Origin of the sequence: Aquimarina sp. AU58 (assembly GCF_900312745.1) — a bacterium.
Classification (GTDB): Bacteria; Bacteroidota; Bacteroidia; order Flavobacteriales; family Flavobacteriaceae; genus Aquimarina; species Aquimarina spinulae.
In genome coordinates this window covers 6,523-121,865 of the sequence record NZ_OMPD01000007.1, presented here as the reverse complement: position 1 = coordinate 121,865, position 115,343 = coordinate 6,523, and the positions used below count along the sequence as shown (strand labels likewise).

General features: G+C 33.5%; 93 protein-coding genes and 1 riboswitch (1 of these 94 running past the window's edge). Of the genes, 51 read left to right on the top strand and 42 right to left on the bottom strand.

Annotated elements, in window-relative coordinates:
• The 3 genes from DK441_RS03105 to DK441_RS03095 all read right to left on the bottom strand — a co-directional run.
• Positions 1-258: the 5' portion of a serine hydrolase gene (locus tag DK441_RS03105; protein WP_109097649.1), read on the bottom strand. It extends 1,011 nt beyond the left edge of the window; the window shows 258 of its 1,269 coding nt (coding positions 1-258); the start codon lies at positions 256-258; its stop codon lies beyond the left edge, outside the window.
• A gap of 322 nt (positions 259-580) precedes the next feature.
• Positions 581-1,591 (bottom strand): S1C family serine protease, encoded by a 1,011-nt coding sequence (locus DK441_RS03100; RefSeq protein WP_109097434.1) that lies wholly within the window; start codon positions 1,589-1,591, stop codon positions 581-583.
• A 167-nt stretch (positions 1,592-1,758) separates the two neighbouring features.
• Positions 1,759-2,811, bottom strand: coding sequence for an adenylate/guanylate cyclase domain-containing protein (locus DK441_RS03095; protein WP_109097433.1), 1,053 nt, complete (start codon positions 2,809-2,811; stop codon positions 1,759-1,761).
• Between the two features lie 206 nt (positions 2,812-3,017).
• Here DK441_RS03095 and DK441_RS03090 point away from each other — a divergent pair, with 206 nt between their 5' ends.
• From DK441_RS03090 to DK441_RS03030, 14 genes are all read left to right on the top strand, one after another.
• Positions 3,018-3,671, top strand: coding sequence for a DUF6515 family protein (locus DK441_RS03090; RefSeq protein WP_109097432.1), 654 nt, complete (start codon positions 3,018-3,020; stop codon positions 3,669-3,671).
• A 27-nt stretch (positions 3,672-3,698) separates the two neighbouring features.
• Positions 3,699-4,433 carry a hypothetical protein gene (locus DK441_RS03085; protein ID WP_109097431.1) on the top strand — a complete coding sequence of 245 codons (735 nt, stop codon included), beginning with the start codon at positions 3,699-3,701 and terminating at the stop codon, positions 4,431-4,433.
• Positions 4,434-4,773: 340 nt separating this feature from the next.
• Entirely contained in the window at positions 4,774-4,998 is a 225-nt protein-coding gene (locus tag DK441_RS03080) for a hypothetical protein (RefSeq protein WP_109097430.1), read from the top strand.
• A gap of 263 nt (positions 4,999-5,261) precedes the next feature.
• The gene (locus DK441_RS03075; protein WP_109097429.1) at positions 5,262-5,450 is read left to right on the top strand and encodes a hypothetical protein; all 189 of its coding nucleotides are present in this window, start codon (positions 5,262-5,264) and stop codon (positions 5,448-5,450) included.
• Between the two features lie 44 nt (positions 5,451-5,494).
• Positions 5,495-5,632 carry a hypothetical protein gene (locus tag DK441_RS26425; protein ID WP_160111936.1) on the top strand — a complete coding sequence of 46 codons (138 nt, stop codon included), beginning with the start codon at positions 5,495-5,497 and terminating at the stop codon, positions 5,630-5,632.
• Between the two features lie 28 nt (positions 5,633-5,660).
• Positions 5,661-6,317, top strand: coding sequence for a hypothetical protein (locus DK441_RS03070; RefSeq protein WP_109097428.1), 657 nt, complete (start codon positions 5,661-5,663; stop codon positions 6,315-6,317).
• Positions 6,318-6,339: 22 nt separating this feature from the next.
• Positions 6,340-6,651 (top strand): hypothetical protein, encoded by a 312-nt coding sequence (locus DK441_RS03065; protein ID WP_109097427.1) that lies wholly within the window; start codon positions 6,340-6,342, stop codon positions 6,649-6,651.
• Positions 6,652-6,750: 99 nt separating this feature from the next.
• Entirely contained in the window at positions 6,751-7,857 is a 1,107-nt protein-coding gene (locus DK441_RS03060; protein ID WP_109097426.1) for a sensor histidine kinase, read from the top strand.
• Between the two features lie 5 nt (positions 7,858-7,862).
• The gene (locus DK441_RS03055; protein ID WP_109097425.1) at positions 7,863-8,624 is read left to right on the top strand and encodes a LytTR family DNA-binding domain-containing protein; all 762 of its coding nucleotides are present in this window, start codon (positions 7,863-7,865) and stop codon (positions 8,622-8,624) included.
• A gap of 155 nt (positions 8,625-8,779) precedes the next feature.
• A complete protein-coding gene (locus DK441_RS03050; protein ID WP_160111935.1) occupies positions 8,780-9,184 on the top strand; it encodes a hypothetical protein in 405 nt (134 codons plus the stop codon).
• A gap of 62 nt (positions 9,185-9,246) precedes the next feature.
• Entirely contained in the window at positions 9,247-11,589 is a 2,343-nt protein-coding gene (locus tag DK441_RS03045) for a TolC family protein (protein WP_109097423.1), read from the top strand.
• Between the two features lie 35 nt (positions 11,590-11,624).
• The gene (locus tag DK441_RS03040; protein ID WP_109097422.1) at positions 11,625-12,716 is read left to right on the top strand and encodes an efflux RND transporter periplasmic adaptor subunit; all 1,092 of its coding nucleotides are present in this window, start codon (positions 11,625-11,627) and stop codon (positions 12,714-12,716) included.
• 21 nt (positions 12,717-12,737) lie between these two features.
• Complete coding sequence (locus DK441_RS03035; RefSeq protein ID WP_109097421.1) at positions 12,738-15,848, top strand: efflux RND transporter permease subunit; 3,111 nt, start codon at positions 12,738-12,740, stop codon at positions 15,846-15,848.
• A gap of 3 nt (positions 15,849-15,851) precedes the next feature.
• Positions 15,852-16,529 (top strand): potassium channel family protein, encoded by a 678-nt coding sequence (locus DK441_RS03030; RefSeq protein ID WP_109097420.1) that lies wholly within the window; start codon positions 15,852-15,854, stop codon positions 16,527-16,529.
• A 13-nt stretch (positions 16,530-16,542) separates the two neighbouring features.
• Here DK441_RS03030 and DK441_RS03025 read toward each other — a convergent pair whose 3' ends face one another.
• The 6 genes from DK441_RS03025 to DK441_RS03000 form a co-directional block, all read right to left on the bottom strand.
• A complete protein-coding gene (locus DK441_RS03025) occupies positions 16,543-17,805 on the bottom strand; it encodes an FAD/NAD(P)-binding oxidoreductase (protein WP_109097419.1) in 1,263 nt (420 codons plus the stop codon).
• Positions 17,806-17,903: 98 nt separating this feature from the next.
• Complete coding sequence (locus DK441_RS03020) at positions 17,904-18,266, bottom strand: rhodanese-like domain-containing protein (RefSeq protein ID WP_109097418.1); 363 nt, start codon at positions 18,264-18,266, stop codon at positions 17,904-17,906.
• Positions 18,267-18,409: 143 nt separating this feature from the next.
• Positions 18,410-19,825: a rhodanese-like domain-containing protein gene (locus tag DK441_RS03015; RefSeq protein WP_109097417.1), complete on the bottom strand. Its 1,416-nt coding sequence runs from the start codon at positions 19,823-19,825 to the stop codon at positions 18,410-18,412.
• Between the two features lie 65 nt (positions 19,826-19,890).
• Entirely contained in the window at positions 19,891-21,630 is a 1,740-nt protein-coding gene (locus DK441_RS03010; RefSeq protein WP_109097416.1) for a SulP family inorganic anion transporter, read from the bottom strand.
• A 70-nt stretch (positions 21,631-21,700) separates the two neighbouring features.
• Positions 21,701-22,333, bottom strand: coding sequence for a Crp/Fnr family transcriptional regulator (locus DK441_RS03005; protein ID WP_109097415.1), 633 nt, complete (start codon positions 22,331-22,333; stop codon positions 21,701-21,703).
• Entirely contained in the window at positions 22,330-22,728 is a 399-nt protein-coding gene (locus DK441_RS03000; protein ID WP_109097414.1) for a DUF983 domain-containing protein, read from the bottom strand. Before DK441_RS03000 ends, DK441_RS03005 begins: the two co-directional genes overlap by 4 nt.
• A gap of 673 nt (positions 22,729-23,401) precedes the next feature.
• Here DK441_RS03000 and DK441_RS02995 point away from each other — a divergent pair.
• From DK441_RS02995 to DK441_RS02940, 12 genes are all read left to right on the top strand, one after another.
• A complete protein-coding gene (locus DK441_RS02995; RefSeq protein WP_109097413.1) occupies positions 23,402-25,042 on the top strand; it encodes a TldD/PmbA family protein in 1,641 nt (546 codons plus the stop codon).
• Positions 25,043-25,074: 32 nt separating this feature from the next.
• Positions 25,075-26,391 (top strand): TldD/PmbA family protein, encoded by a 1,317-nt coding sequence (locus DK441_RS02990; protein WP_109097412.1) that lies wholly within the window; start codon positions 25,075-25,077, stop codon positions 26,389-26,391.
• A 135-nt stretch (positions 26,392-26,526) separates the two neighbouring features.
• The gene (locus tag DK441_RS02985; RefSeq protein ID WP_025664229.1) at positions 26,527-27,147 is read left to right on the top strand and encodes a DUF4159 domain-containing protein; all 621 of its coding nucleotides are present in this window, start codon (positions 26,527-26,529) and stop codon (positions 27,145-27,147) included.
• A 10-nt stretch (positions 27,148-27,157) separates the two neighbouring features.
• A complete protein-coding gene (locus tag DK441_RS02980; protein WP_109097411.1) occupies positions 27,158-28,159 on the top strand; it encodes a MoxR family ATPase in 1,002 nt (333 codons plus the stop codon).
• 27 nt (positions 28,160-28,186) lie between these two features.
• Positions 28,187-29,083 (top strand): DUF58 domain-containing protein, encoded by an 897-nt coding sequence (locus tag DK441_RS02975; RefSeq protein ID WP_109097410.1) that lies wholly within the window; start codon positions 28,187-28,189, stop codon positions 29,081-29,083.
• 1 nt (position 29,084) lies between these two features.
• Complete coding sequence (locus tag DK441_RS02970; protein WP_109097409.1) at positions 29,085-30,386, top strand: BatA domain-containing protein; 1,302 nt, start codon at positions 29,085-29,087, stop codon at positions 30,384-30,386.
• Positions 30,383-32,623, top strand: a complete 2,241-nt coding sequence (locus DK441_RS02965; RefSeq protein WP_109097408.1) for a tryptophan-rich sensory protein — start codon at positions 30,383-30,385, stop codon at positions 32,621-32,623. Before DK441_RS02970 ends, DK441_RS02965 begins: the two co-directional genes overlap by 4 nt.
• A complete protein-coding gene (locus DK441_RS02960) occupies positions 32,616-34,379 on the top strand; it encodes a hypothetical protein (protein WP_109097407.1) in 1,764 nt (587 codons plus the stop codon). Before DK441_RS02965 ends, DK441_RS02960 begins: the two co-directional genes overlap by 8 nt.
• A 118-nt stretch (positions 34,380-34,497) precedes the next feature.
• Positions 34,498-34,956 carry a small multi-drug export protein gene (locus DK441_RS02955; RefSeq protein WP_074409183.1) on the top strand — a complete coding sequence of 153 codons (459 nt, stop codon included), beginning with the start codon at positions 34,498-34,500 and terminating at the stop codon, positions 34,954-34,956.
• Positions 34,957-35,089: 133 nt separating this feature from the next.
• Positions 35,090-35,590 (top strand): GTP-binding protein, encoded by a 501-nt coding sequence (locus tag DK441_RS02950; RefSeq protein WP_109097406.1) that lies wholly within the window; start codon positions 35,090-35,092, stop codon positions 35,588-35,590.
• Between the two features lie 124 nt (positions 35,591-35,714).
• The gene (locus tag DK441_RS02945) at positions 35,715-36,341 is read left to right on the top strand and encodes a hypothetical protein (protein ID WP_160111934.1); all 627 of its coding nucleotides are present in this window, start codon (positions 35,715-35,717) and stop codon (positions 36,339-36,341) included.
• Positions 36,342-36,711: 370 nt separating this feature from the next.
• The gene (locus DK441_RS02940) at positions 36,712-38,019 is read left to right on the top strand and encodes an ATP-binding protein (protein ID WP_109097404.1); all 1,308 of its coding nucleotides are present in this window, start codon (positions 36,712-36,714) and stop codon (positions 38,017-38,019) included.
• Between the two features lie 461 nt (positions 38,020-38,480).
• Here DK441_RS02940 and DK441_RS02935 read toward each other — a convergent pair whose 3' ends face one another.
• From DK441_RS02935 to mnmE, 3 genes are all read right to left on the bottom strand, one after another.
• On the bottom strand, positions 38,481-39,632 hold the full coding sequence (locus DK441_RS02935) for a histidinol-phosphate transaminase (protein ID WP_109097403.1): 1,152 nt from the start codon (positions 39,630-39,632) through the stop codon (positions 38,481-38,483).
• An 86-nt stretch (positions 39,633-39,718) separates the two neighbouring features.
• Entirely contained in the window at positions 39,719-40,744 is a 1,026-nt protein-coding gene (locus tag DK441_RS02930) for an AraC family transcriptional regulator (RefSeq protein WP_109097402.1), read from the bottom strand.
• Positions 40,745-40,935: 191 nt separating this feature from the next.
• Entirely contained in the window at positions 40,936-42,327 is a 1,392-nt protein-coding gene (gene mnmE / locus DK441_RS02925; protein ID WP_109097401.1) for a tRNA uridine-5-carboxymethylaminomethyl(34) synthesis GTPase MnmE, read from the bottom strand.
• 451 nt (positions 42,328-42,778) lie between these two features.
• On the opposite strand from mnmE, the gene DK441_RS02920 reads away from it, so the two are divergent.
• Complete coding sequence (locus tag DK441_RS02920) at positions 42,779-45,049, top strand: trypsin-like peptidase domain-containing protein (protein ID WP_160111933.1); 2,271 nt, start codon at positions 42,779-42,781, stop codon at positions 45,047-45,049.
• A gap of 225 nt (positions 45,050-45,274) precedes the next feature.
• On the opposite strand, the gene DK441_RS02915 is transcribed toward DK441_RS02920, so the two are convergent.
• A complete protein-coding gene (locus DK441_RS02915) occupies positions 45,275-46,582 on the bottom strand; it encodes a leucine-rich repeat domain-containing protein (protein ID WP_109097399.1) in 1,308 nt (435 codons plus the stop codon).
• A 261-nt stretch (positions 46,583-46,843) separates the two neighbouring features.
• Between DK441_RS02915 and DK441_RS02905 the strand changes: the two genes are divergently transcribed.
• Both DK441_RS02905 and DK441_RS02900 read left to right on the top strand, forming a co-directional pair.
• Entirely contained in the window at positions 46,844-47,182 is a 339-nt protein-coding gene (locus DK441_RS02905; RefSeq protein ID WP_025664244.1) for a DUF4870 domain-containing protein, read from the top strand.
• A gap of 264 nt (positions 47,183-47,446) precedes the next feature.
• Positions 47,447-49,666, top strand: coding sequence for an ATP-binding protein (locus tag DK441_RS02900; RefSeq protein ID WP_160111932.1), 2,220 nt, complete (start codon positions 47,447-47,449; stop codon positions 49,664-49,666).
• A 69-nt stretch (positions 49,667-49,735) separates the two neighbouring features.
• On the opposite strand, the gene DK441_RS02895 is transcribed toward DK441_RS02900, so the two are convergent.
• Positions 49,736-50,986, bottom strand: coding sequence for an ammonium transporter (locus DK441_RS02895; protein WP_109097396.1), 1,251 nt, complete (start codon positions 50,984-50,986; stop codon positions 49,736-49,738).
• 66 nt (positions 50,987-51,052) lie between these two features.
• Positions 51,053-51,391 (bottom strand): P-II family nitrogen regulator, encoded by a 339-nt coding sequence (locus DK441_RS02890; RefSeq protein WP_025664247.1) that lies wholly within the window; start codon positions 51,389-51,391, stop codon positions 51,053-51,055.
• Positions 51,392-51,837: 446 nt separating this feature from the next.
• Between DK441_RS02890 and gltB the strand changes: the two genes are divergently transcribed.
• The 3 genes from gltB to DK441_RS02875 all read left to right on the top strand — a co-directional run bounded on the left by gltB (position 51,838) and on the right by DK441_RS02875 (position 58,826).
• On the top strand, positions 51,838-56,340 hold the full coding sequence (gltB, locus tag DK441_RS02885) for a glutamate synthase large subunit (protein WP_235015696.1): 4,503 nt from the start codon (positions 51,838-51,840) through the stop codon (positions 56,338-56,340).
• A gap of 13 nt (positions 56,341-56,353) precedes the next feature.
• Entirely contained in the window at positions 56,354-57,817 is a 1,464-nt protein-coding gene (locus tag DK441_RS02880) for a glutamate synthase subunit beta (RefSeq protein WP_109097394.1), read from the top strand.
• Between the two features lie 187 nt (positions 57,818-58,004).
• The gene (locus tag DK441_RS02875; RefSeq protein WP_025664250.1) at positions 58,005-58,826 is read left to right on the top strand and encodes a hypothetical protein; all 822 of its coding nucleotides are present in this window, start codon (positions 58,005-58,007) and stop codon (positions 58,824-58,826) included.
• Between the two features lie 185 nt (positions 58,827-59,011).
• On the opposite strand, the gene DK441_RS02870 is transcribed toward DK441_RS02875, so the two are convergent.
• From DK441_RS02870 to DK441_RS02845, 6 genes are all read right to left on the bottom strand, one after another.
• Positions 59,012-60,475, bottom strand: a complete 1,464-nt coding sequence (locus DK441_RS02870) for a S41 family peptidase (RefSeq protein WP_109097393.1) — start codon at positions 60,473-60,475, stop codon at positions 59,012-59,014.
• Between the two features lie 144 nt (positions 60,476-60,619).
• Positions 60,620-63,292 (bottom strand): M56 family metallopeptidase, encoded by a 2,673-nt coding sequence (locus DK441_RS02865; RefSeq protein ID WP_109097392.1) that lies wholly within the window; start codon positions 63,290-63,292, stop codon positions 60,620-60,622.
• Positions 63,292-63,651: a BlaI/MecI/CopY family transcriptional regulator gene (locus DK441_RS02860; RefSeq protein WP_025664254.1), complete on the bottom strand. Its 360-nt coding sequence runs from the start codon at positions 63,649-63,651 to the stop codon at positions 63,292-63,294. The genes DK441_RS02865 and DK441_RS02860 overlap by 1 nt, the downstream gene beginning before the upstream one ends.
• 166 nt (positions 63,652-63,817) lie before the next feature.
• Positions 63,818-64,360, bottom strand: a complete 543-nt coding sequence (locus DK441_RS02855; RefSeq protein WP_109097391.1) for a hypothetical protein — start codon at positions 64,358-64,360, stop codon at positions 63,818-63,820.
• Positions 64,361-64,639: 279 nt separating this feature from the next.
• Positions 64,640-65,296: a fused MFS/spermidine synthase gene (locus DK441_RS02850; protein ID WP_109097390.1), complete on the bottom strand. Its 657-nt coding sequence runs from the start codon at positions 65,294-65,296 to the stop codon at positions 64,640-64,642.
• Between the two features lie 57 nt (positions 65,297-65,353).
• Positions 65,354-65,764: a heme-binding protein gene (locus DK441_RS02845; protein WP_109097389.1), complete on the bottom strand. Its 411-nt coding sequence runs from the start codon at positions 65,762-65,764 to the stop codon at positions 65,354-65,356.
• 297 nt (positions 65,765-66,061) lie between these two features.
• Between DK441_RS02845 and DK441_RS02840 the strand changes: the two genes are divergently transcribed.
• The gene (locus DK441_RS02840; protein ID WP_109097388.1) at positions 66,062-66,247 is read left to right on the top strand and encodes a hypothetical protein; all 186 of its coding nucleotides are present in this window, start codon (positions 66,062-66,064) and stop codon (positions 66,245-66,247) included.
• Positions 66,248-66,356: 109 nt separating this feature from the next.
• On the opposite strand, the gene DK441_RS02835 is transcribed toward DK441_RS02840, so the two are convergent.
• The 4 genes from DK441_RS02835 to DK441_RS02820 all read right to left on the bottom strand — a co-directional run bounded on the left by DK441_RS02835 (position 66,357) and on the right by DK441_RS02820 (position 72,150).
• The gene (locus DK441_RS02835; protein WP_109097387.1) at positions 66,357-67,595 is read right to left on the bottom strand and encodes a succinylglutamate desuccinylase/aspartoacylase family protein; all 1,239 of its coding nucleotides are present in this window, start codon (positions 67,593-67,595) and stop codon (positions 66,357-66,359) included.
• Positions 67,579-69,456 carry a CBS domain-containing protein gene (locus DK441_RS02830; protein WP_109097386.1) on the bottom strand — a complete coding sequence of 626 codons (1,878 nt, stop codon included), beginning with the start codon at positions 69,454-69,456 and terminating at the stop codon, positions 67,579-67,581. Before DK441_RS02830 ends, DK441_RS02835 begins: the two co-directional genes overlap by 17 nt.
• A 233-nt stretch (positions 69,457-69,689) precedes the next feature.
• Positions 69,690-70,538 carry an alpha/beta fold hydrolase gene (locus tag DK441_RS02825; RefSeq protein WP_109097385.1) on the bottom strand — a complete coding sequence of 283 codons (849 nt, stop codon included), beginning with the start codon at positions 70,536-70,538 and terminating at the stop codon, positions 69,690-69,692.
• 25 nt (positions 70,539-70,563) lie between these two features.
• Complete coding sequence (locus tag DK441_RS02820) at positions 70,564-72,150, bottom strand: M20/M25/M40 family metallo-hydrolase (RefSeq protein WP_235015695.1); 1,587 nt, start codon at positions 72,148-72,150, stop codon at positions 70,564-70,566.
• A 62-nt stretch (positions 72,151-72,212) separates the two neighbouring features.
• Here DK441_RS02820 and DK441_RS02815 point away from each other — a divergent pair, with 62 nt between their 5' ends.
• Positions 72,213-73,148 carry a hypothetical protein gene (locus DK441_RS02815; RefSeq protein ID WP_109097384.1) on the top strand — a complete coding sequence of 312 codons (936 nt, stop codon included), beginning with the start codon at positions 72,213-72,215 and terminating at the stop codon, positions 73,146-73,148.
• Between the two features lie 493 nt (positions 73,149-73,641).
• Here DK441_RS02815 and DK441_RS02810 read toward each other — a convergent pair whose 3' ends face one another.
• The 5 genes from DK441_RS02810 to DK441_RS02790 all read right to left on the bottom strand — a co-directional run bounded on the left by DK441_RS02810 (position 73,642) and on the right by DK441_RS02790 (position 77,925).
• Positions 73,642-74,139, bottom strand: coding sequence for a DinB family protein (locus tag DK441_RS02810; RefSeq protein ID WP_109097383.1), 498 nt, complete (start codon positions 74,137-74,139; stop codon positions 73,642-73,644).
• A gap of 86 nt (positions 74,140-74,225) precedes the next feature.
• Entirely contained in the window at positions 74,226-74,855 is a 630-nt protein-coding gene (locus tag DK441_RS02805) for a Crp/Fnr family transcriptional regulator (protein ID WP_109097382.1), read from the bottom strand.
• 94 nt (positions 74,856-74,949) lie between these two features.
• Complete coding sequence (locus tag DK441_RS02800; RefSeq protein WP_160111931.1) at positions 74,950-75,855, bottom strand: PD40 domain-containing protein; 906 nt, start codon at positions 75,853-75,855, stop codon at positions 74,950-74,952.
• A 109-nt stretch (positions 75,856-75,964) separates the two neighbouring features.
• Entirely contained in the window at positions 75,965-77,083 is a 1,119-nt protein-coding gene (gene dnaN, locus DK441_RS02795; RefSeq protein ID WP_025664268.1) for a DNA polymerase III subunit beta, read from the bottom strand.
• Between the two features lie 266 nt (positions 77,084-77,349).
• The gene (locus tag DK441_RS02790; RefSeq protein ID WP_109097380.1) at positions 77,350-77,925 is read right to left on the bottom strand and encodes a DUF1572 family protein; all 576 of its coding nucleotides are present in this window, start codon (positions 77,923-77,925) and stop codon (positions 77,350-77,352) included.
• A gap of 307 nt (positions 77,926-78,232) precedes the next feature.
• Here DK441_RS02790 and DK441_RS02785 point away from each other — a divergent pair, with 307 nt between their 5' ends.
• Entirely contained in the window at positions 78,233-80,173 is a 1,941-nt protein-coding gene (locus DK441_RS02785; protein WP_109097379.1) for a tetratricopeptide repeat protein, read from the top strand.
• 53 nt (positions 80,174-80,226) lie between these two features.
• Here the strand turns inward: DK441_RS02785 and DK441_RS02780 are convergent, their stop codons facing one another.
• The 7 genes from DK441_RS02780 to DK441_RS02750 form a co-directional block, all read right to left on the bottom strand.
• Entirely contained in the window at positions 80,227-81,258 is a 1,032-nt protein-coding gene (locus DK441_RS02780; RefSeq protein WP_109097378.1) for an iron ABC transporter permease, read from the bottom strand.
• Positions 81,259-82,398, bottom strand: a complete 1,140-nt coding sequence (locus DK441_RS02775) for an ABC transporter substrate-binding protein (RefSeq protein ID WP_235015694.1) — start codon at positions 82,396-82,398, stop codon at positions 81,259-81,261.
• Positions 82,399-82,539: 141 nt separating this feature from the next.
• Positions 82,540-83,058 (bottom strand): alpha-ribazole phosphatase, encoded by a 519-nt coding sequence (gene cobC, locus DK441_RS02770; RefSeq protein ID WP_109097376.1) that lies wholly within the window; start codon positions 83,056-83,058, stop codon positions 82,540-82,542.
• Complete coding sequence (locus tag DK441_RS02765) at positions 83,040-83,804, bottom strand: adenosylcobinamide-GDP ribazoletransferase (protein ID WP_109097375.1); 765 nt, start codon at positions 83,802-83,804, stop codon at positions 83,040-83,042. The genes cobC and DK441_RS02765 overlap by 19 nt, the downstream gene beginning before the upstream one ends.
• Positions 83,801-84,178 (bottom strand): hypothetical protein, encoded by a 378-nt coding sequence (locus DK441_RS02760; protein WP_160111930.1) that lies wholly within the window; start codon positions 84,176-84,178, stop codon positions 83,801-83,803. Before DK441_RS02760 ends, DK441_RS02765 begins: the two co-directional genes overlap by 4 nt.
• A gap of 37 nt (positions 84,179-84,215) precedes the next feature.
• Positions 84,216-85,253 carry a nicotinate-nucleotide--dimethylbenzimidazole phosphoribosyltransferase gene (cobT, locus tag DK441_RS02755; RefSeq protein WP_109097373.1) on the bottom strand — a complete coding sequence of 346 codons (1,038 nt, stop codon included), beginning with the start codon at positions 85,251-85,253 and terminating at the stop codon, positions 84,216-84,218.
• A 12-nt stretch (positions 85,254-85,265) separates the two neighbouring features.
• A complete protein-coding gene (locus DK441_RS02750; RefSeq protein WP_109097647.1) occupies positions 85,266-85,778 on the bottom strand; it encodes a bifunctional adenosylcobinamide kinase/adenosylcobinamide-phosphate guanylyltransferase in 513 nt (170 codons plus the stop codon).
• 81 nt (positions 85,779-85,859) lie between these two features.
• A riboswitch (cobalamin riboswitch) is annotated at positions 85,860-86,163 on the top strand.
• Between the two features lie 77 nt (positions 86,164-86,240).
• Between DK441_RS02750 and DK441_RS02745 the strand changes: the two genes are divergently transcribed.
• The gene (locus tag DK441_RS02745) at positions 86,241-88,184 is read left to right on the top strand and encodes a TonB-dependent siderophore receptor (protein WP_109097372.1); all 1,944 of its coding nucleotides are present in this window, start codon (positions 86,241-86,243) and stop codon (positions 88,182-88,184) included.
• Positions 88,185-88,289: 105 nt separating this feature from the next.
• On the opposite strand, the gene DK441_RS02740 is transcribed toward DK441_RS02745, so the two are convergent.
• Together DK441_RS02740 and DK441_RS02735 are read right to left on the bottom strand one after the other, a co-directional pair.
• Positions 88,290-89,771 (bottom strand): S41 family peptidase, encoded by a 1,482-nt coding sequence (locus tag DK441_RS02740; RefSeq protein WP_109097371.1) that lies wholly within the window; start codon positions 89,769-89,771, stop codon positions 88,290-88,292.
• A gap of 30 nt (positions 89,772-89,801) precedes the next feature.
• Positions 89,802-91,223, bottom strand: coding sequence for a S41 family peptidase (locus tag DK441_RS02735; RefSeq protein WP_109097370.1), 1,422 nt, complete (start codon positions 91,221-91,223; stop codon positions 89,802-89,804).
• Positions 91,224-91,451: 228 nt separating this feature from the next.
• On the opposite strand from DK441_RS02735, the gene DK441_RS02730 reads away from it, so the two are divergent.
• From DK441_RS02730 to DK441_RS02715, 4 genes are all read left to right on the top strand, one after another.
• A complete protein-coding gene (locus tag DK441_RS02730) occupies positions 91,452-91,961 on the top strand; it encodes an RNA polymerase sigma factor (RefSeq protein WP_025664279.1) in 510 nt (169 codons plus the stop codon).
• Positions 91,948-92,388: a hypothetical protein gene (locus DK441_RS02725; protein WP_074409141.1), complete on the top strand. Its 441-nt coding sequence runs from the start codon at positions 91,948-91,950 to the stop codon at positions 92,386-92,388. Before DK441_RS02730 ends, DK441_RS02725 begins: the two co-directional genes overlap by 14 nt.
• A gap of 70 nt (positions 92,389-92,458) precedes the next feature.
• Positions 92,459-92,998, top strand: coding sequence for a DUF4252 domain-containing protein (locus tag DK441_RS02720; RefSeq protein WP_074409140.1), 540 nt, complete (start codon positions 92,459-92,461; stop codon positions 92,996-92,998).
• Between the two features lie 132 nt (positions 92,999-93,130).
• Complete coding sequence (locus DK441_RS02715; RefSeq protein ID WP_074409139.1) at positions 93,131-93,676, top strand: DUF4252 domain-containing protein; 546 nt, start codon at positions 93,131-93,133, stop codon at positions 93,674-93,676.
• 72 nt (positions 93,677-93,748) lie between these two features.
• Here the strand turns inward: DK441_RS02715 and purB are convergent, their stop codons facing one another.
• Together purB and DK441_RS02705 are read right to left on the bottom strand one after the other, a co-directional pair.
• Positions 93,749-95,092, bottom strand: coding sequence for an adenylosuccinate lyase (gene purB / locus DK441_RS02710; RefSeq protein WP_109097369.1), 1,344 nt, complete (start codon positions 95,090-95,092; stop codon positions 93,749-93,751).
• 315 nt (positions 95,093-95,407) lie between these two features.
• Positions 95,408-95,962: an adenylosuccinate lyase gene (locus tag DK441_RS02705; protein ID WP_109097368.1), complete on the bottom strand. Its 555-nt coding sequence runs from the start codon at positions 95,960-95,962 to the stop codon at positions 95,408-95,410.
• 299 nt (positions 95,963-96,261) lie between these two features.
• On the opposite strand from DK441_RS02705, the gene DK441_RS02700 reads away from it, so the two are divergent.
• Together DK441_RS02700 and DK441_RS26420 are read left to right on the top strand one after the other, a co-directional pair.
• Complete coding sequence (locus tag DK441_RS02700; RefSeq protein WP_109097367.1) at positions 96,262-96,786, top strand: heme-binding domain-containing protein; 525 nt, start codon at positions 96,262-96,264, stop codon at positions 96,784-96,786.
• A gap of 79 nt (positions 96,787-96,865) precedes the next feature.
• Positions 96,866-97,063 carry a hypothetical protein gene (locus DK441_RS26420; protein WP_160111929.1) on the top strand — a complete coding sequence of 66 codons (198 nt, stop codon included), beginning with the start codon at positions 96,866-96,868 and terminating at the stop codon, positions 97,061-97,063.
• A gap of 211 nt (positions 97,064-97,274) precedes the next feature.
• Here the strand turns inward: DK441_RS26420 and DK441_RS02695 are convergent, their stop codons facing one another.
• Positions 97,275-97,952 (bottom strand): NAD-dependent deacylase, encoded by a 678-nt coding sequence (locus DK441_RS02695; protein ID WP_109097366.1) that lies wholly within the window; start codon positions 97,950-97,952, stop codon positions 97,275-97,277.
• Between the two features lie 636 nt (positions 97,953-98,588).
• Here DK441_RS02695 and DK441_RS02690 point away from each other — a divergent pair.
• The 9 genes from DK441_RS02690 to DK441_RS02665 form a co-directional block, all read left to right on the top strand.
• Positions 98,589-99,326 (top strand): LytTR family DNA-binding domain-containing protein, encoded by a 738-nt coding sequence (locus DK441_RS02690; RefSeq protein ID WP_109097365.1) that lies wholly within the window; start codon positions 98,589-98,591, stop codon positions 99,324-99,326.
• A gap of 368 nt (positions 99,327-99,694) precedes the next feature.
• Positions 99,695-99,886, top strand: coding sequence for a hypothetical protein (locus tag DK441_RS26415; RefSeq protein WP_160111928.1), 192 nt, complete (start codon positions 99,695-99,697; stop codon positions 99,884-99,886).
• A gap of 52 nt (positions 99,887-99,938) precedes the next feature.
• Positions 99,939-100,103, top strand: coding sequence for a hypothetical protein (locus DK441_RS26410; protein WP_160111927.1), 165 nt, complete (start codon positions 99,939-99,941; stop codon positions 100,101-100,103).
• A gap of 115 nt (positions 100,104-100,218) precedes the next feature.
• Positions 100,219-102,267 carry a sensor histidine kinase gene (locus DK441_RS02685; protein ID WP_109097364.1) on the top strand — a complete coding sequence of 683 codons (2,049 nt, stop codon included), beginning with the start codon at positions 100,219-100,221 and terminating at the stop codon, positions 102,265-102,267.
• Positions 102,268-102,355: 88 nt separating this feature from the next.
• Positions 102,356-103,027: a response regulator gene (locus DK441_RS02680; protein ID WP_025664289.1), complete on the top strand. Its 672-nt coding sequence runs from the start codon at positions 102,356-102,358 to the stop codon at positions 103,025-103,027.
• Positions 103,028-103,677: 650 nt separating this feature from the next.
• Positions 103,678-103,830: a hypothetical protein gene (locus DK441_RS26405; protein ID WP_160111926.1), complete on the top strand. Its 153-nt coding sequence runs from the start codon at positions 103,678-103,680 to the stop codon at positions 103,828-103,830.
• Between the two features lie 405 nt (positions 103,831-104,235).
• Positions 104,236-107,340 carry a sulfatase-like hydrolase/transferase gene (locus DK441_RS02675; protein WP_109097363.1) on the top strand — a complete coding sequence of 1,035 codons (3,105 nt, stop codon included), beginning with the start codon at positions 104,236-104,238 and terminating at the stop codon, positions 107,338-107,340.
• Positions 107,341-108,254: 914 nt separating this feature from the next.
• Positions 108,255-108,755, top strand: a complete 501-nt coding sequence (locus DK441_RS02670) for a hypothetical protein (protein WP_109097362.1) — start codon at positions 108,255-108,257, stop codon at positions 108,753-108,755.
• Positions 108,756-108,762: 7 nt separating this feature from the next.
• A partial coding sequence (locus DK441_RS02665; RefSeq protein WP_160111925.1) for an HYR domain-containing protein occupies positions 108,763-115,343 on the top strand: 6,581 nt, incomplete at its 3' end.

The window sequence follows — 115,343 nt, the reverse complement described above, 5'->3', positions numbered from 1 at the left end:
AATTGTACGCTTATTTACAGGTTGATCAATAGCATAAAAGAAGTTTTCTGATACTTTTCCATCTTCGATTAATGTCATTGCAAAATTTCCCACAAACTCATTATCTATTTTATTTTTGGTAGCCTTAATAAAGGCTTCCGAAGTATTTTTGGAAGTAATAGGTCTTAATAAAAAACCATCGATAAATCCATAGCCGATAAAAGCTGTCCAAATTATAATAGCTAAAATTATAAGAGAGATCTGTTTTACTTTTTTCATTTTGTTTTTCATTTCAGATAACATCCTTTTGTGAGTAATCCAAAAGTAGTTTTGTTTGATATTTAAAAAATGATAAAGTGTTGGATGACAATATTTTTTAGCGAATTAACTAAATAAGGAGGCTTTATAACATCTTAAACGACTGAAGAGTTGTTTAATGTTTCGAAGACTCCCAGTGCCTTATTGAACTAAGTATATGGAGCTTCGAGCTATGACTATAATAAGAGAACTTACTTAGTTGATCAGAGTAATGTAGTTAAAATATTTTGTATCAAAAAGATCTTTCTATTTCTCCAATAAACTATTTTTGATAGATGGATAGTTACCTTTTTAATTCCATAATCTTTCCGTTTCGTAATATTTTTAGTGTAAAAGAACTATCGGGCTTTAGATTTTTGGCAAACTCTCCAAGCTTAACCAAGGCTTCATCGGTAAGGTCAAATTCAATAGTATTGAATGCCAAAATAATATCTCCACCAATAATTAATTTTTGACCGTCTATACTAACTTCAGTGTCACCACCTTGCAATCCCATTTTGTATAAGATAGATCCATACACAACCCGTTGTACCAGTAATCCACTATTTTGAGGAACATTTAGTAATCGTTTTGTTTTTCCTGTCAAAGGTTGTGCATCTAAACCTAACCAGGGAGCTCTGTTATTCATCATCAGGTTTTTGGTAATGTTGGCGGTGGATGCAAATCCAATACCTTCGAAACCTCCAGATTTGGTTAGTATCTGACTTACAACACCAATAACTTCTCCTTTCATATTAAACATAGGACCGCCAGAATTACCTGTGTTAATAGCAGCATCAGTTTGAATAAATTCTGTATTTGTAAAAGGATTGGTTCCTAATTTATTTTTAATAATCCCGCTAATATACCCCGAAGAAAGAGAATGACTGTATCCGAAAGGGGCTCCTACGATAAATACCTGTTCTCCTACTTTTATTTGATCAGAATCTCCAAAACCAACCGTAATGGCGTTTTGTTTAGGTATATCTAATCTAATTAATGCCACATCTGCAGATTTGAATGTAGAGATCACCTTTGCAGATCTAATTTCGCCATCCAAAAATCGAACTCGTAATTGTTCTGCAGCATCAACCACATGTGCCGCAGTGATGATATCAGTTTCAGAAATCATAAAGCCAGAACCTAATCCCTCAGAAGTAACAGTTTTGGTGATACTACCGATTGATTCTAATTTTGCTTCTTGAGTAAAAATGACAACTACGGCGGGGTTTACTTTTTCATATAGTTTAGATAAATCTTGTGCAGTACTTATGATTGTAAAGAAAAATAGAATGGTGGTTATAAGAGGTTTCATAATATTGTTTTATAAGTAAATATAATAAAAATGAAGGGGCAAAGATAGCAACCAAAACTATAAATCTTCCATAAAAATATTTGTAAAAGAACTAGTGATACTAATGATCAATGATAGGATTATAAGATCTAAATGATAATACCAATTATACTTTGAAATTACTTGTTTTACTTTTTTGATACACTAAAAATAGAAGTCGAATTCTCTTTACCTCTTAATGTCGTTTCTCTTACTTTTTCATATTTGTAATTCGGTGCTTGATGTAGATGTTCATAAATAGCACCAGAGACTAAGATTGCTTTATCAAAAACTTTGCATTGCTCCTGGATTCTGGCAGCAATATTTAGCGTATCCCCATGATATGCTATTTCCCTTTTTAATGAACCAACTTCGACTACGGTTACCATACCAAGATCCATTCCTGCTTTAAAAAAAGGAATGCAGCCATAAGTAGAATGATAGTAATCAGATCTTATTTTTAATTGATTAGTAAATGCAAAGAAAGCATCCAGGCAGTAATTAATAGAATGATTCTTTTTTACTTTCCAAGTTAAGACAACCTCATCACCTACATATTGATACACTTCGGCTTCATACTTTTCGATAACTGATAAATCAAAAAAACAATCTTGTATAAATCTACTGTATTTTATGTGCCCTAATTTTTCGGCAATAGATGTAGATGATTTTAGATCCAGAAACATAAAAACCCTAAACTCTTCTCGTGGTTTATGGAATTTACCAGTAACTAATTTTAGTAGATTTCCATTTCCTAATATTGTATTGATCTGTATAGTAATTACAATAATACTATTGGTTAATATTGAGTAAAATAAATTAATAATGATAAGAGGGTTTTTTAAAAAATCAATGAATAATAGATTAGGATCCAACCCAGTTATTCTTAAAGATATATATACCAATAAATAGATAACCAACATTATTAGAATATGAATAATCAAAGTTCTAAAAAGTATCCCGCGAAAAGATATCTTTTTTCTAAAAGAACGCTCATTAATATATTGTACACTACCAAAAGTGACTCCTGCAAATAATGAAATAAATAATAGTACAGGAAGTATTGTTAATATAGGAAACTCAATATCTAATAATCTAAGATGGGACTTAATACTAAATCCTCTTATGATTTCCCAAATAAGTGAAGAAATAATCCATCCTAATGTAAATGTAGAAACTGTGCTTAGCCATTTAGGATTCATTCATATACTATTTTGATAATACCACGAAAATACAAAAACATAAAGTATAATTTCTAGAGCTCTAAAAGTTCACTTCTAGATTAGTTCGCTTCACCTTCAAATTTATCTGTTTCAATATATAATCGGTATAAAACCGTATGGATTGCAAATACATTTGTACAAAGAAATCCAAGAGATTTAGATTATTAACTATAAAAACAAACCATATGAAAACTATATACCGAATTACAGGAATTATTTTGATCCTTGTTTCATTTCTCGGTACAGATACGATTCAGGCACAAAGAAATGAAGGTAAAAGAAGTAGAGGAACTAATACACATCGTAATTATGAAACCAAGGGGTCTGTAGGAACTAATCATTACAGAGGGGGTCGATACAGAACACAACCTATTCACAGGAATCCACATTACAGATATCCAAGACACCATAGAGTTATCAGAACATTACCAAGACATCATGTACGTGTTGTATATCGTGGTTTACCATATTTCTATTATGCAGGAATCTATTATACAATCTATAATGATGCATATACAACAGTATTACCTCCGGTTGGATTTAGAATCACCGTTTTGCCAGTGGGATATACACAAGTAATCGTGGGTCCATCGATATATTACTACCATTCTGGAGTATACTATGTAAATACTAACGAATCTTCTTCTGATGAACAAAAATACGAAGTTACACAACCTCCTGTAGGAACAGTTTTGATAACTATTCATGAAGATGCAGAAGAAGTAGTAATCGATGGTAAAATATTCTATGACTACAATAATATATTATATAAAAGAGTATCCACTTTTGATGGTAATACTGCCTATGAAGTAGTTCATGTACATAAAGAAAATAAATAAACACAACTTTTAAATCTTATAAAACCGATGAAAACAATTAACAACCTGATAATAGTTCTATTACTAGTAAGTGGTAGTGTCAATGCACAAAATGTAAAAGAAGCTATCCAAAACACGAAGCAAATTGCTGAAGGGAAAAGGAACCTGGAAAGAGATATTAAAGAATTGGGAGCTTTACAACTAAAAATAATAGCATTTAAAAAAGCTTTTGATACCCATGATCCTTCAAAAACTAATATGCTGAAACAGGATATTATTACCGATATGATAAGAGAAGTAAAACAGAGTGAGGCCAAAGCAAAACAAGCTAGAATAGAGATTGCTCAAAGCTCGGCAGAAATTAGATCAGACAGAAGAGAGATTAGAAAAGATAGGGATGACAGCAATAGAGGTAGATATGATCGACGTGATGATCAAAGAGATATGGCACGAGATCAAGCTAATAAACGAGACGATAAAAGAGATAGGAGAGATGATATTCGAGATTTTAAAGCGCAAATTGCGCGAGCAGAACACCAAGCATTAATACTTAAAAAGCTGAAAATATTTAATTTTTCATTTGATCCCGAAATGATAGAGAAATCAATTGCAAATAAAAAACTAATTCAAGAATTTGTACAATCTCTTAATGAAGATATTATAGCCACAAAAAGAGAACTGGCAGAAGATAATCGTGAAAGACACGAAGATAGAAGAGAACGACATGATGATAGAAACGAGCGTAATGAATATGATTTTAGTAAGAAAAGACGATTGAGGTAAGGTGTTTATATATAGTTTTTTTATTAAAAAAACCCTTTGTTGATTTAGACAAGGGGCTTTTTGTATGGCATGTATTATATACTGATATAATATCTATATTTTTTAATTCTATTATCATTCGATGATCTCTTAACCATATTTAGGTTAAAAAAGTAGTTTTTGATCACAAATAGAAACCATAGGTTTTAAATAGTTCTCTTTTTCATAAATACTTCAAGTTGAGATATAGATGTTTCATTCTTAATTTTGGTTACTTCATTCATAAACAGTGAGTAAAGACTTGAAATAGATACTAGTTTTGATCCTATAATCAGAAATGATAATCTAAAACTTAGAAAATATGAGAACAATAAGCGCATACATTATAACCGGTATTTTGATAAGCTTTTTTTTAAGAACAAGTATAAAAGATGATTTAGAAATGTATACTCATTTTGAAGTAACAACTGATGCATATGAAGAGATAGTAAATGATACGAATAATGAAATTTATGCAGAACCAAATATAGATATCCAAATATCATTAATTGCTAATGAAAGTGATTTTAAAACCGATGAGTTGTAGAAAGAATATTACTTATAAAAAAGATCCTTAACTGCCAGTTAAGGATCTTTTTTATTGGGTTGACATGATGAAATCATATGGTAAAAAGAAACGCAATAACCTTGTCTTCAATTTAAAAACACCTCACTGTACTATTGGGTTATTTCACTTTCGATTTTGGATGCTTCACCTAAAAAGTCAATAATTCTGCTCTGATCCCGAGGTACATTTGTATAAGAAAATAAAGAAAAACTCTAATTATAAACAAAATAAAAAAGATAATCATGGAGACAACAAATTTAAGAGTAGTATACAATCATAGAAGTGGATATACAGCAAACACAATAACAAATAAGAATAGAACCATTCATTTTTTGATTGTACTTGCCAAGAGATATAAAGTATGGGTAAAGAGTATGTATGATACACTAGAAGAATATGGTACTGCTGCAGGTATGGCAATTAGAAATTAAACAAACCAGAGAAAGATTAATAATAGAATAATAAAATATAAAAGATGAAAACAATACAATCAATTTTAGGAAGCATTTCAAAAAAGATTTGGAATAGCATTTTACAAAATGAAGGGTATAAAAATCATAAAGATTTTATCTCCAGCTATGAGAATGATGAAAGCACCTTTTTATTCATTTAATAAAATAGAAACATAAAATTTAGAAATCATGAAAACAATTAATAAAATATTAGGCATCACCATGGGAATGACACTCTTATTTAGTTGTTCTGCTGTAAAAGTTACAGATTCTTGGAAAGATGTAAAAACACCAAGTATCAAGGAAAAAAATATCATGGTAGTTAGTAAAACAGATAATGAGGTAGCAAGAACAAGATTTGAAAAAGACATGGTATTAACTCTTAATCATAAAGGGTATCAATCTGTAGAAAGCTTTGTAGTTTTTCCTGGATCAATATCTACAAATGAGATGAGCGAGGATGAGATAAAAGAAATAAAAGAAAAACTAAAGAAAAGTGGAATAGATGTGGTAATAATGACCGTATTAAAGGATTGCCAGGAATATACAGAAACCATCACAACAGGCACTACATATCAGCTAAATACTTACCCCACATTTTATAGACGAGGATATTACGGAGGGTTCTATAGATACTATGGTACTGTATATATACAATCAGATCCAATTACAACAGTGACCTCATTAGGGAAAAAGTATATACTAGAAACAGTGGTATACGACCTTTCTCTGCCCGAAGAAAAACAATTGCTTTCTGTGATTACCACAGTCTTGGATAACCCAGAAACCTTGAGTACCACATCCAAAGATTTTTCTAAAAAAATAGTAAAAGAACTTATTCAATAGGTAATAATTAAAAATAATAGATATGAAAGTATCCAATATAATAATAGCAACCATGCTTATAGGAGGGTTAATTGTATTAACCTCTGGAAAAGAAAAAGTAGAAAACGATACATCTTTTAGCAAAGAGATTGAAACAGAAACTATTCTTGAAGAGGAATTAAACAAGGAAATCGACGAATTGGTAAAAAAAGAGCTAGAACCTGTGATGAGTTTTGAAGATGTATTTGAAACAACCAAAGAAAAGCTAATAGAACCCATTGATATACACGATGTAAAGGAGGAAGAAGTGATTGTGTATGATGTAAGTGAAGGCATATATACCTCAGGATCTTGATCCGTATAGTAGTTAATCACCCCAGACCTTCACTTCGTTTGAAGAAGTCTCTAACCCCCATACAGAGGCTTCTTCTTTAATTATTGAGAACTAAATATTATGTTTCAGAAATTAGAATATTCTTTCAGCTTAATTTTCCGTAAATTTAAGAATCAAAAATTAGGAACTTTACTATTTATCTTGGGCTTAAAAAAGGTTAAATACACTGTAATTTTAAAGATAGCACTGCTTGTCTCTGTACTTGTTAACCTACCAAGGACGTTGTCATTATTTGAGTTGACAGATAAATTAATAGAATCGTTTACCGAGGTATCTATAAAAGACATTATCATACGTGTACTTTTTATTTTTATACTTTCGTTTTTAATACTTCAATTAAATGCCAATTGGAAAAATAAGTATGCAGCGTATTCTATTATATTAAGAAGTAGTATATCTATAGTTCTTAATGCGGTCGTTTTTTTAGGGGTTGTTCAATTGTTTATTACTGTATATCCTTTATTTGTAAGAGAATCACTGTCTGAACCCGAGAAAGGATTGATCTATTTTATTTATTTTGTTGTTTTATTAATAACTCTTTTTATAGCCAGAATTCTTAGATATCAGATTCTTCATCAAGAAGATCTTTTAGAAAATGAAAGACTAAAACAACAAAACCTTCAAAAGGAATTAACAGCATTAAAAAATCAAATCAACCCTCATTTTCTTTTTAACTCTTTAAATTCTTTAAACTCAATTATTCGTGATAATAAAGAGGCTACTACTTTTGTAAACAAGTTATCTTTTATGTACCGATATATTTTGCAAAGTGGGGACAAAGATTTGGTTTCCTTAAAAGAAGAACTTAAATTTTTAAAGAGCTATGTTCATTTGATAAAGACTAGATATAGAGATCGATTTATGATTGATATAGCTATAGATGATAGGTGTTTGCAACAAGAAGTACCTCCATTAGCGCTACAGTTATTGGTAGAAAATGCAGTAAAACATAATGAAATTTCAGAAGATAATCCTTTGCAAGTCAAAGTTTTTTCTGAAGGAGAAGTAATTTGTGTCGAAAATATAATAAGGCCAAGAACCTCTTTTGTAGATAGTACTGGTAATGGGCTAATGAATTTGGATAAACGATATTTTTTGCTAAAAAAACAACACATTAGTATTAGTAATGCTAATAATACATTTAGAGTAACACTACCTTTAAGTTAAACCATATGAAAGTAGTACTAGTAGAAGACGAAATAGCAGCAAGTGATAACCTTACATTTTTACTAAACTCTATCAATCCTGATATTGAGATATTGAAAGTTTTAGATTCTGTAAAATCTGCAATCGAGTATTTTTCTGATCCTAACCAGGCAGAACTAGTTTTTATGGATATTCACTTGGCAGACGGAATTTCTTTTGAAATTTTTGATGAAGTAGATATAAAAACACCAATCATTTTTACAACAGCTTATGATCAATATGCTATCAAAGCATTTAAAGTAAATAGCATAGATTACTTGCTTAAGCCTATAGATGAGGATGAATTGGCAGAAGCTTTGAAAAAATTTAAAAGTAAATCCAGAGAAGATGGTTCTATGAATGCCCAAATGAGCGGAATGTTACAACTGCTTCAAGCAAAAACAAAATCGTATAAAACTACATATTTGGTACATCAAAGAGATGAATTAATACCTGTTAATACCGAAGGGATAGCCTATTTTTATATCGATACAGGAGTAGTTAAAGCAGTCACTACCGAAAATAAAATGTATAGTATAGACAAGAAACTTGAGGATATAGAAGAGGAATTAAACCCTGAAAATTTTAATAGAGTTAATCGTCAATTTATAATTCAAAAAAATGCAATCTCTAATATTAAACATTATTTCAACGGTAAGTTGATTGTAAATATAAACCCGGTATCAAAAGAACGCATAGTAGTAAGTAAAGCAAAAGCAACAGAGTTTAAGAAATGGGTAAACTCATAAGTTTTATCTTAACTACTTTACAAAGGATAAAATCAGGGAATCTTTTAAAACTAAAACATTGTTTTATTCACTAGAATAACCCTTAAAAAAACCTAAATTTATAAATCTGAAATCTTTTCTCAGAGAATATAACACTAACCAATAAAACACAAATCATGAGAATTACCATCACAGCAATACTTTTATTAATGTTTATATCTGTATCTGCGCAGGTACAAGAAGAAGAAAAAAAAGCAAAAGAAAAGGTAGAAATATTTACCTCGGGTGAAAAAGATAACTTACAATTTTTCTTTAAAGAACAAGTAGATAAAATGAAGCTTTCTGAAGATTTAAGAGATGATTATTATGGTATTATCTTGTATTACTCTAATAAAATGGGGCGCATAGGAAATAAAGATAAAGGATATACTGAAGCAGAGAAAAAAACAAAACTTGATGCTATGGTAATCCAGCTAAATGATGAGGCTAAAGAAATCCTAACCAAAGAGCAATACCAAATACATAAAGAAAGCTTCGGTAAAATCGTAACTAGTGTATATAACAGAAAAGGTTGGAAATAAGAATAAACTGAGCTTGTGAATATGAGCTCACATCAATTATAATTACACATCATCTTATTTATATGAAAAAACTAAAGTTAGTATTTCTACTTGTTTTCATAAACATATTGGGGTATTCACAAACTTCGAAAACAGTATCTATAGGTATTCTTGCCGATAAATCGTCAGAAGAGACCCAACCTTTATTAGCAAAATTACAGAATGAAATTAAATCAGTAGTGGGGCGTGATGCAACTGTTGTTTTCAAAGAGGTGTTAGAAAATGGATTTAATGTTGCTACAGCAAAAACAAACTATCAAACACTCCTGAATACTGATACCGATATTATTCTGGCTTTTGGAGTTGTTAATACTATTGTGCTGTATCAGGAAAAAAACTATCCAAAACCTACCATTGTTTTTGGATCTGTAAATGGTGATTTTTATGACTTACCCGAAGGGCAGCAAACTTCTGAAATCGATAATATTACCTATCTCATTACTCCTTTTTCGTATACTAAAGATCTGGATGTCTTTAAATCACTATATGACTATAAAAAAGTAGGTATTGTAATCGATGAGGTGATTACAGATGTATTACCTGTTAAAACATTGTTTGATGATTATTTTTCTAAAAAGGAATCTTCTTACACATTAATTCCGCTTAAAGATAAGGGAAATATTGAAGCAGATTTAGATGGTGTAGATGCTGTATATATAGCAGCTGGGTTTTATTTAAGTGATAGTGAGTTTTCTAAGCTGGTTACTACTATTAATTCAAAAAAAATACCATCATTTTCTGCTTATAGCAAAGAAGATGTAGAGAAAGGAGTTCTAGCCTCTAACCAACCAGAAACAAATATAGATCAGTTTTTTAGACGTATTGCTCTTAATGTAGAAGCAATAGTTAATGGTACAAACCCATCTAAACTACCGATGTATGTAGAGTACAAAAATAAACTTTCGATAAATACCAATACAGCAAAACAGATTGGATTTCCATTGCGTTATAGCCTTATAGCAAAAGCAGATTTTATTGGAGAAGAGAACGGAACAACATCAGATATTTCCTATTCTATTCTTGATATCATGAATGGGGTGGTAGAGAAAAACCTTTCACTTGATGCAGAACGAAAAAATATAGAGTTGAGTTCGCAAGATGTGAAAACGGCAAAAAGCAGCTATTTACCAAATGTAACAGCCAATGCTACTGGTGTATATCTCGATCCTAAAGTAGCAGAGATTTCTAATGGTTCGAACCCAGAGTTTTCGACTTCAGGAAATATAGCTCTAGAGCAAGTGATTTATTCTGAAAGTGCAGGAGCCAATATTACGATTCAGGAAAATTTGCAAAAAGCACAACAAGAAACCTATAATGCAGCCGAATTAGACGCCATCCTTAATGCTGCTGTAGCATATTTTAATGCCTTAATCCTGAAAACTAATTTACAGATTCAGAATCAAAACCTGCAAGTAACCAAAAAGAATCTGGAGCTTGCAGATCAAAACTTTACGGCAGGTGAGTCAGGAAAATCAGATGTGTTACGTTTTAGAAGTCAGTTAGCACAAAATACTCAGAGTTTGATTGATGCAGGTAATCAAATGCAACAGGCATTTAATGCCATAAACCAATTAATGAATAATTCTATTTCAACAGAAATTGACATTGATGATGCAGAAATTTCAGAAGGGTTATTTAAGAATTATAAGTATGAAGACTTTTTAGAGATTCTTGATGATCCAAAACTAAGGCCTGCATTGATCGACTTTTTGGTTGAAGAAGCTAAGAGAAATGCTCCCGAATTAAAAAATATCAATTATAATGTTGAAGCTACCCAAAGAAACTATAGGTTAAATAATACAGGACGATTTATTCCTACGGTAGCATTGCAAGGTAAATATAGCCTTGCTATTTCAGAATCAGGGAAGGGTTCTACAGTACCTGTAGGAATCCCTACTGTACCAGACGGTACATACAATGTAGGGGTAAATGTATCACTACCTATTTTTAAGCAAAACCAACGAAATATCAATAGGCAAACTGCAAGAATTCAGGAAGATCAGTTACTGATACAAAAAGGGAATGTGGAGTTGACTATTGAAAAAAACGTAAATGATATTTTATTAGATATGATCAATCAAATTGCCAATATCGAAATATCCAAGGTTTCAGAAGAAGCTGCAAGAGAGAGCCTGGATCTCACGCAAAATGCATATGCAGAAGGAGCTGTACCACTTATTCAGTTGATTGACGCACAAACCAATTACTTACAAACACAATTAGCTAGTGCAACAGCTAATTACAATTATTTATTAACTTCTATGCAGTTAGAAAGAGCTATTGGTTATTTTTTTCTAATGAATACAGAGGCGAGTAATCAGGATTTTATTCGAAGAATTAATGAATTTATATTAAGTAGGGAATAACTATAAAACGATAACTGACTAATACACCATCAAGTATGAAACTCACTAAATACATAATACTAGCAGTACTTACATCTCTGATGTTAAATGCCTGCAAAGATAAAGAAGTCGTAAAAGAAGAAATACTGCGCCCTGTACAATTTCAAGTTGTAGGTAGTTCTGATGCCCAGAAAATCAGAACTTTTAGTGGTATTGCCAAAGCAGGTGATGAGATCGAATTAAGTTTTAGGAGTAATGGGATAATTACAGCACTAAATATCAAAGTTGGGCAGAAGGTAAATAAAGGAGATCTTATTGCGAAACTAGACAATGTACAGGCTAACCTGGCATATGAACAATCGGTTTCTGCACTAAACAGTGCGAAGTCTGCAATGAATACCGCAAAATCTAGTTTAGACCGTATCAAGTCTTTGTATGAAAAAGGAAGTAATTCTTTGAGTGATTATGAAGCAGCAAAAAATTCATATCAAAACGCATTGGATCAATACGAGTCTGCAAAACGTAATAAAAGCATACAGCAATCACAGATTAGTTACGGATATATCAAAGCCCCGAAAGCAGGTATTATTGCAGCAAAGAATAGTCAACTTAATGAAAATGTAAGTGCTGGACAGGTAATCGCAATACTAAATGCGGGGGATCAAACTAATATTGAGGTTGGATTACCCGAAAATGTGATTAATAAAGTGCAATTAGGAATGAACCCGGAGATTTCTTTCTCTGCTCTAACAGGGAAAATTTTTAGAGGCACTATTATCGAAATTTCACCTATTGTAAATGAGGACTCTGCAACATATCCTGTAAAAATAGATATTGCCGATGCAACAGAAGATATTAAACCTGGGATGACAGCAAATGTGACTTTTAATTTTGTAGATCCTCAAAGCAAAAATGATGCGGCGCTGGTTATTCCTGTAAAATCTGTTGGTGAAGATGGCGACGGTAATTTTGTATTTCTTATTGAATCTGAAGACGGAACCACAGGAATAGCAAAGAAACATCGTATAGAAATAGGAGAACTTACAACAAGTGGTTTTAAAATCAAAAGCGGACTTACTGAAGGGCAAAAAATTGCTACAGCAGGACTACAAACCTTGTTGGATGGTCAAAAAGTAAAATTACAATAATCGATATCAAAAGAATCAACTATGAATTTTGCTAAATTTTCTATAGAGAAAAACCGGGTTGCGTTAAGTATTCTTGCGGTAGTAATGATTATGGGGATGGTATTTTATGCCTCTCTTTCTCGGGATAGTATGCCTCCTTATACCATACGTATTGCTTCTATTGTTTCTTCATTTCCCGGGGCAAGCCCAGAGCGGGTAGAAGAATTGGTAACCGATAAAATTGAAAAAATAGCACAAGAACTTCCAGAACTAAAAAAGGTGACAAGTACTTCTCGTACTGGATTGTCGGTAGTGAATGTAGAATTAAAAATGGAAGTTACTCCAGAAGAGCTACAACCTGTTTGGGATAGACTGCGTCGAAAATTAAATGCTATTCAGGGGTTACCCAATAATGTAATTCCACAACTTAATGATGATGGAATAGGAGAGGTATTTGGAATTGCGGTTGGGATTACCAGTGATGGATATTCGTATGCAGCAATGAAAGAAAAAGCAGACGATCTTCGTGATGATTTGATTAAACTCGAAGATGCTGCAAAAGTAGAAATTAATGGAGCCCAGGAAGAACGCGTTTTTGTGAAATTTGACAATGCAAAACTTAAAGCATATGGGCTAACCTCAAACAGTTTGCAAGGAATTATAAGTAGCACTAATATTTTAAATTCTGGAGGAGAAGTTAATATCGAAGAAGAGCGTATCATATTAGAACCCACGGGTAATTTTAATGCTATTGCAGATATTAGAAATATGTTGATTCCTATTGGTCAAAATGGCCAGGTAGTTACTTTAGGAGATATTACGACTATAGAAAAAGGATATATCAATCCTCCAAAACAAAAAGTAAGAATTAATGGTAAAGATGCCATTTCTCTTCATATATCTTTAAAAGAAGGAAGAAATATTATCAAACTAGGAGAAGAAATAGATGTACTGTTGGCCAAATGGCAAGAAAAACTTCCTGTAGGATTAGAAGTAGCCAGATTGGCATCAATTGATGAGTATATTGATCTTAAAATCAATGATTTTCTTGGGAACTTGTTACAATCTATTGCAATAGTACTTGCAGTGATGTTAATCTTTTTAGGGTTTCGTACCGGGATGGTGATTGCCAGTTTGATTCCTATTGTAACCATTACGACTTTAATGGTTATGGGGCTTATCGATGTAGGACTTAATCAAATTACCCTGGCGGCCTTAATTATGGCATTAGGGATGATGGTCGATAATGCTATTGTGGTTGCAGAATCCATTATGGTAAAAATGGAAGACGGTATCGATGTAAAAAAAGCTGCCATTGATTCCTGTGCAGAATTATTTATGCCATTATTAATTTCTACATTAACAACATCGGCGGCATTCCTTGCTTTCTTTATGGCAGAATCTGTAATGGGAGATATTATGGGGCCTATTTTTGTAGTCATTACCATCGCACTATTGTCCTCGTGGATAATTTCCTTAAGCATCATTACTTTATTTTGTGTGTTCTTTCTTAAAATCAAAAAGAGAGAAGATGGAAAAGTTGGGTTTTTGGATAGAATGATCAATAGTTTGAAATCTAAATATAAAGATCTTATTTTATTAGCATTATCCTGGAAAAGATCTGTTTTAATAGGTATAGTAGCCTTATTCTTTTTATCGATCTATGGGTTTACAAAACTAGCATTTGTGTTTTTTCCTGATAGTGATCGTAATATGATTACTATTGATATCAATTTACCTCAAGGAACTAAAATCGAAAGCACAACAGCAACAGTATTGGCAATCGAGAATTATATAACCAAAGAATTAAAAGTAACTTCAGAAAGGCCAAACGGAATCGTTGATTGGTCATCCTATATTGGCGAAGGGCCATCATCCTATGATCTTGGATATAATGCAGATGAACCTAACTCGAATTATGCTCATATTCTGGTAAACACCTCATCTTTTTTAGTGAATTCTGATATGGTAAAACAAATTGACGCATTTTGTTTCGATACCTTTCCTAATGCCGATATTAAAGTAGGGTTTTTAGGATCAGGAGGAGGAGGTACTCCAATTGAAATAAAAGTATCTGGTGATGATCCGGATAAACTCGCTAGTATATCAGAAGAAATAAAAGCCAAACTGTTTAGCATTACAGGAACCAAAAATATCAAGGACGATTGGGGCCCAAAGGGCAAGAAGTTTGTAATTGATATCGATCAAAACAAGGCACAAGCAGCAGGAATTACAAATCAAGATGTGGCTGTATCATTACAAACCGTTTTAGATGGTTTTAGGGCAGGAGAGTTTAGAGAAAAAGATAAATCGATTCCTATAATAATGACCAGTAATCAAGGAAAACAGCAATCACTGGCTTCTTTAGAAACATTAAATATATACGGGCAAAATTCGGGAAAAAGTGTTCCTTTATTACAGGTAGCTAATATTATTCCGCAATGGCAATATTCTAAAATCAAAAGATTAGATCTCACCCGTACTATTAACGTATCTAGTGAATTAACAGAAGATGGAAATGCTTCTGAGATTACTAAAATTATAAAACCCTGGCTTGCTGAGAAACAATCAAAGTGGGGAGAGGAATATACCTATAAACTAGGTGGTGATGCCGAGAATAGTGCCGAGAATATGGGAGCTGTTGCTAATTATTTACCACTATCTGCATTCATTATTGTAATGCTGTTAATTATACAGTTCAATTCTTTTAGAAAAATGACAATGATTGTTACAACAATCCCTTTAGGAGTGATCGGTATGGTGATAGGGTTATTGATATTTGGTGTTCCTTTTGGGTTTATGGCATTCCTGGGTGTAATATCATTGGCTGGGATTGTAATTAATAACGCAATTGTATTGATTGATAGAATAGAGATTGAGGAAAGTGAACTTCATCGAAAACCACAAGATGCTATCATAGCAGCATGTTTACAACGTTTTAGACCAATTTTGCTAGCAACATTTACAACAGTATTAGGGTTGATACCACTATACCTGGGAGGAGGAGAGATGTGGGAACCTATGGCGGTTACCATTATGATAGGATTGCTATTTGGTACAATAATCACATTGTTATTTATTCCTGCGTTTTATAGTGTTTTGTACAAAATAGAGTATAAAGAGTATACTTTTAACGAAGAACTCCTTAAATAAAGTATGATAGAAAAACTATATCCATATCGTTTTGAGATTTTCTTTTTTAGTCAGGTTACAATTCTTTTTGGATCATTAATAGTTCCATCTGCTATATTCGAAAATGTTGTATCTCCCATTTTGTTTTTGATTAACCTTTTAGCTGGTGTTTTACTACTGTCGACAAAGAAAAACCTGATGTGGTTTTTTGTAGTATTACTACTTGTTTCTGGTGTTGTTTTTGGTTCGAGCCTATTCGAAAACAGGAATGAGAAGTTTTTTAATTTTATAAGAATGATCACCTATTTTTTGTTTTATGTGGTAGTTACTTTCGAAATTATAATGCAAGTTTGGAAAGCTGAATTTGTCAATAAAAATGTGATCTTAGGCCTGATAAGTGGTTATGTCTCATTAGGACTTATTGGTTTTTTTATTTGCATAAGTATAGAAATGGCAGATCATGGTTCGTTTAAAGGATTGATGCTTGACAGTTCTAACCGTGGTGAGATGATTACAGAAGAACTAATGTATTACAGTTATATCACGATGTTAACTATTGGTTATGGGGATATAGTTCCGGTAACGAGTTTATCTAAAAAAGCAGCCATACTTATTGGATTAATTGGACAGTTTTATTTAGTGATTGTTACTGCCATTGTTGTAGGGAAATATATCAACCAGTTACACCGTAAAAAGGACTAGTTTATACAGATTGTTATACATCTTTTCCTTTTAACATCTTATTCCAATATAAATACGGTAACATGATTTTTTTGAATATGTATAACCTCCAGTGTTCTTTAGCACTATTAAAGACCAACATTCGTTTTAATTTTGGATCAGGAGTAAAATTACCATCATAATCAAATTCTGCTAATGTCATTTTTCCATACCCTGTAACCAAAGGACAAGAAGAGTACCCGTTATATGCTTTATTATTGGCTTCTTGATGTTTAATTAGTTTAAAAATATTATCAGCTACAACTGGTGCTTGTTTTCGTATGGCAGCACCAGTTTTTGCTGTAGGAAGTGCAGCCACATCTCCTAATCCAAATATGTTGGGATATGTGTTATGCTGTAGTGAATGATGATCTACATCAAGCCAACCAGAATCATTAACCAAAGAAGAAGTTCTTATAAATTTAGGCGCAGCTTGTGGTGGAGCAATGTGTAACATATCAAACGGAAGTTTAATAATATTATCTTCTGTAGAAACCTCACCGATTTTAGCATCTTCATTAATAACACATTTGTTTTCTTCGGGAGCTACATGTCTGAAATAGATAAACTTATTTGCTGCATCTATTTTATGAGGAGCATAGAAAGGTTTGAAATGAATACCATATCTGCCTATAACCTTCATTAAAGTTTCTCGAATAGGCTTTACTCCAAAAATAACAGAACCAGGAGTTGCAAAAACTACGTTTGATGTATGTGCAAGCCTCTTTTTTCTTAAATAATCTGCTGCCAGGTAAGCAATTTTTTGAGGAGCACCTCCACACTTAATAGGAGTTGTTGGTTGTGTAAAAATAGCATTTCCTCCTTTAAAATTTTTAAGAACTTCCCAGGTGTGTTTAGGGTTCGTATAATTACTACAAACAACACCTTTGTCTAATGCTTCCTGAAGACCTTCTATCATCGATGGTTCCATAACTAGCCCAGTTGCAACGACCAGATATTCATATGTTATATTTCCACTTGATTTTGTAGATACAGTATTATTTTCAGGATCAAAAGCAATAGCAAAATCCTTAATCCAATTTACTTTTTTAGGCATTATAGATGCCATGGACTTCGCAGTTTTTTTATAGGAATACGCTCCTGCACCTACCAAAGTCCAGGCGGGTTGATAGTAATGTGTATCAGCGGGTTCTATAATTGCAATATCTAATCGACTATCTTTTTTAAGTAAACGAGCAGCTGTCATAATTCCTGCAGTACCGCCTCCTATAATGAGAATTTGATAATGTGATTTCATTTATGCCTTCTTTGTGTTAGGGTATTAAAAGTACTTTCAATAATTTATTATTATGGTAACTTTGGTTACACAAAATAAAAAATCAATGTTCTGGCGTGTTAGTCTTTATACTTTTCCCAAGCAATATATCCTCCTTTTAGATCTATAATATTTTTAAATCCTATTTCTGCTATTACTACTGCTGCTTTCTTACTTCGATTTCCACTTCTACAGTATACATACAAAGGCTCATTTTTATCAAATTCATTGAACGAAGATTTAAATGCTGTTTGTTTAAAAAAATCAATATTTAAAGCATTATCAATATGACCGGTATTATATTCATATGGTGTTCTTACATCTACTAATTGTAGATCTTTTTTCCCTGAAATGGCTTCTTTGAAAGCAAGAGCATCAATTTTGGTAATAGCATCGGTTTGTTGGTTTTGTATTTTAAAAAGAGTCTTAAAAATTGAGATCATGACTGGATTGTATTATAGTGGTTATTTTGCAATACCTTTTGTTTTATACGAATAGTAACTTAAATGCAAACAATACATTTAAAAATAAACACCCAAATCTGTTCATTTTTAAATTCAGGTGTTTTACTTCTAACTTCTATACATTAAAGCATTGTAGTCGGGCAGATATATTCTGATTTTGGAACATCAGTTTTTGCAATTTCTGCAAATCCACCGATTACATCAACGAATTGATTCCAACCTCTTTGTTTTAAAATAGAAGAAGCTATCATGCTTCTGTATCCCCCTGCACAGTATAATACAAAGGGTTTGTCTTTAGGAAACTTTGCTAAATGTCTATTAATCTCATTTAATGGAGTATTTATCGCATCAATAATGTGTTCTGAGTCGTACTCACTTTTTTTACGAATATCAAAAACCAAAGGCTTTTCTTTAGTATAGGATTTTTCAAATTCATTGGCGGTAATTCTTTTTGAGGTTTCGAACTCTTTTTTAGCATTTTTCCATGAATCAAACCCGGCATCAAGATATCCTATGGTATTATCATATCCTACTCTTGATAATCTGGTGATTGCTTCTTTTTCCTTTCCTGGATAGGTGATTAGTAATATTTTTTGTTTCACATCGGGAATCATTTCTCCCACCCATTGAGCAAAACTTCCTTCCAGACCGATATTAATACTATTAGGAATGAACCCTTTAGTAAAATCTTCTGCATTTCTGGTATCAAGCATTAATGCATCTGTTTCGGTGGCCACTACTTCGAAAGCATCAGGAAGCAAAGGTCGTATTGCTCGATCCATTACTTCATCAAGGCTATCATATCCTTTGATATTCATTAAAACATTTTGAGGAAAATATCCGGGAGGAGCGGTTAACCCAGTAAGTAAAGCATCAATAAACTCTTCTTTTGTCATGTCTTTGCGTAAAGCATAATTCACTTTTTTCTGATGTCCAAGAGTATCAGTAGTTTCTGTGCTCATCATTTTACCACAAGCAGAACCAGCCCCATGATTAGGATACACTATCAAGTCATCACTTAGAGGCATAATTTTATTGCGAAGAGAGTCATACAAATGACCAGCCAATTTTTCTTCGGTTAACTCAGATACAACATGCTGAGCTAGGTCAGGTCGTCCTACATCACCAATAAATAAAGTATCACCGGTAATAATCCCATGTTCTTTTCCCTGATCATCGATAAGCAAGTATGTGGTACTCTCCATAGTATGACCCGGAGTATGAATTACTTTTATTTTATACTCTCCGATTTCAAAAATCTGCCCATCTTCTGCAATGGTAGCATGATATCCAGGTTTTGCACTGGGGCCAAAAACAATTTCTGCTCCTGCTTTTTTTCTTAAGTCAAGATGCCCACTCACAAAATCTGCATGAAAATGAGTTTCGAATACATATTTTATTGTTGCGTTATCCTCTTTTGCACGATCGATATAGGGATGTACTTCTCTAAGGGGATCAAAAACTGCAGCTTCTCCATTATTCTCTATATAGTAAGCAGCGTGGGCCAAACAGCCCGTATAAATCTGTTCTATTTTCATGAGTATTTACTTTTAAAAGGTTTAATAGTATAAAGATAGTATGGATGTTATTCTTCTACAGTTACTTATGTTACAGAAGGTGTTTTTTTAGTTTGAAGAGAAATCTTTTCTTGTATGGCTGTTTTTTTACTTGCATTATTACAGTGATCATATGCTTCATAAACTTTTACAAAAAGATTTTCTGTACCTATAGTATCGATAAGACCACTGCTAAATATAATATCTCTCGTTGGTCCTATGGCTCCGGCAATAATAAACTGAATACCTTTACTTTTGAAATCTTCGACAAGTTGTTTGAGTACATGTGCAGCACTGCTGTCGATATAATTTATGGCTTCTGCATTAAGGATAATGGTATTAAGCTCTTTTCCTTTTAAATCAACCTGTTTATAGAGTTCTTTTTTGAAATAATCTTTATTTCCGAAGTATAGTTGAGCATCAAAACGAATAATCAAAATATATGGTTGTATTTCAATATCATTACTAAAACGAGTAATGTTTTTGAAGTAATTGGTTCCTTTTATTTTCCCCAAAACTGCAATGTGAGGTTTTGAAGTTCTATACACTAATATCAATAAAGAAAACAGTACTCCTGATAATATTCCTTCTTTAATACCAATAATAAGAGTAATCAAAAAGGTGAGAAGGAGAAGACCAAATTCATCTTTTCTGTTTTTAAAAAGTACAACAGGATATTTTATATCGATCAATCCAAATACCGCTACCATAATTATAGCTGCCAGAATCGTGTTGGGCAAAAAATAAAAAAGAGGAGTAAGGAATAATAAAGTTAATCCAACTACGACTGCGCTTATGATTGGGGCTATGCCTGTTTTTGCACCGGCCTGATCATTAACTGCTGTTCTGGAAAAGCCACCTGTTGTTGGATAAGATTGAAATAAGGAACCGACAATATTAGACGTTCCCAAAGCAATTAATTCCTGATTAGGATCAACCTCATACTCTGTATGTTTTTCTTCTACTGCTTTGGCTACAGAAATAGCTTCCATAAAGGCAATAAGAGCCAAAGTAAGAGCAATGGGCACAAGCTCCGAAATTCTGGAATACTCAACAATGGGTATCTCAAATTCGGGTAACCCCTTTGGTATTACACCTACAATTTTCACCCCCAGATCATCTATACCAGAGGTATAAACCCCAACGATCCCAAGAATAACTACAATTAACGCTGCAGGAATTTTTGGATTTATTTTTTTTATGATTTTGATAACTACAATGGCAAGAATACCAATACCCAGAGTTAAAAAATTAGTTTGATCTATGGTTTTGAATGCATTGTGTAACAAGATATGGACTTGATTACTACGCTCGATTTCTATTCCTAATACATGTTTTAATTGGCTAAGTCCAATGATAATTGCAGCAGCAGAGGTAAAACCACTAATGACGGGTTTGGATAAGAAGTTTACCAAAAACCCCATCTTTAATATTCCCAAAATAAACTGAATACTTCCCATGAAAAGAGAGAGAAAGATTGCCATCGTTATATATTCTTCAATACCCGAAAGTGATAGTGCTCCCAATCCCGATGCAACAAGAAGAGAATCCATTGCTACGGGGCCTACTGCCAATTGTCGCGAGGTACCCATAATAGCATACACCACTTGTGGAATCAATGCGGCATATAGCCCAAATACAGGAGGAAGACCTGCAATCATGGCGTATGCCATTCCTTGCGGAATTAACATTATCCCTACAGTTAAGCCTGCTGCAATGTCTCCCGATAAAAACTTTTTTTTATAATCAGGAAGCCATTGAAAAACAGGAAAATATCGCTTTAGCATGTATGCGTGAATTTATAACCAAAAGTAGTAGAACATAAATCTATAATCAGTAACATTGGTTACATAGCTTTTATAAATCAAGAATTTTGATATAATTCCTATGTAATTCTATTTTATCTATTTGTTCGAGTTTTTTTAATAAGCGGGATATCACTACTCTAGAACTATGTAACTCTTGTGCAATTTCCTGATGTGTATTACGAATAATATATTCGTTATTAACTCGAGCTTTTTCCTTCAGGTAATTCACCAGGCGTTCATCCATTCTATCAAAAGCTATACTATCTAAAGTAATAAGAAGTTCATTTAATCGGTTATGATAGCTTTCAAACACAAAATTCCTCCAGGATTTGTACTTGGCCGTCCATTCTTCCATTTTTCGAATAGGAATCATGATAAGTTTCGTATCTACTTCTGCGATTGCTCTAATTTCACTTCGAGTTTGGCCAATACAACAAGTCATTGTCATCGAACAGGTGTCTCCTTGTTCTAAATAATATAATAACAATTCGTCTCCTTCTTTATCTTCTCTAAATATTTTTATTGCTCCCGATACTAGTAATGGCATTCCTTTGATATAATCTCCAATTTCAATCAGTTTATATCCAGCAGGAACTTCTCTAAAAGTTCCTACTTGTAGTATGTCGTTTATCAATGCATTTTCAAACTGGCGCCCGTAACTGTTTTTTAGTTCCTGAATCATTTAAAATCTTGTTTAGCTTTGGCAATAGATGCATCGTAGGTAAAGAAGAAATTGGCCCAAATCAATTTTGAAATCGCGCCGATGTATGGCATTAAAAGTATTAAGGTAACAACAATACTAATAAAGATGTGTATTGGGGTCAAATCTAACCCAAGCAGTTGTATTAAGGTAAAAACAGCAGCACTTATCGCGATACCAACTGCATATGAAACATACATTGAGCCATAATAAAAACTGGGCTCTATACTATATTTTAATTGACATGAAGGGCATCTTTTTCTTACTTTATTGAAACGTTTTAGGTGATATGGGTTGGCTTCTAAAAATGCTCCATCATGACACCGTGGACATTTTAAAAACAATATGTTGTATAATTTTGAACTTCTACCAAACATGTTGTTGAATTTTGGATAAAAGTAATGCACCACAAAATATTTATCAGTAACAAAGGTTACACACACAAAGATCATTTTTTGCTCTACAAGGCAGGGTAGGATTATAGCTTCTTATCTATGTTGGTATATACTGTTTTATGTTGTAAAAGAGTAATTCTCCTAAAGATATTTTATGATTTTGATAACATTTGCGTTAAAAATATAAAAGTTTAACAAAATTTTAAATACGCTCAAATCTAGGGATTCAGGCATTTTATCGATAATTTTCAGATTGTATATTAGATTATCTTTTGTTTTGTAAACACTTGTTTTACAGGTATTTATGTGTTTTGTGTAAATTTAGATTCTTTTTGTATACGAAAATTCTTACTCTTTTTTTAACATTTTTGGGCACTATTGTTATTTGACATAAATTTTCTACTTTTAGTGCTGTACTAAAAATAAAAAGTAGACGTAATTAGCTTCTTTTTGGTATGATATGATTTTAACTTTGGGGATCTTAAAAGAATGAAAAAGCTCATATGTTTTTTAAGTTTTTTTTAGATAATAATAATCATATTTCCTCACAAAAAATGATATATACTATAGCGTTATGTTTCTAGATTTAGCATACATTAAAAACTAAAACACCATAACTAAATAAATATTCATTCAATCAAAAAAGGAGGTTTATATGAAACGAAGAGATTTTGTTAAATACGCTGGATTAGGATCTGGCGCATTAATGATGCCATCCCTGCTTATGGGAAATAATATTTCCGCAGAAGCTTTGCTAAATCCTGGGATGGATGTCGCAATCAAGAAAAGCCTTGCAGACATAGCATTAAATACTGCCAAGACTTTGGGAGCATCTTATGCCGATGCAAGAATAGGAAGATATCTAAATCAATATGTATTTACCAGAGAAGATAAGGTTCAGAATGTGGTAAATACAGAATCTTTTGGAATTGGTATACGAGTTATTACCAATGGAACCTGGGGGTTTGCTTCTACCAATAACGTAACAGAAAAAGGGATTAAAAAAGCAACAGAACAAGCGGTTGCAATTGCAAAAGCAAATTCAAAAATTCAGAAAGTACCTGTGAAACTGGCTCCGGTAAAATCTTATGGAGAAGTTACCTGGAAGACACCTATTAAAAAGGATTTCAAAAAAGTACCTATTTCAGAAAAAGTAGATCTATTGCTTAGTGCTAATGCAGCTGCAATGAAAAATGGAGCTAATTTTGTGAATTCTGGTCTTTTTATGGTAAATGAGCAAAAATATTTTGCATCTACCGATGGGTCATATATAGATCAGGATGTTCACCGTATATGGCCAACATTTACGGTTACGGCTATTGATCGAGCTAATAATAAGTTTAAATCACGCCAGGCAATGAGTGCTCCTATGGGAATGGGATATGAATATATGGATGGTTTGGATTCAGAAAAATTAGATGGACCGGCAGGAATGAAATTGTATCGAGGAAGCTATGATATGGTAGAAGATGCTATTATGGCAGCCAAGCAAGCTAAAGAGAGACTTAGTGCCAAATCGGTAGAGGCAGGTAAGTATGATTTGGTATTAGAACCAAATCACCTGGGATTAACTATTCACGAATCGGTAGGGCACCCTCTCGAGTTGGATCGTGTACTGGGATATGAAGCCAATTATGCAGGAACAAGTTTTGCTACTCTTGATAAATGGAAAACCAAAAATTTCAAGTATGGTAGTGATATTGTTAACCTGGTAGCAGATAAAACACAAGTAGGATCTCTGGGAGCTGTAGGATACGACGACGAAGGAGTAAAGACAAAACAATGGGATCTAGTTCGTAATGGTGTATTAACCAATTATCAGGCAATCAGAGATCAGGTTCATATGATAGATCAGAATGAATCACATGGTTGTTGCTATTCTCAGAGTTGGAACGATGTACAATTTCAGCGTATGCCTAATGTTTCGTTAGAACCAGGTAAAGAAAAATATAATGTTAATGACATGATAAAAGATGTAGAAAAAGGGATTTATATTGCGGGTAGAGGTTCGTACTCTATCGACCAGCAACGATATAATTTCCAGTTTGGCGGTACTGCTTTCTACGAAATTAAAAACGGAGCGATTGTGGGTATGTTAGATGATGTTGCTTATCAATCTAATACACAGGAGTTTTGGAATTCTTGTGCCAAAATATGTGACAAAGATGACTATAGGTTATTCGGATCGTTCTTTGATGGTAAAGGACAGCCTTCTCAGATAAGTGCTGTATCACACGGAAGTTCTACTACCAGGTTTAATAATGTAAATGTGATCAATACAGGTAGAACTATTTAAAACATCTTTTTCCAACAAATAATAAAAATATCATGGCAATATATACAAAAGAAGAAGCAAAGCAAATTATGGAAAAAGCACTGAGCTTTTCTACTGCTGATGCTTGTGAAATAAATATGAGTGGAAGCGAAAGCGGAAATATCCGCTATGCGCGTAATACGGTTTCTACTGCGGGTCATCGATCTAATCAAAACCTGGTTGTACAATCTAATTTCGGAAAAAAATCGGGTACAGCAACGATTGATGAGTTTGATGATGAATCTCTAAAGAAAGTAGTTAAAAGAGCAGAGGAGTTAGCAAAACTTTCACCAGAGAATCCAGAGTTTATGGGGCCTTTGGGACCTCAAACCTATGATAAATCAATAACCTATAACAAAGCATCGGCCAATATCTCACCAGAGTATCGTGCTACTGTAGCAAGTAGTAGTATTGAGCCAGCTGTAGCAAAAGATGTTACCGCTGCGGGGTTCTTTAACGATTCTTATGGGTTTAGTGCAATGATGAATTCTAATGGTCTTTTTGCCTACAATCAATCTACAGGTTCTAATTTCACGGTTACGATGAGAACCAATGACGGTACCGGATCAGGATGGGTATCTCGTGATTTTAATGATATCAGCAAGTTTGATGCAGCAAAAGCTTCTAATATAGCGATAGATAAGGCAGTGACATCAAGAGAAGCCAAAGCTATAGAACCGGGTAAATATACTGTAATTCTTGAACCTGCAGCGTCGGTTGGGTTACTACAAAATATTGGTCGTGCTCTTAGCGCACGAACTGCAGATGAAGGGCGAAGCTTTATGTCTAAAGAAGGCGGAGGCACTAAACTAGGAGAGAAGATTGTAGACGAACGTGTAAACATTTGGTCCGATCCTTTAAATCCAGATGTACCTACAAGTACATGGAATGGATCTGGGCAGGCTTTAAAGAAGATGAGCTGGATAGAGAATGGAGTAGTGAAAAATTTAGCATATAGTCGTTATTGGGCAGAGAAGAAAGGAGTTGATCCAGTACCTTTTCCATCTAATTTCATTATGCAAGGAGGAGATGCTTCTTTAGAAGATCTTATTAAAGGAACCAAAAAAGGAATTTTGGTTACCAGATTATGGTATATCAGAAATGTAGATCCTCAAACTCTCTTATATACTGGTCTTACCAGGGATGGAACGTTCTATATCGAAAATGGAAAGATAAAGCATCCAGTAAAGAACTTTAGATTTAATGAGAGTCCGATTATTATGCTTAATAATCTCGAAACACTCGGAAAACAAGTTAGGATCAATGGTAATTTGGTACCTTATATGAAGGTAAGAGATTTCACCTTTACCAGCTTGTCTGATGCGGTGTAAATATAATTCATAATATAAACTGGTCATTTTAATTAGCTTCATTATGGCCAGTTTTTTCTTTCGATACTGTTTTAACCATTAATCGTAACGGTTTTGTGGGGTAATATGTTTTTGAAAGCTAAAATAATAACTGCATTGAGTAACAAGTTTTTCTTTACAAGATTGCAATATGAGTCGGGAGATTGGGATGTAGATCAAAGAATGCCTTCAAACCTTTTAAATTCTCTAGTAGAGTATACTACCCTAAAAGTAGATACGCAAGAAAGAATTATAGCCCTTAGTAGCGATGAAATATTTAAAAGTCCATTTTGCTATATATCAGGGCATAAACTAGTGCAATTTACAAAGAAAGAAAGAGAGAATTTTGAGAAATATGTCAGGAACGGAGGCTTTGTCTTTGCAGATGATTGTAATCACGATATAGATGGTTTGTTTTCAAAATCATTTGAACGACAAATGGAGGATATCTTTGGTCCTAGGCAGTTAAAAAAAATCCCTAATACTCATGAGATATATAACGTTTTCTTCGAATTTGAAGATGGTCCACCCACGACCTCACAAGAACTTAACGGATGGGGAGATGATATTGTACATGATTACCTAAAAGCTATTGAAATTAATGGTAGGATAGGGGTCTTATTTAGCAACAAAGATTATGGTTGCGAATGGGATTATGATTTTAGAAATAAGCGATGGTATAAAATAGACAATACTCGCTTTGGAGTAAATATAGTGATGTATGCTTTAACATCATAAAAGAAGATGTATGGATAAAAATTTAGCAAGTATTGAACAAGAGGTGAATGTACTTACCGAGAAACTTACCAATTTAAAGAAAGAAATTGGCAAGGTAATTACTGGGCAGGAGGAAACCGTAGAACAATTACTGATTACTTTTCTGGCAGGAGGACATGCATTATTAGAAGGAGTTCCCGGGTTGGCAAAAACGTTAATGATACGAACATTAGCGCAGGCCATTGATTTAAAGTTTAAAAGAATACAATTTACTCCTGATCTAATGCCTTCTGATATTATTGGTACCGAAATACTTGAAGAAGATTATAGTACCGGAAAGAAGTTTTTTAAATTTAATAAAGGACCCATCTTTGCTAATATTATATTGGCAGATGAGATTAACCGAACGCCACCAAAGACTCAGGCAGCGCTGTTAGAAGCCATGCAGGAGTTTGAAGTAACATATTCTGGTAAAACCTATACTCTGGATAAACCATTTTTTATTCTCGCTACCCAAAATCCCATTGAGCAATCGGGTACGTTTATGTTGCCAGAAGCACAACAAGATCGTTTTCTGTTATATATAAAAATTGGATATCCCAGCGAATTAGAAGAGACCACCATTTTAAAGAATACAACAGGTACCAAAAAAGAAACACTTCATAAAGTGATTACCGGTGACGATATATTAAGACTGCAGAACCTGGTTAGAGAAGTGCCTATAAGTGATGATCTTATCACATTTGTAAGTAAGTTAATACGAGCGACAAGGCCAGAAACTACTACAAACGCATATGTAAAAGAGTGGGTAAATTGGGGAGCAGGACCAAGGGCGGGCCAGGCAATGATATTAACAGCCAAAGCTCGTGCTTTGATGAAAGGACGCTTATCGGTTACATTAGAAGATATACAGCATGTCGCTATACCGGTATTGCGACATAGAGTTATTGTAAACTTTAGAGCAGAATCCGAAGGTATAACGTCTGATGATGTTACTCTTCAATTGTTAAACGCTATTCCGGTAAAGAGGTGATATGCGATATTTTAAAGTTAAATTGGTATGAAACAGGACTATCATCAATTATTAAAACCAGAGCTTATAAAAAATGTATCTGGATTAGCACTCATTGCACGTGTAATAGTTGATGGATATTTGTCTGGACATAATCACAGCAGAAGTGTAGGCCCGGGGATGGAGTTTAGTCAATTTCGTAATTATGAACCGGGTGATGATTTAAGACTACTGGATTGGAAAATGCTTGCCAGATCAGGTAGATACTATATCAGGCAATCAGAGATAAAAAGTAATATTGCGGTAAAATTTATTGTCGATGCCAGTATGTCGATGCTTCATAAGGAAGAAGATCTGTCTAAAATGGATTACACCAGAGTGCTGGTCGCTTCATTGGCATACTTATCCCAAAATCAAGGAGATGCTGTAGGTCTTTTTGCACTTAACGATCACCAATTACATAGCGTATATCCCAAAATTCAGAAAAAACATTATAATCGTCTGTTGTTAGAATTGATTAATATTAAGAATGAAGGAAAATGGCCAGAGGACCCTGGAGCGTCAAAAAACCTTCATGATCGTAACCATAAAGAATTGATTTTCTTTATTACCGATTTGTATGAACACAGTGAAGAGCTAACTTCTTTCGTTAAACGGTTGAAAACACCTAAAAATGAAGTTGTAGTATTTCATTTGATGGGTAAAAACGAACTGGAATTTGATTACAAAGGCACCATTACATTCGAAGATTTGGAAACAGGAGCAAGGCGTAAGATAGATGCTAAGACAGCAAAAAAACAATATCTCACTGCATTAGAAGAAATGATGAAAAACACAAAAAATACCCTGCTGTCTAATGATATTGGTTATCATTTGTTTAAGCTAAATGAGAATATCGGAGAGGCTTTACAGGTATTTCTGAAGAAACGAAATAGATTAATTTAGTATGTTTTTTCTTATCCCCACATATTTATGGGCTTTATTAGGAGGTATTGTTCCTATTGCAATACATCTGTGGAGTAAAAAAGATGGGAAAACAATTAAAATAGGAAGTATTCAGCTACTTGATGAGTCTGATTCAAAACAAACGAGTAGTATTCAAATTAATGAATTGTGGTTATTACTTTTACGATTGTTATTGATTACTACACTTGTTATGATCATAGCAGAACCACAGATAAAAAGAAAAGTTACTGCAGTACCCATTACTTATATTGTAGAACCTTCTCTACTCGAATATGAAGAGGTAAATGCAATTCTGGATACTATAGAAACCGAAGGACCAATACGGCTTTTGCAACCTGGTTTTCCAGAGTATCAAAACGATCCAGCATATGAAATCTCTACCGTAACTCCAGGATATTGGCAATTGGCCAAAGAAATGGAAACATTAGAAACCGATAGTATTGTTGTTATAACGAACGCATTTGTATCGGGTATAAAGGGGAAGAGACCACAGCTTCACAAAAATATATCATGGGTAATTCTAGACCCAGGGAAACCAACTAAGAATATTCTTAGTGCTACTAAAAAAGAAGATGCAATACAGTTGCTTTCTGTATCAAGTGATGCTCAACATCTATCTTTTGAGAAAGAATTTGTTGCTACGAGTAGTAATCGAATCGAATTTAATAAAGAGAAGGATAGTATAGTTTTTTCGGTAAACGGAAATCAAGAGCAGCATCCTCTTATTACCGAATCACCTGTTCGCATATTAGTATTTTATGACGATAGTTTATCTACAGAAAAGACATATATTGAAGCTGCCTATCGCGCAATATCAAAACATCTTAACGCGCCTGTTAATGTTCGTGCCGTACAGAAGATAGATACGATACACCTTGATGCTTTTAATACAGTGATATGGTTAAGTAAAGATGAAACTCCGCAAACTTCTTCGACACTACTCCTATATAAACCAGATGATTTATCTCATAATATTATAGAAAAAGGATCTTCAAAAGAAATCTTCTATCTTACAAAACCTCTTAATACAGAATGTGTCGTAAATGAATATTTTGCAGAGCATCTACTGGCAATACTCAATCATAATGAAGGTCTCGAAGAAAAAATGAAACCGTATGATAAACGAGTTATACATGTCGGAGAATTACTTCCGATAGTAACTAGAAATGTTAAGAAAAATAAAGAAAATTCTACTACTTTAGAATTGTCTAAGTGGTTATGGTTTTTATGTATACTATTCCTCATCACAGAGCGTGTCGTAGCAAAATATAGAAAACAATGATAGCTTCTGGAGATAAAATATTGATTCGGTTTAAAAAGCGTTGGCAACTCATGCTTTGGATAGAGATTTTGCTCTATGCACTAGGTCCCGCTATTCTAATGTATTTTTTGTTCTTTAACCTGATTTTTTCAATTGCTACTTTGATATCGGTTGCTTTATTGATTATAATTTTTGTGAAACCCTGGAAACCCGGTTTAAAAATGGTGAGTAGTTATATTGATCAACACCTCGATGTTGCAGAATATAGCACAGGTCTTTTGCTACTACCTAAAGAACAACTATCTGATCTCGCAAAATTGCAACAATATAGAATAACAAAAGAACTTGTCGAAAAATTAAAAACGATCAAACCTCCTAATCATTTATTTAGAGCCTGTATCGTAATGAGTTTATGTACACTGGTTGGCTTTATCGGATATAGATATCATATTCTTGATCATTTACAATGGCCACAGCATAAGGAAGTACATCCAGATACCATAATTTTTAACCCCATTGATTCTACAACGACTACCCAACAACCTAAATTAAAAAGTCAATTGTTAACCATACAGTATCCTTCTTATACAAGAAAATCTTCTATTGAAACTTCGAAAATGGAAATAAAAGCAGTAGAAGGATCGCGATTATCGTGGCAAATAACATTTGATAAAGAAGTTAAAAGTGTATCTATGGAAAGTATGGGAAATAGCTACCCTATGAAATTGACTGATAACGGATATGTAAGAACTTCAATTTTAAATACATCGGGATTCTACAATTTCAAATTTACAGATATACTGGGCACATCATATACTTCTGAATTGTATTCGATTGAAGTTATAAAAGATAAAAGGCCGGATATAAAAATTACGGATTTAAAACAATTTACTTCTTTTTCTTATGATGAAGACAAAAGAATAGTATTTACAACCTCTGTTACCGATGATTTTGGTATTGCAGAAGCATATATCATAGCAACGGTTAGTAAAGGGTCTGGTGAATCTGTTAAGTTTAGAGAGGAAAAATTAAGTTTTGACAGCAAATTTTCTAGGGGGAACAAAAACTTAAGCTTATCAAAAAATATAGACCTGGATCAAATGAATATGGAACCGGGAGATGAGCTTTATTTTTATATTGAAGCATTGGATCTTAAGCAACCCAGACCTAACATTTCTAGAAGTGAAACCTTTTTTGCGGTTATAAAAGATACAATTTCTGATGAATTTGCTGTAGAGGGAACGATGGGAGTAGACTTAATGCCAGATTATTTCAGAAGTCAACGCCAGTTGATTATTGATACAGAAAAATTGATCAAGGATAAATCAAAATTATCAGAAAAAGACTTCAAATTTAAAAGTAATGAATTAGGGTTCGATCAAAAAGTATTACGCCTTAAGTACGGAGAATTTATGGGAGATGAATCAGAGTTTGGACCGGCAACACAAGAAAATACGGCAATTCCTGAGGAGGAAGATGAACATGATGATGAAGATCATGAGAAAGAAAAAGATCCACTAGCAGCGTATACTCATGACCATGATCATGAAAATGAACATAACCTGGTACCTCACGAAGAAGAAGAAGATGATGATGAAAAAGCAAATGACCCTTTGCATGAGTACTTGCATAATCATGATGATCCCGAAGAGTCAACGCTTTTTACGCAATCTTTAAAAAGTAAGTTACGACAAGCTTTAAATGAAATGTGGGATGCCGAGTTATATTTACGATTGTATACTCCAGAAAAATCCTTACCGTATCAATATAAAGCACTTAAATTGATTCAGGAAATTAAAAATAGTGCCCGAGTCTATGTACACCGTATTGGGTTTGATCCTCCACCGATTAAAGAAGATAAAAGACTTACGGGTAAAATTGACGAAGTGTCTAATTTCAGAAAAAAAGAAGAACTACAACTCCCAGAACTATATCCGTCTATATATAAAACTGTTTTAAGGCTTGAGCAATTAATATCTAATAAAACGATACTTACCGATAAAGATAGACTCCTTTTTAAACAGGCAGGAAATGAACTGGCCGTTAAAGCTATTGAAAGCCCTGGGAAATATTTAAAAACCTTACAACAGTTAAAACAGATTACCGAAAATAGGGCTATATCACCTTCAATTTTGATCGAAGTACAGAGAGGCTTGTTTTATGCGCTTCCCGAGTTGCAACCCAATCCATTTAAAAAGAAAGTATTAATAGGTGAGATTAATGAATTACTACTAAAAGAGCTTCAAATTCATGATTGATCAAATAACTTTTTTGAATGAGAACTGGATATTGCAAATCGGTATTGGCGGGATAATACTATGGTTTGTTTTTATATGGAAAGAATGGCCAGAGTTTGGGAAACGTAGATTTTGGATAAAAATAACAATATCCTTTTTGGCAATTACCTCACTTGCTATCATAGCATTAAAACCTGCAATTTCTACTGCCAATACTATAACTACTAAAATGGTTTTGCTTACCGAGGGCTATGATAAAGAACAATTAGATAGCCTGGCGAGAATTCATAAAAAACTAAAAAAACATCTGTACAAAGCTAATCACCCTATTTTTGATGGCGTAGACACTCCAGATTCTGTTTTTGTACTTGGGTATGGTGTGAAACCTTATGACCTCTGGCAATTAGATAATTATAACGTTAGCTACCTGGGAAGAAAGACTCCTTCTGGGGTAATTAGATTTAAATATGATTATAAAAATACAGTTGGTAAACGACAGGTATTTACAGGATTATATGCTAATCCACAAAAAGGGAATAGACTTATATTAGAAGGACCGGGAGGAGCAGGTTTAGATTCTGTTTCTTTACTTGTTGGAGAACAACAAAAATTTGAATTCACAACTAACCTTAATGTAAAAGGAAACTATCTCTTTTCATTAGTCGAAAAAGATACTTTAGGGAAAATTTTGTCTACAGACCCTATCCCTCTAATTGTAGAGGATTCTACTCCGTTAAAAATAGTAGTGATAAATGGTTTTCCCACTTTTGAAACCAAGTACCTTAAAAACTACCTGGCAGAAATGGGACATCAAGTACTGGTAAGGAGTCAGATCACCAAAGGAAGATATAAGTTCGAGTATTTTAATATGGAAAGAGTACCTATGGGAACTTTCTCTAAAAAGAATTTAGAATCTTTTGATCTTGTTATTATTGATGCTAATTCATTAAAAAACCTAGGAAGAGCATCACGTATTGCTTTAGAGAATTCGGTAAAAGAAAATGGCCTGGGTATTTTTATCCAGCCAGACTCTAATTTTTTCAGAGCTTCAAATGGCTTAGGGGCTTTTAATTTTGTGTCAGAAAAAAATACAGAAACCCGATTGGATAGTGAGACAAAAGCTAAACTTTCTAAACATGCTTTTGTTTTTAAAGACGAATTTCTTTTGCAGCATATTCATACTAAACCTAATACCAAAATCATATCTGGATACAAACGCATTGGAAATGGTAGAGTTGGAACCACAGTGTTAGAAAATACATATGAACTAGTATTAGATGGCCATACCACTGCTTATCAACAAATATGGTCTAAACTCATTACTAGTTTAAGTCGTAAAGAAACTCCACAGATAGAATGGGAGACAACATCAATAATTGCGTATAAAGATCACCCTTTTACATTTGAGGTAAGAACATCAATATCAAAGCCAATAGTCAAAACCAATAAAAAATATAGTGTTTCGATGCGTAGTGATATTGATATAAAAAACCTTTGGAAAGGGGTTACTTATCCAAGAGATTTTGGATGGAATACTCAATTTATAGAGCAGGATACAACAAAAGTATTTGAGTACTTTGTAGCAGATACCTCTCATTGGAAATCTCAGATGGTATATAAAACAATTGAAGAAAATAAGAGGCATTATAAAAAATCATTGAAGAGTGAAACAATCCAGAATCATACGATACGACCGATACCTCTTTTAGGTTTTTATCTTCTGTTTCTATTGTGTGCTGGATATTTATGGCTGGAACCCAAGCTGTTAAGGCCATAAAAAGAGCTTTATTGTTAAAATTAGAGCTATAAAGCTAATTTAGACCTTTTTTAAGATTTAAAATTATGGTACAAACCATTTAGAACGTTACCTTTGCAGGCTGTAAGAAAAATTGTTTGTGATTAAGGATATTATTATAGCTGTTTTGTGGAGTATTTCCCCTTTTGGTGAAGCTAAGGTTGGGATTCCTTATGGTATGCTAAGTGGATTAAATATCTACTTGGTATTTGTTTTATGTTTTTTATCTAATGTATTGGTGTTTCCCATGATGATGTTTTTTTTGGAAAAGATGAATACATATTTACTTCGATGGACGTTTTATAAAAAAGCTGCGATATATGTAGCACGAAGAGCAAAATTAGGATCAGGTACTAAAATTCAAAAACATGAATTTTGGGGACTTCTTTTATTTGTTATGATCCCAATTCCTGGTACAGGTGTGTATGCAGGAAGTATTGCTACATATTTATTTAAGGTTAAAAAACGAAAAGCTTTTATCGCAAATAGTGTGGGTATATTTTTCTCTTCTGTTATTGTTTGGGTAACCACATTACTCACTATGAAAGGAATCTCCTAAACGATGATATTATAATCATACGATTTGGATTTTATAGTATAGTGCTAATAGATTCATATTGAGTTTTCTAAAACTGATAAAAATCAGTAATAAGAATTAAAAAATATAGTAACATTGATGCTTAAATGCATCTATGGAAGTCTCAAATGATATTGTTTTACGTCCCCGGTTTTTTCAGGATTTAGATATGCCATCAGAAAAAGCACTTGAAGCTTTTGAAAAAACAGGTAAGACTTGTCAGGATTTTAAAGTAAGCCGGGTAGACCATCATGTTTTTATTCGTATTCCTAAAAAAGAACAACACTTCTGGTCACCACAACTTCATCTCGAAATTTATGAAGTTGATGATAATCAACCAAAACTTAAAGGACTTTTTGGCCCCAATCCTACAGTATGGACACTTTTTATGTTTCTACATTTTGTAGTGGTAACATTATTTATAGGTGCTCTGGTCTGGATGTATGTTAACATACGCCTGGATAAATCGTATTTATTTTCTATACTCACTATGTTTTTCCTTCTTATCACCTGGTTTGTACTCTACTTTGCGGGGCGTTTGGGAAGACAAGCCGGTAAAAAGGAAATGCAGAAGTTATATTTCTTTATGAAAAGCACTTTAAATTCTGTGGCATGATATATGTAATGTTAAAAATAGCAGCCCTATTAAGCCAATTTTTAAAATAATAACAAATCAATATTGTTAGAGTTTTGAAAACAGCTTATGAAATTATAAATTTGAACACCTAAAATAAATTGCTATGATCTACAGAGTAAACCTTCAAAACGTAAAGAAAATATTATTTATGCTAGTGGTTTCTTGCTTTTTTATGCAAGTAAATGCACAAAACGAGCTTGTTTCTATTCAATCTATTGGTGATCAGGAGTTTGAGGTAAGAAGCCTTAATGGTATTCCTTTTACGATAGTTCTGGAAGAAAGTAATAATGACGGACAATTTCATTTAGGGATTAATAATAGTCTTACTTTTAAGACAGGAGATATGATCGGTAAAAGAAGTACGCTTAGGATTGTATTTGAAGATGAATTATATCACTCTTTAGAGAATAAATTGATTAAGCAATATCAAACAGATCTGCAATGGATCGAAAACTTACTCGGGGTTAAAGAAGGTGAATTTAAAAAACTGCCTTCTCGTCCTGTCTTTACAGATAATGGTTTAGAGAAACTAAAAGGGACAGTATTTGAATATGTTAACACCGATCAAAAAGAAGAAGACTTCTATAAGTGGATAGAAAAAATAAACTATTCTGTTGGTGCAGTAAAATATTTTAGAGATTTATTTGCTGCATCTAATGGTGAAAATAATGAGCAAAGACATCTTTTTTTACCGATTAATATATACGATGTACTTCAGAAAAACAGATAGAATGATTATACTTATCTAAAAGAGAATCGATACCTTAAGTAATTAAAGTATCGATTTTTTTTGCCTTTTAGCGAACTCTGCATCAATCCAGAAAAAGTATTTCGTATTGCTTTTATTTTCAGTTTTAGAAAAAAACCTTTTCGAACTCCTTCCACATCCTGTATTTCTATTTGTGAAACGATGACTGAACTCTGCTTCGTTTTTAAATAGTCGATATTAAATTACCATTCGACTGCACATACATCGATTTTATCGAAAGTAATAACCAGATTCAAAAAAGTAAATTAATTTGAAGTAATTAACGAACTGTTGATTACACAATCAACAATTACATTGTGAAACAACTAAAAACCTAAAACCCCTGGTTAGAATGATAAAAAAAGCTAAAGATAAAATCATTGATGAGGAGCAAATTCGAGTACAGGTACATGAAATACTAAGGAAGAAATCGTTATGTTATAAACTCTATTCTGAAAGTGAAATAGAGCAAGATTATGTGATAAACAGTATAGTGAAATCTATTATAGGTAAAACTAACTATTATGATATTGCCTGGGAAGTTGTTGTAAATATTGTTAACTATCTCAAAAGCGAAGATTGTGTGATGTACCTCATTAGAGAGGATGGTAAATCAATGGAGCAACTAGCAGCTTATGGCGATAAAGTAAATGATAAAAAAATCATCAATAGACTCGTCATCCCAATCGGAACAGGTATTGTAGGAACGGTTGCTATGACAGGAATCCCAGAACTGATTCATGATACTACTAAAGATGAAAGATACATGCAAGACATAGAGTTTAACTACTCAGAAATAACCGTACCTGTTGTGCTTAATGGGCAGGTAATTGGCATTATTGATTCTGAACATAAAGAGAAAAACTATTACACCTACGACAACTTGCTAACGCTAATGAATATCTCTAGAGTAATCGCAAAACAATTAAATAATGCAGTAAGACTTGAGAAAAGAATTGAGAATGAGAAAATACATAAACAACTTAACCATCAATTAAAAAGTAAAAATAAAAATTTAGAAGAATATGCGCATATCGTTTCGCATGACTTAAAATCTCCTTTAAGAAATATATCAACTCTTATCGAGTGGGTAAAGGAAGATAATATTGATAAATTGGATAAAACGACATTGCTAAACATACAACAAATAGAATTGTCGTTAGAACATATGGAAAAACTTATAAATGATGTGCTAGAATACTCAAGTATCGAAGAAAATGTAGTTAGTAAAAGCATGATCAATATGGATAGACTATTAAGTAATATCCTTAAAGTTATAAGTGTTCCTGCGAATATGACAATAAAAATGGGAAAGATGCCTGATACACTTTATACCGACCAAACAAAAATTAAACAAGTATTTCAAAACTTAATTACCAATGCCATAAAGTATAACGATAAAAAAGCAGGTACTATAACGATTAACCATACGGACTTAGGAAATAAACATCAATTTACTATAGCCGATAACGGAATTGGTATTGACAAAAAGTATTTTAGTAAAATTTTTAAAACCTTTCAATCCCTACACAAAAACCATAAATCTACTGGCATAGGATTATCAATAGTAAAAAAAATAATTAAAGTGTTAAAAGGAGAAATTTGGTTAGAAAGCGAAATAGGAAAGGGCACTACATTCTATTTTACGATTAGTAAATAGGTAGCTCATTAAAAAAGATGGGGCAAATCCTGGTTATTAGTGGGTAATACATTATTACAATTTGTCGTGATTTCCCCTAATCAGATTCATGATATCTATTAAGATATTCTTAACAATAAGGAATTGATACACACTTATTTTACTTTATAAGCTCTCAAAACCCACTTGTCGAAGTGAGAGGAGGGTACTTACGAAGTACCTCGCTGAAGATCATGATGTGTTATTTTTTAACAAAAAGATAAGCCTGCAGTTAGAAAGAGCATGGTTTTAAAAACACATTTAAGATCTGTTTTAACTGTGTAAATCAAAGCAGTGTATCCTCAAATAGTAATAACTTTTTATAAATAGAAGGATAGGAGCTGTACTAATGAGATGTTATTTGGGTTAGAATTATTAGAAATATTGAGAACAAGTATATTAGGTACTGTCTAAAAAAGTAAAATCAGAAAGGAAAGAAATGGTTATAACCATTTCTTTCCTTTCATTTTATCAAATAAGAAACTTATGTCATCCTCAGACCCCATAGTTACTCGTGCCCAATTCGATTTCGTTGGCCAACCCCCGGCAAGTAAAATTTTGTTTTTCAACATAAGCTCTTTGTAAGCTTTAAAGTTTTTAACATCAAAATAGACGAAGTTAGCTTCACTGCGAATGTAATTGAAGCCAAGTTTTTCAAGTTCATCGTAAAATGCATTTCGTATTTCTATATTGTTATTCTTTGATGTTTCTAAGAAGGCATCATCTTTTAGTGAAGTAATTGCAGATGCAACACTAAGTGAATTAGGCATATTACCCGGAAACCCTAAAGTGAATTTTTTCTCCATTTCTGCTATAAGTGATTCTGGCCCTAACATAAAACCAATTCGTAAACCGGCTAAACCGTATATCTTAGAGAAAGTACGAGTAACAAGAATATTTTTTCCTTCTGCAATGAGAGGTGCCATTGATTTGTTTCGCCAGGAATTCATAAAATGAATATATGCCTCATCGACAAGTACGGTGGTCTTATCTGATACAAGCCTGCAAAACGATTTTAATCTTTCGGTTTCTATGGCAGTCCCTGTAGGGTTATTGGGATTGCAGAGAGTTAAAAGACTTGTTTTAGAACTAATTCTGGATTCCATTTCTGTCAAATTCATTTTGAAATCTGAATCTACTTCAACTGGTGTGACTTTTGCCTCAATCTTTCTGGCAAAAAGTCCAACTACATCAAATGTTGGGCTGGGAACAATTATTTGTTCTCCTTTACTTCCAAAATGAGTTGCAGCCCATATTAACGGTTCAAAAGATCCATGACCCAGTAGCACATTCTCGGGCTTCAATCCCTCTTGCTTTGCTATCAATTGTTTTAAGGCTTTTGCATCATATTCATAAAAAGTAGAGTATCGATTGCTACGAAATATAACTTCCTTAATTATATGTTCTACATTTTTACTCGGGCCAAGATGGTTTTCATTGTAAAGTAATCTTCTTACATCACTTTTGTTAGTATTGTAGTCTTTTCTATAATGATCTCCGTTATTTTCAGAAAAAGCATTCAGGGGAAATAGGCTTAAACCTGCAGATGTTACCAAAGAATTTTTTAACCATTGTCTTCTATTTATTGTACCCATAATTTTAAAGTTTTTTCTAAATCAACTAAAAATTTGGCATACTGTCTATCGAATTCATGAATCCAATAGAGATTTAATATTAAATATTAAGAAACTATTCGGGTAATACTTTTTAATCGATATTCAGATGGTGTAGATTTTGTAAATGACTTGAATGCTACATTAAAAGAAGAAAGACTGTTGAAACCTGAATCTAACGCAATAGCTAAAATTTTTGTATCCGGATGACTGGTACTTAAGAACTCCTTTGCTTTTTTTATTCTATATTCATTAATGAAACTTGAAAAATTCTTGTTGGCGTGTTTATTTATTACCATAGAAATATCTCTAGGAGATAAATTAAGTCTGGAAGATAAAGATGCTAATTTTAAATTAGGATCTAAATAAAGATGTTCTTCTTCTATTAATTTTCTTATCCGGTTTAGCTGCAATTTACCATCTTCTTCAGTAATATTAGAATTAAGATATTTTTCTTTATAGTTATTATTAAATATTCCTTTTCTGTCAAAAGCTAAAAACAGGATGATAAACATTAGAATTGAGAATGCAACTACACCAGCAGAATAGATAGGAATTAACTTAATAAATATTAAAGTATAAACTATCCATACTAGACAAAGAGCTAAAACCAATAGAATATACCATTCTCTCACTTTTTTGTTAACCGTAATTTGTCGTTTCTGAGAGATAAACAAACTTGCTATTACATAAGAAAATGAATGTACTAAGATGAAACTATAACTCAATTTCCAAAAAATACTATTAATTTCATTAGGGATATCATTACAAAAAACTACATAAATAGAACTAGGGATAAAATGAAATAGTATTGACTTCAATTGAATCTTTGTTTTTATGAAGAGTGAACGTCCGTAGATATATAGTAAAGGGCCTACTGCTAAATTGGCTGCCAAGCCTAGATTCTTAATAAAAACAGGAAGCTCTATATAATTATAAAAAACAGATTTGGTAATCCTTAACGTTAGCACAATAAGTAATATTCCTAATATTGTGCTCTGGACTTTTTTAAGTCTAAGTAAATAAATTCCAAAGAACAAACTTATTCCAAGTCCAATACCACTTATGATTGCTATTAATAATTTGACTATCATATTTTTCAAAAGCTACCCTTAAAGATAAAATTATCAAGCTACAAAAATTGTATTTTACTGTTGTTTTTTACCTTTTGCTAATTATCTGTAGTAAGCAAAGTCCTTCCCAACTTAGTTATAATGCTTCTGAAGGTTCAAACGGGAAGAATTCCATTTCTACTTTATTTTATAAAAGTCTGACAAAAGAAAATCTATTTGCCGATACAGAAATTAGCAAAGATATTTCCCAGTAAGTCATCACTGGTAATTTCTCCTGTAATTTCACCAAAATGATATAACGCCTGGCGAATATCTATAGCCATTAGATCTCCAGAAAGCCCGGTATCTAATCCATATTGTACTTTCTGTATTTCTTCTAAAGCTTTTAATAAGGCATCATAGTGACGAGAATTGGTAACAATAGTCTCGTTATTGCGTAAAGAACCAGTGTTTACAAACTCAAGAAGTTTAGCTTGCAATGCTTCAACACCAGTATTTTGTTTTGCAGAAAGCAGGTGGATATTTTCAACTTTGGATGTCAGAGTAGAAATTTGATTATCATCAAGTTTGTCTACTTTATTAGCAACAATAATTAGCGGTTTTTGCGGGTACTTGTTTTTTATCTTTCCTATTTCTGTTTTTAATTCTTGAATACGATCAACAGTCAATAGAGAACTATCTACCAAATAGATAACTACCTGTGCTTGTTCAATTTTTTCAAATGTCTTTTGGATACCGATACTTTCTACTACATCTTTGGTTTCTCGTATCCCGGCAGTGTCTATAAATCTAAAACCGATTCCACCAATATTAATTTCATCTTCTATAGTATCACGAGTCGTTCCTGCAATATCAGACACGATAGCTCTTTCTTCGTTTAGTAATGCATTAAGCAACGTAGATTTTCCAACATTAGGCTCCCCGACAATAGCTACAGGAATCCCATTTTTGATAACATTGCCAACTGCAAAAGAATCAATAAGACGTTTTAATACGTTTGTAATTCTGGTAATTAGATCTTTAAATTGAGTGCGATCTGCAAATTCTACATCTTCTTCGGCAAAATCTAACTCTAGTTCTATCAAAGAAGCAAAATTAAGGAGTTCATCTCTCAGTTTTTGAATCTCATTAGAAAAACCACCTCGCATTTGTTGCATTGCGATTTGATGAGAAGCTTCAGAATCAGACGCAATAAGATCGGCTACTGCTTCGGCTTGAGATAGATCTAGTTTTCCATTAATAAATGCTCGTAGTGTGAACTCTCCGGCATTAGCCATTCTACATCCTTTCCGTAATAATAATTGAATAATTTCTTGTTGGATATATACAGAACCGTGACAAGAAATCTCTATAGTGGGCTCCCCAGTATACGAATTAGTACCTTTAAAAATTGATATCAAAACTTCATCAAGCATTCTGTTTTCGTCAACAATATGTCCCAGGTGGATAGTATGACTTTTTTGAGCACTTAACTCTTTTCTACTCACAGATCTAAATAAAGGGGAACAGATCGTAATAGCTTCTTTTCCAGAGACGCGAATGACCGCTATAGCCCCGGCTCCTGAAGGGGTTGCTAATGCTACTATGGTATCTTGTGCGATCATATAATTTATCTATAAAAAGCAAAAATAAGTATTAATACATGTATTTTAAATTTTGATTGCCAAACTTTTTTGAGGAGTTGATTTTCTTTTCTATCTTGTAGCAGGAAGAAGAAGAAATACTTCAGTATTAACCAACTTATTTCCTTCGGAAAAAAAGAATAGGAAAAAAACCGCTGGTTTTTGATTAATTAAAAAATTAGATGACCAGTTAGTGGAATACAATTTTGTAGCAACTAAAGGTGCTGCAAGAGTTTTTGTACTAACTAAATTTAATGTCTAATCTAATAATTTTTTTAATCTTATTCTTATGAACTCAAACAACACAAACTCATTTCACATTTACAGGTATCCTATACATCGAGTATGTATGCTGTTATGCATCATTTTTATGTTGATACCTTATATCAATTTTGCACAGGATGAGCTGCCACGACATTATACGAAATATGATATGGAGATAAAACCTGATGGCAATCAAAGTAAAAATAGTTCGCAAATTGTTACAGAAACCATATCAGAAAAAGGAGCTACATGGTTGCGTTTATTTCTTAAAGATGTAAACCTTGGAAATAAGAGTACACTAACCATTACATCTGCATTAGACGGAGCTACCCAAACATTAACATCAAAGACTATCAAAGAGTGGAAGAATAGCACAGCTTATTTTAATGGTGATAAAATAACACTACAACTAACCGTAGCACCAGGAGAAGCGGCTATTGGTTTTACTATTCATGAAGTAGGAGTTGGTGAAAATGATCCGGGATCAAAATCCCAATGTGGCTCGACTGATGATAGAGTCGATTCTACTGATGATGCGATCGGACGAATTGTACCTATCGGTTGTACGGGTTGGATTATTACTAATGGTAAATTAGTTACTGCTGGGCATTGCGTAGGAACCAGAGCAGAACTTATAGAATTTAATGTACCTAAATCTAATCCGGATCGTACCATTGTACATCCTGGGCCAGAGGATCAGTATCCAATAGGTAATTTTGTAACTAACTTTGTAAGAGGGAGACCCGAGACCGATTGGGCTGTATTTACTGCAAGTGCCAATTCGCAAACAGGTCAAACGCCTATACAGGCACAGGGTAAATCATTTAATGTAGTGCAAAGTGCTCCTGGAAATAATATAACCATAACGGGATTTGGTACAGATACTGGTATTGATAATCAAACACAGCAAACTCATACAGGACCATTATCATCTGTTGATAATACGTTTGTGAGATATAGAACAGATACGACAGGAGGAAATTCTGGAAGTCCGATAATAGATGCCGCAACAGGAAATGCGGTAGGTGTTCATGCCTATGGTGGATGCTCGGGATCGGGAGGTTCTAACTTTGGAGAAAGAGCAACTATACCCGATTTTTGGGATGCTATGGGACTTGATGGAAACCCACCAACCGATGAATGTACAGGTGATATTGCTTCTTTCCCTTACAGCGAAAGTTTTGAAGGTAATATAGGAGCTTGGAAACAAGTCGGTGGAGATGATTTAGACTGGACCGTAAATTCTAATGGTACCCCTTCTAGTGGTACCGGACCAAGTAGCGCTGTAGATGGTAGTTCGTATATATATGTAGAAGCATCTGGAAATGGAACAGGATTCCCTTCTAAAAGAGCAATCTTAAATTCACCTTGTTTGAATTTTACAAGCCTTACAACTCCTAAACTAAGTTTTCAATACCATATGATAGGTAGTGCAGTGGGAACATTAACTGTCGAAGCCAGAACAAATAATACAGGAAGCTGGTCAAGTGTGTTTACCAAAACAGGAGCGCAAGGGACAGATTGGAATGCTGCAGATATAGATCTCTCTGCATATGCCGGTAATGCAAGCGTACAGCTAAGGTTAAATGTTGTGACAGGAAGCAGTTGGCAAGGAGATATTACTATCGATGCTCTAAATATATCTAATGGTACGGTAACACCTCCCGTATGTACAGCTTTAGATTTTAATGATTTTACAATCACAGCATTCTCTAATCAGGATACTGCAGGTAATTTCTCAATCCAAAACGGGGGAGCTGCACTTTCTTTACAAAATAATACGTGGAAATATATTGCCATGAATTATACAGTAACTGCTAATACAGTAATAGAATTTGATTTTAGCAGTACTTCTGAAGGAGAAATTCATGGAGTTGGTTTTGAAAATGATAATACACTAACCTCTACCAGGTATTTTAAAGTTCATGGTACTCAAAATTATGGAGTAACTAACTTTGATAATTATGCTAGCGGTACAAAAAAGTATGTCATTCCGGTAGGGAATTTCTATACTGGTAGTATGGATAGACTGGTTTTTATAAATGATAATGATGCAGGTAGTGGTAATACCTCTATTTTTAGTAATGTGAAAATATACGAAGGTTCTTGTGGGCGATCAGCAACTTCAGAAAGTTTAATAGCTCAGTTAGAATCAGTTTCACCAATTCTGGGAGACGAGAATGAAGGTGATCTTGCAGGATTAAGTATCAAGCCAAACCCTGCAAAAGATGTCTTTTCATTACATTTAAGTCAATATATAAAAGGAAATGTAACTGCAACCATTTATACGATTCTGGGGAGTAAAAAAGCTCGAATAAGTATACAACCAGGTATCAATACAATTTCGGCCCGAAACCTATCATTGGGTAGAGGGATTTATCTAATTAAATTTGATAGTAGTACCGGGGAATCTGCTACCAAGAAACTAATCGTGAATTAACATCTTACATAGAAGACATTAAATTTAGTAATTAGTAAACACCTCGGCTTCGTGTCGAGGTGTTTTTTTAGTTAAAATATATGGTGTTAATGTATTATTGTAACAAATCTCCATTTTTCAATCATATACATTGTTAATGCTATATTTAAGCAAATCATTGTGAAAAAAATAGAACTGGTTATGGTGGTTATAAAACTTATTGAACTTAAGTTTCTACATAATTTTTTAATAAATCTTAAACTTTGCCTTTTCCTTTATTTCTTTCAGATTAGATATTTCTTCATTTCCACGATTAATTATAACTGTTTTTAAATTTGGTAATTTTAAAAGAGTCAAAGGGATTTTACCAGAAATTTTGTTAGTATTAAGGTCAATTTCTTTTAACTCTTTATTGTTCTCCAGGTTTTTAGGAAATACTTTAATTTGAGAGTTGGAAATCCTGAGATATTTCAGGTTTTTAAGTTTAAATATTGAAGCAGGAACATCTTTTATGCTAGTGTACTCTATAGATAAATGAGTGATATTTGCCAAGTTATCTAAACCTTCTATAGATTTTAATTTATTGCCAGAAATAAATAGCTTAGTAAGTTTTTCAGATGTATTAGCTTTAAAACTAATGGATTCATCTGTATAAAGATAAATAAGTATAGATGACAAGTTCGACATACCAGAAATGTCCAATTGGTTATTTTTCATACCCGATAAGGAAAAATCAAGTTTTTTTAGCTTTTTAAGTTTATCTATTCCAGGAAATACACCTATCAATTGTGGACTGCGAATACGGAGGGTATTAAGGTTTGTCAAATTAGATAAATTAGTGGGAAGCTTACTGAATTTACCATATAAATTTAAATCAACAAGAGCTGTTAATTCAGATAACCCTTCAGGAATCGAATTCAGTTCACCAGAGTAAACTTTGAGTTTTTTAAGTTTTTTTAAGTTCTTGATACTTTCTGGTAATGCTATTAAATCATTTGTTAGCGAAACAGGATCCAGTATAAGTGACTCCAGATTTGATAAATTTCCGATTTCCTCAGGAATACTTTTTAAAGCAAAAGAACCTACATGTAGAGATTTTAAACTTTTTAATTGACAAATTTCTTTTGGTAGAGTTTCAAGGAAATGAGAACTATCGATATGTAACGATTCTAGCTTTTTAAGATTTTCAATTTCTTTAGGTATTTTTTTAAATTTTCTACCTCTGATTTTTAACCGTTTAAGATTAGTAGCTTGACCTAAAGCAGGAGGAAGAGAGTTCGTTGTAGCTTTAACTCCAAACCCCAAAATAGTTAAGCTCTCAAGAGAATCATGTAGAAGAAGTTTAAAATCAACATCACTTAAATGCTCATACCCACTAACTCTTATTATTTGATATTGATTAATATCTGTGGGTATTTTTTTTGATGCTATAAGATTAATTGTAATGCTTTTAATTTCTTTTTCCTTTTCCTTTGGTGGAGCAACTTCTTCAATAATAAGTTGACCATAAGATTGGAAGAAAGATATTATGAATATCAATATAAATAATCGCATTGAGATAAAATTTTAGGCGAATTAAAAGTTTTCTAAAATAGTAATAAATTATGCTATTTTAAAAGAAAAAAATATAGACACTAGATTTTAAACTGCTAATATCTAGGTTTTTCTTCATGAAAACCTCTTTAATTTTAGTAATAGGTACAATACATATTTTGTACATATACTGTAACAAATTGCTATTTTTATCGTCATATAAGTATAGAATGCTAATATTTTTAGCAATTTCATCAATCATCAACCAAAAACGTATAAATCATGAGACAGGACAGATCATTACTAGTTATTACCCATTTATCACAATTATTAGACCTTATCACAGGATTTGGAGGATTTATAGTACCCTTAATATTATGGTTAACCCAGAGAGAAAGAGTTTCGGCTATGGATGAGCATGGAAAATCAATTATGAATTTTCAGATAAGTATGTTTATTTATGCAATCGTATGTGTTCCTTTAATATTATTATTTGGACTGGGATTATTAGGGTTAGCTCTTATTGCACTATTATGTTTTATATTTCCTATCATTAATGCTATAAAAGCAAATAATGGAGAAGAACCTTCATATCCATTATCTATGCAAATCATTAAATAATTGCTAATATGAAGTAATTAGAATACCGTACTTAGTAATTGTATCAATAGATTGCCTGAATATTTATTCAGGCTTTTTTTTATGATTTTTTTTACTCTTCAGCAATGGTAATACCCTTAAAAGTAACAGAATAGCGTAAACTCTTGAGGGTGAATGATAAAAAAAATGTTGTTTTTGTACTGGAAAACCGTAAAATAATATAGAAATAAGAAGATATTGTTTTATATTGTTGTAGTGGTTTTTTTGATAATATGGGGTATGTGTGTGAAAATTTTTAAAATAAATGTAGTTATTCTGTTAATTTTTTGGAGTATTTGTAGTGTTGCTCAAAAAAAAGAAAAGATTGAAAAATCAACTTTAGAAATTGACAATACCATTTATCGTTTGATAAGGAATGATAGCATTGTCGAGGCCAGAATTTTTTTAGATACAATTTTTAATCATAAGAAATCAGAACCTGATGATGAGTTTTTGTTGTCCTATAATTATAACTACGGACTGATTTTTATGACTTCGGGAAAACCGAATGCAGCAGCAAATTACATATTTAAAGCTAAGGAAATTTCAAAAAGGATACCAGGTAATTCTTATGAATCCAAGATTAAAGTATTTATATTAAGATTGTTTAGAGAAACAAATAGGTATAAAGAGTTAGATAGTCTATATCAGAAGTATCTTGATTATAATGAGAAGAGTGACAATGGTATTATATTTTTCCATCACCTTGATTATATCATAAGCGAAATGAATAGAAGTAACTTTAAGCAGGTGATTTCCATTTCCAGAAAGGTACTATCCGATCTTGATGATTATGATTTTACAAAGATGTCAAAGGAAAGTATACATGTCATTAATGATGTTGTGAGAAACGAACTAAAGATATATTTCGCAATGGCATTAATGGAAAAAGGTATAGATTATCAGAAATCGTATCGGTTGCTAAATGAAATAGAAAGAGATTCTCTCTTTTTTGTACAAAGAGAACGGGATGAGTATTTAAGATTGATACAACAATACAAAGCACGCTATTTTTATGAGTATGATAAAAACATGGACTCGGTGTCTTATTACCAGGTATTATCAAATAAATATCAGGAGTCTTATATTAAAAAACTGAAAAGACGTGCTTCTAACGCTGATATTTTTATTTATGAAATAGCCAAGAATAAAAAAGATATCGAGCAACTTTCTATTATCAATGAGAAAAATATTCAGATTCAAAAAAGTTATTTTCAGATCAGTTTTTTGACAGGGTTTTTGTTGTTGTTGGCAATTATTTTTAGTGTCTATGTATACAGGTCTAACAATCATAAGCATAGAATTAATGAAGAATTGAAAGAAAAAAATGCCGAGTTATTAACTGTTGATGAAGAACGCAATCAATTTTTTTCTATAATGAGCCATGAATTAAGAACGCCTATTTATACGATACAAGGATTGGTAGAAATCATAGAAAATACAAAGAATCAAAAACAAAGGAAAGAATTTTTAAGTACATTAAAATTTTCGAATAATCATTTATCAGGATTGGTAAATAATGCTTTAGAATATTCTAAGTTTCGCCTGGGGAATGTGAGGTTAAATAAAGATGCTTTTTCCTTAGATGAAATGCTAATGAATATTTGTAATTCGTTTTCATATCAATTGCGTAAGAGTAATACAAAATTACATATCAATATAGCAGATGATGTAGAAACAAATGTTCTGGATGACCGTTTAAAGCTTTCTCAGATTTTTATCAACCTTATTTCTAATGCCATTAAATTTACTACAGACGGAAATATCTGGATAGAACTTACGCAAATTGCAAGTTTCGAAAATATGACCAGACTTCGTTTTACAGTAAAAGATGATGGGATTGGAATTAAAAAAGAATTGATATCAGATGTATTTGACGGATTTAAAGGGATACATCATATAGATAAACACAAAGGAGGCTCTGGGTTAGGGTTGTATATCGTAAAAAGGTTTATAGAAGATTTGTATAAATCTTCTATAGTTGTAGAATCTGAAGAAGGTAAGGGAACTTCGTTTTCTTTTGAGATTGAAATGGAACGAAACCTAGAGAATACAAACATACCAATGGTAAATGATAAAGATTATGCTAACGTACTAGATGGTTATAGTATGTTGGTTGTGGATGATAATACGATTAATCTAATGATTACAAAAAAGATTTTAGAAAGCGCAGGAGCGATATGTACAACAGTAGATAATGGTTTTGATGCTGTACTATTAACACAAAAAAATGACTACGACGTGATTTTTATGGATATTCATATGCCAGAACAGGATGGTTTTGAAACGACTCAAAAAATAAGAGAGTTTAATAAAGATGTTACTATTATGGCATTAACAGCCGTTGATTTAGAAAGGGTGATTACAAAGGTTCATCAATCAGGGATGAATGGGATTATTACTAAACCATATAAACGAAGTGATTTATTTCAAAAGATTTTGTCCTTTTCTTTAAAGAAAGATTAAAAAAAAGAGCTTCCTAAATACTATAAGAAAGCTCATTAATAAAAAAACAGTTTGGGTCTTTATTGTTTTTTAATGTTGGTTAATTCTAAAATCAGGATAGGCATCCATACCGTGCTCGTGATTGTCTAATCCGTCAATTTCTTCTTTTTCCGAAACTCGGATTCCTATAGTTTTCTTAAGTATGAATATGATAACAAAAGCAGTTGTTGAACAAAAAGCTCCTACAATAAGGACACCAACCCCCTGAACCAGGAACTGATCAAATCCAGCTTTCGCCCCAAAAATCCCTACAGCCATAGTTCCCCAGATACCACAGATTAAATGAACGGCTATTGCACCTACAGGGTCGTCTAGTTTAAATGTATCTACCAGTGCTACGCCAAGTACAATGATTATACCTGCACACAAACCAATAATTACAGCTTCGTTTGGGGACATGAGATCAGCCCCGGCTGTTATCCCTACCAATCCCCCCAGAATACCATTTAGGAACATGGTAAGATCATAGTTTTTATATAAGACGGTAGAAAGTACAAATGCCCCAATACCACCTGCTGCTGCTGCAAGGCAGGTAGTTACTAATACCAATGAGGTGCTAGCTGGGTCTGCAGAGAGTACAGATCCACCATTAAAACCAAACCACCCTAACCAAAGAATAAGTACGCCAGCTGCGGCTATAGGTATATTGTGCCCGGGGATAGCTTGTGGTTTTCCTTCAGAACTGTATTTACCTATTCTTGCACCTAATAAGATAATCGCTACCATAGCGGCCCATCCACCAACAGAGTGTACAAGTGTAGAGCCAGCAAAGTCATAAAACCCTTCAGTTTCACCAATCTTAAAAGTAGATAAAAATCCGCTTCCCCATTGCCAGGAACCTACTATAGGGTATACTAAACCTACATATAGTATAGTAAATATCATAAATGCTCCTAACTTAATACGCTCTGCTACCGCACCAGAAACTATAGTAGCAGCGGTAGCGGCAAACATTCCCTGAAACAAGAAATCTGTCCACCAGGTATACCCTCCACTGGCATATTCGGGAGTCATTCCATTCTCGGGAGCAGAAATACCAAATCCTCCAAATTTTAAAAAACCGATGTCCCCATCCTCAAATCCTGGATACATGAGATTAAAACCACCGATGTAGTATAATAATAAACCTATACAGATGATAAATACGTTTTTGAATAATATATTAATTGTGTTTTTTTGACGAGTTAATCCTATTTCTAAAAAAGAAAATCCTAAGTGCATGAAAAATACAAGTGCCGTACACACCATCATCCATACATTGTTTGTGGTTAAAAGTTCCATAGTTTAATTACTATTAAAATTGTTTTTAGTTTTTGATTGGTTAATTTTTGTGAGTAGTGAGACCTATTAGTTTAATGTTTCACCACCCTTTTCCGAAGTGCGAATTCTATAGGCCTCTTTGATGTCGGAAACAAAGATTTTTCCGTCACCAACTTCTCCGGTTTTTGCAGCTTCTAGAATTGCAGAGATTGCAACTTCTTCAAAATCATCATTTACAACAATAGATAAATACCTTCTTTGAATATCTGTGGTACTATAAGAAATTCCTCTATAGACACTTCCTTTTTGTTCATGCCCAACTCCGGTTACATCCCAATACGAGAAAAACATAACACCTTTATTGTGTAAGGCCTCTTTTACAACCCGGTATTTTGATCTCCTGATAATTGCTTCTATTTTCTTCATAAAGAATAAAAGTTAAAATTAATATTGAATTACATTCAAAACTATATATTTTTAATATATACTATCAAATAAATGGGGTTGTTTTGTGTATTTTTATCATTTTATGTTTTTTAACCCTAATAAAATTAGGGTTAAATATTTTTTCACTAAAAAAATAATGATTTAATACTTAAGATATTCAAAATTTTATCGAAAACGTTTTCGTTAAAATCAACTGATAATCAGTTGTATGTGATTTGGTTCTGATTCTTGATTTATTTAGGTTTTTTTACCTAAAAACGCATTGTCAAATTCATAATTAGAAGCCCTTATTTTGTGATTATTTTATTCTGAAGGGGCTTTTTTTATGTAGCTCAGAAAAGTGATTACGAAAGCAGTTTTTTTCTTTCTCTATACTTAATGATTTGTTAATTTCATCTGCTTGAAACACTTTTAGATCAGAAAATATGATGAAGAAACAAGGAATGTATCTACCAGAATTTGAGCATGACGCATGTGGTGCAGGATTCATTTGTAGCTTAGAAGGGAAGAAATCAAACGACATTATTCATAAAGCATTAGAGATTCTTGAAAAACTAGAGCATCGAGGCGCTGTAAGTGCAGATGGAAAGACAGGAGATGGAGCGGGGATTCTAATTGATATACCACATGATTTTTTTACCGAGCATTGTGATTTCAAATTACCAGCTGCCGGAGAATATGCAGTAAGTAATGTTTTCTTACCTAAGAAAGAAAATCAAAGACAGTTTTGTATAGATACCTTCGAACAAAATATTATTGATCAAGGGCTTGTTTTATTGGGGTGGAGAGATGTTCCTGTGGATCATATTCATATTGGTGAGATTGCAGCAACAACAGAGCCATTTATAAAACAAATATTTATTGGTAAAGAAAATGAAGATCAAAATTATTTTGACTTTAATCTAAAACTATTTATAGCACGGAAAGTAACAGAGCATACTATATATGAATCTAAATTATCAGAAAATAAGTTTTTCTATCTACCTAGTTTGTCTACAAAAACCTTGATATTTAAAGGTTTATTGATGCCAGAAGATATTAAGTTGTATTATAAAGATTTATTGAATCCAAAAGTAGTCACTCGATTGGCTTTGGTACATCAACGTTTCTCGACCAATACATTCCCAACCTGGGATCTAGCACAACCTTTTCGATATATGTGTCATAATGGTGAGATTAATACCCTAAGAGGGAATGTAACCAGAATGCGATCTAGAGAAGAGTTATTAGAGAGCGATTGGTTTGGGGAGGATATCAAAAAAATACTTCCGGTGGTATTAAAAGGTAAATCAGATTCGGCTTCTATGGATATGGTTGTAGAATTGTTATTAATGACAGGGAGATCATTGCCAGAAGTCATGATGATGATGGTGCCAGAAGCCTGGGAGAAAAATCCTGAAATGTCTGAGGCTAAGAAAGCCTTTTATGAATATAATTCTTGTTCTATGGAGCCATGGGATGGCCCTGCTTCAATTCCTTTTACAGACGGTAATTATATAGGAGCAGTGTTAGATAGAAATGGATTAAGACCCTCTCGTTATAGTGTAACCAAAGACGGGTATGTAATCATGTCTTCAGAAACGGGAGTAGTAGATATTAAACCAAATAATATCGAATATCACGGAAGGTTAGAACCTGGAAAAATGTTCTTGGTTAATATGGATGAAGGTAGAATTGTGAATGATGAAGAAATTAAAGAAGAAATCGCAGCAAAACATCCCTATCGAGAATGGTTGGATGATAATCTGGTACATTTAAAAGATATACCTTATAATGATTGCCCTTTGTTTTTAGGTGAAGAAACTGTTGCCAAACGAAAACAAATATTTGGATATACTCAAGAAGATATAGACACTATTATTTCTCCTATGGGGCAATTAGGTAAAGAACCCATTGGTTCTATGGGATCTGATACACCAATTGCAATACTTTCTGAGCGCCCGCAATTGATCTACAACTATTTTAAACAATTATTCGCACAGGTGACAAATCCACCATTAGATGGTATTCGCGAAGAATTGATTACCGATATCAGTTTAACTCTGGGGTCTGATCATAATATATTTGATATTAATGAGAAGCATTGTAATAAACTAAAAATCCAAAACCCTGTAATATCAAAAGAAGATCTGGATAAAATCAAAACCTACAGAGGTAAAGGTTTTAAATCTACTTCGGTGTCGATGTTGTATAACATTAATAGAGGATTAAATGGTCTTGAAGATGCATTAGCGATACTGCTCAAAAATGTATCAGAAGCTATTGACGAAGGAACGAATATTATTATACTTTCTGATAGAAATGTGAGTAAACACAGAGCGCCAATTCCTGCGTTATTAGCATGCTCCTATGTTAATAGTGGACTACAAAAGCTAGGAAAACGATCCAAAGTCAGTACTATTATTGAATCTGCAGAACCAAGAGAAGTACATCACTTTGCTTTGTTGTTTGGGTATGGGGCTAGTGCCATTAATCCATATATGGTAAATGAGATTATAGGAGAAGAAATTAAAGAAGATAACATTTCGGGACTCACTTTTGAAGACGCCATATATAACTATAATAAAGCAGTAGGTAAGGGAGTGTTGAAAGTGATGAATAAAATCGGGATTTCTACCTTAAACTCTTATAGAAGTTCTCAACTGTTCGAATGTATAGGTATTCATACCAAAGTCGTTGATCAATACTTCCCTAATACCGCAACACGTATAGAAGGAATAGGGTTATATGAAATCGAAAAAGAAATCTCCAAACGTCATAAAAGAGCTTATGTAGGGCAAGAAGTAGCTGCCAATTTAAGCTTAGAGATAGGAGGGCAGTACCGATGGAGACGTAATGGAGAAAAACATCAGTTTAATCCTTTATCAGTAGCGAAACTACAAAAATCGGTTAGGGATAACGATCCTGAGACGTACGCAGAATATGCCAAATTAATCAATGAACAATCAAAAGCTTTGATGACCATTAGAGGAATGTTGGAGTTTTCTAATTATGACCCTATTTCGATAGATGAGGTAGAACCTTGGACAGAGATTGTAAAACGTTTTAAAACGGGAGCTATGTCGTATGGGTCTATAAGCAAAGAGGCGCATGAAAACCTTGCTGTGGCAATGAACCGTATCGGAGGGAAAAGTAACTCTGGAGAAGGAGGGGAAAATCCACTTCGTTTCTATAAAGATGTAAATGGTGATTGGAAAAACAGTGCAATTAAGCAAGTCGCTTCTGGTCGATTCGGAGTATCTTCAAACTATTTAACGAATGCTGCCGAGATTCAAATAAAAATGGCTCAGGGGGCTAAACCGGGAGAAGGAGGACAATTGCCAGGACCAAAAGTAAATCCCGAAATAGCTAAAACCCGTAATTCTACGCCATATGTAGGGTTAATTTCACCACCACCACATCATGATATTTATTCTATCGAAGATTTATCACAGTTAATTTATGATCTAAAATCTGCAAATAGGAACGCCAGGATAAATGTAAAACTAGTGTCAGAAGTTGGTGTAGGAACTGTTGCAGCAGGAGTGGCTAAAGCAAAGGCAGATGTAGTGCTAATTTCTGGATTTGACGGAGGTACCGGAGCATCACCATTAACATCGTTAAAACATGCCGGACTTCCATGGGAACTTGGTATTGCAGAAGCACAGCAAACATTGGTGGGTAATAACCTGCGTAGTCGTATTGTACTAGAGTGTGACGGACAGTTAAAAACTGGTCGGGATGTTGCGATAGCGTGCCTTTTGGGGGCAGAAGAATTTGGTTTTGCAACAGCGCCTCTGGTAGCATCAGGATGTGTAATGATGCGTGTATGTCACTTAAATACCTGTCCGGTTGGTATAGCCACACAAAACCCAGAACTACGTAAGAAATTTAAAGGAAAACCAGAACATGTCGTAAACTATATGTATTTCGTAGCCCAGGAGTTGCGAGAGATTATGGCACAACTAGGGTTTCGTACTATAAACGAAATGATAGGGCAAGTGAGTAAGTTGAATCATAAAAAAGCAATTGACCATTATAAAGCTGCAGGGGTAGACCTTACACCAATTCTTCATCAAGTAGAAACACCTTCTGGAGTAGATATCTATAATACCGAAAGTCAGGATCATGGTTTGGAGAAATCTATAGATTTTGAAATAATAGAACAAGCACATCCAGCACTCTTCCGTAAAGAAAAAACAGCTTTAGATTTTGATATTTGTAATACCGATCGAGCAGTAGGCGCTATCTTAAGTAATGAAATATCAAAAATATATGGCGCACAAGGATTACCTGATAATACTTTGAAATTAAACTTTGAAGGAGCAGCCGGACAAAGCTTCGGAGCGTTTGCAACCAAAGGATTGACTATGGTGGTTAATGGGAATACTAATGATTATCTGGGAAAAGGACTTTCGGGAGCAAAACTTATCATCAAAGTACCCGAAGAAGCTACGATAATTCCCGAAAATAATGTGATTACAGGTAATGTAACTCTATATGGGGCAACAGCAGGAGAAGTGTATATCAATGGTAAAGCAGGAGAACGATTTTGTGTACGTAACTCTGGAGCAAAAGCTGTAGTTGAAGGCATTGGCGATCATGGATGTGAGTATATGACCGGAGGGATTGCAGTAATTCTTGGAGAAGTAGGTAGAAATTTTGGGGCCGGGATGTCTGGCGGAATTGCGTATATCTATGATGAGAAAAAGACATTTGAAACACATTGCAATAAAGAGGCGCTAAACCTGGATCCCGTGGTAGAGAAAAAAGATATTGAAGAGTTAAAAACACTAATCGAGAATCATTACAATACTACCTTAAGTCCTTTGGCGCAAAGAATTTTGGAAAATTGGGGGAGTGAATTACCAAAGTTTATCAAAATCTTTCCTGAAGAATACAAACAAGCATTACAGCGATTAAAAGAAGAAAAACTAGCACAAGTATAAAACGATATTGAACATGGGAAAGATAACTGGATTTTTAGAATTTGAAAGAGAGATAGAACAATGCGAACCGGTAAAAGATCGTATCAAAGGGTATAAAGAGTTTACCGTGGAAATGCCCGAGGGAAAACTCAAAAATCAAGGAGCACGTTGTATGGATTGTGGGATACCATTTTGTCATAGCGGATGCCCGTTAGGTAACCTGATTCCTGACTTTAATGATGCTGTGTATCGTGGTAGATGGAAAAAAGCAGCAGAAATTCTGCATTCAACTAATAATTTCCCTGAGTTTACAGGAAGGTTATGTCCTGCACCATGCGAAGAAGCTTGTGTGTTAGGTATAAATGAAAACCCGGTAACTATAGAGAATATAGAAAAAAATATCGTAGAGCAAGCTTTTGAAAATGATTGGATTAAACCTAATCCTCCAAATGAAAGAACAGGCAAGACTGTAGCTGTAATTGGATCTGGTCCCTCTGGATTAGCAACTGCACAACAATTAAACCGTGTAGGGCATTTGGTGACCGTTTTTGAAAGAGATGAAAAAGTAGGCGGGCTATTGCGCTATGGTATTCCTGATTTTAAGATGGAAAAATATGTGATTGATCGTCGTGTCGCTATTTTAGAAAAAGAAGGTATTGTTTTTAAAACAAATACACATATCGGAAAAGAGATCAAAGCAGATGAGTTAAAAGCCGATTTTGATGCTGTAGTATTATGTACAGGAGCTACAGTTCGTCGTAATTTACCAGTTAAGGGAGCTAATCTTAGTGGAGTAGTGCAGGCAATGGATTTTTTACCCCAAAATAATAGAAGAGTCGATGGGGTAAAAGATTTAGGAGAGGAAATCCTGGCTACAGAAAAAGATGTGATCGTAATTGGAGGAGGAGATACAGGGTCAGATTGTATTGGTACTTCTGTGCGTCAGGGAGCAACTTCTGTAACTAATTTTGAGATTATGGGCAAAGGAACTATAGAACGTCCTGCGCATCAACCCTGGCCATTTTGGCCAATGCGTTTGCGCACAAGCTCATCTCATCAAGAAGGAGTAGATCGTAATTGGAGTATCTCTACCAAGGAGTTTTTGGGAGATAAAAACGGAAATCTAAAAGGTTTAATCACCACCGAAGTAGAATGGGTAAAAGAAAATGGTCGTTTTACACTAAAAGAAATTCTGGGTACAGAGAAAGAATGGAAATGTGAATTAGCGTTGTTGGCTTTGGGATTTACGGGGTCAGAGCCTACTATTGCAGAACAATTAGGGGTAGATATGGATGCAAGAACCAATATTAAAGCGAGTGAACAAAATTATGCAACCAATGTAAAAGGAGTTTTTGCGGCAGGTGATACTCGTAGAGGGCAATCTCTAATTGTTTGGGCAATTGCAGAAGGTAGGCAAGCTGCATATCATATTGATACCTATTTGATGGGAAGTTCTAATCTGCCACTTAAAGGGGAAGAAGATTTGCCTAGAGTATAAAAAGTATAAGGTATTTTTTATTTTGCTATAATGAGTATTGTTAAAAATATCTAATAAATTTATTTTATTGTTTTTTAACATTATGAATAAGATATTAGCAAGTTTTGTATTGAGATATGGTAATATAATGTAATTTTTAAGTTAAATAATTATATAATTTTCAATAATAATTTTAAACTATATAATTATGTTAACACACAAATTCAAACTCAGTATTTTTTTGACTACTATTTTTTTATGTGTCAGTTGTCAAAATGATGGTTTAGATCAGGAAGATTTAAATCAAGAACGACCATTATCTAAAGAGGCTACGGCAACTTTGGATTATTTGATTGAAAAAGGGTTTTCTAAAGAAGATCTTAAACCAAATTTTGAGGACGAAGCTTTTATGCACGGAGACATGATGATTCCTTTTGCATTAAAAAGTAATAGAGACGCAAACCCACCCAAAAAGGGAAGCATTCAGGAAAAAAACAGATGGTTTTTTGGTGGAGTTGGGGTATACTACAGTAACTCTAGAGATGTTAGATATTATGTTGAAAATAACTATCCAAGAAATTTAGAGTACGCACTTTCCTGGGCTGCTTGGCATTGGAGTGTTTCTAGTCGTAATATTAATATAAGTAGAACGTATAATAGATCGAGTGCAGATATTTTGGTAGGGTCTTGGTATAATTCTAATGAAGGTGCATGGGCGAGAGCACTGTTGCCTGATGGTAGAGGAAATGTTGGCTCTTGGATGAGAGTAAATACAGCTAAACCTCACCCAGGTGATGAATCTACAATGGCGTTACTGATACATGAATTAGGACATAATCTAGGTTACCACCATTCTGATCAAACTTATGGAGGTCATATACCTGGTACTAATGGCGTAGCTTATCATCAAAGCAATAATTGTGGTTCTGTCATGAAAAGCTCTATATATACATGTAATTGGAGATTCAGTTCAACACCAGGATGGTCGAGAGATGATAGAACGGCTATCACTTGGGCTTATGGAAACTAATGATCTAACCTGTAATGTATTTATTATTTAAATGCCTTCATCACTTTAATTAAGATGGCTCTATGACCATAATCATAGAGCCATCTCGTTTTTTGATTGATTGAATTTTGGCTAGTGTATCATTTATGAATATTCAATTTTAGATGTTAAGAAAGAAGTTACTAAAAACCGTTTTAATAAATTTTTTACATTTTTGGTAATAGTTTTTTCAATGCAAATTCCAGAACAGCGTCATTCCCCTCTAGAATATTATGTATAGAGTTTGATACATTGTAATCCGGGACAACGCTTCTTTTCTGGATATGTTCATCTATAGTATACTCTGCATGTAGTAAAGGTAAATAGATTGCTGTTTCGGTATGATCCCCTTTGATAGAAATTTGACGCACACCGTTACTAATACCAGCATATCCATAGGTTTCTGTTCCAACTAAGTCTGCATTTGTATATTCTTTTAGTAAGCCAGCAGCAATACCAGCAGCTGAAGTGGTACCACCATTGATCAGAACGATCAGCCTTCCTTTATAACGATACTCTTCAATTGGATCATAACTCATCAAATCACGTAATAATTCATGTTTTGTTACTTTGAAAGTACCGTCTTTTTTTCTCTTTAATCCAAAGGATTCATTCAAATTAAGTGTATTACCAGTTATTTCTACAAGGTATTTATCATCCACCAAAGTCACTATCTCTTTTGCCGGAGTGATGGGTTGGTTAATAAAATATTGAAGCAAGTAAGCTGCATTACTAGCTTTTCCACCTCCGTTATTTCTTAAATCGATTATTAAGTTCTTAATATTTTTATCAGAAATTTTTTTGAAACATTGCTTATAAAAATCAGGATAAGTATTCTCGGGTTCATCGTAACCATCTTTTATAAACTGGTTTATTTTCAGATAAGCATAATTTTCCTTATTTATCTCAAAGTTAAAAGCTTTTTCAGGCGCTGTTTCTGGCAGATATTTCTTAGATGCTCTAGTTTCATAAACCTCTTTTGAAATTGCTTCAATTTTTGTCTTTATAATTTTCTTGGTTTTATAGTCTCTATACACAAGGTTATATGTAGGTTGTTCTCCAAATATCTCGGGATAGAGTCTGTAAAACGATTTGTATGGCCCTCCTAACCAATGTTGCATACCACTTTGACTTTCACCATCAGAAGAATAATGCGCTAAAATGTCAATAATAATCTCATTACTCAAGTTATTATCAATAGATAGGATTTCAGACCCTTCGGGAATTTCTATAGAGCTAAGATTTTTCACTATAAAAATGCGTTCATCCTTAATATATACTTGAAAGGGGAGTCTTTTTTGATTATTGATAACACTTCCGAGTTTGCCGAATGTATATGCTTGTGTGTGTCCATCATGTATATTCGCTATCAATTGAAGAACAATTCTATAAAATATCTTGGCTTCCATTGGTTTGAAAGTTTGCAACATCAAATCGTTTATCATTTGATTAAACTCTTCATGGTTTTGATGCGTATAAGTTCCAGGGTGAATTTTAATGAGCGCCGTTTTAAATTTTTCTAAGTCAGCCTGCATTTGTTCAGGTTGATAAACTATGGACTCTTGTGCTCTTCCTGTAACCATATACATGCTCAAGAAGCTTATCAGTACTACCCAGTACATCCTATTCATTTTTATTGTTTTAGTAATAATTGAAAACTCCTGAAATAGTTTAATGTTATGGTTGATTATCGGTTCATTGAAAAAACGGGAATGGAATTAATAACCATTCCCGTTTTTTGATTGATTGAATTTTGGCTGACTTACTATAAATATTTAAAAATGAATTTTGATTCTGATGGCTTGTTCTAGTGAAATATCTTTGTCCTGTTCTTTTAAGGATTTTATAAACTCTGGTGTAACATTATGGATTTTAAGACTCTTGGCTTGGTCAGCTGTTATATTTTTAAACCCTATATCTTTAAAAGATTGCACAAACTCTGGAGTAACCCTGTGAATTTTAAAGCTCATGATGTCATCTAGAGGAAGATCACCAAATTGCGTCTTTTTAAACTCTTTAATATATTCTGGAGATACATTATGAATTTTTAGAGATATTAACTTACTTATAGAAAGGTTAGAATACCCTATTTTTAAATATTCTGAAGCAGTATTAGGAGATACGTTGTGTATTTTTAAAGATTTTGCCTCGTCTAAAGAGATATTTTTATATCCAGCTTTTTTAAACGAATCAATAAAATCTGGAGTTACATTATGGATTTTTAAAGCTACAACATCATCAAGCGGAATGTTACTGTACCCAGCCTTGTTGAACATTTTAATAAATTCTGGTGTAACATTATGTATTTTTAATTTAATGATATCATCAATAGGTACATTGTCATAACCAAGTTGCTTAAATTGTCTAATAAAATCATTTGGCGTTTGTTGATCATCTTGTGAGGCACCACGACTATTGGTAGAACTCGATAAGGTATTTTGATCTCTTTTACTTTTAGAGGAAGAAAAACTCTTAGCGGTTTTTACCTGACCTGGTGTGATATCATGAATCTTTAGCTTTATAGCTTCTTGTAACGAAATATTTTTTTGCCCAGCTTTTTTGTATGCCTTTATAAGCTCTGGAGTTACTCCATGAATTTTTAATTTTTTAGCTTCCTGTAAAGTGATATTAGGATATCCAGCTTTCTTAAAATTATTTATGTAAACCGGAGTTACATTATGAATTTTAAGGTTTTTGGCTTCTCGTACAGTAATATTTGTATGTCCGGCCTTTTTAAACGATTCAATAAAATCTGGAGTCACATCATGAATTTTTAATTTCATATAATCATCAAGAGACAGGTTGCCATAACCATTATTTCGATATGATGTAACAAATTCAGAAGATACATTATGGATTTTAGCTTTTGTAATCTTTTTTAAAGATGTTTTATTATCATTTAATGTATTGATGAATGAAATATAGGCAACATCAACATCGAACAAATTAAGCTTACTTACCTCTTCCATTGTATAATTCTCATAGCCTAATCGTGCAAGTTCTTTTCTATACATTTTTAGTTTATCAAGCGGAAGTGATTTATGAATAATATCTTCAAAATCATCTTGATCTATTTTTAGATTTTCACGCTTTAAATAACTAAGGTAATTGTTGTCAAAACCAGTAAGGAAACAATGTACCAAATCTTTGTTGTCTACATGTAAACCATAAGCTTTGAGTGACTTAATAAATGATTCATTAGGAGTAAATTCATATCTTCCATCACCTATTTTGTTGTCAAACCGCCCCACATAAGTTATAGTTCCGGCATCTTTGGTGATTTTAAATTGTTGTCGATCTCCACTTGGGAAATCTTTAAAATATATTGGATCATAGCATCTGGTCATAGACCAGAAATTTCGTTTAAGAGGCTCTGCACTTCTATACATAATGCATAATTTACCTCCTCCGACTTCGGCATCCCATACTCCTTTGGTAAAGTTGTTCTGAGCACTAGATGATATAGATTCTTTTCTAAAATCTACAGTCGGATCCATAGATTCTTTATCATAATTTACCAGTATTTCATTTGGCTTTACCGGGTTAAAAGAAAATACGGTGATAGCAAGTAGTGGAATAATGATTAGGTATTTCCACCCTGATTTTGATGTTGATTTTTTAGAATTCATCATAAGGATTCGTTTTTTGAGAAATGATTGATTGTAACTTGTTGCCAAACCTGTTGGCATATTTGGAGTGGAGACTTTTAGAAGGTTCATTTGGTAAACTTCTCTGTCCTCACCTATATTAAGCATGTTATTGTCTGTTAGGTATTCTAAATTGTTATCGATGGCTCTGCGGTATAACCAGGCAAAAGGATTAAACCACTGCATCATCACTAATAACTCTACTAATAACATATCGATACTATGTTTACCTTTGATATGTACTTGTTCGTGTTTTAGGATTTGTAAATACGTATCAGGATTGTATTGACTGGGGTTCATAAATATCCGATTCCAAAACGAGTAAGGAGCATGTTTTTTATCGGTTTCTACAATTTTATAATCATCAACTTCTACGGTTGGATATTTAGAAATACGATATAGTAGAACTCCTAATTGAATGATAAAATGAATACCAAATACCAATATACCTAATACATATACGTATAGCAGAATTGATCCCCAATCTAAAGATTTACTAACCGAAGTAGTATTGATACCAGAAGTATCGGTGGTTGATATATTTTCAATTTTTGTGGTTGTTTCTGGTATTTTGTAGTCTGCGACAACAGAATTTGAAGGTTGTGCTTCTACTTTTTGAAATAGAGCACTTTTAAATGATAAATTTTCGGGAACCGTAATAAAAGGTAAAGTAAATGAAAGTATAACTAATGATATCAATACCCACCTGTTTAAATGGTAAAAGGTCTCTTTGGAAAGAAAAAATCTATAAATAATATAAGATAATCCTATTAATGCCGAGCTATGTATGATATAGTCCATTATTTCTTGTTTTTTATCAGTTGAATTATTTCTTCTAATTCGTCGGTATTTATCTTTTCTTCCTTAGCAAAGAATTTAACCAAAGCCAAAGGAGAATTGTCAAAATAATTGTGTACTACCTCACCTAATACTTCTTTTTGATACTCATCTTTTGATACTAGAGGATAATACTGAAAACTGTTTCCGTAGGCTACATGACTGATAAATCCTTTTTCTTCTAAAATTTTTACAATCGTAGCAGTAGTATTATAATGCGGTTTAGGGTCAGAAAGCTCTTCAATGATCTCTTTTATAAATGCCTTTTCCAATTTCCACAGACTTTGCATAATCTGTTCTTCTCTTTTGGCTAATTTTTGCATAGTATCAATTTTATAAAACAAACTTACTACTAATCTTTTAGTTTTGCAACTAATTAATTAGTAGTTCGACTAGCTAATTAGTAGTTTTGGTGTGTTAGCTATTGATTCTAAAGGGTTTTCTAGAAGGTGTTAAAAAAATGATAATATGTTTTAGAAGAGGAAGTATCTATTCTAACAATAATCGTAATTCATCACGATTGAGTAGTTCGGGAGTATATTCTGTTACAATCCCATAATTAAAAAATGCACTTTTCATCTTTGTACTATCCTCAATTAGATCAAATATATTGGTGTAAAAATGTTCAACTTTATCATCATTAGTAAGCATGATAAACGATGAGGCAGTAGTGATATATTCATCTTCCTGATATTCTTTTAACTTTAATAGTTTAAATTCGATCTTGGGTGCAATTGATGTGATATTGGCTAACTTAATTGGTTTAGAATATGATATACAATCAAAACAAACTATTAATTTTTTCTGACTTGATTTTAACCGATAGATAATGGTGATTTCTTTATTAACTAATTTTTCAAAACCATCCATGTCTATAAATGCCAAGGTATCCTTAGTATTTGTTTTAACGGTCAAGACTGTCGTGAGGTAATCATCGGGCATGATCAAAGTCTCTTCAACCGATAAAACTGTTGCTTTTATAGTATTAATTTTATTATCCTGACTATGAGTCGTAACTATCTGGTTGGTCATTTTTGATTGGCTACTACTTTCTTTTGAGTTTTTATTAGTGTTACAAGAGAAGCAACAAATCAGGATAATAGATAAAAGGCATGTATTTATTTTCACGACATTGTTTTATATAACATATAATTTGTTATAAATGTAATACATAAATGCTATACGAGAATATCCTGTTTTCTGGGGAAATGTTGTTATCGTATTTTAAGAGTAGAAAAACAGAATATTTCTAAGATCTGTACCGTTTCCGATTAAGAATATATCGAATTCGTAAAAAGTATACCGTAGTTTTTAATCTTCATCTCTTGATTTTTTCTTCCCTATTAACAGTGTGTTGGTTCCTTGAACTTGATTGTGTTGTGAAAATTCTATATCGGGCTTAACCATAGATGTAAGAGAATCGATTTTGATGTTTTCCTTCAAATTAATTCCAGCATTAAACACGATTTGTCCTTCAGGTTTTAATAAGGGAATAAGGTTTTTCCAGAATTGATTTTCATAAAACTGCTTGGGAACTTGATTATCGATAAAAATATCGATGATTATAATTTCAAATTGTGATGCACAACGACCAACATAGAAAAAAGCATCTTCGCAAATGATTTCGAGATTGTGATTATTGGTTATATTGAACTCATTTTTAGCAATTTCGATAACTACTTCATCAATTTCTATAGCGGTAATTTTTCCTTGATGATCAAATGTATTTCTAAGAGGCTCTATTATACTCCCCCCGCCAAGTCCTAGTAAAAGAATTTCGCTATTTGCAGAAATATCTATTAATGAAAGTCCGTAACTAAGTAATTTTTGCAGTGATCCGTAGGAGTAATTTGCATTTTGGCTATCCAGTACTTTTTTACCATTCATCCACGTGAGTTCTAGTGTTCCATTAATTTGTGAGGAAACCTCTTTGGTGAATGGCCATAAATAACTTAATAATCTCTTCATGTATTTCTGTACGTAAAACCTGGTTATTTAATGCCTTGCAATCGATATTATCCATAGTTAAGCATATATACCTAGTGTTGTAGTACCAGCTTCGGCTACTGCATGATCGTTTTCTATGCTGCTGCCACTTACTCCAATAGCTCCTATTATAGTTCCCGAATTGTTTTTAATAGGAATACCCCCCGGAAAAGTAATTAGCCCACCATTAGAATGTTCTATATTATATAAAGGACCTCCAGGTTGTGAAAGCTCCCCGATAACACCAGTATTTTTACCAAAAAGACAAGCCGTTCTTGCTTTTTTAATTGAAATATCAATAGAACCTATCCAGGCCTGATCCATACGTGCAAAGGCAATAAGGTTTGCGCCAGAATCTACTATTGCGATATTCATTTGTGTATGTATAGCTATTGCTTTTTCTTTTGCAGCGTTAATGATTTTTTCTGCTTGCTCTAGAGTGATGTTCATTATTGTTTTGTTTGTAAAATTGCGATTCAAAAATAAAGCTAAATGTTTAATTTCATGATCTAGAAAAGAAAAGATTATTAGATTTAAATCTAATTAGTATTGTTTAGGAGTTTTGCTCATTTTTTTGTTTTTACGGTACCTAAACATAATAATACCTCACACTTTTGAATAGGTTGAAAATCAACTATAAATCATTTAATCAAGCCGAAAACCTTAGTTTATTTGCTTGATCTTAATGGATGTATGCTATTGATTTATATTAATTTAGGTTTGTATTAATTTAAAAATATTTACACGATGAAAAAAATTCTTAATGTAACGGGAGTTACAAAACTTAGTAAAGAACAACAACAAGGTATTATAGGATCAAGTAAAAGACAGGGAGGGTGTTGCCCAACTGGAGGCGGTTGTCGTGTTCAAGGGTTAAGCTTTTGTATACCAGGTATTTGTAATGATATTATTGATGTCTGCACATTTCATTAGCAGATACAAAGAGGGTGAACATTATCGTTTGCCCTCTTTTTTTATTATCTGGAAGCTTACTTTGGAAGCAAAAGATTTTTATCTACGGCCTTGTTTGCCTTTTCAATTACTATTGGTTAAGAGTGTTTATCAACCAATTTTTGCTTTTACTCCATGAAGTATAGCGATATTCTCTCTCTTTTGAAGCACTCTCTCTATTTTTTAGACTTAAGTGTGTTTTGTCTACTTGTTTACTTCGATATCCTAAAAGGTGAAAAAACTGTTTTGTGAAGAAGCGAGCAATCTTAAGATTAACCGTAAGTTCATTTTTTTTATTTGAAGCCCAATGAACACCAGGAAGAATAGTAATTATATTATCAAAATGTACTTTACGAAGGATGGTAGAAAGTTTTAAAAATATCGGATGCACACTATGGATGGTAAAAAAACCATCATTACCTTGATGTTGATATAAAGGCATAAATATCCTCCCGTTTTTTGAAGCTGTTATTATTTTTCCATTACTATGAGCAAGTTGTTCTCCTTTCTGTATCTGTTGAAAATTGACAAATCCAGGCTTCATTTTGAAGACTTCGTTCTCTTTGATTTGGTAGCGCCAATAGATTTCATAGATTTCTGTTGGAGCTTCTGATCCTTTAAGTAGAAGGTTATAATGATAATTATACTCAATATCTTTTTTTGTAACACTCCCTGCAAAAACCATAGTAAGGTAGATAAAAGAAATATGATTTTTAATGGCTTCAGAGTCATCATGCTGTCCTCCTTCAAAACCAAAAGATACATAGCCTAATTCATTAATATAACTTAGTAAAGGACCATCTAGATATTCTTCTATACCTAGTATCATAGGTATAGGATATTGCATTGTATATTTTCTATTTAACAAGCTATCATTAACGGTTAAAAAAGGCATTGTTTTACTCGATGTGGTATGAAGATCCATAAAATAAAACGGCCCACTTTCTTTATTGAGAATATCTTTGATGATGTGATAAATTTCGTACTGCTGCTCTATGTCAAGATTGACATTTGTATCTTTAATGTCTTTGGATAAATTATTAATTCTATCGTGTTTCCAAACTCGATTTAAATCTTCTTTCTGATACCGTTTACCTTTGGCTAATGCCGGGAGATTACCGCTTATGGCATACATAGTTCCTTTTACGGGGATTTGATTGTTTTTTATATGATTAAATACATCATAAAGAGCAAATATTCCGGCGGGCTCATTACCATGAATGCCCCCAATGAAAATGAGAGTAGGTCCCGGATTCGAACCTTTGATACAACTTATTATACGTTCAATCCCTATCGATTGATCTAGAGCTTTACTATAAACTTTTACCATCGTCAAATACCATTACATCATTTATTGTAATAATTCCTACAAGGTCTTTTTTTTGTACTACAGGAAGACAACCAATCTCATGTTTTTTCATTATCTGTATTGCTTTTGATATTGTTGTTTTGGGCTGAACGGTTATTACTTCTTTAACCATAATGTCTGCTACGACACAATTATTATTATCTTCATTTTGATTATCTTTTACGTGGTTCCAGGTTAACAACCCACATAGTTTACCTGGTTTACTTTCTACAGGAACATGATGAATATTCTTCCATTTCATAATGTGTATTGCCAGATTAGCCAAATCATACGCGTCTACTGTAAACAGCTTTGTAGACATAATATGCCCCACTAATGTTGGGGTTTTATGCATTCTGGGTAATGTTTTTGTGTTAAGTACGGGCCATTCATGAACTGGATATCCACTTTCTTGGTTCTGGTATAGAGTTTTAGTAAGTGTTCTTAGTGCATCATCTTTTTTCATGGTTTTTTGAAGAAAGCGATAGTTTTTAATATTCCATTCTGCTGCGGTAGTACCTCTGGCACGACTTTCTATAATTCGCAAAAATCGTTCCCTGTCATCAGTATTAATCTTAGCTATTTTTAAACCCTGGTGAGCTATGGGTAACAATTCTTTTAGTATTAGATTTTGAATAGAAATAGAAGACCCCATCCAGTTTATGATTGTATCTTTTCCTGTTCGTGCAGCTTTTATGAAATTTCCTTTTGCATTTCTGAAATCCATGTGATCGGGCATGTTATCATATTTTGAAGGACGCCCTATCATTAATCCGGCCCAAAAAGCAAAGTTTGCGATTTCATCTAGGGTAGTAGGGCCAGAAGGGATATATCGATTTTCGATTCTAACATGAGCTTTTCCACCACCAACACCATAACAAGGGCGATTCCATCTATACACAGTACCATTGTGTAAGGAAAGAGCTTGCAATTTTGGAATGCTTCCTTTTTTAAGTTCTGAAACAGAATTGGCTACTATATCACGAGACAAAACCACCTTATGTTGCGCAACATCATTTTTAAAAATTTCTGCTACAGACCCCGATGCCCACTGATTACTAAAACTCACCCGGGCTCTTCTATCTTTTAAGGCATAAGAAGAACTCCTGATATCCATACTCTGACGAAATAATGCAATTCGGGTTTCACTCCATAATTCTCTTCCAAACAATAGAGGTGAGTTGGTACATATTCCCAGGACAGGAGCAGATATGGCCTGAGCCCAATTATAACTGGAAACAAAATCCTGCGGAGGTATTTGAAGATGCATTTGAAAACTAGTATTGCAAGCTTCAAAAAGTACAGATTTATGATGAATATTTAATTCATCTATACCTCTTATATGAAGTTCAAAATCTGTTCCTCTTTGTGTTTTCAGAATATCATTTAAAGCCGAATACCTAGGGTTGGGAGTCATATACTCTAGTTCGAGATGACGCTTCCCTATTGTTGGTAAAATACCAGTAAGCAATATTTTGGTGTCTAATTGACTAGCCGCTGCTTTAGCTTTAAAGATAAGTTGATTTAGTTCGTTCTCTATTTTAGAAAAACAATCTTCTTTAAGTTCTGTAGGATCCAGATTAATCTCTAAATTATATTTTGCTAATTCTGTAGTGAAGTGAGGATCATTAATCACTTTTAGAATCTCTTCTGCATTTTCTGCAGGCCTCCAGTTACTGTTTACCAAACAAAATTCTTGTTCAGCACCAATTCGAACTATATCTTTCTCGATCAAATCTTGCTCCAGCATCATTTCTAAAGCTTTTATATCATCGAGTAGATGCCCTATATATTTGGCTCGTTTTTTTTGGTCTACATTACTATGAACATTGTGCTCTCCCATACTATTGCATATTATGATTATAATAAGTACATCTGAAACCTTTTACATCATCATAAATTAGTATATGATAGGTGTTGATTGGATTCAGTAATTAGCAACAGTTTTAAATGTATTGACTTTTTAAGTTATAAAAAATGCGATTTGTCATAGTTATTTACTTTTTTATAAGTAATACTAAAGTAAAAGTCGCTAAAAGTGTGGTTAATATGAAAGATCACTTGTGATGAAATGAATTATATAGCATCAAACCAGATTAAAGTTTTTGCCCAGAGCGTATGTTTAAATTTCCTACTAAAAAAACCAAAATGCCCTATTTTATCTACCGGAATTTCATGTAGTTGTATCATTTTAATTTCTTTTTCAGATTTTTCAAACAGATTATGTATTCTGGTAATGGCAGGTCTTGTCCCGATAGGATCATCTTCTACGCCTAGCGTAAGAAGTTTTGATGCGCAGGTATCATAATAAAAAGTAATACCAATAGCTTCCATTTGTTTTTTCATATCGGCATGTCGTCTTCGGTTATTCCATTGTTCGATTACACCTTTAGGAACGTCTTCTAGTAGTCCCAGTTTTTTTCCGGGGAAATAGCCAAATAGATTTGTAATCATAGGAAAAACAATATGCCATAAAACATAGATTTTGGTTCTCTGGTTCTTAGACCAATCTTTATAATATGCTGTCTGTGCTCCAATATTGATAATTCCACTAATTTGATTACTCTTTTCGGTCATCCCAATAATTGTTCCTCCAATACTATGACCAAGAGTTACTATTTTGTGATTTGGAAACTTTTTTTTTGCATAATCGATTACTCCAGAAAAATCTTTTTGCCCCCAATCTGTAAAAGAAGCTTTAAAACCACTAAGTTTTTTAGGTCTGGAACCTGCAATTCCTCTATAATCATAGGTAATTACCTGATATCCATTTTTTGCCATGTATACAGCATAGTGATGATATAATTTTTTATCCACAGCTGTGGCAGAATTAATAATCAATACTTTGTTTTTATCGATGATCTCCTCACATGGATATACCTTTCCTGATAAGGAATAATTATCTATGGCAGGAATACTAATCATATACAAGTATTTGGTTACTGTAGTGTTACAGTTTTTGTGTTAATATTGCTGTAATTGTTTTAATACCTTCAATATAATTGCCAAGCCTAATATTTTCATTAGGGCTATGTTGGTTGTTATCTTTATTTACAGTAGGGACAATAACAGCGGGAATATTTAAAGTATTTACAAATGGTGAAATGGGAATAGAGCCTCCACCAGTACGAATTTGTATAGGAGGTTTGCCAAAAGCTCTTGTCAATGCTTTTCTTAACCATTTCCCTATCTCGGTATCAAAATCGGTTCTAAAAGCATCATAAGCAATTTGATAATTAAATCGAATAATTTTTGAATATTTCATCCGCTCATCTTCAGTAGGGGTGCTATCTATAATATGATATCCCTGATCTAAAATATGTTGTCTTACCATATCAACCATATGCTGTGCATTGGTTTCTTTAACAAGTCTGATATTCATTTCGGCGATAGCACTAGAGGGGATTATTGTCCTTGTTTTATTACCCACCCAACCCGATTGTAGTCCAAGAATCCCTAAAGAAGGGTATTGTATAGATTCTTGATATGTATTTGCTATGTTATCTATTGAAGCTATCCCAAGCTTTTTTCTAATTATTTTTTCGTCATCAGGTACCTGGCTTAGGATTTTTTTTGTTTCCTCAGATATTTCGATTCCATCATACCAACCAGGTATTGCAACTCTTCCGTCTTCTTGCATCATCGAACCTAATAGTTGAGCAAGGCGTAATGCTGGATTGGGAACATAATTACCATAATGACCACTATGTTGCGGCGCTTTGGGGCCAAAAACCTCGAGAGATAATGTTGTTATTCCTCTTGCTCCATATACTAATGTGGGTTGATTAGAAATATGCCTTGGACCATCAAAAATAACAAGCATATCCGAGGCCAATTCTTGTTTATAATCTAATACAGCTTTGGGTAACCTAGGAGAACTAATTTCTTCCTCAAAATCCATAATGACTTTAATGTTATAATTAGGCTCATGTTTAAATTTATTAATAATATCCATCGCTTTTAGAAACATAACAACAGGTCCTTTGGCATCAGACGTTGATCTGGCAAAAATTCTCCAGTCGGGATTAATTTTACCAGTTAATTTATGTAATGGAATGGTGTTCCATTTTCCAGCATTATCTTGTTCTTTTAGTACTGCCTTATATGGGTTTTCCTGAAACCATTTGGTAGTATCAACAGGTTGCCCATCTATTTGAAGGTAGATTAACACAGTTTTTTTTGCATCCTTATGTTGCCTATTGGCGAGCAGTAAAGGAATTTTCTCTGTTATAAGGCGTTTGGATGTAAATCCACGGTCTTTAAATGCTTTTTCACACCACTCTATATTTTTTGCTATATCCTTTGGATAGTGAGCATCATTGGGTAAACTCAAAAGTTCTATCAATTCATTAAAAGAATTCTTGGCATAGGTGAGTGAAAGTTTATCCAATTCACTGTCATGTAACGATTGCGCAGTAGAGGAGAAGGTGAGAAAAAGTAGAGTAGTTGTAATGATACATCGAGTTATAATCATATGTGTAGAAGAATTAGATGTTACCGATAATTGTAAATGTATATAAAAGATTAGAATAGGCATTTTTATTTTAAATAACCTTAACAAGTTTTCTTATATTCGATTCAAATTAAATCATTTAGGCTATGCACATTTATAAGTTAATCCTGATTTCTTCATTTACATTGGTGTTGTGTTTTTCTTGTAAAAATGAAAAAACACCAGAAGTTAAAGAAAAGGAAGAAAAGCCTGCTGTAAAGACAGTAGATAAAAAAGATCCAGTTACAACACTTTCGCAAAAGATGAACAACCAATATGAGGAAGCAAAACAGGATTTTCTTACAGATTCAACTAATATCGATAATATCATTTGGTATGGAAGAAGAACTGCATATTTAGGGAAGTATGAAGAAGCTATAGAGATTTACTCTAATGGAATTAAAAAGCATCCTAATGAAGCTCGATTATACAGGCATAGAGGACATCGTTATATTTCTATAAGAGAATTTGATAAAGCAATACATGATTTAGAGTTTGCAACGACATTAATAAAAGGAAAGGATAATACTATTGAACCCGATGGATTACCTAATGCCATGAATATCCCCGTAAGCAGCCTGCACGGAAACATATGGTACCACCTGGGATTAGCATATTACTTAAAAAACGATATGAAAAAAGCCTATCATGCTTACCTTAATTGCAGAAATTTAAAATCTAATGATGATAATACAGTCTCGAGTACTAACTGGTTATATATGATCCAGAGAAGAATAGGAAACGAAGACAGAGCAAAAGAGTTATTAGATTTGATAACAAATGATATGACCATTATTGAGAATACCAGTTATTATCATCTATGTAGATTCTATAAAAAGATAATTCCTATTGATTCATTACAAACGGGAAAAGATGCACCTCAGGATGATGCAACTCGGTATGGGATTGCCAATTGGTTTTTTTATAATGGGAACAAAGAGAAGGCAAAAGTACATTTACAAGAAATCCTGAAAGGTAAATCACGAAACTCTTTTGGATATATTGCAGCAGAATCTGATTTTTCGAGATATTTTGGTGAGTGAATGTATTTTAAGATGATGTAAATAAGTGGCTTAAGATGTTTTGGTGTAAAACGGCACCTTTGTTATTTCATTTTGAAAAATTTTACTAGGATTAAAAAATTAAGTGAAACCCATGAAGAGAGAGACATAATCGAAAAAATAATTTTCTTGCGAATAGGCTGAGATTCTTCTGAAAGAAAAAAGAAACACATGCTTGTAACCAGTATACCAAAACCAAGTATAATACATATAGAAAATAGGTAAATGACTTTTGCTTTATTTGTCTTTAATGTGTTTATAAATAAGAGAAATAAGCCAATTGATGCGGGAATCCACGGAGTTATGCGTGTCACCTGAAATTGTAAATAGTGCCCAATACAACTAATAACACTACACAGAATTAGAATTATAGAGTGGATGTTTATAATACGTTTCATCTTTATTAATGCGTATTTGCTTTAAAATGGGAGATGAAGCGATATCGACATCTCCCAGATTCATTTTTATTTCAGGGTTAAGCAAATGGATTTACATCTGCTGTTGGGCCATAAATCGAAGGTAATTTCTTATTCAGTATCCTTAAGTAAGTGGTTAGTTCTCCTCTATGGTGATACCAGTGATTAAGAACAAAAGTTCTTATAAAAGCATAGGTAGGCATTTCTGCTATTGGGTTTTGGGATTTTAGAAGTTTCCAATCGTTTTTTAACCAAGAGGTGTTTTCTTCTTTAAGTAATGCCCGTACAGAGGTCATACTCTCTTCAAAAGCATTTAGAATTTCTGTTTTATTGGCAGGAATAGGATGTTCGACGATAACTTCTGTTTCTACCTGACCATCCTGGGCAAACCTCAAATTTCTACCAGGGATAGTTGCGACATGAAAAGCAAGTTGACCAAGTGGCATTGCTTTTTCATGAGGTTTATAATGTAATCGATCTTCGGGAAGTATATCCAGAAGGTTTTTTGTTGAAACAAACTCTTGTTCCATTTCTATTAAAAGACTTGTAGCACTCATATTTTATTTTTTATAAATGAATACTTCAAAGGTCAGTAAGTAATAAGGGATAAAACGGTATCAAAAGATACACAGTGTCAAAAAAATTATAACAATTCTATCTCGGCTCTATGCAAAATTAATTTTCCATCTAATTCAAATTGTTTTAGTATACGAGAAATAACTACTCTTGTTGTACCCAGCTCATTAGCTAATTGTTGATGAGAAATTTTAATTCTAGGGCTTTCCTGTTGTGATTTTCTACGTGTTAAATACGCAATAACTCTTTTGTCAATATGATCAAAGGCAACACTCTCAAAAGTATCCAGAAGCTCATCGTATCTTTTTCTAAACGTTTTAATCACAAAATTATTCCATGAATTATATTGCTTTTGCCATTGGGTAATAAACCTTGATGGTATAGCAAGAATATCGGTTTGAGTCATCGCTATAGCCTGCGAGGGACTTTGATTATTAAAAAAACATGCCGATAATGACATCATACAGGTTTGGCTGGGCTCGACATAATAAAGCAAGATTTCTCTATCTTCTTTTGTCTGAAATACCCGGATAAGACCAGAGATTACAATCGGTAATATCTTAACATATTGTCCCTCTCTAACAATTACATCTCCTTTTTTAAAGGATAAGATTTCACAATGTTTAAGGATCTCTTCCCGAAGATCGTTTTCTGTAATAAAGTCTATTTTTTTAAGAATCTCTTTTTCGAAAATCATTTTTTATGAATATTGAAATACAAAAAATATGTACATGAGTAAGATATGAAATACCAAGGATTTTTTAAATGACTTTTTGTAATAGAAACAGATATTAGTTTTGGTTTTTCTTCAATTCGGATGCAATATTTACCCACTTTACGGACCAATTTTTCTCGATATGATCACCAGCGGCAAAAAAGAGAAATTTATTATCTGGTGTTATGTAAGGATTTCCTTGTCCAAGATTATTAATTTTTTCAGGTAGTTTCTTTGTGTGTGTCCATTTACCATTTTTATCCATAAAACTTATGATTAAATCTAGCTGATTTCCAATAGAGGCAAAGATGATATAATCTTCTTTAGGAGAAATATAAGGAGTGCATTTTCTAACTTTTGCATACTGAGGAACTATAAGTTTTTGAGCATTTTGAAATTTGCCATTTACAGCTTTAGACAAATAGATGTCCATTTCACTATAATCTGGATTACTTACATGAAAATAAAGTGTTCCTGAGTCGGTGATAGAAGGGTGAGACACTAACTTATCTCTCAGATTTGGGATATCTACATATTCTGGGGTAGTCCATACATTATCTTTCTTTTCTGATTTCCAGATATGCCATGTAGATGCAATCCCCTCGATATTAACGGGTCTGGTGGAACTAAAATAAAGCGATTTTCCGTCAGAAGAAAAACTCATTCCGTGATCATTATAATCACTGTTAAAAAATGCTTTTTTAGGGGTAGACCATTTTCCATTTATTTTTTGAATACTATAAATAGTAAATTGTTTAAAATTTTTATCAGAAATGGTATAATAATATTCTTCAAAGTTTGACGAGAAAACACCTCTATGTATTATTTGATCTTTAGGAATTAGATCTTGTTTAAATACTATAGGAATCGTATCTGGAATTTGATCTACCAAAAACCTCACTTTATGGTTTTCTATCGAATTTGAATTTTTGCAACTCAAAGCAGTTGTAATTATAAGTAGTATACCTAAAATTTGTTTCATGTTTTTAATCATGCAAATAAGTTAAGAAATTATACGACATCTTTAAAAAGCAAAATTCCAACCACATCAATATGGTTGGAATTTTAGATACAAATAATTATTTATGACCTTAGTTATTCAACATCACTGGCATTACTAGCATGGTTACATGTTCTCCTTCGTCTAATCCATCGATTGGAGTAAGGATTCCTGCTCTATTAGGTAATGACATTTCTAGTTGTACTTCATCTGCGTTAAGGTTATTTAGCATTTCACTTAAAAAGCGAGAATTAAAACCGATCTGCATATCATCGCCTTGATAATCACATGTTAAACGTTCTTCCGCTTTGTTCGAATAATCGATGTCTTCTGCAGATATATTTAATTCTGCTCCTGCAATCTTTAATCGAATCTGATGAGTTGTTTTATTAGAGAAAATAGAAACTCTACGTACAGAATTTAAAAATTGTGTGCGAGCTATCGTTAATTTATTTGGGTTCTCTTTTGGTATTACCGCTTCATAATTAGGATACTTTCCATCAATTAATCTACATATTAATTGTGTTTCGTCAAAAGAGAATTTGGCATTAGATTCATTATATTCGATTAATACTTCACTATCACTGCCTGCCAAAATTCCTTTGAGTAAGTTCAACGGTTTTTTAGGCATAATAAATTCTGCAGATTGAGAAGCTTTAATGTCTTCTCGAGTATACTTAACCAATTTATGAGCGTCGGTAGCAACAAAAGTTAAGCCTTCTGTAGAGAATTGAAAAAACACACCACTCATTACTGGTCTTAAATCATCATTACCTGTTGCAAAAATAGTTTTACTTACTGCAGTGGCTAAGATATCTCCTAGTAAATTGGTAGCACTAGGGTCTTCTAATTCTACTGCTTTAGGAAATTCTTCACCGTTAGCATAGGCCAGGGCATACTTACCATGATTAGAACTTATCTCTATTGTATTATTATCTGCGGCGACAAAAGTTAAAGGTTGCTCGGGAAAAGTTTTAAGCGTCTCTAACAATAATTTAGCCGGTACTGCAATAGTTCCCTGATCAGAAGATTCTACTTCTAATTTTGCAGACATAGTGGTCTCTAAATCAGAGGCAGAAACAGTTAGTGCATTATTGTCTAATTCGAACAAAAAGTTGTCTAAAATTGGTAACGTATTGCTATTACTAATTACCCCTCCTAATACCTGTAGTTGCTTAAGTAAGTAAGAACTGGATACTATAAATTTCATCTGTTTTTTCTTTATTATTTTTTAGTTGTCAGATTTATGCTGATACAGATCAGTATGAAATTTGCCAATACTCATTTTAACTTATCTACGGTGAGGTATGCAAGAATCAATGTAGTTGGCATGATTTAATTTCATATATATGTGTGACTAATTACGTACAGTTTTACGCAAATATAATCGTAATCTATTTGGGATTTGGTATTGAGAAAACCATAGTTATTAACAAACCAAAGAGAGTTATTGACTATTTTGTGAAGTCAGGACAATTAATTGGTACCATCTTTCATAAGCTTATCTGTATAATGTGCTTTATGCTTGGGTGTAGCGAAGCGTTTTTGGTTATAAGCTGTAGATTTTCCTTTGGGGATAGATAAACTGTGCCATTCTTCATCGACAATCATTTTTCCTATACATACAATTTGTCCTATATGATATGAATAATGTGCCAATTGCCTATTGATTGCCTCAGTAATACTATGTTCTATGTTACGTATATAAACAGGTTGGTTAAAATTATCTTGATCAATACTTTCTAATGCTTCAAAAAGGCATTGCCATCCATCGTTCCATTTGGTTAGAAGATCTTTTTTAGATAAAATATCGTTTTCAAATTCTGCATCACGTTGCCTCCATTCTTTTTCCCCATCGGTAGTTAAAAAATCGGTCCACCTGGATTTCATATTACCCCAAAGATGCTTTACAATAATTGCTATACTATTACTCTCGTTATTATATTGCCAAAAAAGCTTCTCTTCAGGAATTTGATCTATTGTTTTTTCCCCCAGAGATTTATAATAAGCAAACTGTTTTTGTATCCCTTCTAGATATTCAGATGATTTCATTGTTGTATACTTTTACTTTAAAGATAGAATTTTAAATTAATACTTGATTTTTAATTGTTCGAAACCAGAGTATTTGGATTCGAGTTAATTACGAATAGGATATTTTGTGTAAGTATTCTAGACAGAAGAATATAATACATATAATCTTGTTTGTAATTGTAAATAACATCTTTTTTGGAGTGTCAAAACGCTCTTACTATAGAGATAGATAATAGGAATAAAAGTTAATTCCTTATTTTTAAGGATACTATTGATCTTTTTGAAGAGAAAATACTATAAAGTCCCATAAAAATATTTACTATATCATATGATAATATTTTCAAAACCTACACTTGTATTTATTTTGTTGATTATATGCGGTATTGCAAAAGCCCAGACAAATGAAAAAGAGGATATAAAGATTGCCAAAAAGGATAGCGTACTGCTTGAGCATGCCAGAAGTTTTATGAAGGCAGAAAACCAGGATCGGGAAAAAGCCTTTAGTATAAGTCATGAGGTATTAAAAAGAACTAAAAGTGAACATAATACGATTTTGGCACATTATGTTTTGTCGACCTATCATTATTATAAATATGCTACTGACTCATCATTGGTTTACTCTAAAAATGCTATTGGATTAATAGGAAGTAAACAAGATTCTGTATCTCTAGATTTTTTATCTAGGTTTCACTTACTTCTTTCGCATGCTTCCAAAGATAAAAATCTGATCGAGGAAAGTAAAAAATGGGCTTTAAAAGGAATTAAGATTACACAAAAAACCAAAGATTCTGATACTAAGGATAAGTTAGTTATAAGTTTGGCGATGACATATAAACTTAGAGGTGATTTCACAAAATCTTTAGAACTTTTAACATCTACTGTTGTAGATAAAGAAAACCCGGACTATAGTGAGGGTGTTGCTTTGTGCTATATGGAGTTAGGGAACTATGAAAAAGCATTATTTTATCATAAAAAGGCACTGAAGCGTCGTAAAACAATAGGTAATAATAGAAATATAGCGGTTACTTTATTGAATATTGGCGTAGTGTATTTAAATATGTACGAAGATGATAAAGCTTTTATTTATTTTAATAAATCATTACCTATTGCAAGAGAATATAATTACCCTTTAATTATCCTGAATAATATACTTAATATTTGCGAAATTTATCGAGAGAAGAAGGATTTTAGAAATGCGAAAAAAGGGTATAATGAGGTATTAGAAATAGCCAAAAAATCAGGATATCTTAAGCAACAATTATATGTATATCAAAGTTTGAAACATATAGCTTTAGAAGAAAAAAACTACAAAGAAGCTTTAGAGAATACAGAGAAAAAGATTCAAATTCAAGATTCTATAAAAAAACTACAAAAAGATAAGGAAGTAGCTAAGCTGGAAATAGAATATGAGACATTAAAGAAAGAAAAAGAAATAACAATTTTAAAAAAGAATCAAGAACTTAAAGTTTTAGAAATAGAGAGGCAACAATTTCAGAAACAAACCCTCACATATGCGTTTATCGTAATCTTGATACCTCTGGCGGGTTTACTTTTTCTATATTATCAAAAATTAAAAAGTCAAAGCTTACTGCATAAAAAAGAAAAAGAAATAGGAGAACAAAAGATAGAAGCTTTAATAAGAGACCAGGAGTTGAAATTAATCAAAACCTCGATTAGTATTCAGGATAAAGAAAGAAACCGTATTGCTCAAGAGCTTCATGACAGGATAGGAGGAAACCTGGCAGCAATAAAGCTTCAGTTTGGTTTGGCCAAAGAAAACTTAAGAAAAATGGATGCTATTTATCAACAGATTGATGATACTTATAAGCAAGTTAGGACACTATCTCATGATCTTATTCCCAAAAAATTTAGACATAATAACTTTATACAGTTATTAAAGGAGTATATGCAAAATATTGGAAATGCGAGTAAATTAAGTATTCATATTTCAACCTATTCAGAAAATAAAATTAATGAAATAGATCATTCATTTCATAATGAATTATTCTCTATTTTTCAGGAACTCATTACAAACACCATAAAACATGCTAATGCCCGTAAAGTTGAAATTCAAATAGATCTTATAGATAACCTTATTCATATTATTTTTGAAGACAATGGTAAAGGGTTTGATACCTCTGTTACATCTTTAGGTATTGGTTTAACAAATATAGAAAGTCGAATACAAAAATTATCAGGTGTAATGCATGTCGATTCTCGTCTTAAAAGAGGAACTATTATTACTATTGAAATACCAATACTACAATAAATATTTTGGTATTATGTTGTAGGGTAATCTCCAGGATAAATATAAGGAGAGGTCTAAAACAACATTTTTCGTTTTCGAACTAATAACCAGATGACTACAGGGGCGCCAATTAATGAAGTAATAGCATTAATAGGAAGTGTATATTCGCTAGATGGTAACTGTGCAATACTATCACACACCAGCATAATGATACTGCCTAATAGTATTACGGCAGGAATTAATGTTTTATGATCTGAGGTATGAAATAATTGTCTTGTAAGATGAGGAACAGCTAAACCAATAAAGGCTATTGGTCCGGTAAAAGCAGTAATACTACCCGCCAATAATCCCGTAGCGACAATAATTAGAAAACGACTTGTCTTGATATTTAGCCCAAGGCTACGAGCATAGTTTTCTCCCAGGAGTAGCGTATTTAGAGGTTTTATGGCAAGGATGGATAATAACATTCCTAATAATGATATACCAGAAAATATAAGTACATCATGCCAGGATAGATTACCTAAACTTCCAAATCCCCAGAAAATATATCGTTGTAATTGATCGGCAGGAGCAAAGTAGGCCAATACACTCACTATAGCAGCTGTAATACTTCCAAACATAAGTCCGATAATAAGTATTGCCATTGTATCTCTTACTTTAATTGAAACAAGCATTACGGCAAACAATACTAATATACTACCCAAGCTGGCAGCAATAACCAATCCCCATTTTGAAATTAAAAAAGATGATACTGCAACTCCGGTAAATGCACTTCCTAATATGAGCAGTGCTACTCCCAGACTTGCTCCAGAGCTTATGCCGAGTACAAATGGACCTGCTAATGGATTTCTAAATAAGGTTTGCATTAATAATCCAGAAATCCCAAGCCCACTGCCTACAATTATGGCAGTAATTGCTTTTGGTAATCGATAATCAATAATGATATGTCTCCAGGCTTCTTTTTCTACTGCTCCGCCTACTAGACTACTTAGCGTATCTAACCATGGAATAAATACCGAGCCTAAACTTACATTTGCAACAAAGCAAACGAACAAAAGTATAATTATACTTATAAAAACACGTTTATATGATTTGGTTGGGGTCAATTAGTTTAGTTTTTCGAAAAAAAAGGGTTCATAATCGATTAACAATTCCGGATGAGCAATTTTAATGATATCTTTTAAAATTAAGTCGGGCCGCATAGGTCCTAATTCATAATATACTAATCCTCCTTTTGAACCCATCTTTAATGTTGAAGAATATACGGCTTTATTTTTAAAGGCATCGAATAAAGTATACCGATGATTCTTTTCTTTTAGTTCATCGAGTGATTTAGAATTTCCTGATCCTATCCATAGTTCTGCCTTTTGGGCCTTTTCAAGTACGCTTTCAAAACTTAATGCCATGCTTCCATTTTTTTTTACGTCTTCCCATAAATATGTAGTGTTTGCATCTTTTAAAAATTTGGCAACGAAGCTGTTTCCGCCAGGAACATGCCATACATCCTTAAACATATTACCCGATAATACTGTTGGAGAAGAAGTTGTGTTTTTGGCTAAAGTGCTTGCCTGGTCGTATTCTTTTTTAATATTTTGAAAGATATCTTCTGCCATTTTTTCTTTACCAAAGAAAGCTGCCATAAATTTTATCCATTCTGCCCTACCTAGGGGATGTTCTTCTAACCAGGAACCATTAATCACCACAGGAATTCCGGTTTTTTGTATTAGATCATAAGCTTTTGTATCTCCAGAAGAAGAAAACCCAACAACTAATTCGGGAGAAAGCTCAAGAACAACTTCTGTGTTTAGATTCCATTCCTCACCAAGTTCTTTAATAGCACCATTGTTAATCAAAGCTCGTGTTTTCTCAGAAGAGATATAATCTGTATGAGGAAATCCTACTAACTTCTCTTCAAGATTCATATACTCTAACATTGGAATATCTGTAGTAGAAGTCACAACGACTCTTTCTATAGGTACTTCAATAAATATTGCATTTGGAGATTTAAATGGTTTTTCTGTTCCTTTTGGGTGTAAAATATAGGTAAGCTCTTCTTTTGCATCTGGCCAGGGAGTTGTAACCTTAATCTCTTTATAATTTTCTTGGTTTTTAATAGTAAATCCCGAGGCGTACTCAATATTTTGAGGAGCCAGATACATCACAGTGAGTGGAGTTGTATCTTTTGGTGTTTTCTTACAAGAAGCACTTAATAAGAATAGTAAAGAAATGATAAATATAGTACGCATGAACATCATTTTTTTGTAAAAATAGTAAATCAGAATAAGTTTAATCCCGAAATGATTTTAAACCCGTATGCTGTAATAGAAAATCTGTTACAACACATTAAATTAAGAGCAGATTATTTTTTCTACTAAAATTTTATCAGATTAGATACTAAATACTTCTCCGTATGCAATCTTGATCCTAAAAGAGTCTTTAAGCTCTATTTGTTGTAGCTTAGCAAGCAATGCTCTCATAGGTCCAGCATGTGTTATTACTGCAATTTTTTCTTCAGAAATATGATCCAGAGAGGTATAAAAATCCAAAATACGTTCTTGTAGCTTGATATATGACTCTCCATTTGGGACTTGCACATTTACAAAATCGTTCATCCAGGGATCTATTTCAGAACTATGTATAGCATCCCAAGGCTGTAACTCCCAATCTCCAAAATTTAATTCTTTAAGCCGATGATCGTAGATGATTTCTTTTTTGAATGTTTGGGCTAATAGTTTACACCGTTGTAATGGACTACTATATATAGTTGTAATTTCATGAACAGGAATAGATTGATGTATTTTTTCTACTTCGGCAGTAAAGGTATTTGTAATTCCTATATCACTTTGCCCATAGCAAATTCCTTTTTCGATATTTGGGGTGGTATGTCTTACCAGATATATTTCCATAATGCTATGCTAGTAAGATAAAATACAATTTCGCTCAGTTGTTGTACGGCACCTGCACAATCTCCTGTTTGACCACCAATCCATTTTTTGAATTTGGCTGCTAAAAACATTTTTGACAGGTACATGGGGATTAAGGTAAGAAATATCATGGGATTTTTGAAGAAAAATAAAGGAGCAATACCAAATATAGCACTTACTAATAATGAATGTATACTCATGCTTTTTGCTGCTGGTTTAGCCTTACTGTTTTCTGTATCTCTTACATAGGGATGCGTAAAGATCAAGGTGGTAGCTATAAAACGACTTAGGGCATGTCCAGAAATTAATAAAAATGGGATGTAATACATTTCTATTTCTCTTAATGCTGCAAATTTTATGCTTAGCATTAACAATACCCCAATAGTACCATAAGTACCTAAACGAGAATCTTTCATGATCAAAAGGATCTTATCTTTGGTCCACCCACCACCAAATCCGTCGCATACATCTGCAAATCCATCTTCATGAAATGCACCTGTAGCATAAATGGTAGAAAACATAGATAGAATTACTGAAATTTCTACCGAAAAAATAAAAGAAGCTCCATAAAAAACAATAGCACCAATACTTCCGACAATAATCCCCACTAGAGGAAAGTACTTGGAGCTAAGATGTAAATATTCGGGATCATGATTTACCCATTTTGGGCAAGGAATACGGGTAAAAAACATCAATGCAGTAAAAAAGATGTGAATTTCCTTTTTCATAAATCGTATGTTTCTTTTATCATTTTTGTATGGATGGCAACTTTTTTAGCATGAAAATCGGTGTTAATAGCAGAATTTTTCTGTAGATATTTAGAAAATGGTATACATGCTAAAATAATGAGAACTATTGAAAATACGATACCTAAAATTCCTATTTTATTTTTTTTAAGAGTAGAAATAACTCCTAAATATAGACTTAATAACCCTATGCATAGAGTAGTGATTTTATATAATTTACTAAGAACTTGTGTTGTAGGAGCAATTCCTGTATTCTCTTTTATTTCTAAAAATACATGATGTCCCGATAGATTAATTTTATACATGAAATAAAAACCTATGCATGCGATAATAACAGATAACACACCTCTTTTCATATGTTTTCATATTTTTAATTTGGGTATTTTAGAGCAGTTAATTATTATCAGAAACTCCAGCACTTTCAAAACTAGCCATAGTATTAAGAAAAGCAACTGCAGATTCTATAATTGGATATGCTACAGCAACACCTGTTCCTTCTCCTAAGCGCATACCAAGGTTGATTAATGGTTTTTTATCTAAGAACTCATACATTTTTTGATGTCCTTGCTCTTCAGATGTATGTGCAAATATGCAATAATCTAATACGTTTTGATGCATAGCATGTGCAACCAATACAGCAGAAGTAACGATAAACCCATCGATGATAACAGTCATTTTGAGTTCTGCTGCTTTTAAAATTGCACCTGTAATCATGGCAATTTCGAATCCTCCAAAAGTTGTTAAGGCATCAAGAGGAGAAGAAGGGGTATGTTTTTGGTACACTTCGGATAAAATTTTTTGTTTGATTTTGATAGCTGAAGTATCCAGCCCTGTACCAGAACCCACACATTCTGCTATCGGAATCTCTGTGAAATATGACATCAATAATGAAGCAGCAGAGGTATTTCCGATTCCCATTTCGCCAAAACCTATAGTATTGCAACCATTATTAAATGTTTCTATAACCAAATCGGCACCTTTTTGTATAGCTTCAGTACATTGCGTTATCGTCATAGCAGGTTTTTCCTGATAATTTTGAGTACCATAATCAATTTTTGCGTGAATAATACCAGAAGTATTTTCAAAATCATGATTAACTCCGGCATCTACTATTTTAAGCGCAATTTGGTGTTGTTTACAAAAAACATTTATAGCTGCTCCTTCATTTATAAAGTTATAAACCATTTGTGCGGTTACTTCCTGGGGGTAAAGGTTGACTTCTCTTTTTTGGGCAATACCGTGATCACCCGCAAAAACGAGAATCGTAGATTGGTTTAAACTCGGTTGGTCTGTGTTTTGGATCATACCTATTTGTAAGGCGACTGTTTCAAGTACTCCTAATGCTCCAACAGGTTTTGTTTTAGTATTAATTTTGTTTTGAAGAGTAGCTTCAAGGCTATTGTTAAAGATAGGTTTTATAGTAAATTCCATGCGTATTTTTGGTTAATTAGATTCTTTGATTTCTACAGGAATACCAGAAATCATTAATATTGCTTTATCGGCATGACTGGCTATATGCTGATTCATCCAACCTTGTAGTTCGGTAAATTTTCTACCCACTTTAGTAGTAGCATGAACTCCCATTCCGATTTCATTAGAAATGATAATTATGGTCGCATTTATATCTAATAGTTTAGCAAATTCTGCTTTTGCTTGCGACAGAGAGAGTTGGACATCATTTTTTGTATCCATATAGTAGTTGGTAAGCCACAAAGTTACACAATCGATTACAACGACGCTATCCTTTTTTACAACTTTAGAAATTTCTTTTTCTTCTTCTATAGAAGTCCAACGTTCGTCACGATCTGCAATATGCCTATCTATACGTTTGCGATGATCATCATCCCAAACGCGTGAAGTGGCTAGATAATAAGGAGTATCAGATAATTGTAATGCCAGACGCTGTGCATATCCACTTTTACCAGAACGCTCTCCTCCTGTAATGTAATATAACATTGAATTGGTTTTAGAGAAAGCAAAGGTAATTGAATACATTATTTATTTGTTAAAGTAATCCAAAATTCGGTAAAATATAATACATTCGCGCAGAATTTTGGTTCTGATACTCCTTAATCAGGGGAGTTGAGGATTAAAAGGGAATCAGGTACAATGAAAAATGAAAATAGATAAATGTGGATAGCGATTTTTTAATTTTTAATCGTATTTCTAACCTCTAGGATCGTAAATCAATATTCCTGAGCTGTTCCCGCAACTGTATGCTGTATCCACATTAAAAAGGATGCTTGTTGTTAATTCTTTATAACCACTGCTCGTTATAGCGATCGGGAAGGTAAACAACAAGACGCGAGCCAGGAGACCTGCCTTTATTCGATGTAATCAAACTTTCGGGACAAAGGTTTGGGTATGGGTAAACTACATACTTTTTTCCGGTAATTGTAAAAATTAAGTGTTTAAGTAATGAACAAAAAAGTATTTTTTGGAACCGCATTTTTAATGCTGGGATCTTCTTTTGTATTTGGACAAGAGATCCAAATAGACGAGGTGGTTAATGAACTAGACGAGGTAGTTATTTCTGACTCTAAGTTTAGTTTAAAACGAGAACAAAGTGGTAAGGTAATTACTAAAATTACTGCCAAAGAACTAGAACGTAGCCAGGGACAATCGTTAGCTACAGTACTTTCAAGAGCAACTGGCCTATTCATTAATGGTAACGGCAGTGCGGCAGGACAAGATCTTGGGGTTTACGTACGAGGAGGGCGTAATCGTCAGGTAGTGATTAGAATTGATGGAGTAACGGTTAGCGATCCTTCTACTTCTTCTGGAGATTTTGATTTACGATTATTATCGGTGAATCAGATACAGGAAATTGAAATTCTTAAAGGAGCATCCAGTACGCTATATGGCTCGGGAGCTGCGGCTGCAGTAATTAATATTATTACAAAATCTGAGAGTAAGAAAAAAATCGCTGCTAGTTTTCAATCCAGTATAGGGACTAATCAATCTCAGGAAGATCAGGATTATGATATTAATGAATTTGTAAACTTGGCTTCGATTAACGGAACCTTAGGAAAGGTAAGCTATTTGGCAAGTATAGGAAACCAGTTTAGTGATGGATTATCGGCAGCAGAGGCTGAAGGAGCAGAAAGTGATGCGTTTTCTAAATTTAATGTATATGCCAAGTTAGGATACCGATGGAATGATAACTTCAGGTTTCATTTTTTTGGAAATTTGGATCAATATAAAAATGATTTCGATGCTGCTGCAGGAATCGATGGAGACAACCGGTTTGAAAGCCAACAATTAAGAGCAGGGTCTTTTTGGGAAATTAAATACCCCAAGGGGAGTTTTACATTTACAAACAGTTTTGCTTCTTTAGAAAGAGATCTTACCAGGTCTAGCTTTCCTTCAAAATACGAAGGTAATGTACATACTTTTGATGCATATAATAAATATACCTTTAACAATACACTACATACGGTTATTGGAGCTAATGGTTCGTATAGTAAATTTAGCCTACTAAATATTCCTTTTGGTACAACAAATCTAGAAGAAACAATTAGTGATACCGATGCAGAGTTTGATATAATAGATCCATATATTAATGTAGTATATGCTTCAGATTTTGGTTTTAATCTAAATGTGGGAGCGAGATATAATATTCATAGTACCTATGATAATCATGTTGTCTACAATATAAACCCATCATATACTCATACATTTGGAGATAATTATATCAAAGGATTAGCATCGTATAGTACGGCATATATTACACCGTCGTTATTTCAATTGTATGATACAGCATTTCTTACCGGAAATCCAGATCTTAAACCAGAAGAAAGTGCAACTATAGAAGGAGGAGTAGAATTATCTCATAAGAAGAAAGCTACAGTGAGTGTAGTGTATTTTAATCGTAAATCAGAAAATTTTATCACGTTTAATCCTACTACTTTTGTGAACTTTAATTCGCCAGGCGATATTAAGGTAGATGGAGTAGAAGTAGAGGTGTCTACATTGATGTTAGAAGATAAACTATCTGTAAAAGGAAATTATACATATACTAATATTGACAAACTAGATGATAATATTAGAATTCCTAAACATATGATTAATGCCAGTATAGGTTATCAACTAGGAGAAAAGACATATACTTCGTTAAACTATCAATACAATACTAAGCGTATAGATAATGATTTTGCTAATACAGACCCGGTTACTTTTGCCCCAACACAAGTTTCTCTTGATGGTTATGGAATTTTAGATTTTTATATTAGTCATCGATTACTAAAAAATCTAAATGTTTATGCAGCGATGCATAATATTACCAATGAAGATTATCAGGAGATTTTAGGATTTAGTACCAAAGGTAGAAATGCCAGAATTGGAATTACTCTAGAATTCTAAAATTACCTCCCGGGTCTAATCAAAAAACTCCTAAACGAATAGTTTAGGAGTTTTTATTTTTTTAGAGATGGTTTAGTATTATATGGTATGTGTTCCTTATTTAAGTTATCTATTTATGGAAGAAAAAGTAAAATTATCTTTATACATTCTTTGATAATTTGGCAATAAAGCTTTAGCCTCCCAATCAATTATATCATTTGTAAATCCATTTTTACTTGTTGCAGTTAAAGTCGCACCACTAACTATAAAATCCAAAGCTGTTTTTAAGAAAGGTTCATCAATTTCTCCTAGAACGCCCATACTTGATATATTTTCTTTAAACATAAGATCGGGTGTCAATCCATTTATAAAATCAGTCACTCCATTTTTATTAGCAGATTTTAATACTAAAGGCTGTATAGCGTATGTATGAGTTGAATTGGCACCTTCTCTTCCAAAACCTTGAGAGTCATAAAGTGTAACAGAAGCTTGAAATTTCCCTGTAGTTGATTCTCCAATTTGGACTACATCGATATAAGGTTCTAACCCGTTAATAACTAATTCACTGGCAGAAGCAGTCCTGTTGGTAGTAAGAACGTATAATTTGGTAGCTCCTAAAGAATTAATTTGTTCACCTGTACGAATTGTATTTCCAAATCTATTGATTAATGCTTCTTCTCCTTCAGCACCAGAAGAAAACTGATTTTGCAATTCATCATTCCATATTTCTTTTGAAAAGATTTCTCCGTTAAATTGCCCCGTGATCATACTCGACATATCTATTGCAGTTCTTACTGATCCACCACCATTGTATCTTAAATCCAGAATTAGATCATTAATTCCATCAGCTTTAAATGTCCCAAAAGCTTCATTTAGTTTTGCATCAAAACTACCAACAAAACTATTATACATTAAATAGCCAATCTTTTGACCTTGATATTCTATAGTTTTAGCAATAAAAATTGGGTTTTCGGTATATTGAACCTTTGTTAATGAAACATTTTGACCTGTTTCGACAATATTTCCATTATTAATATTAATTAAACTGATGCTATACGAATCTTGACCAAAAACGGTATTAAAATCAGTATTTCTAGTTAATTTAACACCATTAACGGCATTAAAAAGGTCTCCACGTTTTAGTCCTTTAGCCTCTGCATCCGTTCCTGGTAATATATAACGTATAAAACCTATAACATCATCAGAATCTTGAGAAACCAAGCTTAAGCCAAAGTCGATTCCATTGCTTTTAGAAACACCATTAAAAGCTTGTTCTAAGGCAATATAGTCATCAACAATAAAACTGAATCGATCTTCTGGATTGGTAGATTTTAATCCATCAAACAATGTTTCTGGAGATTTGAATTTACTTAAAAATTGAAAAAAATCTTGATTTGTATTAAACCTATCATTTGCCAGGTCACTTACATTGGCTTTATACAAATAAGCAGCATTCATGCCTTTCCATATAAATTGATCGATATCTTGATCAGAATTGGTTAATACTTCAGGGGGTGTTCCTTGATCTTGCGGGTTATCATCATCATTAGAGCAAGAAAAAATAATAAATAAGGAAAGAAATAATATTTTAAATTGTACTGTACGCATTTTTGTTTTTTAATTTTTCGTTAAGTATTTTTATTTATACATCCGTTGATAAGTGGGAGAAAACATTTTACTACTTCCTACGCTTTCTAGTTGTAGCAAATTATAATTTTTAGCACTTTTTGTACCTAAAATATTATCTATTGCAGCTTTAAAAAGAGGCTCGTTTTCGTCACCTAAGACACTAAGATTAGAATAATCTTCTTCGATTTCTATTTCTGGAGAAAAACCACCGTGATAATCGGTAAAACCAACAGAATTACTAGATTTAAGAACTAGAGGTTGCATAGCATATGTATGTCCTGCATTAGCTCCGTCTCTTCCAAAATTATTAGAATCATACAATGTTATTGAGGCTTGAAATTTTCCTCTTGTAGTAGTTCCAACCTGAATCACATTTATATGCGGATCAAGCCCGTTAATTACCAGTTCACTAGCCGAAGCAGAGCTTCTGGTTGTTAAAACATAAACTCTGCTCAAATTAAGACTGTTAATAGCTTCGCCTGTTCTAATTTGATTATCAAAAAGGTTGGTGCTCCCAAATTGTGCCTGTCGATCAGAGTTCCATTCTTCTGTCGAAAAAACCTGACCATTAAACTGCCCTGTAATCATACTCGATAAATCAATTGCAGAGGTAACAGATCCACCACCATTATATCTTAGATCTAATATTAAATCACTTACATTATCGGATACAAATTTTGAAAAAGCTGCATTAAGCTGGGGATCAAAATCCCCAGTAAAAGAATTATACATAAGATACCCCACCGGGCTACCACCTACATCAATTGTCTTTGATATAAAAACAGGATTCTCGGTATATTGAACTTTGGTAAGAGAAACAGAAGTTCCTGTAGCAGTAACATTAGTACCATCAAAAGTAGCCAGTCCTATAGTATAACTATCGGGGGATAGTAATTGTCTAAAATTTTGATCATTCATCTGGGTACCATTAATGGTGTTAAAGATATCTCCTCTCTTTATTCCTTTGGTTTCAGCATCTGTTCCTGGTAACACATAACGTACATATCCAAACACAAGAGATTGATCGTTTGGATAACGTACAAGGCCATACTCCATACCATTATTCTTTGTAATCCCATCAAAAGCTTGCTCTAAAGCAATATAGTCATCTACAATCCAACTAAACTGATCAACTTCTACCTGCTCTCCGTTTACTAATACAGTTTGCTTAGATTTTAATTCTTCGAAAATTGCTTCGGGAGTAGAAAATCCTTCTAAAAACTGTGTGTATTCCTGATTCGATGGAAAACGATTATTTGCCAAATCTGGGACATCTGCTTTATATAAGTAATAAAGGTTTAATCCTTTCCATATAAAATCATTTATTTCTGTAGCTCCAGAAATACGGGGTACATCATCGTTATCATCAAAACATGCAGTAAGTAGATTTCCAACGAAAAGCAATAGTGCAAAATACTTTATGTACTTCATCTATTTTGTATTTATTGTTTTTATTTGTCTTAATGAAATCCATCAATAATCATTCCGTGAAGAATAAAAATGAAAGTTATACTTATTTCATAATGACCTATACTTCTTGTTATAAAGTGATAAATGTAACTACTTTATTATAATTTTAAAAAAGATTGTAACAAATTACTTAGATAGTCGTCTCCCTAATATAAAGCTGACAAAGTTTTATGAAAACCACCAACCAAAATGAAAGAAGGAGCATTTATAACGCTTACAAACGGATTTAAAGATAAGCTTTTTAGGTTAGCTAAACGTTTGCTTGTAAGTAATGAAGAAGCAGAAGATGCTACACAAGAAGTATTACTGAAGCTATGGAAGAATAAAAGTAAAATGGCTGAGTATAAAAATGTAGAAGCTTTTGCGATGACAATGACTAAGAATTATTGTTATGATAAGCTTAAGGCTAAAGAAACAGGAAACCTAAAAATTGTACATAGTAATTATAAGGACGAGAGACCTTCATTACAACGACAAGTAGAAGCTAGAGATAGTTTAGATTGGGTAGGTAAGATTATGGATAGTCTGCCAGAACAACAACGAATGATTATCCAACTTAGAGATATAGAACAATATAATAATGCAGAAATAGCTGATATGCTAGGACTTAATGAAACGGCAGTTAGAGTTGCATTATCAAGAGGAAGAAAAAAAATTAGAGAAGAATTATTAAAAAAACACAATTATGGAGTTGTCTAACATAGAAAAATTACTAGAGAAGTATTTCGAAGGAGAAACGACCATTTCTGAAGAAAAAGAATTAAAGGTTTACTTTACCAGAGAAACTGTGCCGTCGCATTTAGAGAGATACAAAAATCTATTTCAATATTTTTCTCAAGAGAGTACCATAACGGCTACCAAGGATCTAAAATTAAATACCAGTAGTAGAAAATCCAGATACGCCTGGATGGGTATTGCAGCATCAATAGCTTTGATCGCAGGGATATTTTTAACAAATACACCACCAAACCCAGACGAAACTCTAGGAACTTATGAAGATCCAGAAATAGCTTTACAGGAAACCAAAAAAATCCTCAATATGGTTTCGCAATTAATGAATGAGGGCAAACAGGAATTAGTGTACCTGAACGAATTTGAAAGCACTACCGAAAAATTAACAAAATAAAAACAAACGACTACCTGAAAAATACTGTTGGTAAAACAGGGTGTAGTAAGGGGATTAAATTTTAAATATTATGAAAAAGTTAGCAATTATTTTAGCCTTTGCAATATTACCATATGTGTCTAACGCACAAAGTAATTTTGATAAATATGAAGATATGAAAGGAGTATCTTCTGTAGTAGTAACCAGTAAAATGTTTAAGCTACTAAGCCAAATAAAATTAGAAAGTAATGATACCGAAGTACAAGAGTATATGAATCTTGTAGAAAACATCAAAAACATCAAGGTCTTTGCTACAGAAAATGCAGCAGTAGGACAAAAGATGAGAGCAGATGTAAGTAACTACCTTAAAAGCTCTTCTCTTGATGAATTAATGAGAGTAAAAAGTGATGGGAAAAATGTAAAATTTTATTCTAAACCAGGAAAAGACGATGATCATGTAAGTGAATTGTTTATGTTTCTTGATGGCGTAAAAGAAGATGGAGATGGACCCAATACTGTAGTGCTTACGATAACAGGAGATATTGATTTAAAACAAGTATCTAAGATTGCAGATCACCTTAATGTACCAGGTGGGGAAGAATTAAAGCACGTAAAAAAGAAAGGAAACTAATCAAGTATTAGGATAAAAAAGATCCAGATTTCTTCTAACCGTGAGGTTAGAAGAAATCTGGTCTAAAAACATCAATCAAAAATAATTAATCAACCAACCCACCGGCTTAGGCAGGTGAAAAAAATAAGAGAAATGAAAAATGTGTATAAAATTTTAGGCATTGTAAGTATATCACTAATGATGAGTTGTAGTAGCGAACCCTCACTACAAAAGTATTTTGTAGATCATCATGGTGATGCTGATTTTATAGCAGTCGATGTACCGACTAGCCTTTTGGATAAAGAAACGGTAGAACTTAATAAAGATGAGAGAGAAGCTTTAGAAAGTATCAAAAAAGTTAACTTTTTGGCTTTGCAACTTACCGAGAGTAATCAAGGTAAATATGAAGAAGAGAGTGCAGCAATAAAAAAGATATTAGATACAGATAAGTATGAAACCTTAATGCGATTTGGATCAGACGGAACCAAAGCAGTGCTTAAATATCAAGGAGAAGAAGATGATATCGATGAGGTTATTGTTTTTGCCAAGAATAATGAAAAAGGATTAGCATTAGTACGTGTATTGGGAGATAATATGAGACCCGAAAAAATGGCTATGCTTATGAAATCTGTAGAAAAAGGTAAAATCAACCTTAATGCTTTTAAAGAAATAGCGCAAACTATAGATATTGATGATTAATCAGTAGTAATGATATAAAAAAAAGAGGCTGTTTTTTTAACAACCTCTTTTTTTATGGTTAAAATCTATTGTTTATATCCCTGTATAGTTAGAAGGAGTAATTTGTTTTAACTCTGATTTTATAGATTCAGAAACATCGAGGGTTTCAATAAAATCAGCAATAGAATTTTGATTTATCTTTTCATTAGTACGAGTAAGACCTTTTAAAGCTTCATAAGGATTAGGATATCCTTCTCGCCTTAGTATGGTCTGTATAGCTTCTGCAACAACAGCCCAATTATTCTCAAGATCTTCTGCGAATTTACCTTCATTCAATAAAAGCTTATTTAGTCCTTTCAGCGTAGCCTGAAAAGCAATTAGCGTATGCCCAAAGGGTACACCAACATTTCTAAGTACCGTACTATCGGTAAGGTCACGTTGTAATCGACTTACAGGTAGTTTTGCAGCAAGGTGTTCGAATATGGCATTTGCAATGCCCAGGTTACCTTCACTATTTTCAAAATCAATAGGATTTACTTTATGCGGCATAGCCGAAGAACCAACTTCTCCTTTTTTTATTTTTTGCTTAAAATAATCCATAGATACATAAGTCCATACATCACGATCCAGGTCCAGTATAATCGTATTAATACGTTTTAAACCATCAAACAGTGCAGCCATATGATCATAGTGCTCAATCTGAGTGGTAGGAAAAGAATGATGAAGCCCCAGTTTTTCTTGTACAAAATGAGTTCCAAAAGCTTTCCAGTCGATATCGGGGTAAGCTACTTTATGTGCGTTGTAATTTCCTGTAGCACCACCAAATTTTGCAGCACTTGGTATATCTTTTAGTAAATCAAACTGTGCTTCAATTCTGGTAACATATACCTGAAACTCTTTTCCTAATCGGGTAGGAGAGGCAGGCTGTCCATGAGTACGCGCTAGCATAGGTACGGCAGACCATTCTTCTACCAAAGATTTTAGCTTTGCTAATAATGCATTGTACTCTGGGATATAAACACTACTAATAGCTTCTTTGATACTTAATGGTACCGCAGTATTATTAATATCCTGAGAGGTTAATCCAAAATGAATAAACTCTTTATATTCTTGTAAACCAAGAGTATCAAATTTTTCTTTGATAAAATACTCTACAGCTTTTACATCATGATTCGTTACTTTTTCTATGTCTTTTATTGCCGAGGCATCCTCGCTAGAAAAATTAGTATAGATTTCTCTTAGCTTATCAAATAACGAAGTATCAATACCTTGTAATTGTGGTAGTGGTAGCTCGCATAAAGCGATAAAATATTCAATTTCTACGAGTACACGATATTTGATTAAGGCTTCTTCACTAAAAAATGCACTAAGAGATTTGGTCTTTGATGCGTAACGCCCATCTATAGGTGAGATTGCTTGCAAAGGGAATAATGACATAATTTTCTTTTTTGAAGCTGCAAAGATAATTTAATTAATTGCGAATTGCGAAGTACAAGCAACGAATTTTAAAAGTTTCAGGTATTAGGTATTAGGTATTAGGTATTGAGTATTGAGTATTGAGTATTGAGTATTGAGTATTGAGTATTGAGTATTGAGTATTGAGTATTGAGTATTGAGTATTGAGTATTGAGTATTGAGTATTGAGTATTGAGTATTGAGTATTGAGTATTGAGTATTGAGTATTGGTTTTTTTTAAATATTTTTCAACTTTCAACTTTCAACTTTCAACTATCAACTATCAACTATCAACCACTACCCAATTTTTTTCAGCACCATTCGAGAACGTGCTTTATACGCTGCACTGCCGGTATTGTAATTATTCTCTAGTGTAATTTTAAGTTCGGGATGTACCCAATCGAATTCTGTGCCCAGCAGATATAAAGATGTCATAGAATATGCTTTTGGAGCCACTTTTTGATCTGTAATGATCCAGTCGAAGCATAGCTCTGTTATTTTTTCGCGATGTGTGGTAGTTAAGGCAGCTCTTACTTTAGGATTCTTTTTTTGATAATAGGCAATACTTAGGTATTCGAATATTTTTGCCATAGGTCGTACAGCAGGATGTTGATATACATTAGGTACAATACTAATAATCGTATCCAGATAAGGGAGAATAGCAGTAAGATCGTGTTTGCATAAAAATTCGAGACCCCAGGAAGCTCTACATGAGATTTCATCATCTACCCGGGCGCAGATATTTAGCAAATCAGGAAGCAGTGCCGGATTCTCAAGGATCATATTAGCAAAATGCTTCCTTTTTTCACGAGAATGATCTACGGTATTTAATACGTCTTCGAGCAATATCATAAATAATAGATGTCTTCAGAATAGAAGATTATTAGGTGCTTTGATGATTCTTTTCAACTTCAAAAATAAACAAATAAAAATATGGATTCCAAACGCAGCCTGCTTTCTATACGTTAGATAGTCTAATGTTATAACTCTAATCCATATGAGGGTATGATTCATTCGCAGTAAGCTTAAGGTAATAATAATTACTTGTTAAAATCGTTATACCTTCTATAACAGATAATTACCATTTTATTAGGAGTTAAACCTCTAATGAGTACTTGTTTTTGGTAAGTGTCTTTTTAAAGTATACTAAAATGATAAAAAGAATTCTTTTTCTATTTGTGTTGGTTTTTTTGATATCACAGTTTTTACGACCAACGAAGAACGAGGCAAGCTACGATAGTATTGCTACGTTCGAAGCAGCTACCATGGTTCCTGCAGAGGTTAAAACAATTTTGCAGAATCAATGTTATGATTGTCATAGTAATGTTACCCAATACCCCTGGTATATGGAGGTTAGTCCCATTTCGCATTGGATGGCCTATCATATAAAAGAAGGAAAAGAGCATTTTAATGTCTCTGACTGGGAGTCGTATACCGATAAGCAAAAGGATCATAAGCTAGAAGAGTTTATAGAAATGATAGAGAAGAAAGAAATGCCTTTAGAATCCTATACCTGGATGCATGGTAAATTACCAGCTAATGATGCAGAAAAACTAATCAATTGGGCCAAAGAAACCAGTAAAGCAATAACCAAAGGTAAAGAAGATCCACAGGAAAAAGTAACAGATTCGTTACCTGTAAAAGTATCAGATTCTACTGTTGTAGATAGTATTTAACCCGAATTCTCAGTGTCTTAAATTAGGAGGAAATACTATCTCTATGTCACACTGAGCCTGTCGAAGTGCATTAAAAACAGTGGCTTTATTGGTCTTCGATAGGTTTGTCCAGAGTTTATCTAAGGACTCAGACCTACAATACAAGACCTCACAGGTTTTTAAAACCTGTGAGGTCTGCTGTAAAATAATAACCAAAGGTAAAGAAGATCCACAGGAAAAAGTAACAGATTCGTTGCCTGTAAAAGTATCAGATTCTACCGTTGTAGATAGTATTTAACCCGAATTCTCAGTGTCTTAAATTAGGAGGAAATACTATCTCTATGTCACACTGAGCCTGTCGAAGTGCATTAAAAACAGCGGCTTTATTGGTCTTCGATAGGTTTGTCCTGAGTTTATCTAAGGACTCAGACCTACAATACAAGACCTCACAGGTTTTTAAAACCTGTGAGGTCTGCTTATTTCAATATATACAATACCTTTTATCTACATCACCCTAATAACTCATTCACTACTTTAGCCACTCCCGTAGTAGCTTTTTCAGATAGTACGGTAAGATGTTCTGTAGGAGAAATTGCCGGGTTGGGATCGATAAAATAAACAGGAGTTTGATGTTTGGCATATTGTAGCAGTCCGGCAGCTGGGTATACCTGCATCGAGGTACCAATAATCATAAGAATATCTGCTCGTTCTGTAATTTTTATGGCTTGATCCATCATAGGCACTGCTTCGCCAAACCATACGATATGAGGTCGTAATTGCGAATTATGCTCGCAATGATCCCCGAGAACCAGATCGTGTTTCCAGTCGAGTACCAATTGCTCATCGAACTGACTTCGCACTTTTAGCAATTCGCCATGCAGATGTATCACATTATTACTTCCTGCTCTTTCATGCAGGTCATCTACATTTTGAGTAATGATAGAAACATTAAATTTCTCTTCCAAAGAGACCAGATCCAGATGCGCTTTGTTAGGAGTTACTGTATGTAGTTGGCTACGTCTTTTATTATAAAAATCGAGAACCAATTCTGGATTGTTTCTCCATCCTTGCGGAGAAGCTACCTCCATAACATCATGTCCTTCCCATAAACCATTGGCATCTCTAAACGTATTGATCCCGCTTTCTGCGCTAATTCCTGCTCCTGTAAGTACGACTATATTTTGCATAGATGAATATGATATGTGATTTTATTGTAACCGCGTTGTGCATTTGAGGTTTTTAACTTGAAATTCGTCAATTCGAGTGCTTCGATAATTCGGCATAGCTCAGTACAGACCGAAGAAGTGTATCGAGCCCTTCGATACACTCAGGGTGACGAACTTTAGCTCAAAAAAGCTACTCTCATAGTTCTACAGAACTTATCGAAGGGCTCAGTTTGACATCACAATAATAGAAAAAAAACAAGAGTTTTATGTATAATTAATGCCTTTTTATATCCCAAAAACTTGTGTTAAAATCATAAGCAGAAGTTAATAATAAACAGATTTAGATGATGTATTCTTAAAAAAAGCACAAATCGAAGGTGTTTTATCGCAATTTTTTGACTACTAAACGTAGTTTTTGGCTTTTTTTAACAAATCCATAAGTGTATTGTTAAATTCCTTCATTTAGTTTATTTACAATTTTATCCGACAAAAAGCGTTTATATGTCGATAAAGAACATTATGTAACCCCTTGACACCAAAGGGCTTCCGTAATTTTATTACGGTAAAACCGTATACAATAAAAGTGTAAATACCCTATCTTGTAAGTAGAATAATTCAGCATATATTAACCAACACAAATTTTTTAACTCATACCCTATGAAATATCCTTATGTAATCATTGATAATGATCAGAAAATTGCAGATTCTATCCAAATCTCTCTAGAAGAGCAGCCAGATTATATCTGCACAGGAATAGCAAAAGACGAGCAGGATGCATTGGATTTAATTTTAGAGAGAAGACCCAGACTTGTTTTTTTAGAGCCAGAAGTACCAGGAATAGATACCGTAACGACAAAGTATTCTTTAATGACCGAGCTTTCTAAGTATATGTCGCGGTTACCAGAGTTTATTGTAATCACCAAAACATCAGACTATGCTATAGAAGGCATACGTAACAGAATTATGGATTATATCCTTAAACCCTTTAGCAAAGGGCAGATAAACAGAACCTTAATGAGGTTCGAAAAAGACTTTGGCCAGAGTGGGGATAATACCCTATGTTTTAGATCTTATGGAGACTATCGATTTGTAGATGTAGACGAGATATTATACCTAAAAGCAGATAATAATACCACAGATTTTATAATGAGTAACGGTACTAAGGTAGAGGCCTTTAAGACCTTAAAACATTTTCAGAACCTGTTACCCGATCATTTTGTGCGTATACATAACAGTTATATTATTAATACCGATTATGTATCGAGAATACATTTCGGCAAAGCAAAATGCGCCATCAAAAATACAGATGATCTAATCCCCTTCTCTAAGTCTTATAAAAACAATGTAGAAGAAATCAAAGACTCTCTGGCAAAGAAAAGTTTAATCTATATATAAAACAGATATAGTTTACTATATATCACAACCGATAAATTGTAGGATTTATCGGTTTTTTTATACGATAAAGTCAGTATTTATATTACAAAACCGTTAGTACAGGGTTTCCTACAAAAAAGTGTGAATTTAAAAAAAGGTTCATTTACCCGTATAATCGGTTCATGTACATCTCATAGGGCACCAGTTACTAAACACACCTTAATATATTAGGCGCGAGGGGGATATCGAGCTACATTTGTAGTGTACAATTAGAGATACACATCATTAAAAATGTATATAAGAGTACTCTAAAAAATAAAAGTCGTATGCGCAACGACAACCAATAATTAAATAAAAACAAACATACCCCGTTAAAGACTATAAGTCTTTTGAAAAGTAAATTCAAACTAAAAAAAACTAACAATATGAAAACTGTAAAAACTATATTCGCTATACTATTCTTAAGTACTATGTTTATCGCTTGTGAAGCTGATGCTGTAAATGATGAAGTTGGAATTGAAGTTAATGATCAAGTTGCTGATGAAAGTGATGAAGATCATGTAGCACCTGAGAAGGCATAACAAATAAAAAAGATTTTAAAAATATATTCTGAATAACTGAAAAACTAACACTATGAAAACTATAAAAACATTATTTGCTATATTATTTCTAACTACAATGTTTATGGCTTGTGAGACGGATACTATAGATGAAGAGGTAGGATTAGAAATAAATGATCAACTTGCTGATGAAAGTGACGAGGATAATGTTGTACCAGAAGGTAATCCAACTCCGTAAATAATAGATATATATAATTAAAAAAAGAGCTTTAACTTTAAAGCTCTTTTTTTATACTATTTTTTTCTTGAAGTTAAATTGATTAATTTAGATTGAAAATAACTTAACTATTATAATGATTAGAGTTTTCAATAAATTACTTGGAGTATTTTTGATATTTGTTCTATTATCTTGTGATCAATCAAATGAAACTATTGAAGATGAAGAATTGAAATCTAATTTAATAACTTCCTATATTGAGGAAGCCCAGAATAGTGAACTTTCAATTGATAAAAGAAAAGCTAATTTAGATAGAGCTTATAATATGAGCTCCACGCTTGAAGATGGAGTTTATAAGAGAAGCACGATTCAAGATATTTCTATAGTTTATTATGCTTTAAAAGATTATGAAAGCTATAAAAAAATGAATCAAAAAGCATTGAAATTATCAATTTTGATTAATGATTCATTAGGTATTGCTACATCATATGGAAATTTAGGGATTTATTATAGAGCATCAAAAATTGACAGTGCATATTATAATTTTGAACAATCAGAACAGATTTATTTAAAAATGTCAGGATATGATTATAATCATGGTAAGGTTTTAATAGATTTAGCTCAAATATTAAGAAAAACTAAAGATTATAGTGAGAGTGAGTCTCTAACAGTAAAGGCAATTGAGAAGTTTGAATCATCCGGGAATAAGAAATATTTACCTTTATGCTATACTAATCTAGGAATACTAGCTAAGTCTTTGGAACATTATGATAAATCAATTGAATATCAACAAAAGGCAATAGAATATGCTAAAGGAACAAATAAAGAGATATTACAAACGTTAATATCATTGAATAATATAGGCACAGTGTACAAATCTCAAAAAAAGTATGATAAGGCTAAAGAAACCTATCGTAATGCATTATCATATACAGAGTTTTTGAGTAAAAATCCAAGGCGACATTCTTTATTGCTAGATAATTTGGCCTATGTTAATTTTCTATCTAAAGATACAGCTGATATCCCTGATTTGTTTTACAAAGCTTTAAAGATACGAGATAGTATTAAAAATCAATATGGTATTATTACTAATACTTTACATTTGGCAGAGTATTATCAATCGATTAATCAAGATAGTATTGCTAAGATGTATGCAGAACAATCCCGAGATTTATCTTTAGAATTACAAAATAACGAGGAATTATTACTGGCATATCAACTGCTATCGGAAATTTCAGAAAGCAAAGAAGGCTTGGGATATGCTCAAAAGTATATAGCCCTAAATGACAGTTTGATTAAAGAAGAACGTTTGTTTAGAGATAAATTTGCCCGTATCAAATTTGAAACAGAAGAAATCGTAGAGGAAAACCAGCAAATTAGTAGAGAAAATCAAATTTTGATCATTGCTATATTAGGGCTAACCGCATTATTTTTATTGGGGTATATTATCTTTAGACAGCAACAAAGTAATAAAGAACTCTTATTTGCACAAACCCAGCAAGAGTCTAACGAGGAGATTTATCGTTTACTGCTTAATCAACAAATCAAACTAGAAGAAGGTAGACAGCTAGAGCAGCAACGTATGTCCGAGGAGTTGCACGATGGGGTACTGGGTAGATTATTTGGGGTACGGCTAAGTCTCGATGGGATCAACCAGCGTGCCAACGATGGTTTTACAGAAACCAGAAATAAATATATAGACGAGCTTAAAGCCATAGAAAAAGAAATACGATTAATATCTCATGATCTTGGTGCAGAGACCTTACCGTCTGATGTGGCCTATATAGATGCCGTAGAAAACCTGATCAAAGACCTGTGCGAAGTACATAAAATAGAGTTTGAGTTTAATAATGACGAGGATATCGATTGGGAGGGTATAGACGACCAGAAAAAGGTAAACTTTTTTAGGATTTTACAAGAGTCTATGCAGAATATCTTTAAACATGCTCATGCAGATCATATAAAAATTAATTTCGAATATGTGGATAGTACCATAAATCTTACTATTTTAGATGATGGAATAGGATTTAAAGCAAATAAGGTTAAAAAAGGAATTGGTTTAAAAAACATTACATCAAGAGTTAGTCAGATGAATGGAGAAGTTCAATTTCTAAGCAACGAAGGATCTGGTACCACAGTATCGGTACATGTACCTATAGAAGCCAAAGTTGAAGAAGTGTACTAAATAATCTATGCTCATACTATTTTACGTATTATTAAGTTTAAATAGCAGGGGGTGAAAATTTTAAAACCTAAAAACAACAAATTTTAAGATGAAGAAAAAGCTAAAAGTTCTTATGATTGATGATCATCCTATGATTATCGAGGGGTATAAAAATACCTTATTAGGAGAAAATCAAAAAGAATATCAAATTAAGATTGACATCGCCTCTAATTGTGATGATGCATACGCCAGTATCGTAAAATCTTCAGAGACGGTTCCTTATGATATGCTTTTTGTTGATATTAAATTACCTCCTTCTTCAGATGGATCGATTACCTCTGGTGAGGATTTGGCAAAGCACGCAAAAGAGCTGTTGCCAAAATCAAAGATCATTATCTTAACCATGCATAGAGAAGATCATAGAATACATAATATCCTTAAGAATATTAATCCGGCAGGATTCTTAATCAAGAGTGACCTTACTTCTAGCGAATTATTATTAGCATTTAATAATATCTTAAAAGGTAAAGCGTATTATAGTGCTACGGTAAATGATCATTTTAGAAAAATGATGACGAATAAGTTTTCTTTGGATGAGAAAAACCTAAAGATCTTATATCATTTATCTCGTGGTGTTAAGACCAAGAATTTACCAAATTATGTAAGCTTGTCATTAAGTGCAATCGAGAAAAGAAAGAACCAGATCAAAGAAATGTTTTCTATTGCCAAAGCAGATGATCAAATGTTATTAGAAGAAGCTAGAAAAAGAGGATTTATATAAAGAACTATTACAATACAAAAAAGGCTTAATTCTTTGTTATTACATAGAATTAAGCCTTTCTTTTTTAATGTACTCAATTACTAATCACTCAATTCACTTTATAGTCACGTTAAAGAACGGATTAGAAATTTTCGTCGGTTTGAGTGCCAAATCTCTGATTTGGTGTATCGAAAACAAGAAAATGTATAGCCAAAAAGTACTTCTCGATACAAAATTCTTAACAGAATCGTTTGGTTTTGTCATAGAAATCGAAGTGACGTATTTGATCTTAAACATTATTCATATTACTTTAAATAAAATAACTATTTATAAACATCTACCTCTTTTATTTTTTGGATTTTACTTGTATTCAGACATATAAATACATGATGTACGGTTTTGCCATAATTATTTTGAGGGTTTAAATTGCTCTTAATCAAAGTTTTATATATACATTTATAATGTTAAAGAAAACTTAACATAAACCTGGATGTAAAATGGTTTAGTTATTAAAGACAATAGTACCTACCCCAACTATTAAATACGTCTTTTTTAAGTATACCATATCATCAGATTACCATTGTCATAATGTAAATAATACTAATCATGTACCCAATCGCATGGTTAAGTTAATGAGCTAATTTTTAGATATTAATTAAATTATTCTACTTATGACCACATTTACTTTTTTCTTTGCAAAGGTGATGCAAATGCTTTTTAAGTCATCTTTTTACCTCATAAATAACATCTATACCATGTGTACTGGATCTGATTCTTTTTCAGACCAAAAAGCAATGGATATGACCAATTATAGTACCTCTTAAAGAATATAAGAGTGTATATGCAGTAGTAGCATATGAACCAGTTTGTTATTATTATATAATGTTAAAGAACAAGATATAAAACAACACTGCAACTGTAAAACTTTGGCGAGCCAACAAAAACAGTGTCTGGAATAGAAATACTATTTACAATTTAGAAGCAATACATCTAATAATGTTTTCTAAAAAACTCAGAATTCTTATTTTTTGAGTTGGTGGTTTCCCAGACCTGATCATGATTTTCCTTTCTAAATATAGAATCCTCCCAAAGACCAGTTTAACAACAAGATAGTAAGAAGCCATAAAGACTTCGTAACGTACTATTAGTATTAATTTCAATTAAAAAAAGAATACATAAATAACTAATCTATCCAATCATTGCGATTGTAAATTTTAAACCATTAATCTATGAAAACAACAACCAAATTCTTAGTACTGCTACTCTGTATTGGCGTTAGTAGTTCGATTTATTCTCAATCTCCCAATATCGTGGTTATTATTGCCGATGATATGGGGTGGTCACAAGTGAGTACGGGGGCAACTAACATTAATAATCCCAGTGACTTTTATGAAACACCAACTTTAGAAACATTGGCTGCTCAAGGTATTGCATTTCCGCAGGCCTATGTAAACGGGGCAAATTGTGCACCAACCAGGGCAGCAATTTTAAGCGGGCAATATGCATCAAGACCCGATAATAATGTATTTGCAGTAAATGGTTTAAATAGAGGAGGAAGTTCTACTTTATTAGTAGGTCCTAGTCAAGGACTCTCTAACGGAGAAGACGAAATTCCTGCCAGTGCCATTACAATAGCCGAAACCATAAAAGCAAGTGGATATACAACAGCTCATTTTGGAAAATATCACTCGGGAGGAAGCATGAGTAATGGACCTACCGATCAGGGATTTGATTTTAACTATGGGGGTGGTTCTGATGGTGCTCCAGGAAGCTATTTTGCTTCGCAATCTGGTGGTGTTTGGACTTTTCATAGCAGGATAGGCCCAGAGTTGGATCCATATGCCGATCCCTATACACTAAGTGAATCTATGGCATTAGCAGGAGATAACTCTCTAGAAGGAACAGCAAAACATGTAACCGATGCGATGGCAGATGCTGCAATCGATTTTATGAATGCAAACAATACATCTCCGTTTTTTATGCATTTTAGTAACTATGCAATACACGGTCCTTGGGGGCAGGCAAATGCAAGACCCGATTTATATGCCAAATATGTGGCTAAAAATAATACAAACCCTAGCCAGATGGGGCATACTAATGTAAGCCAGGCAGCAATTGCCGAAGGAATGGATCAAACCATTAGCAGACTTATCGATTACCTAAAAACAACAGCAGATCCAAGAAATCCTGGTCATATGTTATCAGAAAATACATTGGTATATTTTATTTCTGATAATGGTGGCGCAATCGGAACAGAAGATAATGGTCCTTTACGAGGAATGAAAGGTGAGCATTATGAAGGTGGAGTAAGATCAATTACGATAGCATGGTCAGAAGGTTTATTGGCAAATACAGGTACAATTAATAATACTCCTATTGTAGCTTTCGATCTGTACCCAACACTTGTAGAGGCTGCAGGAGGAACATTACCCACAGGATATGATATCGATGGTGTAAGCCAATGGTCTATGCTAACCGGTACGAATCCTAACCTAAATAGAGATGCAATCTATTGGCATTTTCCTGGATACCTAATTGATTCTAAACGTGATCAAAGACCTGTATCTATTATACGTAAAGGAGATTACAAGTTGATTCATAATTTTGAAACAGCTTCTTATGAAATGTATAACCTAATAACCGATATTGGTGAAGCTACTAACTTACTATCAGGAAGCCCTGATAATGCAACCTTAACTATTGCAAATGATCTAAGTACCGATCTTCGTAACTATCTGATTAACATATCTGCTCCTTTGCCTACCTATAGAAGTAGTGGACTTACGGTTCCGTTACCAGAAATTATCCAAATCAACCCACCAGTTGTTAGTTGCGTTGAGCCAGATACATATTTAGCACTTTGGAATTTTGATGTTGGAGTAGATGCAAATGATGCTTCTGCAAATAATAATGATCCTCTTTCGACTATAGGAACGTTAACTTACGATGCTGTAGATTTTAAAGAAGGAGATCGATCTGCTGTATTTGATGGAGCTACAAAAATACAGTACAGTGAGAACCCTGGTCCGTTTTTGATTGCATCGATGTCGCAAAGAAGTGTTGCCATGTGGATAAAACCAACTGCACTGTCTGGTATCCAGAATCTTTTTGAAGAAGGAGGAGGAATTAGTGGAGTTGTATTGAGATTAAACGGCTCGAATCTAGAGTCTATAGTAAGAAATAGTGCTACGGTTTCTGATAGTCATAGTGTAGCTTTTCCAAATGATGGCGATTGGCACCATGTTGCTGTAGTGTATAATGGAGGAAGTACCAGTCATAGTCTATATATTGATGGTGTTTCTGCTGCTTCAAGTAGTGCAGCGCCAGGTTCTGTTCCTACACATATAGGATCAGGAGGAATTGGTGGTGTACAGAAAAAAGATAGTTTTGGAGAAACTACAGATAATTTTTATACCGGAAAAATGGATGCAGTTGTTGTGTATGATTTTGCACTCTCTGCGGCACAGGTGATCACATCTGGATGTCTCCCAGATCCTAACCCATCACAATGTACATATGCGGTTATTAACTCAGAAGATTTCGAATCCGGGTGGGGCGTATGGTCCGGTGGTGGATCTGATGCAAGAAGAAGTTCTAGCGATGCAGCGTATGCAAATTCGGGAACCTATTGTATACGATTACGAGATAACACATCTACATCGGTGATGACGACTTCTAATTTTGATATGACAAGTTATGAAGAGTTAACGATTAATTTCTCGTATTACTGTAGAAGTATGGATAATAGTAATGAAGATTTCTGGCTTCAGATATCAACAGATGGTGGAGCAAACTTTACTACTGTAGAAGAATGGAATCAATCTGATGAATTTGTAAATGATCAACGTTATAATGATCAGGTAGTAATCCCGGGGCCTTTTACGGCAACAACTCAACTTCGATTTAGAGCAGATGCATCTGGTAATTCTGATTGGGTGTATATAGATGATGTAGTGATTAATGGTTGTAGTACTCCAACTGCTTCTATGGCTAGCGCACCAATTGTTAATGATGTACCTACAGAAGCAGAAGTGCAACCAGAGGCACAAGCCGAAGAGCAAGAAGCAGTAACAGAAGAAACGATAGCTAAAGATGATATGTTTTCGATATATCCAAATCCATTTGGAAACCAGATATATATCACTTCAAAAGAAAATAGTGATCAAAATACAGAAGTCGAGATACTTAATAATTTAGGACAGTCAATTTTCTTGAAATCATATACAAATCAAGAAAGAATTAAAGTCCCTACTCAAGATTTATCTACGGGACAGTATTTTATAAAAATAAGTGTTGGTGATACTATAATTCAAAAACGATTGATCAAGATGTAATGTAAATTATGGTATTAGATCATGTGACTAGTAAGGTACGAATACAAAGTAAAAAGAGGTTATCATTTTGGTAGCCTCTTTTGTTTTTTGATATGAGAAAATCGATGCAATATTGAACCTTATCAAAATCAAAATAAAACACAAATAATATTTACATTCTGATAGACTAAATTTGATACTAGCATTACTTAATTTCTTAACTACATGACCTTAAAAAGGTGTGGATTACTTTTTTAGAAATTGTATTACGTATTCGTAGGATTCTCTCAAATTTATGTCTTTTGTCCCGAAAATTGATGATTTCAACCTGTTTTTATGGTAAAACCGTAATTATTTTGGTGTTTTAAGATACTCATAATCAAAGTTTTATGTATACATTTATAATGTTAATAAAAGCATAACGTAAACACATTACTTAAAATAGATATTGCTTATAGAAAAAATTACACTAGACATTTTATTTCTTACCCCTTAATGTCCCAAATGTGTTATTTTTTGATAGCTATTTAGCATAGAAAATTACGGCAATATTGCTGTGATATAGTATAGTATTTATTTGCCCGTAGATATTATAGTTAGTGAACTTTAATCGATATAATAAATTGCTTATGGACTGCACTACTTTTATTTCCTTCGTAAAATGTGTGATGATGTTTTCCTCATCTGATTTTTTCATATGCGACAGATATAATACCATTTTGAAAATACAAAACATGCGATTTTCAGAATCTGTTACCAAACAATGCTTTGGTGTTTAATGTAGAAGGAAAAGATAATTTTTGTTTGACAATGTACATAAATAATAATGAGAATATAGCATAGAAAAATAACAATCCCGGAATTGTAAAACTTTTGGCGAGCCAGGCAATCCCAGGGATCTGAATAACGATCAATTTAATACTAAATTAACCATTATGAGGTTTCATTTTTTTGCATCAAAAGATGTACAAGGGTTTTCTTATATAAAAGATAGTTTTTCTGGTATCTACACGAATTATGTTCGAAAAATAGATACGCTATCTAACTATAACATCATAATTTTGATGGGAGTAATTACGCTTCTATTAGTATTATACTCTTTTATTGCATATTCATTTTTAGAGTCTTCCTCTGTCCTTTTATTAAAAAGTAATAATCGCACCGAGCTACCTATAGAAAATAGTACCGTTTTTAAAGATAGTATACATACTCATGTATATGCATATTTATATAAAAGTAAAACATATAGTATCACCCATGACTCAAAAAATAGTGTGGTAAGTACTACTCACACTTCTTTTCAGAAATATTTAAGATCAATTCAGCAAGACTACACATTAGTTGACGGTATTACGCCGCTATGTATTTCTAAAAACATGGTAGGTATGGATTCATATGAGTCCCTTCAGAATAATAATAAAACAATTTTATCATAAATAGCTTATGAAAATCAATACACGATTCTTGTTTCTAATACAACTCATATTCATCTTGATAAATAGATTGTTACGTTTTTGTATAGTAAGAAAAAATAAAAAGAAGAGCAATCTCTCTATAGCATGTGGTATAACCTTTATGCTTATTGGTTCTTTGGGGTATGGACAGTTTAGCTGTCCTTCTACATTTTATCAGGTGATTAGTGGCGAATTAAAGAGCTATAATGCGGTTACAGGCGAATATTCGGCAGCAATTAGCACGAATGATCTCTATAATGCTACAGGATATAATCCAGTTGATAATTTTGTATATGCTATAGGGAAAGCTGGTGCCATAGATGATCATTTGATTCGTATTGATGCCGATGGATCTATAGCAGATCTTGGTGCATTAACCAATAAGGGATCTGGTGGTATATCAGGAGACGTTGATGACAGTGATAATTTATGGATTAATAGGGGAGATCATTACGATAGAATCGAAAACCTGTCAACCCTTCCGGTAGGAGGAGCTCCCGCAGTAGTAACCGTTACTTTTACAGGGCCAGCAGGTGATGTTAATGATGTTGTGCATATCAATAGAAAATTATATGGAGTTAATAAAAGTGCAGAACTAATTATATGGGATCTCGATACATCGATCAAAACGGTAGTAGGAGGTTTAAGTACTCCAACCACAACTCTTGGTTTTGGAGCAGCATTTACAGATAACGAGGACCGCTTGTACGTATCGTATAATGATGGTGGGTTGTATTTAATCAATGATTATACAACAGGAACACCAACATCATCATTTTTAAACTCTACAGCTACTACAACCAGCAATGATGGGTTTTCATGCCCCTCGGCACCTTCACCTATAGATCAGGATGGTGATGATATCTTAGATCCTTTAGATTTAGATGTAGATGGGGATGGTCTAACAAATACAGACGAATCTCCATCTGATCCTTTTGCCGATGGAGATGGAGACTTGATTTTTGCATATTTAGATGATGATGATGCCGATGGAGCAACAGGTAATGTAGATGGGGCTATCGAAACTGCTTTTGATACCGATGGAGATGGAGTTCCCGATTTTTTTGATCTTGATAGTGATAATGACGGGATTTATGATGTGGTTGAAGCAGGGCATGGTTTGCCACATACCAATGGAAGAATAACTGGTCAGGATACAGGAGCAGGCACAAATGGGCTTTTCGACGGTCTGGAAACTATAGTAGATTCTGGTATAATTAATTATACAATAGCAGATACAGATACGGTAGGAAATCCTAATTTTCAATCTACAAATAGTGATGGAGATACGTGTAGTGATGTTCGAGAAGCTGGTTTTACAGATGAAAGCAGTGATGGTATTTTAGGGCCTCTTGTCGTAACCGTTAATGAAGACGGAGTAGTGACTAGTGCAGTAGATGGGTATACCACTCCTAATGCAGATTATATTAATGGTGGAGTAGTGTCAGCAGCATGCTCGCTTACTCCATTTAGCTGCCCTCAAAACTTTTTTCAAATTATCTCTGGAGAGTTAAAAAGTTACGATGCCATAACAGGAGAATATTCTGATCCCATTGCAGTGAGTCAATTATACAACGCAACAGGATATAATAGAATTGATGATTATGTGTATGCTATTGGTAAAGGAGGAGGCTCAAGCCCTATCCATAATCACTTACTTCGTATAGGAGCGGATGGGGCTTTTCAGGATTTGGGAGCACTAACTAACATGAGTGGTGGTGGTATATCTGGAGATGTTGATGATAATGATAATTTATGGATCAATAGAAATGGGCATTACGACAGAATCGAAAATCTATCGACCTTACCTGTCGGTGGCTCACCTGCAGTAGTGACAGTTAACTTTACAGGAGGAACAAATAAAAATACCAATGATGTAGTTTTTATCAACGACAAATTATATGGTGTAAGTAATACAGACCTATTAATTAGTTGGGATCTTAACACACTTGTTAAAACAGAAGTTTCAGGTCTGGGCACTCCTACAGCAACCAATTTTGGAGCTGCATTTACTGATGCAGAAGATCGCTTATATGTATCTTATAATCTTGGAGGGATGTACCTGGTTAATGATTATACCACTGCAACACCTTCTGTGACACTTTTAAACAATACAATAGCTACTACCAGTAACGATGGATTTGCTTGCCCAACAGCATCTTCTGCTTTTGATCTTGATGGCGACCTTGTTTTAGATCCCTGGGATCTGGATGTAGATAATGACGGAATTCCTAATTTGAATGAAGCTCCGTCTGATCCATATGCAGATGGAGATACAGATAATATCTTTGCTTATCTTGATGATGATGATGCCGATGCAGGAACAGGTAATGTGGATGGAGCCGTCGAAACTGCTTTTGATACAGATGGAGATGGAGTACCTGATTTTTATGATTTAGATAGTGATAATGATGGTATCTATGATGCCATAGAAGCCGGTCATGGGTTTGCTACCAGTAATGGAAGAATTAATGGAGCCGATACAGGATCAGGAAATAATGGGCTTTTCGACAGTATAGAAACTGTGGCCGAATCCGGAATACTTAATTATACAATAGTAAACACCGATGCAGCTGGAGATTTTGATTTTGAATCTCTTGATAGTGATGCAGATGGTTGTAGTGATGCCAATGAAGCCTATAATGATTGGAATGCAGATGGCGCAAATGGAGGAGTCTATAACCCATGGAATGCTGCTACAGAACCACTTACCGTAACAGCAAATACAGTAAATCATGATGGTTTAGTTGTCGCTGCAGCATATACTACAGGAGCAGTAGCAGCTGTAACAAATAATGCTATAGCTACGGGTTGTGAAGATGGTGATGGAGTTACAGGAACCATAGAGGATGCAGGGCCTAACGGAGGCGATGGAAACGGGGATGGAATACCAGATTCTTCACAAGGAAATGTAGCTACTATACCAATAGCAGATGGTACAGGATATGTAACCATAGAAACTACAGGGATTTGTTTTCAGATCTCAAGTATCAGCACTGTATTAGAATCAGAGTTGGCGGCTAATGATGCAACATATCATTACCCTTATGGATTGGTAGATTTTACTTTAGATTGTATAACTCCGGGAGACGATGTAACAGTTACTTACTATTGGCATATCACTAATTCTTTAGCAGGATTTACATACCGAAAATATGGACCAAATACTCCTGGAGGAGCATCAGATATTTATCAGGATTTTACAACTACATTAAATACAACAACAATAGGAGCAAGAACAATAGCTACGGCTTCTTATAATCTTACAGATGGAGTATTTGGGGATGATACCGTTTCAGATGGACAAATTATCGATCCCGCCGGACCTGCACTTTTAACCGTAAACTCAGATGGAGATGGTATAATGGATTCTATAGATTTGGATGATGATAATGATGGAATCCTAGATAGAGATGAATGTGATTTGGGCGGAGGGTCATTTGGAGTAGAATTGCTGGATGATGCCAATACTACTTTTGAGATTACAGCAGAAAACAATGCCACTACTTTGGCCAATTTATTATTTGCCCCTGATTCTGATCTTACTTTGGTATCTGCTACTGTTAATGAAGGTAGTGGAGCTGTAACACAAATAGGAACATTCAATGATGGTGATCAAATAACAAGTAGCGGAGGAGCTTTAAATGCATTCCTTGGATTTGATCGGGGAATTATTTTTTCTTCGGGGAATGTTCTCGAGTTAGATGATAATTTATCTAATCAATTCTCAACCCCTAATGCATTAGGTGATGGAATTAATGGTACAGGTGCTGCAGGAGGAGGAAAAGATGCCGATTTTGGTGGAGGTAGCGCAGAATTTGATGTTGCCAGTCTCGAAATAGTAGTTAATATTCCAGCAGAAACAGTGATCTCGGGTCAGTTTGTTTTTGCTTCGGAAGAATATAATGATTATGTAAATACTGGATTAAACGATGCTCCTAAAATATTTATAAACGGAACCAATTTAGCATTAACACCTTCTGGAGCACAACTAAGTATCGATACTGTAAATAATACAGTAGATAGTGGATCATATACAGATAATGAAACGGTTCCTACAGCCATAAATATTGAAGCAGATGGTTTTACACATACAATAACTTTTTCTGCAGTGTTAAATGCAGGAAATAATACGATCAAGATTGGAGTAGCTGATAATGGAGATAATCTTTTTGATTCCTGGTTAGCTTTTAAGGCAAATTCTTTTGTATTATGTTTCGACAGAGATACTGATGGTGATAACATTGTGGATCGTCTAGATTTAGATAGTGATAATGATGGGATCTATGATGCTGTAGAAGCAGGTCATAATCAAGCACATGTAAACGGTGTTGTATCTGGCGCTTTAAGTTCAGATGGAGTACCAGATGCGGTTCAGGCACCTGGAAGTGAAAGTAGCGGAACCATAAACTATACAGTTGCTGATAGTGATACAGATAATAATTATAATTTTTTAGAATTAGATAGTGATGCAGATGGGTGTAATGATGTAATCGAAGCCGGATTTACCGATGGTGATAATAACGGATATCTGGGTAACGGTACTTTTGGAGCTGGTCTTACAGTAGATGGAAATGGAGTAGTCACCTCGGGAACCGATGGGTATACTGGTACTAATGCCAATGTGACTACAGCAGGAACAGCACCATCAATTACGACACAACCATCAGATTCGGCCATATGTCCAGGCGCAAATACTACCTTCACTGTTGCGACATCTAATGCAGATACGTATCAGTGGCAATTGTTTAATGGTAGTACCTGGGATGATTTAACAGATACAGGAATTCATAGTACTACTACTACTGCCACACTAACAATTACCAATGCACTTGTTGCACATAATGGTAATCAATATCGAGTTGTTGTTTCAAGTTCAACATATGTGTGTACTCCTGAAACTTCAATTACTGTAACCCTTACTGTTGAAGATACTACTAATCCAACAATCAGTTGCCCAGCAACGGTAAATGTCAATGTTGATGCTGGTCTATGTACTGCAAGTGGAGTTACTTTAGGTACACCAACTACAGGAGATAATTGCGCTGTAGCCAGTACAACCAACGATGCACCGGGAGTTTTCCCATTAGGAGATACGACAGTCACCTGGACAGTAACGGACAGTTCTGGAAATACAGCGACCTGTACGCAAACCGTAACAGTAACCGATAACATTGATCCAACAATCAGTTGCCCAGCAACGGTAAATGTCAATGTTGATGCTGGTCTATGTACTGCAAGTGGAGTTACTTTAGGTACACCAACTACAGGCGATAATTGTGCTGTAGCCAGTACAACCAACGATGCACCAGGAGCTTTCCCATTAGGAGATACGACAGTGACCTGGACAGTCACGGATAGTTCAGGAAATACAGCTACCTGTACTCAAACCGTAACGGTAACCGATAACATTGATCCGGTAATTGCATGTCCAGCAACGATAAATGTAAATGTAGATGCTGGTTTATGTACTGCAAGTGGAGTTACTTTGGGTACACCAACGACTTCAGATAATTGTGCTGTAGCTAGTGTAACTAATGATGCACCGGGAGTTTTCCCATTAGGAGATACGACAGTCACCTGGACAGTCACGGACAGTTCTGGAAATACAGCGACCTGTACGCAAACCGTAACGGTAACCGACAATATTGATCCAACCATCAGTTGCCCAGCAACGGTAAATGTCAATGTAGATGCTGGTCTATGTACTGCAAGTGGAGTTACTTTAGGTACACCAACTACAGGCGATAATTGTGCTGTAGCCAGTACAACCAACGATGCACCAGGAGCTTTCCCGATAGGAGATACGACAGTCACCTGGACAGTCACGGATAGTTCAGGAAATACAGCGACTTGTACTCAAACCGTAACGGTAACCGATAACATTGATCCAACAATCAGTTGTCCAGCGACAGTAAATGTCAATGTTGATGCAGGCTTATGTACTGCAAGTGGAGTTACTTTGGGTACACCAACGACTTCAGATAATTGTGCAGTAGCAAGTACAACCAACGATGCACCGGGAGTTTTCCCGATAGGAGATACGACAGTCACCTGGACAGTCACGGATAGTTCAGGTAATACAGCGACTTGTACGCAAACCGTAACAGTAACCGATAACATTGATCCAACCATCAGTTGCCCAGCGACAGTAAATGTAAATGTAGATGCTGGTTTATGTACTGCAAGTGGAGTTACTTTAGGTACACCAACTACAGGAGATAATTGCGCTGTAGCCAGTACAACCAACGATGCACCGGGAGTTTTCCCATTAGGAGATACGACAGTCACCTGGACAGTCACGGACAGTTCTGGAAATACAGCGACCTGTACGCAAACCGTAACAGTAACCGATAATATTGATCCAACAATCAGTTGCCCAGCAACGGTAAATGTCAATGTAGATGCTGGTCTATGTACTGCAAGTAGTGTTGCTTTAGGTACACCAACTACAGGCGATAATTGTGCTGTAGCCAGTACAACCAACGATGCACCAGGAGCTTTCCCATTAGGAGATACGACAGTGACCTGGACAGTCACGGATAGTTCAGGAAATACAGCGACCTGTAC

Coding starts and splice junctions, on each gene's coding strand:
- DK441_RS02815 (WP_109097384.1), top strand. CDS start 72,213: ATGCACATTTATAAGTTAATCCTGATTTCTTCATTTACATTGGTGTTG.
- DK441_RS02730 (WP_025664279.1), top strand. CDS start 91,452: ATGAAAGAAGGAGCATTTATAACGCTTACAAACGGATTTAAAGATAAG.
- DK441_RS02735 (WP_109097370.1), bottom strand. CDS start 91,223: ATGAAGTACATAAAGTATTTTGCACTATTGCTTTTCGTTGGAAATCTA.
- DK441_RS02840 (WP_109097388.1), top strand. CDS start 66,062: ATGAAAAAAATTCTTAATGTAACGGGAGTTACAAAACTTAGTAAAGAA.
- DK441_RS02920 (WP_160111933.1), top strand. CDS start 42,779: ATGGAGATAAAACCTGATGGCAATCAAAGTAAAAATAGTTCGCAAATT.
- DK441_RS03085 (WP_109097431.1), top strand. CDS start 3,699: ATGAAAACAATTAACAACCTGATAATAGTTCTATTACTAGTAAGTGGT.
- DK441_RS03040 (WP_109097422.1), top strand. CDS start 11,625: ATGAAACTCACTAAATACATAATACTAGCAGTACTTACATCTCTGATG.
- DK441_RS02845 (WP_109097389.1), bottom strand. CDS start 65,764: ATGAACATCACTCTAGAGCAAGCAGAAAAAATCATTAACGCTGCAAAA.
- DK441_RS26425 (WP_160111936.1), top strand. CDS start 5,495: ATGAAAACAATACAATCAATTTTAGGAAGCATTTCAAAAAAGATTTGG.
- DK441_RS03000 (WP_109097414.1), bottom strand. CDS start 22,728: ATGTTTGGTAGAAGTTCAAAATTATACAACATATTGTTTTTAAAATGT.
- DK441_RS02930 (WP_109097402.1), bottom strand. CDS start 40,744: ATGATAGTCAAATTATTAATAGCAATCATAAGTGGTATTGGACTTGGA.
- DK441_RS02880 (WP_109097394.1), top strand. CDS start 56,354: ATGGGAAAGATAACTGGATTTTTAGAATTTGAAAGAGAGATAGAACAA.
- DK441_RS03045 (WP_109097423.1), top strand. CDS start 9,247: ATGAAAAAACTAAAGTTAGTATTTCTACTTGTTTTCATAAACATATTG.
- DK441_RS02760 (WP_160111930.1), bottom strand. CDS start 84,178: ATGAAAAGAGGTGTGTTATCTGTTATTATCGCATGCATAGGTTTTTAT.
- DK441_RS02855 (WP_109097391.1), bottom strand. CDS start 64,360: ATGACCAACCAGATAGTTACGACTCATAGTCAGGATAATAAAATTAAT.
- DK441_RS02890 (WP_025664247.1), bottom strand. CDS start 51,391: ATGAAGAAAATAGAAGCAATTATCAGGAGATCAAAATACCGGGTTGTA.
- DK441_RS02960 (WP_109097407.1), top strand. CDS start 32,616: ATGATTGATCAAATAACTTTTTTGAATGAGAACTGGATATTGCAAATC.
- DK441_RS03005 (WP_109097415.1), bottom strand. CDS start 22,333: ATGATTCAGGAACTAAAAAACAGTTACGGGCGCCAGTTTGAAAATGCA.
- DK441_RS02895 (WP_109097396.1), bottom strand. CDS start 50,986: ATGGAACTTTTAACCACAAACAATGTATGGATGATGGTGTGTACGGCA.
- DK441_RS02970 (WP_109097409.1), top strand. CDS start 29,085: ATGTTTTTTCTTATCCCCACATATTTATGGGCTTTATTAGGAGGTATT.
- DK441_RS03050 (WP_160111935.1), top strand. CDS start 8,780: ATGAGAATTACCATCACAGCAATACTTTTATTAATGTTTATATCTGTA.
- DK441_RS03070 (WP_109097428.1), top strand. CDS start 5,661: ATGAAAACAATTAATAAAATATTAGGCATCACCATGGGAATGACACTC.
- DK441_RS02870 (WP_109097393.1), bottom strand. CDS start 60,475: ATGAATAGGATGTACTGGGTAGTACTGATAAGCTTCTTGAGCATGTAT.
- mnmE (WP_109097401.1), bottom strand. CDS start 42,327: ATGATCGCACAAGATACCATAGTAGCATTAGCAACCCCTTCAGGAGCC.
- cobT (WP_109097373.1), bottom strand. CDS start 85,253: ATGGAATTTACTATAAAACCTATCTTTAACAATAGCCTTGAAGCTACT.
- DK441_RS02950 (WP_109097406.1), top strand. CDS start 35,090: ATGGAAGTCTCAAATGATATTGTTTTACGTCCCCGGTTTTTTCAGGAT.
- DK441_RS02995 (WP_109097413.1), top strand. CDS start 23,402: ATGAAACGAAGAGATTTTGTTAAATACGCTGGATTAGGATCTGGCGCA.
- DK441_RS02915 (WP_109097399.1), bottom strand. CDS start 46,582: ATGCGATTATTTATATTGATATTCATAATATCTTTCTTCCAATCTTAT.
- DK441_RS02820 (WP_235015695.1), bottom strand. CDS start 72,150: ATGCCTATTCTAATCTTTTATATACATTTACAATTATCGGTAACATCT.
- DK441_RS02860 (WP_025664254.1), bottom strand. CDS start 63,651: ATGCAAAAATTAGCCAAAAGAGAAGAACAGATTATGCAAAGTCTGTGG.
- DK441_RS02810 (WP_109097383.1), bottom strand. CDS start 74,139: ATGAGTGCTACAAGTCTTTTAATAGAAATGGAACAAGAGTTTGTTTCA.
- DK441_RS26410 (WP_160111927.1), top strand. CDS start 99,939: ATGAAAACTATAAAAACATTATTTGCTATATTATTTCTAACTACAATG.
- DK441_RS02980 (WP_109097411.1), top strand. CDS start 27,158: ATGGATAAAAATTTAGCAAGTATTGAACAAGAGGTGAATGTACTTACC.
- dnaN (WP_025664268.1), bottom strand. CDS start 77,083: ATGAAATTTATAGTATCCAGTTCTTACTTACTTAAGCAACTACAGGTA.
- DK441_RS03090 (WP_109097432.1), top strand. CDS start 3,018: ATGAAAACTATATACCGAATTACAGGAATTATTTTGATCCTTGTTTCA.
- DK441_RS02715 (WP_074409139.1), top strand. CDS start 93,131: ATGAAAAATGTGTATAAAATTTTAGGCATTGTAAGTATATCACTAATG.
- DK441_RS03035 (WP_109097421.1), top strand. CDS start 12,738: ATGAATTTTGCTAAATTTTCTATAGAGAAAAACCGGGTTGCGTTAAGT.
- DK441_RS03025 (WP_109097419.1), bottom strand. CDS start 17,805: ATGAAATCACATTATCAAATTCTCATTATAGGAGGCGGTACTGCAGGA.
- DK441_RS02935 (WP_109097403.1), bottom strand. CDS start 39,632: ATGGGTACAATAAATAGAAGACAATGGTTAAAAAATTCTTTGGTAACA.
- DK441_RS02965 (WP_109097408.1), top strand. CDS start 30,383: ATGATAGCTTCTGGAGATAAAATATTGATTCGGTTTAAAAAGCGTTGG.
- DK441_RS02690 (WP_109097365.1), top strand. CDS start 98,589: ATGAAATATCCTTATGTAATCATTGATAATGATCAGAAAATTGCAGAT.
- DK441_RS02905 (WP_025664244.1), top strand. CDS start 46,844: ATGAGACAGGACAGATCATTACTAGTTATTACCCATTTATCACAATTA.
- DK441_RS02850 (WP_109097390.1), bottom strand. CDS start 65,296: ATGAAGAGATTATTAAGTTATTTATGGCCATTCACCAAAGAGGTTTCC.
- DK441_RS03010 (WP_109097416.1), bottom strand. CDS start 21,630: ATGCTAAAGCGATATTTTCCTGTTTTTCAATGGCTTCCTGATTATAAA.
- DK441_RS03095 (WP_109097433.1), bottom strand. CDS start 2,811: ATGAATCCTAAATGGCTAAGCACAGTTTCTACATTTACATTAGGATGG.
- DK441_RS02745 (WP_109097372.1), top strand. CDS start 86,241: ATGAACAAAAAAGTATTTTTTGGAACCGCATTTTTAATGCTGGGATCT.
- DK441_RS02800 (WP_160111931.1), bottom strand. CDS start 75,855: ATGAAACAAATTTTAGGTATACTACTTATAATTACAACTGCTTTGAGT.
- DK441_RS02830 (WP_109097386.1), bottom strand. CDS start 69,456: ATGGGAGAGCACAATGTTCATAGTAATGTAGACCAAAAAAAACGAGCC.
- DK441_RS02740 (WP_109097371.1), bottom strand. CDS start 89,771: ATGCGTACAGTACAATTTAAAATATTATTTCTTTCCTTATTTATTATT.
- DK441_RS02750 (WP_109097647.1), bottom strand. CDS start 85,778: ATGTTATATTACATTACAGGAGGAGAGCGTTCTGGTAAAAGTGGATAT.
- DK441_RS03015 (WP_109097417.1), bottom strand. CDS start 19,825: ATGAAAATAGAACAGATTTATACGGGCTGTTTGGCCCACGCTGCTTAC.
- DK441_RS02700 (WP_109097367.1), top strand. CDS start 96,262: ATGATAAAAAGAATTCTTTTTCTATTTGTGTTGGTTTTTTTGATATCA.
- DK441_RS02680 (WP_025664289.1), top strand. CDS start 102,356: ATGAAGAAAAAGCTAAAAGTTCTTATGATTGATGATCATCCTATGATT.
- DK441_RS02725 (WP_074409141.1), top strand. CDS start 91,948: ATGGAGTTGTCTAACATAGAAAAATTACTAGAGAAGTATTTCGAAGGA.
- DK441_RS03060 (WP_109097426.1), top strand. CDS start 6,751: ATGTTTCAGAAATTAGAATATTCTTTCAGCTTAATTTTCCGTAAATTT.
- DK441_RS03100 (WP_109097434.1), bottom strand. CDS start 1,591: ATGAAACCTCTTATAACCACCATTCTATTTTTCTTTACAATCATAAGT.
- DK441_RS03075 (WP_109097429.1), top strand. CDS start 5,262: ATGGAGACAACAAATTTAAGAGTAGTATACAATCATAGAAGTGGATAT.
- DK441_RS03020 (WP_109097418.1), bottom strand. CDS start 18,266: ATGATCTCAATTTTTAAGACTCTTTTTAAAATACAAAACCAACAAACC.
- DK441_RS02695 (WP_109097366.1), bottom strand. CDS start 97,952: ATGCAAAATATAGTCGTACTTACAGGAGCAGGAATTAGCGCAGAAAGC.
- DK441_RS03055 (WP_109097425.1), top strand. CDS start 7,863: ATGAAAGTAGTACTAGTAGAAGACGAAATAGCAGCAAGTGATAACCTT.
- DK441_RS02945 (WP_160111934.1), top strand. CDS start 35,715: ATGATCTACAGAGTAAACCTTCAAAACGTAAAGAAAATATTATTTATG.
- DK441_RS02675 (WP_109097363.1), top strand. CDS start 104,236: ATGAAAACAACAACCAAATTCTTAGTACTGCTACTCTGTATTGGCGTT.
- DK441_RS02670 (WP_109097362.1), top strand. CDS start 108,255: ATGAGGTTTCATTTTTTTGCATCAAAAGATGTACAAGGGTTTTCTTAT.
- DK441_RS02975 (WP_109097410.1), top strand. CDS start 28,187: ATGAAACAGGACTATCATCAATTATTAAAACCAGAGCTTATAAAAAAT.
- DK441_RS02765 (WP_109097375.1), bottom strand. CDS start 83,804: ATGAAAAAGGAAATTCACATCTTTTTTACTGCATTGATGTTTTTTACC.
- DK441_RS26405 (WP_160111926.1), top strand. CDS start 103,678: ATGACCACATTTACTTTTTTCTTTGCAAAGGTGATGCAAATGCTTTTT.
- DK441_RS02805 (WP_109097382.1), bottom strand. CDS start 74,855: ATGATTTTCGAAAAAGAGATTCTTAAAAAAATAGACTTTATTACAGAA.
- purB (WP_109097369.1), bottom strand. CDS start 95,092: ATGTCATTATTCCCTTTGCAAGCAATCTCACCTATAGATGGGCGTTAC.
- DK441_RS02825 (WP_109097385.1), bottom strand. CDS start 70,538: ATGATTAGTATTCCTGCCATAGATAATTATTCCTTATCAGGAAAGGTA.
- cobC (WP_109097376.1), bottom strand. CDS start 83,058: ATGGAAATATATCTGGTAAGACATACCACCCCAAATATCGAAAAAGGA.
- DK441_RS02940 (WP_109097404.1), top strand. CDS start 36,712: ATGATAAAAAAAGCTAAAGATAAAATCATTGATGAGGAGCAAATTCGA.
- DK441_RS02775 (WP_235015694.1), bottom strand. CDS start 82,398: ATGCGTACTATATTTATCATTTCTTTACTATTCTTATTAAGTGCTTCT.
- DK441_RS02990 (WP_109097412.1), top strand. CDS start 25,075: ATGGCAATATATACAAAAGAAGAAGCAAAGCAAATTATGGAAAAAGCA.
- gltB (WP_235015696.1), top strand. CDS start 51,838: ATGATGAAGAAACAAGGAATGTATCTACCAGAATTTGAGCATGACGCA.
- DK441_RS02785 (WP_109097379.1), top strand. CDS start 78,233: ATGATAATATTTTCAAAACCTACACTTGTATTTATTTTGTTGATTATA.
- DK441_RS02720 (WP_074409140.1), top strand. CDS start 92,459: ATGAAAAAGTTAGCAATTATTTTAGCCTTTGCAATATTACCATATGTG.
- DK441_RS03030 (WP_109097420.1), top strand. CDS start 15,852: ATGATAGAAAAACTATATCCATATCGTTTTGAGATTTTCTTTTTTAGT.
- DK441_RS02685 (WP_109097364.1), top strand. CDS start 100,219: ATGATTAGAGTTTTCAATAAATTACTTGGAGTATTTTTGATATTTGTT.
- DK441_RS02705 (WP_109097368.1), bottom strand. CDS start 95,962: ATGATATTGCTCGAAGACGTATTAAATACCGTAGATCATTCTCGTGAA.
- DK441_RS02865 (WP_109097392.1), bottom strand. CDS start 63,292: ATGGACTATATCATACATAGCTCGGCATTAATAGGATTATCTTATATT.
- DK441_RS03065 (WP_109097427.1), top strand. CDS start 6,340: ATGAAAGTATCCAATATAATAATAGCAACCATGCTTATAGGAGGGTTA.
- DK441_RS03080 (WP_109097430.1), top strand. CDS start 4,774: ATGAGAACAATAAGCGCATACATTATAACCGGTATTTTGATAAGCTTT.
- DK441_RS02835 (WP_109097387.1), bottom strand. CDS start 67,595: ATGGTAAAAGTTTATAGTAAAGCTCTAGATCAATCGATAGGGATTGAA.
- DK441_RS02790 (WP_109097380.1), bottom strand. CDS start 77,925: ATGAAATCATCTGAATATCTAGAAGGGATACAAAAACAGTTTGCTTAT.
- DK441_RS02875 (WP_025664250.1), top strand. CDS start 58,005: ATGTTAACACACAAATTCAAACTCAGTATTTTTTTGACTACTATTTTT.